Source organism: Bradyrhizobium sp. NBAIM18 (genome assembly GCF_020193825.1).
GTDB classification, from domain to species: domain Bacteria; phylum Pseudomonadota; class Alphaproteobacteria; order Rhizobiales; family Xanthobacteraceae; genus Bradyrhizobium; species Bradyrhizobium yuanmingense.
Map to the genome: position 1 here is coordinate 1 of NZ_JADYVO010000016.1, position 115343 is coordinate 115343.

The 115343-nt window shown below is 64.7% G+C and carries 98 protein-coding genes (1 of these 98 running past the window's edge); 43 read left to right on the forward strand and 55 right to left on the reverse strand.

Annotation, left to right across the window (positions count from 1 at the left end):
- Nucleotides 1–329: 329 nt before the first annotated feature.
- The 9 genes from I6F17_RS27360 to I6F17_RS27400 all read left to right on the forward strand — a co-directional run bounded on the left by I6F17_RS27360 (nucleotide 330) and on the right by I6F17_RS27400 (nucleotide 10459).
- Nucleotides 330–575 (forward strand): PilZ domain-containing protein, encoded by a 246-nt coding sequence (locus tag I6F17_RS27360; protein WP_036020176.1) that lies wholly within the window; start codon nucleotides 330–332, stop codon nucleotides 573–575.
- A 362-nt stretch (nucleotides 576–937) separates the two neighbouring features.
- Nucleotides 938–2092 carry an iron-containing alcohol dehydrogenase gene (locus tag I6F17_RS27365; RefSeq protein ID WP_225126321.1) on the forward strand — a complete coding sequence of 385 codons (1155 nt, stop codon included), beginning with the start codon at nucleotides 938–940 and terminating at the stop codon, nucleotides 2090–2092.
- Between the two features lie 18 nt (nucleotides 2093–2110).
- Nucleotides 2111–3661 carry an AMP-binding protein gene (locus I6F17_RS27370; protein ID WP_225126319.1) on the forward strand — a complete coding sequence of 517 codons (1551 nt, stop codon included), beginning with the start codon at nucleotides 2111–2113 and terminating at the stop codon, nucleotides 3659–3661.
- A 184-nt stretch (nucleotides 3662–3845) separates the two neighbouring features.
- A complete protein-coding gene (locus I6F17_RS27375; RefSeq protein WP_225126317.1) occupies nucleotides 3846–5444 on the forward strand; it encodes an ABC transporter substrate-binding protein in 1599 nt (532 codons plus the stop codon).
- A 33-nt stretch (nucleotides 5445–5477) separates the two neighbouring features.
- Nucleotides 5478–6425 (forward strand): ABC transporter permease, encoded by a 948-nt coding sequence (locus I6F17_RS27380; protein WP_036002026.1) that lies wholly within the window; start codon nucleotides 5478–5480, stop codon nucleotides 6423–6425.
- 9 nt (nucleotides 6426–6434) lie between these two features.
- Nucleotides 6435–7328 (forward strand): ABC transporter permease, encoded by an 894-nt coding sequence (locus I6F17_RS27385; protein WP_036020171.1) that lies wholly within the window; start codon nucleotides 6435–6437, stop codon nucleotides 7326–7328.
- Nucleotides 7328–8335, forward strand: a complete 1008-nt coding sequence (locus tag I6F17_RS27390; protein ID WP_036045381.1) for an ABC transporter ATP-binding protein — start codon at nucleotides 7328–7330, stop codon at nucleotides 8333–8335. The genes I6F17_RS27385 and I6F17_RS27390 overlap by 1 nt, the downstream gene beginning before the upstream one ends.
- The gene (locus tag I6F17_RS27395) at nucleotides 8332–9318 is read left to right on the forward strand and encodes a dipeptide ABC transporter ATP-binding protein (protein WP_225126315.1); all 987 of its coding nucleotides are present in this window, start codon (nucleotides 8332–8334) and stop codon (nucleotides 9316–9318) included. The genes I6F17_RS27390 and I6F17_RS27395 overlap by 4 nt, the downstream gene beginning before the upstream one ends.
- Before the next feature lie 148 nt (nucleotides 9319–9466).
- On the forward strand, nucleotides 9467–10459 hold the full coding sequence (locus I6F17_RS27400; protein ID WP_225126314.1) for an ABC transporter substrate-binding protein: 993 nt from the start codon (nucleotides 9467–9469) through the stop codon (nucleotides 10457–10459).
- A 144-nt stretch (nucleotides 10460–10603) separates the two neighbouring features.
- Here I6F17_RS27400 and I6F17_RS27405 read toward each other — a convergent pair whose 3' ends face one another.
- From I6F17_RS27405 to I6F17_RS27455, 11 genes are all read right to left on the reverse strand, one after another.
- A complete protein-coding gene (locus I6F17_RS27405) occupies nucleotides 10604–11350 on the reverse strand; it encodes a C13 family peptidase (protein ID WP_225126312.1) in 747 nt (248 codons plus the stop codon).
- 208 nt (nucleotides 11351–11558) lie between these two features.
- On the reverse strand, nucleotides 11559–12314 hold the full coding sequence (locus I6F17_RS27410; RefSeq protein ID WP_225126310.1) for a ThuA domain-containing protein: 756 nt from the start codon (nucleotides 12312–12314) through the stop codon (nucleotides 11559–11561).
- A 193-nt stretch (nucleotides 12315–12507) separates the two neighbouring features.
- Nucleotides 12508–13311, reverse strand: coding sequence for a hypothetical protein (locus I6F17_RS27415; protein WP_225126308.1), 804 nt, complete (start codon nucleotides 13309–13311; stop codon nucleotides 12508–12510).
- Nucleotides 13312–13557: 246 nt separating this feature from the next.
- Complete coding sequence (locus tag I6F17_RS27420) at nucleotides 13558–15534, reverse strand: acetyl-CoA carboxylase biotin carboxylase subunit (RefSeq protein WP_225126306.1); 1977 nt, start codon at nucleotides 15532–15534, stop codon at nucleotides 13558–13560.
- Nucleotides 15531–17147 (reverse strand): acyl-CoA carboxylase subunit beta, encoded by a 1617-nt coding sequence (locus tag I6F17_RS27425; protein ID WP_225126304.1) that lies wholly within the window; start codon nucleotides 17145–17147, stop codon nucleotides 15531–15533. The genes I6F17_RS27420 and I6F17_RS27425 overlap by 4 nt, the downstream gene beginning before the upstream one ends.
- 121 nt (nucleotides 17148–17268) lie before the next feature.
- Nucleotides 17269–18135, reverse strand: a complete 867-nt coding sequence (locus I6F17_RS27430; RefSeq protein WP_225126302.1) for a 3-keto-5-aminohexanoate cleavage protein — start codon at nucleotides 18133–18135, stop codon at nucleotides 17269–17271.
- A 218-nt stretch (nucleotides 18136–18353) separates the two neighbouring features.
- Entirely contained in the window at nucleotides 18354–19154 is an 801-nt protein-coding gene (locus I6F17_RS27435) for an AraC family transcriptional regulator (protein ID WP_036002084.1), read from the reverse strand.
- A gap of 212 nt (nucleotides 19155–19366) precedes the next feature.
- Nucleotides 19367–20023, reverse strand: a complete 657-nt coding sequence (locus I6F17_RS27440) for a glutathione S-transferase family protein (protein WP_225126300.1) — start codon at nucleotides 20021–20023, stop codon at nucleotides 19367–19369.
- Nucleotides 20023–21186, reverse strand: coding sequence for an acyl-CoA dehydrogenase family protein (locus I6F17_RS27445; RefSeq protein WP_225126298.1), 1164 nt, complete (start codon nucleotides 21184–21186; stop codon nucleotides 20023–20025). The genes I6F17_RS27440 and I6F17_RS27445 overlap by 1 nt, the downstream gene beginning before the upstream one ends.
- A 131-nt stretch (nucleotides 21187–21317) precedes the next feature.
- Nucleotides 21318–22454, reverse strand: a complete 1137-nt coding sequence (locus tag I6F17_RS27450; RefSeq protein ID WP_225126329.1) for an acyl-CoA dehydrogenase family protein — start codon at nucleotides 22452–22454, stop codon at nucleotides 21318–21320.
- A 118-nt stretch (nucleotides 22455–22572) separates the two neighbouring features.
- Nucleotides 22573–23343 carry a helix-turn-helix transcriptional regulator gene (locus I6F17_RS27455; RefSeq protein WP_225126296.1) on the reverse strand — a complete coding sequence of 257 codons (771 nt, stop codon included), beginning with the start codon at nucleotides 23341–23343 and terminating at the stop codon, nucleotides 22573–22575.
- Between the two features lie 186 nt (nucleotides 23344–23529).
- Here I6F17_RS27455 and I6F17_RS27460 point away from each other — a divergent pair, with 186 nt between their 5' ends.
- The 4 genes from I6F17_RS27460 to I6F17_RS27475 all read left to right on the forward strand — a co-directional run bounded on the left by I6F17_RS27460 (nucleotide 23530) and on the right by I6F17_RS27475 (nucleotide 29884).
- Nucleotides 23530–25794 (forward strand): marine proteobacterial sortase target protein, encoded by a 2265-nt coding sequence (locus I6F17_RS27460; RefSeq protein WP_225126294.1) that lies wholly within the window; start codon nucleotides 23530–23532, stop codon nucleotides 25792–25794.
- A gap of 215 nt (nucleotides 25795–26009) precedes the next feature.
- A complete protein-coding gene (locus I6F17_RS27465; protein WP_225126292.1) occupies nucleotides 26010–26579 on the forward strand; it encodes a class GN sortase in 570 nt (189 codons plus the stop codon).
- 135 nt (nucleotides 26580–26714) lie between these two features.
- Nucleotides 26715–28931 (forward strand): acetate--CoA ligase family protein, encoded by a 2217-nt coding sequence (locus tag I6F17_RS27470; RefSeq protein ID WP_225126290.1) that lies wholly within the window; start codon nucleotides 26715–26717, stop codon nucleotides 28929–28931.
- A gap of 131 nt (nucleotides 28932–29062) precedes the next feature.
- Nucleotides 29063–29884, forward strand: coding sequence for an MlaD family protein (locus I6F17_RS27475; protein WP_225126289.1), 822 nt, complete (start codon nucleotides 29063–29065; stop codon nucleotides 29882–29884).
- Between the two features lie 46 nt (nucleotides 29885–29930).
- Here the strand turns inward: I6F17_RS27475 and I6F17_RS27480 are convergent, their stop codons facing one another.
- The 8 genes from I6F17_RS27480 to urtA form a co-directional block, all read right to left on the reverse strand.
- A complete protein-coding gene (locus I6F17_RS27480) occupies nucleotides 29931–30971 on the reverse strand; it encodes an aliphatic amidase (RefSeq protein ID WP_225126287.1) in 1041 nt (346 codons plus the stop codon).
- 34 nt (nucleotides 30972–31005) lie between these two features.
- Entirely contained in the window at nucleotides 31006–31383 is a 378-nt protein-coding gene (locus I6F17_RS27485; RefSeq protein WP_225126285.1) for a zinc ribbon domain-containing protein, read from the reverse strand.
- A 109-nt stretch (nucleotides 31384–31492) separates the two neighbouring features.
- Nucleotides 31493–32722: a formamidase gene (gene fmdA / locus I6F17_RS27490; RefSeq protein ID WP_028133835.1), complete on the reverse strand. Its 1230-nt coding sequence runs from the start codon at nucleotides 32720–32722 to the stop codon at nucleotides 31493–31495.
- Between the two features lie 27 nt (nucleotides 32723–32749).
- Nucleotides 32750–33439: an urea ABC transporter ATP-binding subunit UrtE gene (gene urtE, locus I6F17_RS27495; RefSeq protein WP_036002119.1), complete on the reverse strand. Its 690-nt coding sequence runs from the start codon at nucleotides 33437–33439 to the stop codon at nucleotides 32750–32752.
- 68 nt (nucleotides 33440–33507) lie between these two features.
- Nucleotides 33508–34263, reverse strand: coding sequence for an urea ABC transporter ATP-binding protein UrtD (gene urtD / locus I6F17_RS27500; RefSeq protein WP_225126283.1), 756 nt, complete (start codon nucleotides 34261–34263; stop codon nucleotides 33508–33510).
- Nucleotides 34264–34273: 10 nt separating this feature from the next.
- On the reverse strand, nucleotides 34274–35416 hold the full coding sequence (urtC, locus tag I6F17_RS27505; RefSeq protein WP_157285376.1) for an urea ABC transporter permease subunit UrtC: 1143 nt from the start codon (nucleotides 35414–35416) through the stop codon (nucleotides 34274–34276).
- Nucleotides 35417–35433: 17 nt separating this feature from the next.
- Nucleotides 35434–36360, reverse strand: a complete 927-nt coding sequence (gene urtB / locus I6F17_RS27510; protein ID WP_057025951.1) for an urea ABC transporter permease subunit UrtB — start codon at nucleotides 36358–36360, stop codon at nucleotides 35434–35436.
- Between the two features lie 143 nt (nucleotides 36361–36503).
- The gene (gene urtA / locus I6F17_RS27515; protein WP_036002134.1) at nucleotides 36504–37763 is read right to left on the reverse strand and encodes an urea ABC transporter substrate-binding protein; all 1260 of its coding nucleotides are present in this window, start codon (nucleotides 37761–37763) and stop codon (nucleotides 36504–36506) included.
- Between the two features lie 169 nt (nucleotides 37764–37932).
- On the opposite strand from urtA, the gene I6F17_RS27520 reads away from it, so the two are divergent.
- Together I6F17_RS27520 and I6F17_RS27525 are read left to right on the forward strand one after the other, a co-directional pair.
- Nucleotides 37933–41304 carry an ATP-binding protein gene (locus I6F17_RS27520; RefSeq protein ID WP_225126281.1) on the forward strand — a complete coding sequence of 1124 codons (3372 nt, stop codon included), beginning with the start codon at nucleotides 37933–37935 and terminating at the stop codon, nucleotides 41302–41304.
- Nucleotides 41294–42214, forward strand: a complete 921-nt coding sequence (locus I6F17_RS27525) for a response regulator (RefSeq protein WP_225126327.1) — start codon at nucleotides 41294–41296, stop codon at nucleotides 42212–42214. The genes I6F17_RS27520 and I6F17_RS27525 overlap by 11 nt, the downstream gene beginning before the upstream one ends.
- A 227-nt stretch (nucleotides 42215–42441) precedes the next feature.
- On the opposite strand, the gene I6F17_RS27530 is transcribed toward I6F17_RS27525, so the two are convergent.
- Both I6F17_RS27530 and I6F17_RS27535 read right to left on the reverse strand, forming a co-directional pair.
- A complete protein-coding gene (locus I6F17_RS27530) occupies nucleotides 42442–43944 on the reverse strand; it encodes an NAD(P)/FAD-dependent oxidoreductase (protein ID WP_225126260.1) in 1503 nt (500 codons plus the stop codon).
- A gap of 125 nt (nucleotides 43945–44069) precedes the next feature.
- Nucleotides 44070–44828 (reverse strand): trypsin-like serine protease, encoded by a 759-nt coding sequence (locus I6F17_RS27535; RefSeq protein WP_225126251.1) that lies wholly within the window; start codon nucleotides 44826–44828, stop codon nucleotides 44070–44072.
- Between the two features lie 104 nt (nucleotides 44829–44932).
- Between I6F17_RS27535 and I6F17_RS27540 the strand changes: the two genes are divergently transcribed.
- Nucleotides 44933–45568, forward strand: a complete 636-nt coding sequence (locus I6F17_RS27540) for an HAD-IA family hydrolase (RefSeq protein WP_036038481.1) — start codon at nucleotides 44933–44935, stop codon at nucleotides 45566–45568.
- Nucleotides 45569–45688: 120 nt separating this feature from the next.
- Here the strand turns inward: I6F17_RS27540 and mtnA are convergent, their stop codons facing one another.
- The 3 genes from mtnA to I6F17_RS27555 form a co-directional block, all read right to left on the reverse strand.
- A complete protein-coding gene (mtnA, locus tag I6F17_RS27545; RefSeq protein ID WP_225126249.1) occupies nucleotides 45689–46795 on the reverse strand; it encodes an S-methyl-5-thioribose-1-phosphate isomerase in 1107 nt (368 codons plus the stop codon).
- Between the two features lie 30 nt (nucleotides 46796–46825).
- Nucleotides 46826–47701, reverse strand: coding sequence for an S-methyl-5'-thioadenosine phosphorylase (locus I6F17_RS27550; RefSeq protein WP_225126247.1), 876 nt, complete (start codon nucleotides 47699–47701; stop codon nucleotides 46826–46828).
- Between the two features lie 87 nt (nucleotides 47702–47788).
- A complete protein-coding gene (locus I6F17_RS27555; RefSeq protein ID WP_225126245.1) occupies nucleotides 47789–48061 on the reverse strand; it encodes a phosphopantetheine-binding protein in 273 nt (90 codons plus the stop codon).
- Nucleotides 48062–48423: 362 nt separating this feature from the next.
- On the opposite strand from I6F17_RS27555, the gene I6F17_RS27560 reads away from it, so the two are divergent.
- The 7 genes from I6F17_RS27560 (at nucleotide 48424) to I6F17_RS27590 (ending at nucleotide 58101) form a co-directional block, all read left to right on the forward strand.
- Complete coding sequence (locus tag I6F17_RS27560; protein WP_225126244.1) at nucleotides 48424–49641, forward strand: acyl-CoA dehydrogenase family protein; 1218 nt, start codon at nucleotides 48424–48426, stop codon at nucleotides 49639–49641.
- Between the two features lie 56 nt (nucleotides 49642–49697).
- The gene (locus tag I6F17_RS27565) at nucleotides 49698–50678 is read left to right on the forward strand and encodes an amino acid--[acyl-carrier-protein] ligase (protein WP_225126242.1); all 981 of its coding nucleotides are present in this window, start codon (nucleotides 49698–49700) and stop codon (nucleotides 50676–50678) included.
- Between the two features lie 95 nt (nucleotides 50679–50773).
- Nucleotides 50774–51649, forward strand: coding sequence for an acyl-CoA acyltransferase (locus tag I6F17_RS27570; RefSeq protein ID WP_225126241.1), 876 nt, complete (start codon nucleotides 50774–50776; stop codon nucleotides 51647–51649).
- Nucleotides 51650–51877: 228 nt separating this feature from the next.
- Nucleotides 51878–54739, forward strand: a complete 2862-nt coding sequence (locus I6F17_RS27575; protein WP_225126239.1) for a PAS-domain containing protein — start codon at nucleotides 51878–51880, stop codon at nucleotides 54737–54739.
- Nucleotides 54740–54940: 201 nt separating this feature from the next.
- Complete coding sequence (locus I6F17_RS27580; RefSeq protein WP_225126237.1) at nucleotides 54941–55918, forward strand: tripartite tricarboxylate transporter substrate binding protein; 978 nt, start codon at nucleotides 54941–54943, stop codon at nucleotides 55916–55918.
- 183 nt (nucleotides 55919–56101) lie between these two features.
- Nucleotides 56102–56587, forward strand: a complete 486-nt coding sequence (locus I6F17_RS27585; protein ID WP_225126234.1) for a tripartite tricarboxylate transporter TctB family protein — start codon at nucleotides 56102–56104, stop codon at nucleotides 56585–56587.
- Nucleotides 56588–56592: 5 nt separating this feature from the next.
- Nucleotides 56593–58101 carry a tripartite tricarboxylate transporter permease gene (locus I6F17_RS27590; protein WP_225126232.1) on the forward strand — a complete coding sequence of 503 codons (1509 nt, stop codon included), beginning with the start codon at nucleotides 56593–56595 and terminating at the stop codon, nucleotides 58099–58101.
- Between the two features lie 114 nt (nucleotides 58102–58215).
- Here the strand turns inward: I6F17_RS27590 and I6F17_RS27595 are convergent, their stop codons facing one another.
- The gene (locus I6F17_RS27595; protein ID WP_225126230.1) at nucleotides 58216–59907 is read right to left on the reverse strand and encodes a bifunctional diguanylate cyclase/phosphodiesterase; all 1692 of its coding nucleotides are present in this window, start codon (nucleotides 59905–59907) and stop codon (nucleotides 58216–58218) included.
- A 221-nt stretch (nucleotides 59908–60128) separates the two neighbouring features.
- Here I6F17_RS27595 and I6F17_RS27600 point away from each other — a divergent pair, with 221 nt between their 5' ends.
- Nucleotides 60129–60389, forward strand: a complete 261-nt coding sequence (locus tag I6F17_RS27600; protein WP_036038508.1) for a hypothetical protein — start codon at nucleotides 60129–60131, stop codon at nucleotides 60387–60389.
- Between the two features lie 215 nt (nucleotides 60390–60604).
- Here the strand turns inward: I6F17_RS27600 and I6F17_RS27605 are convergent, their stop codons facing one another.
- The 3 genes from I6F17_RS27605 to mtgA all read right to left on the reverse strand — a co-directional run bounded on the left by I6F17_RS27605 (nucleotide 60605) and on the right by mtgA (nucleotide 62414).
- Complete coding sequence (locus tag I6F17_RS27605) at nucleotides 60605–61246, reverse strand: hypothetical protein (protein ID WP_225126227.1); 642 nt, start codon at nucleotides 61244–61246, stop codon at nucleotides 60605–60607.
- Nucleotides 61247–61385: 139 nt separating this feature from the next.
- On the reverse strand, nucleotides 61386–61568 hold the full coding sequence (rpmF, locus tag I6F17_RS27610) for a 50S ribosomal protein L32 (protein WP_007598106.1): 183 nt from the start codon (nucleotides 61566–61568) through the stop codon (nucleotides 61386–61388).
- 171 nt (nucleotides 61569–61739) lie between these two features.
- Nucleotides 61740–62414 carry a monofunctional biosynthetic peptidoglycan transglycosylase gene (gene mtgA / locus I6F17_RS27615; protein WP_036002223.1) on the reverse strand — a complete coding sequence of 225 codons (675 nt, stop codon included), beginning with the start codon at nucleotides 62412–62414 and terminating at the stop codon, nucleotides 61740–61742.
- 161 nt (nucleotides 62415–62575) lie between these two features.
- Here mtgA and I6F17_RS27620 point away from each other — a divergent pair, with 161 nt between their 5' ends.
- The gene (locus I6F17_RS27620; RefSeq protein ID WP_036038510.1) at nucleotides 62576–63499 is read left to right on the forward strand and encodes a polyprenyl synthetase family protein; all 924 of its coding nucleotides are present in this window, start codon (nucleotides 62576–62578) and stop codon (nucleotides 63497–63499) included.
- A 79-nt stretch (nucleotides 63500–63578) separates the two neighbouring features.
- Here I6F17_RS27620 and I6F17_RS27625 read toward each other — a convergent pair whose 3' ends face one another.
- Both I6F17_RS27625 and I6F17_RS27630 read right to left on the reverse strand, forming a co-directional pair.
- Complete coding sequence (locus I6F17_RS27625; RefSeq protein WP_225126225.1) at nucleotides 63579–65372, reverse strand: caspase family protein; 1794 nt, start codon at nucleotides 65370–65372, stop codon at nucleotides 63579–63581.
- A 183-nt stretch (nucleotides 65373–65555) separates the two neighbouring features.
- Nucleotides 65556–65984: a GFA family protein gene (locus tag I6F17_RS27630; protein ID WP_225126325.1), complete on the reverse strand. Its 429-nt coding sequence runs from the start codon at nucleotides 65982–65984 to the stop codon at nucleotides 65556–65558.
- A gap of 94 nt (nucleotides 65985–66078) precedes the next feature.
- Between I6F17_RS27630 and I6F17_RS27635 the strand changes: the two genes are divergently transcribed.
- From I6F17_RS27635 to I6F17_RS27645, 3 genes are all read left to right on the forward strand, one after another.
- The gene (locus tag I6F17_RS27635; protein ID WP_036038516.1) at nucleotides 66079–66453 is read left to right on the forward strand and encodes a nuclear transport factor 2 family protein; all 375 of its coding nucleotides are present in this window, start codon (nucleotides 66079–66081) and stop codon (nucleotides 66451–66453) included.
- A gap of 180 nt (nucleotides 66454–66633) precedes the next feature.
- Nucleotides 66634–67491 (forward strand): class A beta-lactamase, encoded by an 858-nt coding sequence (gene bla, locus I6F17_RS27640; RefSeq protein WP_225126222.1) that lies wholly within the window; start codon nucleotides 66634–66636, stop codon nucleotides 67489–67491.
- A 46-nt stretch (nucleotides 67492–67537) separates the two neighbouring features.
- Complete coding sequence (locus I6F17_RS27645) at nucleotides 67538–69145, forward strand: Na+/H+ antiporter (protein ID WP_225126219.1); 1608 nt, start codon at nucleotides 67538–67540, stop codon at nucleotides 69143–69145.
- A 109-nt stretch (nucleotides 69146–69254) separates the two neighbouring features.
- On the opposite strand, the gene I6F17_RS27650 is transcribed toward I6F17_RS27645, so the two are convergent.
- Nucleotides 69255–70067, reverse strand: coding sequence for an N-acetylmuramoyl-L-alanine amidase (locus I6F17_RS27650; protein WP_225126217.1), 813 nt, complete (start codon nucleotides 70065–70067; stop codon nucleotides 69255–69257).
- A 399-nt stretch (nucleotides 70068–70466) separates the two neighbouring features.
- Here I6F17_RS27650 and I6F17_RS27655 point away from each other — a divergent pair, with 399 nt between their 5' ends.
- Nucleotides 70467–71222 (forward strand): outer membrane beta-barrel protein, encoded by a 756-nt coding sequence (locus tag I6F17_RS27655; RefSeq protein WP_225126215.1) that lies wholly within the window; start codon nucleotides 70467–70469, stop codon nucleotides 71220–71222.
- 99 nt (nucleotides 71223–71321) lie between these two features.
- Here I6F17_RS27655 and I6F17_RS27660 read toward each other — a convergent pair whose 3' ends face one another.
- From I6F17_RS27660 to I6F17_RS27675, 4 genes are all read right to left on the reverse strand, one after another.
- The gene (locus I6F17_RS27660) at nucleotides 71322–72218 is read right to left on the reverse strand and encodes a TauD/TfdA family dioxygenase (protein WP_225126203.1); all 897 of its coding nucleotides are present in this window, start codon (nucleotides 72216–72218) and stop codon (nucleotides 71322–71324) included.
- A 147-nt stretch (nucleotides 72219–72365) separates the two neighbouring features.
- Nucleotides 72366–73649, reverse strand: a complete 1284-nt coding sequence (gene ispG, locus I6F17_RS27665) for a flavodoxin-dependent (E)-4-hydroxy-3-methylbut-2-enyl-diphosphate synthase (RefSeq protein WP_036038529.1) — start codon at nucleotides 73647–73649, stop codon at nucleotides 72366–72368.
- Nucleotides 73650–73662: 13 nt separating this feature from the next.
- A complete protein-coding gene (locus I6F17_RS27670) occupies nucleotides 73663–74616 on the reverse strand; it encodes a DMT family transporter (RefSeq protein ID WP_036038531.1) in 954 nt (317 codons plus the stop codon).
- 36 nt (nucleotides 74617–74652) lie between these two features.
- Nucleotides 74653–75147 (reverse strand): transcriptional repressor, encoded by a 495-nt coding sequence (locus tag I6F17_RS27675; RefSeq protein ID WP_036038532.1) that lies wholly within the window; start codon nucleotides 75145–75147, stop codon nucleotides 74653–74655.
- Between the two features lie 154 nt (nucleotides 75148–75301).
- Here I6F17_RS27675 and I6F17_RS27680 point away from each other — a divergent pair, with 154 nt between their 5' ends.
- From I6F17_RS27680 to I6F17_RS27690, 3 genes are read left to right on the forward strand one after another with little or no spacing between them, the layout of a single operon-like run.
- Entirely contained in the window at nucleotides 75302–75784 is a 483-nt protein-coding gene (locus tag I6F17_RS27680; protein ID WP_036002289.1) for a MarR family transcriptional regulator, read from the forward strand.
- Nucleotides 75777–76940, forward strand: a complete 1164-nt coding sequence (locus I6F17_RS27685; RefSeq protein WP_225126201.1) for an HlyD family secretion protein — start codon at nucleotides 75777–75779, stop codon at nucleotides 76938–76940. The genes I6F17_RS27680 and I6F17_RS27685 overlap by 8 nt, the downstream gene beginning before the upstream one ends.
- An 11-nt stretch (nucleotides 76941–76951) precedes the next feature.
- Complete coding sequence (locus tag I6F17_RS27690; protein ID WP_225126198.1) at nucleotides 76952–78499, forward strand: MDR family MFS transporter; 1548 nt, start codon at nucleotides 76952–76954, stop codon at nucleotides 78497–78499.
- A gap of 194 nt (nucleotides 78500–78693) precedes the next feature.
- Here the strand turns inward: I6F17_RS27690 and I6F17_RS27695 are convergent, their stop codons facing one another.
- The 6 genes from I6F17_RS27695 to pcaF form a co-directional block, all read right to left on the reverse strand.
- Nucleotides 78694–79755, reverse strand: a complete 1062-nt coding sequence (locus I6F17_RS27695; protein ID WP_225126197.1) for an ecdysteroid 22-kinase family protein — start codon at nucleotides 79753–79755, stop codon at nucleotides 78694–78696.
- A gap of 72 nt (nucleotides 79756–79827) precedes the next feature.
- On the reverse strand, nucleotides 79828–81516 hold the full coding sequence (locus I6F17_RS27700; protein ID WP_225126196.1) for a methyl-accepting chemotaxis protein: 1689 nt from the start codon (nucleotides 81514–81516) through the stop codon (nucleotides 79828–79830).
- Nucleotides 81517–81779: 263 nt separating this feature from the next.
- Nucleotides 81780–82382, reverse strand: coding sequence for a protocatechuate 3,4-dioxygenase subunit alpha (gene pcaG, locus I6F17_RS27705; protein ID WP_036038542.1), 603 nt, complete (start codon nucleotides 82380–82382; stop codon nucleotides 81780–81782).
- Nucleotides 82383–83084 (reverse strand): protocatechuate 3,4-dioxygenase subunit beta, encoded by a 702-nt coding sequence (gene pcaH, locus I6F17_RS27710; RefSeq protein WP_036038544.1) that lies wholly within the window; start codon nucleotides 83082–83084, stop codon nucleotides 82383–82385.
- Between the two features lie 123 nt (nucleotides 83085–83207).
- The gene (locus I6F17_RS27715; RefSeq protein ID WP_225126195.1) at nucleotides 83208–84101 is read right to left on the reverse strand and encodes a dioxygenase; all 894 of its coding nucleotides are present in this window, start codon (nucleotides 84099–84101) and stop codon (nucleotides 83208–83210) included.
- Between the two features lie 149 nt (nucleotides 84102–84250).
- Nucleotides 84251–85459 carry a 3-oxoadipyl-CoA thiolase gene (pcaF, locus tag I6F17_RS27720; protein ID WP_225126194.1) on the reverse strand — a complete coding sequence of 403 codons (1209 nt, stop codon included), beginning with the start codon at nucleotides 85457–85459 and terminating at the stop codon, nucleotides 84251–84253.
- A 318-nt stretch (nucleotides 85460–85777) separates the two neighbouring features.
- Between pcaF and mutS the strand changes: the two genes are divergently transcribed.
- Nucleotides 85778–88516 carry a DNA mismatch repair protein MutS gene (gene mutS / locus I6F17_RS27725; protein ID WP_225126193.1) on the forward strand — a complete coding sequence of 913 codons (2739 nt, stop codon included), beginning with the start codon at nucleotides 85778–85780 and terminating at the stop codon, nucleotides 88514–88516.
- 120 nt (nucleotides 88517–88636) lie between these two features.
- Here mutS and I6F17_RS27730 read toward each other — a convergent pair whose 3' ends face one another.
- The 3 genes from I6F17_RS27730 to I6F17_RS27740 form a co-directional block, all read right to left on the reverse strand.
- Nucleotides 88637–90313, reverse strand: coding sequence for a PAS domain-containing methyl-accepting chemotaxis protein (locus tag I6F17_RS27730; RefSeq protein ID WP_225126192.1), 1677 nt, complete (start codon nucleotides 90311–90313; stop codon nucleotides 88637–88639).
- Nucleotides 90314–90681: 368 nt separating this feature from the next.
- A complete protein-coding gene (locus I6F17_RS27735) occupies nucleotides 90682–91491 on the reverse strand; it encodes a hypothetical protein (RefSeq protein WP_036038553.1) in 810 nt (269 codons plus the stop codon).
- Between the two features lie 231 nt (nucleotides 91492–91722).
- Complete coding sequence (locus I6F17_RS27740) at nucleotides 91723–92232, reverse strand: OsmC family protein (RefSeq protein WP_036002314.1); 510 nt, start codon at nucleotides 92230–92232, stop codon at nucleotides 91723–91725.
- A 242-nt stretch (nucleotides 92233–92474) separates the two neighbouring features.
- Here I6F17_RS27740 and I6F17_RS27745 point away from each other — a divergent pair, with 242 nt between their 5' ends.
- On the forward strand, nucleotides 92475–95264 hold the full coding sequence (locus I6F17_RS27745; RefSeq protein WP_036038557.1) for a [protein-PII] uridylyltransferase: 2790 nt from the start codon (nucleotides 92475–92477) through the stop codon (nucleotides 95262–95264).
- Nucleotides 95265–95406: 142 nt separating this feature from the next.
- Here the strand turns inward: I6F17_RS27745 and I6F17_RS27750 are convergent, their stop codons facing one another.
- Entirely contained in the window at nucleotides 95407–95937 is a 531-nt protein-coding gene (locus I6F17_RS27750) for a methylated-DNA--[protein]-cysteine S-methyltransferase (RefSeq protein ID WP_225126191.1), read from the reverse strand.
- A gap of 92 nt (nucleotides 95938–96029) precedes the next feature.
- Here I6F17_RS27750 and I6F17_RS27755 point away from each other — a divergent pair, with 92 nt between their 5' ends.
- The gene (locus I6F17_RS27755; RefSeq protein ID WP_225126190.1) at nucleotides 96030–96392 is read left to right on the forward strand and encodes a DUF1304 domain-containing protein; all 363 of its coding nucleotides are present in this window, start codon (nucleotides 96030–96032) and stop codon (nucleotides 96390–96392) included.
- Between the two features lie 134 nt (nucleotides 96393–96526).
- Complete coding sequence (locus I6F17_RS27760; protein ID WP_128266129.1) at nucleotides 96527–97750, forward strand: ABC transporter substrate-binding protein; 1224 nt, start codon at nucleotides 96527–96529, stop codon at nucleotides 97748–97750.
- A gap of 167 nt (nucleotides 97751–97917) precedes the next feature.
- Here the strand turns inward: I6F17_RS27760 and I6F17_RS27765 are convergent, their stop codons facing one another.
- On the reverse strand, nucleotides 97918–98343 hold the full coding sequence (locus I6F17_RS27765; protein WP_225126189.1) for a DUF1330 domain-containing protein: 426 nt from the start codon (nucleotides 98341–98343) through the stop codon (nucleotides 97918–97920).
- Between the two features lie 170 nt (nucleotides 98344–98513).
- Here I6F17_RS27765 and I6F17_RS27770 point away from each other — a divergent pair, with 170 nt between their 5' ends.
- Nucleotides 98514–100724 carry a penicillin-binding protein 1A gene (locus I6F17_RS27770; RefSeq protein ID WP_225126188.1) on the forward strand — a complete coding sequence of 737 codons (2211 nt, stop codon included), beginning with the start codon at nucleotides 98514–98516 and terminating at the stop codon, nucleotides 100722–100724.
- Between the two features lie 323 nt (nucleotides 100725–101047).
- Here the strand turns inward: I6F17_RS27770 and I6F17_RS27775 are convergent, their stop codons facing one another.
- The 4 genes from I6F17_RS27775 to I6F17_RS27790 form a co-directional block, all read right to left on the reverse strand.
- On the reverse strand, nucleotides 101048–101887 hold the full coding sequence (locus I6F17_RS27775; protein ID WP_225126187.1) for a SprT family zinc-dependent metalloprotease: 840 nt from the start codon (nucleotides 101885–101887) through the stop codon (nucleotides 101048–101050).
- A gap of 217 nt (nucleotides 101888–102104) precedes the next feature.
- Nucleotides 102105–103433, reverse strand: coding sequence for a polyhydroxyalkanoate depolymerase (phaZ, locus tag I6F17_RS27780; protein WP_025033269.1), 1329 nt, complete (start codon nucleotides 103431–103433; stop codon nucleotides 102105–102107).
- 121 nt (nucleotides 103434–103554) lie between these two features.
- Nucleotides 103555–104373, reverse strand: a complete 819-nt coding sequence (locus I6F17_RS27785; RefSeq protein ID WP_225126186.1) for an ABC transporter permease — start codon at nucleotides 104371–104373, stop codon at nucleotides 103555–103557.
- Between the two features lie 232 nt (nucleotides 104374–104605).
- The gene (locus I6F17_RS27790; RefSeq protein WP_036038565.1) at nucleotides 104606–105409 is read right to left on the reverse strand and encodes an ABC transporter ATP-binding protein; all 804 of its coding nucleotides are present in this window, start codon (nucleotides 105407–105409) and stop codon (nucleotides 104606–104608) included.
- A 119-nt stretch (nucleotides 105410–105528) separates the two neighbouring features.
- Between I6F17_RS27790 and I6F17_RS27795 the strand changes: the two genes are divergently transcribed.
- Complete coding sequence (locus I6F17_RS27795; protein ID WP_109142077.1) at nucleotides 105529–106851, forward strand: ActS/PrrB/RegB family redox-sensitive histidine kinase; 1323 nt, start codon at nucleotides 105529–105531, stop codon at nucleotides 106849–106851.
- Nucleotides 106852–106953: 102 nt separating this feature from the next.
- A complete protein-coding gene (locus I6F17_RS27800) occupies nucleotides 106954–107508 on the forward strand; it encodes an ActR/PrrA/RegA family redox response regulator transcription factor (RefSeq protein WP_036002403.1) in 555 nt (184 codons plus the stop codon).
- Nucleotides 107509–107716: 208 nt separating this feature from the next.
- On the opposite strand, the gene I6F17_RS27805 is transcribed toward I6F17_RS27800, so the two are convergent.
- Together I6F17_RS27805 and I6F17_RS27810 are read right to left on the reverse strand one after the other, a co-directional pair.
- Complete coding sequence (locus I6F17_RS27805; RefSeq protein ID WP_036038582.1) at nucleotides 107717–108205, reverse strand: MmcB family DNA repair protein; 489 nt, start codon at nucleotides 108203–108205, stop codon at nucleotides 107717–107719.
- A gap of 201 nt (nucleotides 108206–108406) precedes the next feature.
- Nucleotides 108407–110005, reverse strand: a complete 1599-nt coding sequence (locus I6F17_RS27810) for an alpha-amylase family glycosyl hydrolase (RefSeq protein ID WP_225126185.1) — start codon at nucleotides 110003–110005, stop codon at nucleotides 108407–108409.
- 161 nt (nucleotides 110006–110166) lie between these two features.
- Between I6F17_RS27810 and I6F17_RS27815 the strand changes: the two genes are divergently transcribed.
- A complete protein-coding gene (locus I6F17_RS27815; RefSeq protein ID WP_036023992.1) occupies nucleotides 110167–110859 on the forward strand; it encodes an MBL fold metallo-hydrolase in 693 nt (230 codons plus the stop codon).
- Between the two features lie 2 nt (nucleotides 110860–110861).
- On the opposite strand, the gene I6F17_RS27820 is transcribed toward I6F17_RS27815, so the two are convergent.
- Nucleotides 110862–111230 (reverse strand): helix-turn-helix domain-containing protein, encoded by a 369-nt coding sequence (locus I6F17_RS27820; RefSeq protein WP_036038584.1) that lies wholly within the window; start codon nucleotides 111228–111230, stop codon nucleotides 110862–110864.
- 195 nt (nucleotides 111231–111425) lie between these two features.
- On the opposite strand from I6F17_RS27820, the gene I6F17_RS27825 reads away from it, so the two are divergent.
- Nucleotides 111426–111728 (forward strand): hypothetical protein, encoded by a 303-nt coding sequence (locus I6F17_RS27825; RefSeq protein ID WP_225126184.1) that lies wholly within the window; start codon nucleotides 111426–111428, stop codon nucleotides 111726–111728.
- A gap of 196 nt (nucleotides 111729–111924) precedes the next feature.
- Here the strand turns inward: I6F17_RS27825 and I6F17_RS27830 are convergent, their stop codons facing one another.
- Nucleotides 111925–113124 (reverse strand): PHB depolymerase family esterase, encoded by a 1200-nt coding sequence (locus I6F17_RS27830; protein WP_225126182.1) that lies wholly within the window; start codon nucleotides 113122–113124, stop codon nucleotides 111925–111927.
- Nucleotides 113125–113147: 23 nt separating this feature from the next.
- Nucleotides 113148–113492, reverse strand: coding sequence for a hypothetical protein (locus I6F17_RS27835; protein WP_225126180.1), 345 nt, complete (start codon nucleotides 113490–113492; stop codon nucleotides 113148–113150).
- 102 nt (nucleotides 113493–113594) lie between these two features.
- Here I6F17_RS27835 and I6F17_RS27840 point away from each other — a divergent pair, with 102 nt between their 5' ends.
- Both I6F17_RS27840 and I6F17_RS27845 read left to right on the forward strand, forming a co-directional pair.
- The gene (locus tag I6F17_RS27840; RefSeq protein WP_225126178.1) at nucleotides 113595–114830 is read left to right on the forward strand and encodes an LLM class flavin-dependent oxidoreductase; all 1236 of its coding nucleotides are present in this window, start codon (nucleotides 113595–113597) and stop codon (nucleotides 114828–114830) included.
- A gap of 136 nt (nucleotides 114831–114966) precedes the next feature.
- A protein-coding gene (locus tag I6F17_RS27845) for a cytochrome P450 (protein WP_225126176.1) crosses the window boundary here: on the forward strand, nucleotides 114967–115343 show its 5' portion. The gene runs 1000 nt beyond the window's last position; the window shows 377 of its 1377 coding nt (coding positions 1–377); the start codon lies at nucleotides 114967–114969; its stop codon lies off the right edge, out of view.

A 115343-nucleotide genomic window follows, 5' to 3' on the forward strand; every position in this document is an offset into this window, starting at 1 on the left:
GAGGTGGAGGGCGTGACGGGGTGAGTGCGTGTGGGCACGGCTCGCTGCTCGTCATTGCGAGGAGCCCTTGCGACGAAGCAATCCAGGCTGCCTCCGGGGAGGGATTTCTGGATTGCTTCGCTTCGCTCGCAATGACGGTGTTGAGGCAGGCGCGCGCCACGTCGTCACTATGGGGAGAGGGGAAGCGCACTCCGCTACCGCTGCTTTTGTCTTTCGCTGACACTTTTCGTTAAAATTCTCGGGCGCGGCTTAGGGGGATCGCATGATCTCTTTTCCATGATTGGGACAGATCAGCCGCCGCGACCTGCGGAGTTGGAGGAGACGTGCCAATGCATCCGCGCAAGTTCGTTCGTGTGAAGCCCGCAGGCCTGGTGTCACGCCAGGCCAAGATCATCACCGACCCGCGCGCGCCGGTGATCCCGTGCACGCTGATCGACTATTCGCCCGGCGGGGCCTGCGTCGATCTCGGCGGCCAGGTGGCGATTCCCGATCGCTTCGAGCTGCTGCACGTCAACACCAAAAAGCGCTGCCGCATCGCCTGGAAGCGCGGCACGCGCGTGGGCGTGGTGTTTTGAGGGGATAGCGGCCGGTTGCTGGCCCTGCGGCCCTGCCTTTGTGGCAAGGACTCGCCTTGGAGAGATTTTCCCTTGCAGCCATCCTTCGAGACGCCCGCTTTAAGCGGGCTCCTCAGGATGAGGGTGGCGTGCGCGGCGACAGTTTCTCGACGGGCACCGGCGCCGATGAGCCTCATCCTGAGGAGGCGCGTAGCGCCGTCTCGAAGGACGAGGCGTGCGCGCCGGCCGCCGCCACATCTCACATGCAACAGTCCCACCCCCTTGCGCTGCAAACGGTCAGCGTCTTCGCGCATGACTGACGTGGCGGGGTCGGCTAGATTGCCTCCACAACAACAACAACGAATTGTCCGGGGAGGACAGGCGTGCACCAGGGACGTGTCGTGTTCGGCGCGATCGAGGAGGTCGTGTTCGGCCATCCTGCGGCCGGGGCCATCGTCGCGCAGATGGACCGGCTGGGAACAAGCCGCGCCTTCCTGATGGTGTCGGGGACGCTGAACCGGCAGACCGACGAGATCACGAAAATCAGGGACGCGCTCGGCGGGCGCTGCGCCGGCCTGTTCGACGCCATGCCGGCGCATACGCCGCGCGAGGCGGTGATCGCGGCGACACAAGCGGCGCGCGCGGCGGAGGCGGATCTGATCGTCACAATCGGCGGCGGTTCCATCACCGACGGCGCCAAGGCGGTGCAGCTCTGCCTCGCCAACGGCATCGACGATATTGGCGGCATCGACCGCATCCGCGTGCGCAAGGGCGTCGCGCCCGAGATGAACGCCCCTCGCGTGCGGCAGGTCAGCGTGCCGACCACCATTGCCGGTGGCGAGTTTTCATCGATCGCGGGCGTCACCGACCGCGCGAGCCACGTGAAGCAGATGCTGCGGCATCCGCTCACTGTGCCGCGCGCGACCATCCTCGATCCTGCCATCACCGTGCACACGCCGGAATGGCTGTTCCTGTCGACCGGCATCCGCGCCGTCGACCATTGCGTCGAGGCGATCTGCTCGCGCGAGACGCATCCTTACGCCGATGCGCAGGCGGTGAAGGGCCTCGCCATGCTCGCCGACGCGCTGCCGCGGGTGAAGGCCGACCCTGGGGATCTCGATGCGCGGATGGACGCGCAGATCGGCACCTGGCTGTCGATGGGCGCGCTTGCCGCCGGCGTGCCGATGGGCGCGAGCCACGGCATCGGCTACGTGCTGGGCGGGGCCTTCGACGTGCCGCACGGCTACACCTCCTGCGTCATGCTGCCGGCGGTGATGCGCTGGAATGCGCGCGACAATGCCGAGCGGCAGATGATCGTCGCGGCCGCCATGGGCTATCCCGGCCGTGACGCCGCCGACGTGCTCGATGCCTTCATCCGCTCGCTCGACATGCCGCGCAGCCTCGCCGACGTGCGCATCTCGCCGGAGCATTTTGACGCGATCGCGGAAGCCGCGATGCGCACGAACTGGATTCCGCGCAACCCGCGCAGGATCGAGGGCCCCGCCGATGTGCGCGAGATCCTGCTGCTTGCCGCCTGATCGACATCCGGAGGATCGATGTACACAGGTCACCACGCCCGCCTGCGTCCGCTGCAGCCCGCCTTCATCATGGCGGCGACCGGCGAGGCCGTCACCTATCGCGACTTGGAGGCGCGCAGCAACCGGCTGGCGCACTTGTTCCGCCAGCACGGCTTGAGGCGGCTCGACCATTATTCAATCTTCATGGAGAACAATGCGCGTTATCTCGAAGCCTGCGGCGCGGGCGAGCGCTCCGGGCTCTACTACACCTGCATCAACTCGTTCCTGACGCCGGGCGAGCTCGCCTATCTGCTCGTCAACAGCCAGTCGAAGATTTTGATCACGTCGATGGCCAAGCTCGCCATCGCGCGCGAGGCGATCGAGGCTTGTCCCGACATCAAGCTCTGCATCGTCGCCGACGGCCCGGGCGAGAGCGAGCGCATCGTTGGCCTATCGGAGGTGACCGCCGGCCTGCCGGCAACGCCGATTCCCGACGAGTGGCTCGGCACCGCCATGCTCTATTCCTCCGGCACGACGGGACGACCTAAGGGCATCCTGCGCCCGCTGCCGGAGGAGAAGCCGAAGCACAATCTGCCGCTGTTCGATTTCCTGTTGAGGCTCTGGCACTACCGCGAGGGCATGGTCTACCTGTCGCCGGCGCCGCTCTATCATTCGGCGCCGCAGGCGGCCGTGAACCTCACGATCCGCATGGGCGGCACCGTGATCATCATGGAAAGCTTCGATCCCGAGCGTTACCTGCAGCTGGTCGAGCAATGGGGCATCACCCACACGCAATTGGTGCCGACGATGTTCTCGCGCATGCTGAAGTTGCCGGAGGAGGTGCGCGCCCGCTACGATCTGTCCTCGCTGGAGATCGCCATCCACGCCGCCGCGCCCTGTCCGCCGCAGGTCAAGGACGAGATGATCAAATGGTGGGGACCGATCATCCACGAATATTACGGCGCCACCGAAGGCCTCGGCTTCACCGCCTGCAACAGCGAGGAATGGCTGGCGCATCGCGGCACCGTCGGCAAGGTGCTGCTCGGGGACCTGCACATTCTCGACGAGAACATGCGGGAATGCCCGACCGGCACGTCCGGCCAGGTCTGGTTCAAGACGGCAACGCCGTTCGAATATTTCAACGATCCCGAGAAAACCAAGGAGGCGCGCTCTGCCGATGGGAGCATGAGCACGGTCGGCGACGTCGGCTATGTCGATGCCGACCGCTTCCTATACCTGACCGACCGCGCCACCTTCATGATCATCTCCGGCGGGGTGAACATCTATCCGCAGGAATGCGAGAACCTCCTGATCACCCACCCCAAGGTCGCCGACGCCGCGGTGTTCGGCGTGCCCAACGTCGATCTCGGCGAAGAGGTGAAGGCGGTGGTGCAGCCGATGCCGGGCGTGGTGCCGGGGCCCGCCCTCGCCGAGGAGCTGATCGCGTTCTGCGCCAAATCGCTGTCGCGGCAGAAGGTGCCGCGCTCGGTCGATTTCGAGAAGGAATTGCCGCGGCTGCCGACCGGCAAGCTGTACAAGCGGCTGCTGCGGGACCGGTACTGGGGGAACAAGGCGTCGCGGATCGTGTGAGAGCGCAACATCTGCGCGCGAGCCCTTCGCACCTGCACTCTCACATCGCGAGACAAGCGCCCGAGATATTCCATCATCCGAATTGTCGAGGGCGCAGCGAGCCTTGCGGGTTGCCTCGCTGCACGCGCCTCGCTATCGTCTGGATAAACAGGCCGCAAAAGGCCGAGGTCCAGGGAGGATGAGCATGCGGAGCGTGTGGACGCTCGCCGCAATGGCGGCGTTATCTGTGCTGACGGCCTCAACTGCCACGCTCGCCGGCGAGCCCAAGCAGGGCGGCATTTTGCGGATGTATCACCGCGACAGTCCGGCCAACGCCTCGATCCTCGAAGGCGCGACCTATTCGATCAACATCCCCTTCATGGGGGTGTTCAACAATCTCCTGATCTACGATCAGCACATCGCGCAGAACAGCCCCGATACGCTGCGGCCGGACCTCGCCGAAAGCTGGTCCTGGAGCAGCGACAACAAGAAGCTGACGTTCAAGCTGCGCCAGGGCGTGAAATGGCACGACGGCAAGCCGTTCACCTCGGCCGACGTCAAATGCAGCTTCGATCTGTTGATGGGCAAGTCGCAGCAGAAGCTGCGGCAGAATCCGCGCAAGGCCTGGTACAGCGAGGTCAACGAGGTCACGACCAACGGCGAGTTCGAAGTCACCTTCGACCTGAAGCGGCCGCAACCCTCGCTGCTGGCGATGCTCGCCTCCGGCTACACTCCGGTCTATCCCTGTCACGTCTCGCCGGCGGACATGCGCACAAATCCGATCGGGACCGGGCCGTTCAAGTTCGTCGAGTTCAAGGCCAACGAATCGATCAAGCTGACGCGCAATCCCAATTATTGGAAGAAGGGCCTGCCCCATCTCGACGGCATCGAATACACCATCATCACCAACCGCTCGACCGCGATCCTGGCTTTCGTCGCCGGCAAGTTCGACATGACCTTTCCGACGCACATCACGATCCCGCTTTTGAAGGACATCAAGTCGCAGGCGCCGAACGCGACCTGCGTCGTCGAGCCGACCAACGTCTCGACCAACATCATCGTCAATTCCACTTCCGCGCCGTTCGACAACATCGACATCCGCCGCGCGATGGCGCTCGCGCTCGACCGCAAGGCGTTCGTCGACATCCTGTTCGAAGGCCAGGGCGACATCGGCGGCACCATGCTGCCGCCGCCGCAGGGCCTCTGGGGCATGCCGAAGGACAGGCTGGAGACCATTCCGGGCTATGGCCGCGACGTCAACGCCAACCGCGAGGAAGCCAAGAAGCTGATGCAGAAGGCGGGCTATGGTCCGGACAAGCGCCTCGCCGTGAAAGTCTCGACGCGTAACATCGCGGAATATCGCGACCCCGCCGTGGTCCTGATCGACCAGCTCAAGACCATCTATATCGACGGCGAGCTCGACGTCGTGGAAACCGCGAACTGGTTCCCGAAGGTCGCGCGCAAGGATTACATGCTCGGCCTCAACCTGACCGGCAATGCCGTCGACGATCCCGACCAGTCGTTCTACGAGAACTATGCCTGCGGCTCGGAGCGGAACTACACCAATTATTGCAACAAGGAGATCGAGAAGCTGTTCGACGTGCAGTCGCAGGAGACCGACATCGGAAAGCGCAGGCCGCTGGTGTGGGACATCGACAAGAAGCTGCAGGAGGACGTCGCCCGCCCGATCATCTTCCATGCCCGCGCCGGCACCTGCTGGCACCCCCACGTCAAGGGCGTCACGATCATGTCGAACAGCTCCTACAACGGCTTCCGCTACGAGGATGTGTGGCTCGACAAGTGACGCGACGCTGACGGCTAGCGCGGAGGGCGGTGCATGTTTGCCTATCTGGTGCGGCGCCTGTTCCTGATGTTCGTGACCCTGTTCGGGATCTCGATCGTCATCTTCTTCCTGCTGCGCATCGTACCGGGCAACATCGTCGACATCCTGTTCGCCGCCGCCGGCTACGTCGATCCCGCCGACAAGGCCAATCTGGAGAAGGAGCTCGGCATCGACCGTCCCTTGATCGTGCAATATTGGCACTGGATCAGCGGCTTCATGCGCGGCGATTTCGGCTTCTCCTATGTCTCGGAGAAGCCGGCGCTGCAGGAGATCCTGCCGCGAATTCCGATCACGGCAAAGCTCGCCGGCCTCGCGCTGTTGTTCTCGGCATCGATCGGCATTCCCTTGGGCGTCATCAGCGCGGTGAAGCAGGGCACGAAGCTCGACTACGCGCTTCGCGTCGTCAGCCTCAGCGGCCTGTCGCTGCCCTCGTTCTGGCTCGGCCTTTTGATCCTCACCGCGTCGGTGGCGATGTTCGGGCAGATGCCGATCTTCAATCCCAATCCGAAGACCTGGCTCGAGGCGTTCGCGACCTACGCCGTGCCGGCCGCCGCCGTCGGTTTCCGCAGCGCGGCGCTGACCATGCGCATCACACGCTCCTCGATGCTGGAGGTGCTGCGGCAGGACTACATCCGCACCGCCCGCGCCAAGGGCGCCTCCGAGGCGGCGGTGAACTATCACCACGCGCTGAAGAACGCGATCCTGCCCGTGATCACCGTGATCGGCATCGAGGCGGCGTTCCTGATCGGCGGCCTGATCGTCACCGAGACCGTGTTCAACATCCCCGGCGTCGCGCGCTTCCTGGTGGAGGCGATCCGCTGGCGCGACTATCCGATCGTGCAGAACCTCGTGATGTTCATCGCGGTCGTGGTGGTGTTCGCCAATTTCACCGTCGACATGCTCTACGCGGTGTTCGACCCGCGGATCAGGTACACGGATTAGGAGATCAGCTTGGCCGCGATCGATTTCGACGTTGAGCTGAGGCGGGCCGGGGCGCATGCGACCGGGGGCTGGCGGCGCGTGCTGTTCATGGCGCAGCGGCACGTGCTGGGCGCGGCCGGGCTCGTCATCATGACATTGTTCGTGCTGACGGCGATCTTCGCCGATGTCATCGCGCGCTATGATCCGCTGACCGTCGATTCCGCCCGCGCGCTGGCGCGGCCGAGCTGGGCGCACTGGATGGGCACCGATTCCTTCGGCCGCGACGTGTTCAGCCGCATCATCCACGGCGCGCGGATCTCGCTCGCGGTCGGCATCGGCTCGACCGTGCTCGGCGGCACCATCGGTGTGATCGTCGGCCTCACCTCCGGCTATCTCTCCGGCTGGTTCGATCTGGTGTTCCAGCGCGTCTCCGACGTGCTGCAGGCGCTGCCGCTGCTGGTGCTGGCGCTGGTGATGACGGCCGCGCTCGGACCCTCGCTGCCGAACGTGATCATCGCCATCGCTATTCCGCTGATCCCGACGGTGGCGCGCGTCATCCGTGCCAACACGCTGGCGCTGCGCGAGCAGCCATTCGTGGAGGCCGCCAAGTCGATCGGCATGAGCGAGATGCGGATTGCGCTGCGCCACGTGCTGCCGAACACGCTGGCGCCGCTGATCGTGCTCGCCACCGCCCAGCTCGGCTCGACCATCCTGACCGAGGCTTCGCTGTCCTTCCTCGGCCTCGGCATTCCCGAACCCTATCCGTCGTGGGGGCGCATGCTGTCCGAATCCGCCGCCGAATATGTCCGCACCGCGCCCTGGCTCGTGATCTTCCCGGGCGTCGCGATCAGCCTCGCAGTGTTCGGCGCCAACCTGTTCGGCGACGCCCTGCGCGACATCCTGGATCCGAGGCAGCGCGGCTGATGGCGGACAAGACCGATCTCGTGCTCGACGTGAAGAACCTGAAGACGGTGTTCTTCACCAATTCCGGCCTGTTCAAGGCGGTCGACGACCTCTCCTTCAGCGTGAGGCGCGGCGAGACGCTGGCGATCGTCGGTGAATCCGGCTGCGGCAAGAGCGTCACCGCGCTGTCGCTGATGCGTCTCGTGCCCGATCCGCCCGGCCGCATCGTCGGCGGCTCCGTCGCGCTGGAAGGCACCGACCTGCTGGCGCTGGATGAGGCGCAGATGCGCGCGGTCAGGGGCAATCGCATCTCCATGATCTTCCAGGAGCCGATGACCTCGCTCAATCCGGTGATGCGGATCGGCGACCAGATCGTCGAGGCGGTGCGGCTGCATCGGCATATCTCGGCGAAAGAGGCGCAAGGCATCGCGGTCGAGATGCTGCGGCTGGTGCGCATCCCCGAGCCGGCGCGGCGGGCGCGCGAATATCCGCATCAGCTCTCCGGCGGCATGCGCCAGCGCGCGATGATCGCGATGGCGCTGGCGTGCCGGCCGGCGCTCTTGATCGCGGACGAGCCGACCACCGCGCTCGACGTCACCATTCAGGCGCAGATCCTGGCGCTGATCCTCGACCTCCAGAAGGAGCTCGGCACCGGGCTCGTGCTGATCACGCACGATCTCGGGGTGGTCGCACAGACCGCGCAACGCGTGATCGTGATGTATGCGGGGCGAAAGGTCGAGGAGGCCAGCGTCGAGGCGCTGTTCGCCGCGCCGAAGCATCCCTATACGCGCGGGCTGATGGCCTCAATCCCGGCCGTGCCGGCCTCCGGCGCCGCCGCGCAGGCGCGGCTGAACGAAATCCCGGGCACGGTGCCATCGCTGGTGCGGCTGCCGCAAGGCTGCGCCTTCGCGCCGCGCTGCAAGCTCGCCATCAAGCGTTGCGAGGCCGAATATCCGCCGCTGGCGGATTGGGGCGGCGGGCATCTGGCCGCCTGCTGGCGCGCGGAAGAAGTCGCGGAGGTGGCATGACCGAGGCGCTGCTCGAAGTCACCGACCTCAAGAAGCACTATCCCGTGCGCGCCGGCGTGTTGCGCCGGCAGGTCGGCACCGTGCACGCGGTCGACGGCGTCTCGTTCGCGCTCGGCACCGGCGAGACGCTCGGCCTCGTCGGCGAATCCGGCTGCGGCAAGTCCACGGTGGCGCGCAGCGTGCTGCGGCTGGTCGAGCCGACCTCGGGCCAGATCCGCCTCGACGGCGAGGACATCACGCATCTTTCGAAAACGGCGATGCGGCCGCACCGCCGCTCGATGCAGATCGTGTTCCAGGATCCGTTCGCCTCGCTCAATCCGCGCATGACCGCCGGCGACATCGTCGGCGAGCCGATCGCCGTGCACGGGCTCGCGACCGGCAAGGAGCTGGAAGTGCGGGTCGCAAGGCTGTTCGAGCAGGTGGGATTGCGGCCCGACCAGATGCGCAATTTTCCGCATCAATTCTCCGGCGGTCAGCGCCAGCGCATCTGCATCGCCCGCGCGCTGGCGCTGGGGCCACGCCTGATCGTCTGCGACGAGCCGGTCTCCGCGCTCGACGTCTCGATCCAGGCGCAGGTGATCAACCTTTTGATCGACCTGCAGCGGCAGCATGGCTTCTCCTATCTCTTCATCGCGCACGACCTTGCCGTGGTCGCCCATATCAGCCACCGCGTCGCCGTGATGTATCTCGGCCGCATCGTCGAGATCGCCGACAAGGACGAGCTGTTCCGCAATCCCCGGCATCCCTACACGCAGGCCCTGCTCGCCTCGGTGCCGATCGCCAATCCGCTGGCGAAGAAGCTCGCGCCCCTGGTCGACGGCGACGTGCCGAGCCCGGTCAATCCGCCGTCAGGCTGCGCATTTCACACCCGCTGCCGGTTTGCGATGGAGCGGTGCAAGGCGGAACGGCCGGCGCTGCTGGATGCCGGTGATGGGCATCAGGTCGCGTGCCTGCTCAATGACGGGACGGGGCGAGGCCGCTAGGGCGTGTACTCATAAAGGCAATGTCAGCTCCTGAGGGAAGAGCGGGAATCTTCTGCTGGAAGAGCGTTATCGCTTTTGACGCACAGCCGACATCTGGCTTGGGATCTGCTACATTGTCTCAGTGCAGCCCTGGCACTGGGAGGGACACATGCGACGGCGCGATTTCATTGCGTTTGTTGGTGCGGCATCCATGCTGCCTGCTGTCGCACACGGGCAATCGAGTAAAGTGCACCGGATGGCGATATTGCATCCATCGCACCCCATAACAGAGCTGAACGAACTTAGCCGCTTTCGCTATTACCGGGAGTTCTTCAGGGAACTTCGTCGTCATGGATATGTCGAAGGGAGCAATCTATCTATTGAACGCTTCTCCGGAGAAGGTCGCGTTGACGGCTATCCTAAGCTCGCCAGCGATGCCGCAGCTCGCAATCCAGACGTTGTTTTTGCGATCAGCGTTTCTCTGGTCCTTGCCATGAAGCAGGCAACCCCAACAGTCCCGATTGTTGCCATGACCAGCGACCCCGTGGGTCACGGGATTGCAGCCAGCATCGCTCGGCCGGGCGGAAACATTACTGGCGTTACCGTCGATCCCGGCTTGGAGCTTTGGGCAAAGCGCATCGAGCTTCTGAGGGAGATTGCTCCCAAGTTATCAAAACTCGGTATTTTAGCTACAAGAGCAAATCCGGAGGCGGCCGCAATGCGTGACGCGGCCAATAAGGCCGGGATCACCGTTGTGGGCCCCTCTTATGTAGATAATGGGAGTGAGGAAGAATACCGAAGTATTATTGCGACAATGTCGCTGACAGGTACCGATGCTCTCTTCGTCGACGGTAGTCCGGAGCACATTACAAAGCGACAACTAATCGTCGAGCTGGCGGCGAAGTCCCGATTGCCGACCATTTACCCGTTTCGTTCGTTTGTCGAAGCCGGTGGGCTGGTAGCTTATGGGATCGATCTGGTTGAGATTTTTCGCCGTGCCGCCGGCGCCATTGATCAAGTTCTTAAGGGCTCAAAACCGGCTGACATTCCGTTTTATCAGCCAACAAAGTTCGAACTCGTCATCAATCGGACGGCTGGAAAGGAAATCGGAGTAGTGTTCTCTGAGCAGCTACTTGCGCGGGCCGACGAAGTGATCGAGTAAAGAACTGTCGTTGCCACGGTGCATGAGTCCGCTTCTGGCCCGAATGCGAAGCCTAAGCGGGCAGCCAAATAGTCTGCTTATCGAGTGTGACCGGAAACGGCGATACGCCCGCGGGCAATAGCGTCTGCGCTCACGGCCGGTTGTTTAAGGGCGTCCGACGAGCAATGGCAGCACGTTTGCACCGCCCGCCATGAGCGGATTCGACGGCTCGAAATGTTCCCGCAATTCTCGCTTCCGGACGAGTGAGCGCGCATCGAAAAACGCATCCTTCAGGCTGACAGCTTTTCGGAGCGCGACGTTGAAAAAAGCGTCCCCAAAATAGGTCCATTTGGCCTTGTCCTGGCAGCCGAACGACGGATGCTTGTCATCGGCCGCGGTGATGACCAGCACATCGGGAGTCGCCAGGCGCGGAATAAAAACCCCGGAATAACAAGCCGAGATGACCACCACCTTGTGTCGCACACCTGTCTTCGCGAGCATGTCGCGGAGACGAGATGGTGTAAGCGTTTCTGTGAGCCGCCCCGCCTTGATCGCAAGGCCATCAGGAGAGCCATGCGAGGTGAGAATCAAAAACAGAACATCTTTCTCGGGATCCAAGCGGTTGGCTGCCGCCTGCAACGACTTGCTCAGAGCTTCGATCGTTGCACTTCCCCCTTTCTTGGAATTGTACTCCACGTTGATCGGTCCAGTCTCGAAACGGCCGGCCACGACCTGAGCCGCGCCGGTCGCCTCGGATCTAAACACGCTTTGATCCCCATACAGGCCAAAGGACACCACGCCGACCTTTGCAGCGCCCTCAATAGCATGCACCGGAGGAACGAATGGCCAGATGGTCAGAAAAAAAGCGACGAGCGGCGCGCCGAGCCACCTGATCGAGTACCTGGAGGTCATCGCGAACCTCGTTTCGAGATCACTGCTTCAGAACTGCGGCTCAACACAAAATAGAGGAAAGTCAGCGGAGTTCTTTGCAGCGTGGGATACTTCCGATAATCCGAGATGCCGGGCGACAGCCAGTCTCGATCAAGGCGAGCGGCATTGTCGATATCGCCACAATATTTGCCTGTAGGAAATGCACAAGCGGCATGGCAATCCGGTTGCACTAGGCCGACCTTCTCGTAGACCAGAGGATAGCGTTAGTGAGGATTTTCTGGCAGCGCGGGTCCTGCCAGACCGACGCCTCGTGGCCAAGCGCCGAATAGAATACTCGCCCCTCGCCGTAAAATCGTTTCCAGGCGAGCGGCCAACCATAGAAGCGTTGATGCACACCGGCCTTATTGAGGTCCACCGAACTTTGGTCGAGGCGCAGGAGCACGCGGGATCCGCGATAGTCGAAGTCGCTGATCTGGTAGATTTCATCGTTCAACTGCAAGGAATTCCCCAGAAACGCCACCAGTGGGTCTGCAACATCAGCCACCTCGATGGTCACACCCTGATGCCAGGGATGACCATTGAAGTAGCCGCCGATCAGATCGAGATAGTCTGGCCAAGTGTAGAATGTGTCCGTAGCCGAGTGAACGCCGAGAAAGCCACGGCCCGAGCGCACAAAGTTGAGAAGTGCTATCTTTTGGGCACCGCTCATCGGAATTTCACCGCTCGTATAGAACATCACAGCGGCGTACCGCTCGAGGCTTTCGGTCGAAAATTCAGACAAGTCTTCCGTTGCGATGACTTCAAAGGCACCGGAATTCCTTCCAAGCTGCGTCAGGATTGCTTCGGAAAGTGGTATGACGTCGTGCCGGTAGCCGGCCGAGTATGTGAAATAGAGGACACGTTCTGGCGGGCGCTCTGCACGCGCGCCGATCGGTCGGATTGCCGCCGCGCTGCTGACGAGTGCGATGAACTCGCGTCGCGTCACAATCCTCTCCCGATGCTTAACCGGTCAGAAAAGCTTAACACATATCAGCGCGCCGCGCGCCCTGCGGCGCCGCGCTACCCCCGCGGTTCAATCGACTTGGCAATGTCGCTTAATGGCCCGTCAGCGACATTGGAAGATTGCTGCTTCTCCGCCGGTGATGGGCCTAAGCGGACATCAGTCGGCGGCCCGCCGCTTAGTGAGTGCACGGCCGAGATCCCAACGCCCGGATCACCGGCCAGGCCGCGAGCGCGGCGGCGAGATGTTTGAGCGTATGGCCCGAGACCATGTGGCCGGTCGCTTCGAACACGGTCACGTCTCCGAGTTCGAACAGCTTGGCCAGCACATAGAAGACGATCACGCCGCCGAGCGGCACGCCAAGCGCGCCGGGTCGCGGGCGTGTGAACGCGAGGCCCACGGCCAGCGCCATGCCGCCGAACTGCACGACCACCCAGGGCGTGAGATTCTCGCGTGCCACCCAGGCCGCCAACAGGCCCGCGATCATCGTCAGCACCAGCACCGCTTCGCCTGCGCGCGTGCTGATGCGCTCGCTGGCCGCGATGCCCAGAAAGCCCGCGAACGCGACCGCCATGCCGAGACGATCGGCGATGAGCCGTTGCGGCACGTCGGGGTCGAGATGATAGAAGCCCGAGCCGAGGCAAGTGAGGATCAGGCCGACGAAGAACCAGTTCGCACCCACCGGCGCATCGTGGCGGGCACGCAGCCGCTCCGAGCCCCAGACGCCCATCGCGAGGAAGGCGAGATTGCTCAGCACGTCGCCGGCATTGGGCACGCCGAGGAAGGTGCGGCTATCGACGAAATGCGGGATGTGCCAGGCGGCGGCGGGCATCGTGGGCGCCAGAAGCGCGGTGAGCGTCAGGACGAGGAGCGCACCGATAAAATATTTCTCGCCGGTTTGAAGGGGGGCGTAGGAGAGTCGGCGAACGACTGGCGGGACCAGTGCATTGGCCGGTTGAGCTTGGTCGCGCGCGCGCAGCATGAACATCTCCAGGTATTGAACATTGTTCAATATTGGTAGCTCGAAAATGAACTATGTTCAATGGGAAATGTCGCGAGATTTCCGCAACAAGCAAGATATTGAAATTGCTTTGTTTTTGGAATGTGAGCGGCCACCGCAGCCGTGGGGTGGACAAAGCGAGGCGTGCCCACCATTCCGCTTATGATCGACATTCGTGGGCACGGCGCGAGTGCGCCTTTGCCCCCCTACGAGACCGCGTTTGTGGCGCTAACCCGCCCCGATCACCGCGACGATGCGGCCCGTCGTGACTTGCTCGCCTTCGGCAACGTCGATCGCGCCGACCACGCCCGCGATGCCGGCCTTGTGGACGTGCTCCATCTTCATCGCCTCCAGCGTCAGCACCGGCTGGCCGGCGGTGACGCGATCGCCGGGCTTGACGAGGACAGCGACGACGCGACCGTTCATGGCGGCGCGGACTTTGCCGTCGCCGCCATTCGTTGAAGTCGCCTTCGGCGCGGCGAGGGTGAGATCATTCGCCACCAGCGGGATGCCGCGGTGCTGGACGTACAGCCGATCGCCATCCCGCAGGAATTTTGCGCTGTCCATCACGCCGGCGAGGCGGAAGCGGACGGCGTCGGGATCGAGCTGGTCGATCTCGAACTTATGCTGGCGGCCTTCGACGGCGACGGTGTAGCTGCCGTCGCGCTCGCGCATGATGTCGAGCTCGTGCGCATCGCCGCCGATGTCGATTTTCGCCGGCAGCGGAAAGGTGGCGGCAAGGCTCCGCCCACCCTGCCACGACGGCGCGCGCGGGTTGGTGACGTAGAGCAGCAGGCCTGCCAGCGCGATCTCGAATGCCGCGTCCGCACGCGGCGCAAGCAGCTCGTTGCGATGGGCGCCGATGAAAGCCGTCGTCGCTTCCCCCTTGGCAAAGCCGGGATGACGCAGGCACGACAACAGGAACGCCTGATTGGTCGTCACGCCGAACGCCGTAAGCTGCTCCAACCCGACGATCAGGCGCCCCCTCGCCTCCTCGCGATTGACGCCGTGGCTGATCACCTTGGCGATCATGGAATCGTAGAACGGCGGAATCTCCGAGCCCGGTTGCAACGCGTGCTCGACGCGGATGCCCTCAGGCACCTGCCAGCGCGCCATGCGGCCGGACTGCGGCATGAAATCCTGCGCGGCATCTTCCGAGCAGAGCCGCACCTCGATGGCGTGGCCGGAGAACTTGATGTCCTGCTGCTTGATCGGCAGCGGCTCGCCGCGCGCGATGCGCAATTGCAGCTCGACGAGGTCGAGCCCGGTGATCGCCTCGGTGACGGGATGCTCGACCTGCAGGCGCGTGTTCATCTCCATGAAGTAGAACGCTCCGCTTGGATCGAGCAGGAACTCCAGCGTGCCGGCGCCCTCATAGCGCAGCGCCTTGACCGCAGACACCGCGACCTCGCCCATCTTCGCGCGCAGCTCCGGCGTGACGGCGGGCGAGGGCGCCTCCTCGATCAGCTTCTGGTGCCGCCGCTGCACCGAGCAATCGCGCTCGCCGAGATGAATGGCGTTGCCGTGGCTGTCGCCGAACACCTGGATCTCGATGTGGCGAGGGTTCTGGATCGCGCGCTCGAGGATGACGGTGGCATCGCCGAACGCGGCTTTCGCTTCCGACCGCGCGCTGCGCAGGGCATCGGGGAAAGATGCCGCGTCAGTGACGAGCCGCATGCCGCGGCCGCCGCCGCCGGCGACCGCCTTGATCATCACGGGGAAGCCGATCTTCCCGGCTTCGGCGAGCATGACCTCGTCGCCTTGCTCAGCGCCTTGGTAGCCGGGCACGATGGGCACGCCGGCCTTCTTCATGATCTCCTTGGCGCCGGCCTTGTTGCCCATCGCCTCGATCGCCTGCGGCGACGGGCCGATGAAGACGAGGCCGGCATCCTTGCAGGCGCGCGCAAACGCTTCGTTCTCGGCGAGGAAGCCATAGCCGGGGTGAACGGCATCCGCGCCGCTGGCCCTGGCCGCGGCCATGATCGCGGGGATGTTGAGATAGGATTGCGCCGGCAAGGCTTCGCCGATGCGCACGGCCTGGTCGGCCTCGCGCACATGGAGCGCATCGCGATCCGCGTCCGAATAGACCGCGACGACGCCGAGGCCGAGTTTTCGCGCGCTACGCATCACGCGCAGCGCGATCTCGCCACGGTTGGCGACCAGGATCTTGAAGAACGGCCGGTGCCGCACTGATCCGTTCCTCATGGGCGGGCCACCGAAAACTGCATGCGCTGGGGCGTCCGCGCATCGCCCTCGCGGCAGATCGCGAGCACCTCCGATAGCACCGCGCGGGTGTCGCGCGGATCGATCACGCCGTCGTCGAGCACGCGGGCGCTGGTCGAGAACACATCCATCTGGCCGTCGAACACACCGATGATCTCAGCCTTCATGGCGTCCAGCCTGTCCTTCTCGATCGGCTTGCCGCGGCGAGCTGCGGCGGCCTCGGTCACGATCGCCATGGTCTCGGCGGCCTGCTCGCCGCCCATCACCGCGGTCTTGGCGTTGGGCCAGGAGAAGCAGAAGCGCGGATGGAAGCCGCGGCCGCACATGCCGTAATTGCCGGCGCCGAACGAGGCGCCGCAATAGATGGTGATCTGCGGCACGGTCGCCGACGTCACCGCCTGGATCATCTTGGAGCCGTGCTTGATCATGCCGGCTTCCTCATAGGCCTTGCCGACCATGTAGCCGGTGGTGTTGTTGAGATAGAGCAGCGGCGTGCGGGTCTGGCAACAGGCCTGGATGAAATGCGTCGCCTTGTTGGCGCCGGCGGGATCGAGCGGGCCGTTGTTGGTGATGATGCCGATGGCCTGACCCTCGATGCGGGCGTGGCCGCAGACCGTGGCCGGGCCGTAATTCGGCGCCATCTCGGTGAAGTCGGAATCGTCGACGATGCGCGCGATCACCTGTTTCATGTCGACCGGGCGCTTGTGGTCCATAGGCATGATGCCGAGCAGCTCGCCCTGGTCATAGCGCGGCGGCTTGAACTGCACTGAGGCTTTGCCCGGCCGCTCCCAATGCAGCGCCGCCATGATCTCGCGCGCGATGCGCAATGCGTCGCGATCGTCTTCGGCGAGATAGTCGCCAAGGCCGGACACCTGCGTGTGCATCTCGGCGCCGCCGAGCTCCTCCTCGGTCGCGATCTCGCCGGTCGCGGCTTTCAGCAGCGGGGGCCCTGCGAGGAAGGCGCGGGTGCGGCCGCGAACCATGACGATGTAGTCGGAGAGCCCGGTCTGATAAGCGCCGCCCGCAGTGGAGGAGCCGTGCGTGACGGTGACGACGGGCAGTCCCGCCGCCGACAATCGCGCCAAGTTACGAAAGATGTTGCCGCCGCGGACGAAATCCTCGACGCGGTAGCGCAGCAGATTGGCGCCGGCGCTTTCGACCAGTTGCACATAGGGCAGCTTGTTCTCCAGCGCGAGCTCCTGCACGCGCAGCGTCTTGTCGAGGCCGTAAGGCTGCAGCGCGCCGGCGTCGATGCCGGAATCACTGGCGCTGACCATGCAGCGGATACCCGAGACGAAGCCGATGCCAGCGATGACGCCGCCTCCCGGCACGCTCTTGTTCGCATCCGTCACGTCGAACATGTAGCCGGCGAGCGTCGACAGCTCGATGAAGGGCGCCCCGGGATCGAGCACCAGCGCGACGCGCTCGCGCGGCAGCAACTGGCCGCGCTTGTGGAAGCGGTCCTTGGCCGCGGCGGACGCCGCGCGCGTGCGCTCTTCCAGCGCGCGCATGCGGTCGATCAGGCCGAGCATGCCGTCGCGGTTGGCGTGGTAGGCGGCGCTGCCGGGGGAGATGGTGTTTTCGAGAATGGACATCAAAGCTCCTGCCCGTCATTCCGGGGCGCGCGGAGCGCGAGCCCGGAATCCATACTCCCGATCGTGGTTATGGATTCCGGGCCTGGCCCTTCGGGCCATCCCGGAATGACGGAATGTGTGACTACCTGTTCGTCCCAAAGATCTTCCGCGCCTCTGCCGGTGACGCGATCTCGCGCCCGGCGCGTCTTGCGCAGGCGGCGACTGCTTCGATGAGCTGTCCGTTCGACGTCACCTTCTTGCCGTCGGCGAGGTAGAAGGTGTCCTCGAGGCCGGTGCGTAAGTGGCCGCCGAGCTCGGCGCAGCGCTGGTGCAGCGGCCAGATCTCCTCGCGGCCGATGGCGGTGACCTGCCAATGCGCCTCGGGGCGCTTCAGCTTCAAGAGGATCGGCAGCAGCTCGGGATCGGCAGGCATGCCGGAGGCGACGCCCATGACGAAATTGTACTCGAGCGGGCCCTTGTACATGCCGACTTGGGTGTACATGCCGACGCAGCGGACGATGCCGACGTCGAAGCATTCGAACTCGGGAATGGTGCCGACCACGTTCATGACGTCGAGATAGTCCTTCACCTTCTCGACCGCATTGTCGAACATCATCGGCGGCCAGGCCCAGCTGTTGTCGGCCTTCACCTTCAGATAATTCAGCGAGCCGGCATTGCAGGCGGCGATCTCCGGCCGGGTCTCGCGGATGCAGTCGAGCGCGCCTGAGTAATTCGGCCCCGACACGCCCGAGGTGTGGTTGATGATCACGCCTGGGCAGGCCTCGCGGATCGCCTGCTGGATCTCCTTGCTGACCGCGACCTCCCAGGACGGCAGATGTCCCTTGCCCGGCGCCTGCTGGCGCAGATGGATGTGCATGATGGACGCGCCGGCCTCGAACGCAGCCCTGGCCTCGCGCGCCATCTGCTCGGGCGTCACGGGCACGTTGTGCTGCTTGGGGTCGGTGAGCACGCCATTCAGCGCGCAGGTGATGACGGCCTTGTCGCTCATGCGTTCAATGTCTCGCACGTTGAGAATTCAACGCTTGCGATCATGTGACGCGCGACATGCGGCTTCTTGCGCGGAGAAGCTGGGAAAAGACGAGCTTTCGTAGGGTGGGTTAGCCGAAGGCGTAACCCACCACTGTCTGCCTCCGTGGACATTGAAGAGGTGGATTACGCCGATCAGCTGCGCTTCGCGCATCTGATCGGCTAACCCACCCTACGAAGCTACGAAGCCTCCGCCATACGCACCGTCTCGGTGCTGCGATAGATCGCAAGATCGCGCGAGCCGACGAAGATCGCCCGCGGCTTCAATCCGTAGAAGCGGCGGATCGAGTGGCTGAAATGCGTGGAATCGGGATAGCCGATGTCCTGCGCCAGATGGGCGAGGTTGAGGTCCTGGTTGGCGAAGTGCAGCAGATACCGCGCGCGCTTCCAGGCGCGGAAGGAGCGGAACGAGATGCCGGTCTCCTCCTTGAACAGGTGCAGGAAGCGCGAGGCCGAGAGGCCGGCTTCAGCGGCGCAGGTATCCGCCGTCACCGGCTCGCCGGAGAAGCGCTCGATGCGGGCCACGGCGCGCATCACGCGCGGATCCAGCACGCGGCGCGGCAGCGCCTCACCAAAGCACATCTCGTCGAACTCGGCGGTGGTGATGTCGCCATAGCGGCGCTGACGCAGCAAGGCGTAGGCGGCGAGGATCTTGCGGACATAGGCGGCCTGGTCGGGTCCGGTCAGGCGGGCGGCCAAGGCTTCGATCACGCCATCCGGCATGCTTTCCGGCTCCAGCGTCACGCTGATCACGGTGCGGTAGTCGCTGGCGATGGAATGCCGCTGGTTCGGCAGGGTGACGAACAGCTCGCCGGTGGCGAGAACGTCGTCGATCGTCAGGTGCAGATTGCCCTTCACTGCGACATAGACATGGCAGCAGCCAGGTGTCCGTTTGCGGGGACGGCCGAGCAGGCCCGCATAAAACACCCGCTCCGGCGTGATCAGCATCAGGTGGTCGGATTCGCGACCGTTATATTCCATTGGGTTCCTCCTCGCGCGGCTCTCTGGCCGCTGCGGACGGAGGTCACCTTAGCGGAAATTTGGGCGCTGTCACGGTAGGATAGCGCTGTCATGAAAACATGCGCGATCGTTCCGGGGGACGGGAGGCGCGAACCTCAGGTGCGCAATTGCGCACCGGGGAACCTCTAGATTCCGGTCGATGCTGCGCATCGCCGGGAATGACAGCCTGGACCTTACGCCCTCACCCTCGGCGTGACATTCTGCTCTTGCCCGGCCTTTTGCTCCGCAGCAACCGCGCGCTTGAAACCCTCGCGCTGCTGCAGGCGTGCCCAATAGGCTGCCACGTTTGACCCAAAATCCTTGGCAAGCCCGATATTGCTCGCGAGCCGAAGCGCGTAACCGATGACGATGTCGGCGGCGGTGAAGCGGCCCGCGCACAATGTTTCGGCATTCGCGGTCGCTGCCTCAACGGCGCGCAGTCTCCCCAGAAACCATTTCGCGTAATCGGTGGCGACCTGCGGGTTGCGGCGCTCCTCCGGCTCGAGCTGGGTGTATCTCAGCACCAGCGTTTGCGGGAAGGTTAACGTGGCGTCGCTGAAGTACATCCAGTTCAAGAACGTGCCGTAGGCGGGATCCTCAGGACCGACCATCAACGGCGTCGGGCCGTATTTGATGCCGAGGTAATGGCAGATGCCGGAGGATTCCGTCATCCTGGTCTCGCCGTCGATCATGAAGGGAATGGTGCCGAGCGGATTGAGCGCGAGATAGTCCTTGGCGAAGACGCGCGGCGGGAACGGCAACATCTTCAATTCATAGGGCAGCCCCATCTCCTCCAGCATCCAGAGCGGACGGAACGAGCGTGCGGCGTCGCAATGATACAGCGTGATCATCAGGCGTTTCCTTTGCTGCCGGGCAACGTGCCCATCATCTTGCACAGCACCATCAGCATGACCTCGTCGGCGCCGCCGCCGATCGAGGTCAGGCGGCTGTCGCGATAGGCGCGGCTGACCGGCGTCTCGTTGGTAAAGCCCATTCCGCCCCAATATTGCAAGCAAGCGTCGGTGAGCTCGCGCCCCAACCGGCCGGCCTTCAGCTTGGCCATGGTCGCAAGCCGCGTCACATCCTCGCCGGCGACCAGCTGTTCGCCCGCGCGATAGATCAGCGCGCGCAGGAGCTCGACCTCGGTCTGCATCTCCGCGAGCTTGAAATGCACGACCTGGTTGTCGAGGATCGACTTGCCGAAGGCTTTGCGGTTGCGGGTGTATTCGATGGTCTGGTCGATGATGTATTCGTGCGCCTTCAGACAGGCGGCCGCGCCCCAGAGCCGCTCCTCCTGGAACTGGATCATCTGGTAGGTAAAACCCTGGCCTTCCTCGCCGATCCGGTTGCGCTTGGGCACGCGGACATTGTCGAAGAAGATTTGCGCCGTGTCGGAGGAGCGCATCCCCATCTTGTCCAGCTTGCGCGCGATCGTGACCCCCTTGCTCTTCATGGGGACGCAGATCAGCGACTTGTTGCGGTGAACGGGGCCGTCGCCGGTGTTGGCGAGCAAGCAGATCCAGTCGGCCTGGGTGCCGTTGGTGATCCACATCTTGCCGCCATTGATGACGTAGTCGTCGCCGTCGGAGCGCGCACTCGTCTTGATCGAGGCGACGTCGGAGCCGGCGCCCGGCTCGGAGACGCCGATGCAGGCGACGTAGTCGCCGGAGATCGAGGGCGCCAGGAATTCGCGCCGCACCTCGTCCGAGCCGAAGCGCGCCAGCGCGGGCGTCGCCATGTCGGTCTGCACCCCGATCGCCATCGGCACGCCGCCGCAGGTGATGGCGCCCAGCTCCTCGGCCATCATCAGCGCGTAGGAATAGTCGAGGCCCGAGCCGCCGAATTCGACCGGCTTGTTCAGGCCGAGGAAGCCGAGGCTGCCCATCTTCTTGAACAGCTCGTGCGCCGGGAAGATGTCGGCCTTTTCCCACGCGTCGACGTGAGGATTGATCTCGCCCGCGATGAATTTTTGTAAGGAGCGGCGGATGTCGTCGTGGTCGGCGGTGAATAACATTCTCTCTCAGCCTCGTCATTCCGGGACGCGCCCCTTGGCGCGGGCCCGGAATCCATAACCACGATCGTGAGTATGGATTCCGGGCTCGCTCCGCTTCGCTCGCGCCCCGGAATGACGCGAGGAGAGAGCGTTCAAAGACCCATCTGCCGCGACGCCAGATCCTTCATGATCTCCTCGGTGCCGCCGCCGATCGCGTTGACCTTGACCTCGCGGTAGATGCGCTCGGCCTTGATGCCGCGCATGAAGCCGGCGCCGCCGAAGATCTGCACGGCTTCCGAGGCGCAGAACGCCATGGTCTGCGTCGCCTGGTTCTTCATCATGCAGATCTCGGCGACCGGGCTCTCGCCCTGCTCGAGCCGCCAGGCCAACATCTCCAGCATCGCTTGCGATGCCGCGACCTTCTGCGCCATGTCGACGATCTTGTGGCGGATGACCTGGTGCTGCGCGAGCGGCTTGCCGAAGGTCTGGCGTTCCCGGGCGTAGGCGATGGCCTCGTCGAGGCAGACGCGGGCGAAGGCGGTGCAGCTCGCGGCCATGCCCATGCGCTCGCTGTTGAAGTTCTGCATAATGATCTTGAAGCCCTGGCCCTCCTCGCCGATCAGGTTCTCGGCGGGCACGCGGCAGGCGTCGAAATGCAGCGTCGCGGTATCGGAGGCCCACCAGCCCATCTTCTTCAGCTTGGTCCTGGACAGGCCGGGCGTGTCGCCTTCGATCAGGAGCAGGCTGACGCCGCCGGCGCCCTCGCCGCCGGTCCGCACCGCAACGGTCAGATAATCGGCACGCATGCCTGAGGTAATGAAGGTCTTCTCTCCGTCCACGACGTAATGATCGCCGTCGCGCCGCGCGCGGGTGCGCAAATTGGCAACGTCGGAGCCGCCGCCCGGTTCGGTGATCGCGAGTGCGGAGATCTTCTCGCCTGCCAGCACCTGCGGCAGCACGCGCGCCTTCACCTCGGCCCGTGCGGCCCGCGCGATCGGGGGAGAGCCGATCGTGTGGCTCATCAGGCTGGCGCTGACGCCACCTGCGCCGGCGCGCGCAAGCTCCTGGCTCGCGACGATCTTCATGAACTGGTCGGCGGCGATGCCGCCATATTCTTCCGGGAATCCAAGTCCCAAGAGGCCAATTTCGGCCGCCTTGCGATAGAGCGTGCGCGGGAATTCGCCGGCTTCGTCCCAGTCATGGGCGAAGGGCGTGATCTCCTTCTCGACGAAGCGCCGCATCACGTCGCGAAACGCGTCGTGCTCGGCGGTATAGAACGGGCTCTTCATCGCGAGACTTGCCTCGAACGGTTTCGTCTCAGCCACCATGGCTCGAACCTCGGCCGCTCACTTGCGCGGAGTGGCTGATTGGCGCGGACGCTTCGAGCGTGGACGTCTTATCCTGGGGTCACAGCGTCAGAAACAACGCGAACGGCTCTTCCACCGTGCGGCGCAAGTGCTTTCGATACAAGGCGTGGTTGGGATCCTCGGGCGCAACCCGGCCCAAGGAAGGTTTTGGGATATTCCTGAGCGGCACATAGGCGATCGGCGCGGCAATTGGCGTGAGCTGGGAGCCGGGCCCGGCGCGCAGCGTCGAGATGATGCCGTACATCTCGCCTGATACCGTCGGCCGCGACACCGTGATCACGCGGTGCTGGCCGTGCTTGATGATGACGAGGTAGATGAAGCCGGACTGATGCGGAACGGCGACCTCGCCGGTATGCTCGTAGGCGGCATCGGTCCGCTCGCCTTCGCGGAAGACCAGCGAGGAGAGTTTCGGCTCCCAGGCGATCTCGGTGCGATAGGCGAAGATCGCGTCCTTGTCGCCGAACGACGGCCGCAGGGTAATGTAGACGTCCTCGAGCCAGGTCACCGCGCGGTGGGCATAGGAGCCGAGGCTGTCGGGCGCGACGTCGTTTGCGGCCGGCGGCGTCGCCACGATGACGCTCTTGCGCAAGGAGACGCCGAGCGCCTGCTCCAGCCGGACGGTCGTCGCCAGCGTGAACGGCCGCCGGCCGCCGAGCACCTTCTCCAGCGTCGACAGGCTGAGCTTGGCCTGCTCGGCCAGCGCCTGCCGGGACATCCGGCGCCGGGCGAGCTCCTCGCGGATGGTCTCGGCGATCTCGCGGCTCTGCTCGTCCGAAAGCTGCTTGTCGGTGAGTTTGTCCTGCGTCTGCATCGTCAGCCCTGCTCCAGGCCGGTCACTGTAGCAGGGCGGACAAAACAGCACAAAACCGCACATGATCGCCCCGGTCGAAACGAGCGGGGGCCGGCCGCGGCGGAACATTGCCGATCATTCTGCTCGCGAAACGCCGCCCCGCCGGCGGATGCTGAGGACCAGCAAACATGCTTCGGAGCAAGCCAAATGAGCGCCTACGACACGGCCGACGGCGACGACCACCCGCTGTTGAGCCGCCTCATCAAGGTCGGACTGTTCCTTCTCGCGCAGGGCATCGCCGTGATGCTGGTCGCCCTCCTGGCCCTGCTGGTGAGTTTCGGGGCGAGCTGGTCGGCAACGACCGAACAGGCCAACCTGCTCCAGCCCGGCGAGGCCCGGTCGGGCAGCCTGCTGCTGAAGGAGGACGGCACTACCACGGAGGCGATCCGTCTCGGGACTGATGTCGACATCACGGTGTCGGGCCCGACCTTGCGCGCCCGCGTCACGCAAGTCTTCCGCAATCCGACCAAGGATTGGGTGGAAGCCACCTACGTCTATCCGCTCGCGGCCGGCGGCGCCGTCGACACGCTGAAGATGGTGGTCGGCGACCGCGTCATCATCGGCGACATCAAGGAACGGCAGCAGGCGCGCGTGATCTACGAGGAGGCGCGCCGCGTCGGCCAGAAGGCCGCGCTCACCGAGCAGGAGCGGCCGAACATCTTCACCAACTCGGTCGCCAATATCGGTCCCGGCGAAACCGTGCTGGTGCAGATCGAGTACCAGGAGCCGGTGCGTCAAGTCGGCAACGAATATTCGTTGCGCTTGCCGCTCGTGGTCGGGCCGCGCTACAATCCCGCGCCGATCATCCAGAGCGTCGATTTCCGCAAGGATGGTTCGGGCTGGGGCGCGGCGACGTCGGACCCGGTGCCGGATCGCGAGCGCATCTCGCCCCCTGTGCTCGATCCCGCCAGGAATGCACCGGTCAATCCGACCAGCATCACAGTACGCCTGCAGGCCGGCTTCGCGCTCGGTGAGGTCAAGAGCCACCATCACAACGTCAAGACGGAAAGCCCTGATAACATGACGCGCGTGGTGACGCTCGCCGACGGCATCGTTCCCGCCGACCGTGATTTCGAGCTGACCTGGAAGCCGGCTGCCGAGACAGCGCCGTCAGTCGGACTGTTCCGCGAGCACATCGGCGATGCCGATTACCTGCTCGCCTTCGTCACCCCGCCGAGCGCCGAGCAGGCGGCGCAGAAGCCGCTGCCGCGCGAGGTCGTGTTCGTGATCGACAATTCCGGTTCGATGGGCGGCACGTCCATCGTGCAGGCGAAGGCGAGCCTGCTCTACGCCCTCGGACGCCTGCAGCCGAATGACCGCTTCAACGTGATCCGCTTCGACGACACCATGGACATGCTGTTTCCGGCCGCCGTGCCGGCCGATGCCGCCCATATCGGCGAGGCGACCTCCTTCGTCGGCGCCTTGCAGGCGCGCGGCGGCACTGAGATGGTGCCGGCGATGCGCGCGGCACTGGCCGACAGGCTCGGCGACACCGGCATGGTCCGCCAGGTCGTGTTCCTGACCGACGGCGCGATCGGCAACGAGCAGCAATTGTTCGATGCGATCACGACGATGCGCGGCCGCTCGCGCGTGTTCATGGTCGGCATCGGGTCGGCGCCCAACACCTATCTGATGACCCGTGCCGCCGAGCTCGGCCGCGGCGCCTTCACCCATATCGGCTCCACCGAGCAAGTGGAGGAGCGCATGCGCGGCCTGTTCGCCAAGCTGGAGAATCCGGCCGTGACCGGCCTCACCGCAAGGTTTTCCGAAGCCAATGCCGACGTCACCCCGGCGATCATTCCTGACGTCTATCGCGACGAGCCCCTGGTGCTGGCGGCGAGGCTCGACAAGCTCGCAGGCTCGCTCGAGATCAAGGGCCGCGTCGGCGACCGCCCATGGTCGGTGACGCTGCCGCTGCAAAACGCGGCCGAAGGCATGGGCCTGTCAAAGCTCTGGGCCAGGCGCAAGATCGCCGATGCGGAGGTGGCGCGCACCCTGCGCGAGATGACACCCGAGGCCTCCGACAAGGCGATCCTGGCGCTCGCGCTCGACCATCAGATCGTCACGCGGCTGACCAGCCTCGTCGCGGTCGACAAGACGCCAAGCCGTCCCGAAGGCGAACCGCTCAAGCTCAGCGAGCTGCCGATCAACCTGCCCGCGGGCTGGGATTTCGAGAAGGTGTTCGGCGAGCGGCCGCATCTGACGCCGACGCAGCTGCACGAGCGCCATGCCGATGCGCGCAATCAGCCGGCAACGCGACGGCCTATGCCTGCTGCGCCCGATGCGATCCGCCTGCCCAAGACCGCGACCTCGGCCGAGCTGAAGATGATCGCAGGCTTCATCCTGATCGTGCTCGCCCTGATCCTGTTCGTGTTCAACCGGCGTCGGACCTTGCTCACCGACGCCGCTTGAGAGAGGAGCTCCCCGAACTCCTCTGTTAGCGCGCGCGGCTGCCCGTCCCCTGCAAACGGCCGCGCGCGTTTTTTTTCACGGTCATTGCGAGGAGCGAAGCGACGAAGCAATCCAGACTGCCGCCGCGGAGACAGTCTGGATTGCTTCGCGGAGCCTGTCATCGGGCCGCGCTTCGCGCGGACCCGGTGGCTCGCAATGACGGGAGACGAAACACAATGCCCCGCTTCATCTCTCCTGTGGCTCTCGCGCTTGTCGGCCTCATCCTGTTCGGCGACGGCGCCTATATCCACGCCAAGGCGTGGCTGGCGCAGATGCTGCTGGAGCGGGCCTTCGACCGGAGCATTGCCACGGGACAGGCGGTGAAGCCCTGGTCCTGGGCCGACACCTGGCCGGTCGCGCGGATCGAGGTGAAGCGGATCGGCGCGAGCGCCATCGTGCTGGAAGGCGCGAGCGGGCAAGCGCTCGCTTTCGGGCCCGGTCATATCCAGCACACGGCTGATGCGGGCGAACGCGGGATCGCCGTCTATGCCGCCCATCGCGACACTCATTTCCGCTTCCTGAAGGATGTTGCCATTGGCGACGTCATCGATGTCACGCGCAGTGACGGTCGACACTTTCGCTATCGCGCGGATTCCTCGGCCGTGGTTCGCTTCGATGCATCCGGCATCGATCCCATGGCACAGGGTTTCGAGCTTGTTCTCGCGACCTGCTGGCCATTCGATGCCGTCACATCCGGACCCGAGCGCTACATCGTGCATGCGACATTGATTGGCGCCGACGGCTAGATCGCCGATCGGACTGACACGCACCGGTGCGCGCTTCATTCCACCACACGGCATACCCAGCCACACAGTTGCCAAAGGACTCGCCATAGAACAGAGTGACGCGACACCAATAAGAACAACAGGTGAGGTCACGCCATGGAAGCCCGTGTGTCTGCTGCGCCCGCATCACGTCCATGGTCTCCGCCGCCCGATGCCAGCGACATCGTCAAGGGCATCCACGCAATGCTGCACCCGCACAACATCGTGCTGGTGGGCGCGACCGACAAGCCCGGCAATTATGCCGAGCGCATCTGGAACAATCTGATCAAATATGGTTTCGAAGGCGGGCTCTATCCGGTCAACGCCAAGCGCGATACCGTCTGGGGCGTTCCCTGCTACAAGGATTTTGCGAGTCTTCCGGAGAAGCCCGATCACGTCCTGGTGCTGGTGCCTGCGCGCTTTGCCGTGCAGGTGATCCGCGACGCCGCCGCAGCCGGCGCGCGGTCGGCCACCATCGTCACCTCCGGCTTCAGCGAGCTGCAGGATGACGAAAGCCAGAAGCTCGCTGCCGAATTGCAGGCTGCGGTGCGCGAGACGGGGCTCGCGGTCACCGGCCCGAACTGCCTCGGCAATTTGAGCGCCGGCGAAAAGCTCTTCACCAATATCGACGATCGCATCGTCACCATGGAACAGGGCGCGGTGGCGATCGCCGGCCAATCCGGCGCGATCGTCATGGCGATCCGACAGACGCTGGAAGACCGGGGTGTCGGTGTAGGCTACATGGTGACCACGGGCAACGAGGCCGGGCTCGAGACGCCGGACCTGATGCGCTATTTCGCCGAGGATCCGAGCATCAAGGTGATCGTCGTCTACCTCGAGGGCGTGCGCAACACCAAGGCCTTCCGCGACGCCTGCAAGGCGGCGCGCGCGGCGAGCAAGCCCGTGATCGCCCTCAAGCTCGGCGCCTCCGAAGGCGGCCGCGCCGCGGCGATGGCGCATACCGGCGCGCTCGCCGGCTCGATCGAGACGTTCGACGCGATCGCGACGCGCGAAGGGGTGATCCGGGTCGGCGGCCTCGACGAGCTGATCGAGACCACCGAGTGCTTCGTGCACGCGGCCGTTCCGAAAGGCGACCGGCTCGCCGCTGTGACGCTGTCCGGCGGCAAGCGCGGCATGCTGATCGACGCGTTCTATGCCGCAGGCCTGAATTTCACGCCGCTGAGCCCGCATGTCAGCGCGGAGCTGGCGAAGATGCTCGGCCCCGGCTCGATCGTCGGCAATCCGCTCGATGCCGGCTTTGCCGCAGTGGTCGATCCCTCCGTCTACATGAAATCGATCAAGCTGATGATCGACGACCCCGATATCGACATCGTCATCGTCGATGCCGAGCTGCCGAAGGCGCCGCACGAGCTGCGCGAGCGCAACTTGCGCATCGTCAACGAGATGGCCAGCAAGGCGGGCAAGCCGGTGATCTACATCAGCGCGATGTCGATCGGCTTCACCGAATACACCAAGGACTTGCGGAACTCGCTGCCGCATCTCGCGGTGATGCAGGGCATGGACCGCGCGGTGACCGCGATCAAGTCGCTGCTCGCCTATGCGAAGCTGCGCAAGGAGGTGCCCGATATCGTCTCGAGCTCGAAACCCGCCGCCCGTGCCGTGCTGGAGAAGACGTTGAAATCGGCGACCGGTGCTGCGCTCGACGAGGTCGCCTCGAAGAAGCTGCTCAAGGCCTATGGCATCCCGATCTCGAAGGAGGCGATCGCGCAGACTGCGGCGGACGCCATCAAGATTGCCAAGCAGATCGGTTTTCCGGTCGTGGCAAAACTCGTCAGTGCGGAGATCCTGCATAAGTCCGACATCGGCGGCGTGGTGCTGAACCTCAACAGCGCAGCCGAGGTAAAGAAGGCGTTCGCCGACATCACCGCGCGGGTGGCGAAGCTCAAGGGCAAGCCGAAGCTCGACGGCATCCTGATCGCGCAGCAGGTCAAGGCCGAGCTCGAGCTGGTGGTCGGCGCCTCGCTCGATGCGGAGATGGGCCCGGTCGTGCTGTTCGGCACCGGCGGCATCGACATCGAGCTGTTGAAGGATGTCGCGCTCGCCGGCGCGCCGCTGGACGAGGCCGAGGCACAGCTCCTGATCGGCCGCACCAAGGCCGGCATCAAGATGCGCGGCTATCGCGGCAGGCCGGTCTTGCACGAGGCCTCGGCGGTGAAGGCCCTGGTCGGGCTGTCCAACCTGATCGCGGATGCGGGCGATCGCATCGCCTCGGTCGACATCAACCCGTTCCTGATCAACACCAGGACGGGTGTGGCCGTCGATGCCCTGATCGTGCTGAACAATGCTGCGGCAAAGCGGGCGGCCGGGCATTGAGGTGCGTGGCGTAATCCACCAATTCGGTGCATTCACGCGCGAGGCGTGACGGGTTACGCTTCGCTAACCCGCCCTACGTACCATCGCGACCTTCTTCCAACCATCCCGCTTTGGCCCTAAACTCAGCCTGCATGGCACGCGCGAGCAATCTTGTGATCGGAACGGCAACGCTGGCGGCGATCGCCGTGGCGTTCGGCGGCCTGCTCGGCGTACAGAAATGGCGCACGATCCAGAGCCGCAGCCAGTTGCGCGTGGTGTTCGAAGGCGGCTCGGCCAGCGGCCTGCGCCGTGGCGGGCCGGTCAATTTCGACGGCGTGCCCGCCGGCCAGATCCTGTCGATCAAGCTGGATAGTCCGCGCAGGATCGTGGCACTCGTCATGCTCGACAACACCGCGCCGATTCGCAAGGACACCGTGGCCGGAATCGAGTTCCAGGGCCTCACCGGCATTGCCGCGATCTCACTCATCGGCGGCGCCCCCTCTGCACCGCCGGTGCCGCTGGACGCGGACGGCATCCCGGTGCTGACGGCCGATCTCAGCGACGCCGAAACCATCGTCGAAACCCTGCACAGCGTCGACCGCACCATCGTGAACAACGCCCCCGCAATCAAGGAGGGCCTGCACACGTTCGAGACTTACACCGCCGATCTCAGGAGTAAGGGCGCGGAGATCGATTCGGTCATGGCCAAGGTCGACAGCGCCTTCGCAGGGTTCGACAAGGCGGCCGCCAAGATCGAGGGCGCGGTGCCGGGCTTCGTCGACGGCAAGGCCGACGAGCTGTTCGAGAAGATCCAGGGACTGCACGAGCTTGCCGGCACCATGAAGAAGAAGTCGGCGGCCTATCTCGAAGACATTCGCCGCTCCCTGCTCGACGTCAGCGAGGCCGCCAACAAGATGAGCGGCACGCCGGCGCCACCGCGGCCCCCGCGCAGGCCCACCGAGCAGAAGCGATAGAGCTCTTTCTTACCCTCCCCTGGAGGGTGACGCAGGCCGCAACAGCTCAGTAATTGCTGGCCGCCGTCCCGTTCGGGATGCCGTCGATCGGGCATTCCTCGGTGCCTGGAGTCGCGCGGGTCATTGCCTCGACCATGTCGCGCGTGCCTTCGGGATCCCTGATCCAGTTCTTGTAGAAATCATACGGGCACGCGGCGACGCCGCGCGGGCTGTCGCCGGAATTGATCATGCCGGTGTAGCCGCGATGAACGAGCTTGTAGAGATGGTTCTGCGACTGGCCGTTGCGGCGCGCGTCGCGGATCAGATGCTTCGACAGCTGCGCGTACTGGATGCCGTAATCCTCCTCGCCGCATTCGCCGAGCGTGCGGCCGTCGAAACCGATGATCGCGGAGTGGCCGAAATAGGAATAGACACCGTCGAAGCCGGCGGCATTGGCGACCGCGACATAGACGTTGTTGGCCCAGGCCATGGCCTTTGAGATCATGACCTGCTGCTCCTTGGCCGGATACATGTAGCCCTGGCAGCGCACGATCAGCTCCGCGCCCTTCATGGCGCAGTCGCGCCAGATCTCCGGATAATTGCCGTCGTCGCAGATGATCAGGCTGACCTTGAGGCCCTTGGGACCCTCGGAGACATAGGTGCAATTGCCGGGATACCAGCCTTCGATCGGCACCCACGGCATGATCTTGCGGTACTTCTGCACGATCTCGCCCTTGTCGTTCATCAGGATCAGGGTGTTGTAGGGCGCCTTGTGCGGATGCTCCTCGTGACGCTCGCCGGTGAGCGAGAACACGCCCCACACTTTGGCCTTGCGGCAGGCCTCGGCGAAGATCGCGGTCTCCTCGCCCGGCACCATTGACGCCGTCTCGTACATCTCCTTGGCATCGTACATGATGCCTTGCGTGGAATATTCCGGGAAGATCACGAGATCCATGCCGGGCAGCCCGACCTTCATGCCGACGATCATGTCGGCGATCTTGCGGGCGTTGTCGAGCACCTCGGCCTTGGTGTGCAGGCGGGGCATCTTGTAATTGACCACCGCGACGCCGACCGTGTCGTTGCTGCTGGAGATGTCACCGTGAAGCATGTGGAGCGCTCCTGTTGTCTGATGCTGGCGTGGGTTAGTGGCTGATCATCCAGGGGCGTGCGGTCGGAAAGCCCTTGGCGCCGCTCCTGGTCTTGGTCACCAGCCGCGCCGGCTTCTTCCTATCCGCCGCGCTCTTGTCCTTCACGGTCTTGCCCGAGGAGCAGCAGCCGCAGCCCGGCCCGTGCGAGGCCTTATATTGCGCCAGCGTCTGCGGTGCGTGCGTGCTGCGCTCGTTGACGGCGTGCGCCTTGCGCTTCTCCGCCGGCATGCAGAAGAAGTTCGGCGCCGTCAGGATGACGCGGGGCGCCATCGTCTCGCAGTGTGGGCAGCTCTGCGGATCGTCGCATTCCGCCATCGGGCGCAGGTCCTTGAAGGGACCGCAGTCGTCACAGAGATATTCGTAGACCGGCATCGCATCATCCCACTTCTGTGCTCAACACAACTCGCTGCCACCGTGCGTGTGGAGACAGCCCCTCACCCCGAACCCTCTCCCCGTGAGAACGGGGAGAGGGAGCGCGGCGTCACTTGTCCGGCGAGATCGGCATCTGAATGTCGCCGGTGATGTGCTTGATGGGTCCGGCCGCCGACGGCATCACGTCGAAGTCGAAGATCTCGGTCGGCAGCCATAGCGTGGCGCAGGCGTTGGGCACGTCGACCACGCCGGAGATGTGGCCCTGGCACGGCGCGGTGCCGAGGATCGAATAGGCCTGGGCGCCGGAATAGCCGAACTTCTTGAGATACTCGATCGCATTCAAGCAGGCCTGGCGATAGGCGATGTGGACGTCGAGATAGTGCTGCTTGCCGGCCTCGTCCACCGAGATGCCCTCGAAGATCAGATAGTCCTTGTAGTTCGGCGTGATCGGCGACGGCTTGAAGATCGGATTCTTGATGCCGTATTTCGACATGCCATCCTTGATCACCTCGACCTTCAGGTGCAGCCAGCCCGCCATCTCGATGGCACCGCAGAAGGTGATCTCGCCGTCGCCCTGGCTGAAGTGCAAATCGCCCATCGAAAGGCCCGCGCCGGGCACGTAGACCGGGAAGTAGATCTTCGAGCCGCGCGAGAGATCCTTGATGTCGCAATTGCCGCCATGCTCGCGCGGCGGCACGGTGCGCGCACCCTCGGCGCCGATCTTGGCCTTCACATCGCCCTTGGCGCGGCCGCCATGGGCGGTCGGCGCGAACGGCGGATTGGCAAGGCCAGGCACGCGGGTCGGGTTGGTCGAGATCAGCTCGGCCTCGCGCTTGTTCCAGGTGTCCAGCATCTTCGGATCGGGCAGACAGCCGATCAGGCCGGGATGGATCAGACCGGCAAAGTTGACGCCGGGCACGTGACGCGACGAGGTGTAGAGACCCTTGATGTCCCAGATCGACTTCTGCGCCAGCGGGAAATGGTCGGTGAGGAAGCCGCCGCCGTTCTGCTTGGAGAAGAAGCCGTTGAAGCCCCACAGGCTCTCCTTGAGCGGACCGACGTCGAGCAGGTCGACGACGAGAAGGTCGCCGGGCTCGGCGCCCTTGACCCCGATCGGGCCGGAGAGGAAGTGCACGATCGACAGGTCGATGTCGCGCACGTCGTCGGCGGAATCGTTGTTCTTGATGAAGCCGCCGGTCCAGTCATAGGTCTCGATGATGAAATCGTCGCCGGGATTGACCCAGGCCACGATCGGGATGTCGGGGTGCCAGCGGTTGTGCACCATGTCGTTTTCATAGGCCGATTTGGTGAGATCGACCTTGATCAGTGTCTCTGGCATCGAGATGCTCCCCTTTTACACGGTTGGTTAGACGGACAGATATTTCGAGACCTGCGCGGCATCGACGGCATCGCGCGGATCGTCGCGCACGATCTCGCCGTTCTCGATCACCAGCACGCGGTCGGCGATGTCGAGCGCGAAGCTGAGGACCTGCTCGGACACGACGATCGAGAGCCCCTTCTCGTCGCGGATGCGCTTTAGGGTGCGCGCCATTTCCTTGATGATGGAGGGCTGGATGCCTTCGGTCGGCTCGTCCAGCAGCAGCACCTTCGGCTTGGTGGCGAGAGCGCGCGCGATCGCCAATTGTTGCTGTTGCCCGCCGGAGAGATTGCCGCCACGGCGGCCCTTCATCTCGAGCAGCACCGGGAACAGTTCGTAGATGTCGTCAGGCACCTCGGAGCCGCCGGAGACGACGAGCCCGGTCTCGATGTTCTCTTTCACCGTCATGGTGGAGAAGATCATGCGGCCCTGTGGCACGTAGGCGAGACCCTTGGCGACGCGCTCAAAGCTCTTGAGGTTGCCGAGCTCGGCGCCATCCATGTTCACCGAGCCGCTCTTGGCCGGCAGGATGCCCATCAGCGACTTCATCAGCGTGGTCTTGCCCATTCCGTTGCGGCCCATGATCGCGACGATCTCGTTCGCCGCGACCTTGACGTTGAGCCCGTGCAGCACCTCGCTCTGGCCGTAGGCGACGTGGAGATCGGAAATAGCCAGCATCAGCGTGCTCCTTGCTTCTTGCGCATGATCTTGTCCGGAAACCGGACGCCACTTTCCGGGATCATGCGCTAGTGACCGAGGTACACTTCGATGACCTTGGGATCGTTCTTCACCTTCTCCATCGTCCCCTCCGAGAGGATCTGGCCCTGGTGCAGCACGGTGACCTTGTGCGCGATGTCCTCGACGAACTTCATGTCGTGCTCGATCACCAGCACCGAACGGTTCTTGATGATGCGGTTGAGCAATTCGGCGGTCTTGGCGCGCTCGGACACGCTCATGCCGGCGACGGGCTCGTCGAGCATCAAGAGGTCGGGATCCTGGATCAGCAGCATGCCGATCTCGAGCCACTGCTTCTGGCCATGGCTGAGCTCGTCGGCATAGGTGTTGAGCTTCTCCTTGAGGAAGATCATCTCGGCGACCTCCTCGACCCGGTCCTTCACCAGCTGGTCGCGCTGAAAGGTCAGCGAGCCGAACACGGTGCGGCCGCGCGGAAACGAGATCTCGAGGTTCTCGAACACGGTGAGATCCTCGAACACCGACGGCGTCTGGAACTTGCGCCCGACGCCGGTCTGCACGATCTCGTTCTCCTTCATCTTCGTGAGCTCCTTGCCACGAAACTGGATCGAGCCCGAGGTCGCCCTGGTCTTGCCGCAGATCAAATCGAGCACCGTGGTCTTGCCGGCGCCGTTGGGGCCGATGATGACACGGATCTCGTTCTCCTCGACATAGAAGGAGAGGTCGTTGACCGCCTTGAATCCGTCGAACGAGACGGTGAGGCCTGAGACCGCGAGCAGGAAGTCCTTGGGCTGGTGTCCAATAAGCATGATCGCCTCCTCACTCTGCCGGCGCGCCGTCGGCGACGGAATTGTCGGTCCAGCCAGACTTCGGCTTGCGCGAGGCGAACAGCCGGTCGATGCGCGGCTGCACGTAATCGGCCCAGAGCCCGGACAGGCCGTTGGGGAAAGCGAGCACGACGGCGATGAACAGCGCGCCGAGACCGAACAACCAGAGTTGCGGGAAGGATTCCGACAGGCTGGTCTTGGCGAAATTCACCAGGATCGCGCCCCAGACCGCGCCGAAGATCGACATCCGTCCGCCGACCGCAGTGTAGATCACCATCTCGATCGACGGCACGATGCCGACGAAGGACGGCGACATGAAGCCGACATTGAGCGCGAACATGGCGCCACCGATCGCGGCGAAGATCGCGGCCATGCAAAAGGCGAAGATCTTGAAGTTGGCGACGCTGTAGCCGGAGAAGCGGACGCGGTCCTCCTGCTCGCGCATCGCCACCAGGATGCGGCCGAGCTTGGTGAGGCGGATGAACTGCGCGATGCCGATGCAGGCGAACAGCAACACCACCTCGACGAAGTACAGGATGATCTTGGCGTGATCGGGCCGGATGTCCCAACCCTTCAGCGTGCGCAGATCGGTCATGCCGTTGATGCCGCCGGTATAGCCCTGCTGGCCGACGATGAGGATGGTCAGGATGGCGGCGACGGCCTGGGTGATAATCGCGAAATAGGTGCCGCCGACGCGGCGCTTGAACATCGCGGTGCCGATGATCAGAGCGAAAAGGCCGGGGACCAGGATGATGGCGAGGATGGTGAAGGTGAGGCTGTGAAACGGCTGCCAGAAGAACGGCAGCGCCGTGATCTGATTCCAGTCCATGAAATCGGGGATGCCGGGCGTCGACTGGATCTTGGTGTTCTCGACGCTGGAGGCTTCGAGCTTGAGGAACATCGCCATGCAATAGCCGCCGAGACCGAAGAACACGCCCTGCCCCAGGCTCAAGATGCCGCCGTAGCCCCAGCACAGCACGAGGCCGATCGCGACGAAGGCATAGGTCAGATATTTCGCGACCAGGTTGAGGCGGAACACGTCAAGCGTCAGCGGCAGGATCACGAACAGCACGGCGGCGAGCGCAATGAAGCCCATCAGTTCGGATCGGTTGAAGAAGCGTGAGTTGATGATCATGACTTGCCTGCTTCTCGTTATTTGCGGACCTTGAGGGCGAACAGACCCTGCGGCCGCAGCATCAGGATGCCGACGACGGCGAGCAGTGTGAGCACCTTGGCCATCGAGCCCGACATGAAGAACTCGAGCGTCGATTGCGTCTGCGAGATCGAGAAGGCCGAGGCGATGGTGCCGAGCAGGCTGGCGGCGCCGCCGAACACGACGACGAGGAAGGTGTCGACGATGTAGAGCTGGCCCGACGTCGGCCCGGTCGAGCCGATCATGGTGAAGGCGCTGCCGGCGACACCGGCGATGCCGCAGCCGAGGCCGAAGGTGTAGCGGTCGACCTTCTCGGTGTTGATGCCGACCGCGCCGGCCATGATGCGGTTCTGCACGACCGCGCGCACCTGGCGGCCCCAGCGCGACATGTAGAGGACGTAGGCGACGGCGATGGTGATCAGCACGGTGAGGCACATCACGAAGACGCCGTTGATCGGCACCTCGATGCTGTCGGTGACGCGCAGCGAGCCCAGCATCCATTGCGGCAGCTCGACGCCGACCTCGCGCGCGCCAAACACCGAGCGATAGGCCTGCTGCAGCATCAGGCTGAGGCCCCAGGTGGCGAGCAGCGTATCGAGCGGGCGCTTGTAGAGGTGCCGTATCAACACCCACTCCACCAACATCCCCAAGGCGCCGGAGGCGAAGAAGGCCAGGATCATCGCGAGGAAGAAGTAGCCGCTGAACAGGCTCGGCAAATAGGCCTGGAAGAGATTGGAGGTCATCCAGGTGACGTAGGCCCCGAGGATCATGAACTCGCCATGGGCCATGTTGATGACGCCCATCTGGCCGAAGATGATCGCGAGGCCGAGTGCCATCAGGACATAGACGGAGAACAGGATCAGTCCGGCAAACCCCTGCATGACGAAGATCGAGCCGAGGTCGCCAATCGAATAGTCGCCGAACATCCATGTCCTCCGTCGGGAAAGGGTCCCGCGTCGCGAGCAGGTTCGCGACGCGGGGGCTTGAGGCATGGACTTGCGATCCACGCCAGGGAGCGGTTTTGTCTTGAGGGGGTGGGACGGGCGCCGCGACTTACCGGTAACGCTTCTTACTGGTAACCCTTCGGGAACGGATCCGGCTCGACGAGATCGGCGGTCTCGTAGATCAGCTCGAACTGGCCATCGAGCTTGGCGCGCCCCACCCGGGTCTTCGACCAGAGGTGATGGTTCTCGTGGATGCGCACATAGCCTTCCGGCGCGCCCTTGAACTCGACACCCGTAGAAGCCGTGGCGATCTTGTCGACGTCGAAAGAGCCGGCCTTTTCGACCGTCAGCTTCCACAGCCACGGGCCGAGATAGGCAGCCTGGGTGACGTCTCCGATCACGGTCTTCTCGCCCCACATCTTCTTGAACGCCGAGACGAAAGCCTTGTTGTTCGCATTGTCGAGCGACTGGAAGTACTTCATGCAGGCATAGGCGCCCGCGATGTTCTCGCCGCCGATACCGTCGATCTCGTCCTCGGTCACCGAGATCGTCAGCAGTGCCTGCTTGGAGAGATCGATGCCAGCCGCCTTGAGCTGCTTGTAGAAGGCGACGTTCGAGCCGCCGACGACGTCGGTGAAGATCACGTCCGGCTTGGTCAGCTTGATCTTGTTGATGACAGAGTTGAACTGCGTCGAGCCGAGCGCATAATATTCCTCGCCGACGACCTTGCCCTTGAGCACGTTTTCGACGTGCTTGCGCGCGATCTTGTTGGAGGTGCGTGGCCAGATGTAGTCCGAACCGATGAAGAAGAACGACTTGGCGCCCTTCTCCTTGGCGATCCAGTTGAGGCCGGCGAGAATCTGCTGGGTCGCTTCCTGGCCGGTGTAGATGACGTTCTTGGACTGCTCGAGGCCTTCGTAGAAGGTCGGGTAGTAGAGCATGCCGTTATACTGCTCGACGACCGGCAGCACCGCCTTGCGCGAGGCCGAGGTCCAGCAGCCCATGATCGCCGCCACCTTGTCGTTGACGAGCAGCTTCTTCGCCTTTTCGGCGAAAGTCGGCCAGTCCGACGCGCCGTCCTCCTGGATGAACTTGATCTTGCGCCCGAGCACGCCGCCCGCCGCGTTAATCTGCTCGATTGCCAGCTTTTCGGCCTGGATCGAGCCGGTCTCGGAGATCGCCATGGTGCCGGTCGCCGAATGCAGGATGCCGACCGTGACCTCGGTGTCGGTGACGGCCAGACCCGTGGTGTTGACCGCCGAGGTCGCCGGCGCCTGCGCAAATGACCCGCGCGGCAGCATGGTGATGGCCGGCACCGCGGCCATTCCCATCAATAATTTGCGCCGCAGCGGCGACAACAGGCCCTTGTTTGCTTCGTCTGACATGAGCACCCCACTTTTGTTCGAGAACACGCGATTGGTGCCCGTGAGGATGGCTCGAATTTATGCAGCGCGCGCATACGCAAGATCGCGTATACTGCACCGCAAAATGCCGACGTAGGCTTCTGGTACGGAATTTGCGAGGGGTCCGGGTCCGTATCGGGAGTGGGGTTAAGTGGCAGGGCGGCAGCGAATAGACCGCGTCAGGCGCCAGTACAATCAATGGGTCGCCAACCAGACGCTGGAAGATTACGCCCTGCGCTTCACCGCCAAGAGCGCGCGGCGCTGGTCCGCCGCCCGCGTCGCCAACACGGCACTGGGCGCGATCTCGTTCCTGGCGATGGAGGCGATCGGCGGGACCATCACGCTGAACTATGGCGTCACCAACGCGACTGCCGCCATCGTCGTGGTTTCCATCATCATCTTCGGCTGCGGGGTGCCTATTGCGTATTATGCCGCCAAATGCGGCATCGACATCGACCTGCTGACGCGGGGGGCCGGCTTCGGTTACATCGGCTCGACCGTCACCTCGCTGATCTACGCCTCCTTCACCTTCATCTTCTTCGCGATCGAGGCCGTGATCCTCACCTCAGCGCTCGAGATGTGCTTCGGGATTCCGCGGCCGGTGGGCTATCTCATCAGCGCCGTCGTCATCATCCCGCTGGTGGCCTACGGCATCACGCTGATCAGCCGCTTCCAATTGTGGACGCAGCCGCTGTGGGTGATCCTTCACATCATTCCGTTTGCCGCGATCGCCTGGCACAACCCGCGCTCCTTTGCGGAGTGGCACAAGTTCTCCGGCGAGCACGGCGACCTCAACGGGCATTTCGATCTCCTGCTGTTCGGCGTTGCGGCCTCGGTCGTGTTCTCGCTGGTGGCGCAGATCGGCGAGCAGGTCGACTTCCTGCGGTTCCTGCCGCGCGACCGTCGCGCCTCCAGGGCCTCCTGGTGGATGGCGCTGATGAGCGCGGGGCCGGGCTGGATCGTGCTGGGCGCGCTGAAGCTGCTGGCGGGCTCGTTCCTCGCCTTCTTCGCACTCAGCCACGGCGTGCCGCCCGAAGAAGCCGCCGAGCCGGCGCACATGTATCTCGAAGCATTCCGCTATGTGCTGTCGCAGCCCGACCTCGCTTTGGCCTTGACCGGCACCTTCGTGATCCTGTCGCAGGTCAAGATCAACGTCACCAACGCCTATGCCGGCTCGATCGCCTGGTCGAACTTCTTCTCGCGCTTGACCCACAGCCATCCCGGGCGCGTGGTCTGGCTGGTCTTCAACGTCGTCGTGGCCCTGCTGCTGATGGAGATCGGCGTCTACAAGGCCCTGGAGCAGACGCTGGCGCTCTATTCCAACGTCGCGATCGCCTGGGTCGGCGCGCTGGTCGCGGACCTCGTCATCAACAAGCCGCTCGGACTGCGGCCGCAGCAGATCGAGTTCAAGCGCGCGCATCTCTACGACGTCAATCCGGTCGGCGTGGGAGCGATGACGATCGCGACCATCGTCTCGATCAGCGCCTTCTACGGCCTGTTCGGGCCGACCGCGAAGGCGCTGTCGGCCTTCATCGCGCTCGCCGCGGCCTTCCTCACGGCGCCGTTGATCGCCTGGGCCACAGGCGGCAAATACTACATCGCGCGCAAGCCGAAGCGGAGCTGGCAGAACATCGAGGCGATCCAGTGCTGCATCTGCGAGCACTCGTTCGAGCCGGAGGACATGGCCTCCTGCCCCGCTTACGCAGGCCCGATCTGCTCGCTGTGCTGTTCGCTGGATGCGCGCTGCCACGATCTCTGCAAGCCGCACGCGAGATTCCAGGCGCAGGTGTCGGAAACGCTGGGCCGGCTGATGCCGCAGCCGATCTACGCCCGGATCAACTCGCAAGTCGGCCACTATATCGGCGTGTTCGTGGTCTCCGCCGGCCTGATCGCCCTGGTGCTGGGACTGATCTATCTGCAGACGTCGGCGAACGTGCACGGCGACAACGAGCTCGTGTCCGACGTGCTGTGGAAGGTGTTCTTCTCGCTCAGCATCATCATCGGCGTGGTGGCGTGGCTGTTCGTGCTGGCGCAGCAGAGCCGCCGCGCCGCCGAGGCCGAGACGCGGCGGCAGACCGCGCTGCTGATCCAGGAGATCGACGCGCACAAGCGCACCGATGCCGAGCTCCAGCGTGCCAAGGAGGTCGCCGAATCCGCCAATCTCGCCAAGAGCCGCTATGTGGTCGGGCTGAGCCACGAGCTGCGCTCGCCGCTCAATGCGATCAGCGGCTATGCGCAGCTGCTCGAGCAGGATACGAGCCTTGGTGCCAAGCCGCGCGACCAGGTCCGCGTCGTTCGCCGCAGCGCCGACCATCTCTCCGGGCTGATCGACGGCATCCTGGACATTTCCAAGATCGAGGCGGGGCGGCTGTATCTGTCGCGCGACGAGGTGCGCTTGAGCGAGTTCCTCGACCAGCTCGTCGGCATGTTCCGCCTCCAGGCCGCCGCCAAGGGCATCGACTTCGTGTTCAAGCGGCCGCCGACGCTGCCGCGGGTGGTCTATGCCGACGAGAAGCGGCTGCGTCAGGTGCTGATCAACCTGCTCTCGAACGCCATCAAGTTCACCCAGTCCGGCAGCGTGCAGTTCGTGGTGCACTACCGCAGCCCGGTCGCCGAGTTCGAGGTGATCGACACCGGCCCGGGCATCCAGGGCGGCGACCTCGAACGTATCTTCGCGCCATTCGAGCGGGGTGCGCTCGGCGCGTCGCAGCCGCAGACCGGCACGGGCCTCGGGCTCACCATCAGCCGCCTGCTCGCTGGCGTGATGGGCGGGGACATCAAGGTCACGAGCACGGTCGGCACCGGCTCGACCTTCAGGGTCAAGATCCTGCTCTCGGAGGTCGCCAATCCCCAGCGCACCGCGCCGGTGGAGGCGCCGGTCTCAGGCTATCACGGCCCGCGCAAGACCATCCTCGTCACCGACGACGATCCCGTGCATCGCGACCTCCTGCGCGAGGTGCTGACGCCGCTCGGCTTCATCCTGCTCAGCGCACCCGACGGCGCCGGCTGCCTCGCACTGGCGCAGCATTGCCGGCCCGATCTGTTCCTGCTCGACATCTCGATGCCCGCCATGGACGGCTGGGCGGTCGCCGAGGCCTTGCGCGCCAGCGGCCACCATCAGGCGCGCATCCTGATGGTGTCGGCAAGCGCGCTCGAGGCTCATGGCACGCCGCTGGCGCAGCCCTTCCACGACGGCTACCTGATGAAGCCGATCGACATCCCGCGGCTGCTGGCGACGATTCGCCAGCTTCTCAAGATCGAATGGCAATACGGCTCGCATGAGGTCGCGGTGCCGTTCTGGCATCCGGAGACCGGATCGAAGCCGCCGCTGCGGCACATCGAGGCGCTGATCGGGCTCGGCCAGATCGGCTACGTCAAGGGCATCCAGCTGAAGCTGGACGAGATCGGCAGCGAGCACCCCGAGCATGCCGACTTCGTCGCGCAGATGCGGTCGCTGGTCGATCGCTTCGATCTCGACCAGTACATGGACACATTGAAGACGTTGCATGCTTATGAGCATTGAATCGAAGAAGCGCGACGTCGCGCTCGTCGTCGACGATTCCCCGGAGACGCTCCGGCTGCTCACCGACGCGCTCGACGGCGCCGGCATGACGGTGATGGTGGCGCTCGACGGCGCCGCGGCGATGCGCATCATCGACCAGATCACGCCCGACATCATCCTGCTCGATGCCGTGATGCCCGGCATCGACGGCTTCGAGACCTGCCGCCGGCTCAAGCGCGATGCGGGTCTCGCCAATGTCCCAGTCATCTTCATGACGGGTCTGGCCGAAACCGAGCACATCGTGCGTGGATTGGAGGCCGGCGGCGTCGACTACGTGACCAAGCCGATCGTGATCGAGGAGATGCTGGCGCGCATCCGGGTCCATCTCGGCAATGCCCGGCTGACCCAGAGCGCGCGCGCCGCGCTCGACGTCTCCGGCCGTTTCCTGTTCGCGGTCAATCGCCAGGGCAGCGTGCTGTGGGCGACGCCGCAGGCGCAGAAGCTGCTATCCGATCATCACGGCGCGCAGGCCGACGACTTCGTGCTGCCGGCGACGCTGCTGCAATGGCTCGAGCAGGCGAAGGCCAAGAGCGGCTCGAAATCCCAGGCCGCGTCGCTGCCCGACAATCCGCAGCTCCGCTTCTACTACATGGGCGAGACCGCGCCGAACGAATTCCTGCTGCGGCTGTCCAAGGAAGCCGGCACCGCGCTGCCGCCCGAATTCACCAGCGAGCTCGGCCTCACCACGCGCGAAGGCGAGGTGCTGGCCTGGCTCAGCAAGGGCAAGACCAACCGCGACATCGCACAAATTCTGGGCCTCAGCCCGCGCACCGTCGACAAGCACCTGGAGCAGATCTACGCCAAGCTCGGCGTCGAGAACCGGACCGCCGCGGCCGCGATCGCCGCGAATGCGACGCGGCGGAATTCGTGAGCGTGCGGCAATGAGTTGAGATGCCGCGCACCCGACGGTGTCGTCCGGACAAGCGCGCCTCAAGCGCGCGCCGATCCGGGACCCATAACCACAGGGAGTAGTTTGGCGAAGACTCGGAGTGACCAGCTCGCTTCATAACCACTCCCTGTGGTAATGGGTCCCGGGCTCGCTTCGCGCCCCGGGACGACAGTGGAGTGTGCGGCTAATCGCCCCTTACATCAGCATCCTCAACTGTAGACGAAAGCCTTGTCGTCCAGGTCCGTCTTCGGAATCTCGTCCTTCTCGGTCCAGTAATCCTGGCTGTGCTGCCATTCCGGCTTGTCGCCGCGCTTGGGCAGCAGGTTCATGTTGCGCATCATGTAGCCGGGGTTGAAGTTTTCCGGATCGATCCAGGGCAGGATCGGCATGTTGTGGTCTTCAGGTCGCAGCTTGACCTCGACCTTCTTTGCACCCTTCGCCTTCATGTGCCCGAGCAGCCGGCAAACGAAATCGGCGACGAGATCGACGCGCAGCGTCCAGCTGGCGCGGAAATAGCCGAACACCCAGACCATGTTCGGCACGCCCGTGAACATCATGCCGCGATAGGTGACGGTGTCGCCGAAGGCGAGCGGCTTGCCGTCGATCTCGAAGGCGATATCGCCGAGCGCGGCAAGATTGAAGCCGGTCGCAGTGACGATGACATCGGCCTCGAGTAGCTTGCCGGACTTGAGCTGGATGCCGTTCTCGACGAAGCATTCGATCTCGTCGGTGACGACAGAGGCCTTGCCGCTGGCGATGCCCTTGAACAGGTCGGCATCCGGCACGAAGGCGATGCGCTGCCGCCACGGCCGGTATTTTGGCGTGAAATGGGTCTCGACGTCGTAGTCGGGACCGAGCACGGCGCTGATCTGGCCGATCAGCTCCTTCTTCACTTGCTCGGGCTTGGACACGCAGAGCTTGGTGAACGCATCCTGCTCGAACAGGATCTTGCGCCGCACGATCTCGTGGATCCAGGCTTCGTCGACCTGCAGCCGGCGCAGCTCTTCCGCGATCTCGATGGCGTTGCGGCCGAGGCGGAAATAGGTCGGCGAGCGCTGCAGCATGGTGACATGGGCGCACTTGTCGGTGATGTTCGGCACCAGTGTTGCCGCGGTCGCGCCCGAACCGATCACGACGACCTTCTTGTTCGCAAGGCCGATGTCATCGGGCCAGGTCTGCGGATGGACGATGCGGCCTTTGAACCGGTCCATGCCCTTCCATTCCGGCGTGTAGCCTTCGGAATGGCGGTAATAGCCCTGGCACATCCAGAGGAAGTTCGCGGTGAAGGTCCTGGGCTCGCCGGTGTCGGTCGTCACGGCGTCGATGGTCCAGAGATTCTGCTCGCTCGACCAGCTCGCGGAATTGATCTTGTGCTTGTAGCGAATGTGCTTGGCGATATCGTTCTCGTCGATCACCTCCTTCATATAGGAGAGGATCTCCTCGGCGGTCGCAATCGGCGGGCCGACCCAAGGCTTGAAGCTGTAGCCAAAGGTATGCAGATCACTGTCGGAGCGAATGCCGGGATAGCGATGTGTGCTCCAGGTGCCGCCGAATGTTTCCTGCGTCTCCAGGATGACGTAGCTCGTGCCCGGAAGCTGCTTCTGGATGTGATAGGCGCTACCGATGCCGGAGATGCCGGCACCGACGATCAGCACGTCGAAATGTTCAGAAGCCTGTTTGGCCGTGGCGTGACTGCGAACAGCGACATTCATTGTTGCTTCTATGCCTTGCTTGTCTTTGTGGCCGTCCTTGATTGGACGGCGCGTTTCCTCCGCGACGGGCATGATCACCCGCCGCGCCTCCGCTTCAAAATGACATAGATCAAGTCGCGGTCAAATCACAGTGCCGCACCCCAGCTCCGCGCGGTCTGCACGATCCAGTCGCGATAGAGCGTCAGCGGCGTCACGCCGGTCAAGCCGCCGCAACCGGCGGCGCCGTTCGGTCCTGTCGACCAGCTGATGAGGCCGACGAGCACGGGACCGTTCGACCTGTCCTCGAACACGGGGCCGCCGGAATCGCCGGTGCAGGCGCCAATTCCGCCGCGAACACCGTTGGTTACGGGATCCACCAGACGGATCTGGAGCGTGCCGGGCTGTCCGGTCGCAACGAGGCCGGCGACGCGCGTCGTGCCGCCGCTCTTGCCATCACCGAGAACCGTGACGCCGATGCCGGCGACGACGAAGCGACTGCCGACCTGAATTGGAATCGTGGGCATGCCGACCGTCACCGTGGATTTTCCCTTCAGTGGAATTTCCAACTGCAGCAGCGCCACGTCGGCGGTGGCGCGATGCGCCTGCATCGCCTGCATGTTGAAGTTCGGATGGATCGCGACGGTGCGCACGTTCAGCAATTGCGGCTGGCCGTCGCCGCCGCGATCGACCACCTTGTAATCCGCGCCCGGCTGCACGCAATGGGCGACCGTCAACACCAGCTTCGGGGCGATCAGGCTGCCGGTGCAGAAATTGCCGCGCGAGCCGACGATGGTGACGACGGCGCGGGCGACGCCATCTGCCTGCGGCGTGCCGCCGCCGACGATGGCGTGAGCGGGCGCAGCGAGCAGCAGCGTAGCTGCGATGAGGGTGGCGAGCTTCTTCATGGGAACACGCATCGGCATCGATGAAGGCGGGCGATTGCTTCGGACTGGCCCTTGCCGATAGCGCATGCTAGCCCTCTTGGAAAGCAATTGACGAGGGCAGGACATTGGCGATCGAGGCGGTGATCTTTGATTTCGGCGGCGTGCTGACGAGCTCGCCCTTCGAGGCGTTCACTCGGTTCGAGACCGAGCGCGGCCTGCCCGCCGATATCATCCGGCGCACCAACGCCGCCAATCATCTGGAAAACGCCTGGGCCAAATTCGAACGGGCCGAGGTCGACATCGAGACGTTCGACGCATTGTTCGCCGCCGAATCGCTCGCGCTCGGTGCGGAGGTGCGCGGCCGAGACGTGCTGCCGCTGCTGCAGGGCGATCTGCGCCCGGAGATGGTCGAGGCCCTCAAGCGCATCAAGGCGCAATTCAAGACCGGTTGCATCACCAACAATCTGCCGGCCAATGCGATCGGCAGCATGACGGGGCGCTCCCTCTACATCGCCGAAGTCATGGTGCTGTTCGATCACGTCATCGAATCCGCCAAGATCGGTCTGCGCAAGCCGGATCCACGCATCTACCAGATGATGGTCGAGACGCTGAAGGTCGACCCGAGCAATTGCGTCTATCTCGACGATCTCGGCGTGAACCTGAAGCCGGCGCGTCAGATGGGCATGACCACGATCAAGGTGACGAGCGGGGCGCAGGCGATCGCGGAGCTGGAGACGGCGACGGGGCTGAAGCTGGGGTAGTTCGACATACGCGGTCATTGCGAGCGCAGCGAAGCAATCCAGAGTCTTTCCGCGGAGGGAGTCTGGATTGCTTCGCTGCGCTCGCAATGACGGTTGTGGCGAGATATCGCCCAACCAAATCTACTTCGCCGCCGTAGACGTCCGCTCCGGAAATGCCGACGCCAGCGCGGCGCGATCCGGCTTCAGCACGCCGCGCTCGGTGATGAGACCGGTGACGAGCCGCGCCGGCGTCACGTCGAAGGCGTAGTTCGCGACCGGCGAGTTTTCGGGCACGATGCGTACCGTCTCCAGCCGGCCGTCCGCGGTGCGGCCGGTCATGTCGGTGACCTCCACGCCGCTGCGCTGCTCGATCGGGATATCGCGGATGCCGTCATGGACGGCGAAATCGATCGTCGGCGACGGCAGCGCGACGTAGAACGGCACACCGTTATCATGCGCGGCAAGCGCCTTCAGGTAAGTGCCGATCTTGTTGCAGACGTCACCATTGGCGGCGACGCGGTCGGTGCCGACGATGGCGAGATCGACCATGCCGTGCTGCATCAGGTGCCCGCCGGTATTGTCCGGGATCACCGTGTGCGGCACGCCGTGATGGCCAAGCTCCCAGGCCGTGAGCGAGGCGCCCTGGTTGCGCGGACGCGTCTCGTCAACCCAGACATGGACCTTGATGCCGCGCTCATGCGCAAGATAGATCGGCGCCGTCGCCGTGCCCCAGTCGACGGTGGCGAGCCAGCCGGCGTTGCAATGGGTCAGCACGTTGACGACTTCGCCCGGCTTCTTCGCCGCGGTCGCCTCGATCAGCTTCAGGCCGTTGTCGGCAATGCCGCGATTGATCTCGACGTCCTGCTCGGCGATCTCGTCGGCGCGCGCATAGGCCGCTTCCGCCCGTTCCACCGGATCGATCGGCGCGAGCGCCGCGCGCATCTCGTCCAGCGCCCATTTCAGATTGATCGCGGTCGGCCGCGCCACGACCAGCGTGTCATAGGCGCGTTGCAGCCCGGCGTCGGAGGCGTCCTCGCGCATCGCGAGCGCCATGCCGTAGGCGGCGGTGGCGCCGATCAGCGGCGCGCCGCGCACCAGCATGTCCCTGATAGCAACGGCCGCATCTTCACACGAGGTCAGCCGCGCAACGACGAATTCATGCGGCAGCCGGCGCTGATCGATCGCGCCGACCGACCAGCCGTCGCGCTCGCGCCAGATGCTGCGGAAATGCTTGCCGTCGACCTTCATGGCATTCTGCCTTTTCGTTTTTCTTGCGTCTCACGCTCGCAGGATGCGCCCGGCCACCGCATCGAGCTTCTTCAGGAGCTCGGGATCGCGCGCCTCGGGCGCCGTGATCAGCGCGGTGTCGAGCGCACGGTCCGAACCAATCGGGCACGGCTCGTGCTCGCGCGGAAAGTCCCTGGCCAGCCGCGCCACCAGCGCCTTCGCCTTGTCGGCGTTCGAATTCAGCACGCGGATGATGTCCTGCACAGTGACCGCATCATGGTCGGGATGCCAGCAGTCGAAATCCGTCACCATGGCCACGGTGGCGTAACAGATCTCCGCCTCACGGGCGAGCTTGGCTTCGGGCATATTGGTCATGCCGATTACGGAATAGCCCAGCGTCTTGTAGGTCATGCTTTCCGCGTAAGTGGAGAATTGCGGCCCTTCCATGCAGACATAAGTGCCGCCGCGCGCGATCGCGATGCCTTCCGCCTCCGCGGCGGCCGCCAGATGGATGCGCAGCCGCGGCGAGACCGGGTGCGCCATCGACACATGCGCGACGCAGCCGCGGCCGAAGAACGAGCTCTCGCGCTTATGTGTGCGGTCGACGAACTGGTCGATGAGAACGAAGGTGCCCGGCGGCAGTTCCTCCTTCAAGGAGCCGCAGGCCGAGAGCGAGATCAGGTCGGTGACGCCGGCGCGCTTAAGCACGTCGATATTGGCGCGATAATTGATGTCGGAGGGGGACAGCCGGTGCCCCTTGTCATGCCGGGGCAGGAACACGATCGGCAGGCCGGCGATGGAGCCACGCCTTAAAGGAGCCGACGGCTCGCCCCAGGGGCTCTCGATCACCTCTTCGCGCGCACCCTCTAAGCCGGGCAGGTCATAGATGCCCGAGCCGCCGATGATGCCCAATACCGCCTGCGTCATGCCTGCTCCACCCTGTCCGCCAAATGCGACATGGTTAAGCTATGCCAGTTTTGCGGCGGATTTGGAACGGGGGGAGATGCGCCCCTGTTAAGCCGCGGTCGCCGGCTGGAGCTGCATCGCGACCATCCGCTCCAGCGTCTCGACGGACTGGAAATTCTCCGGCGTGATCTCGGACTGCGGAATGGTGAAGTCGAATTCGGCCTCGACGCCGAGCATGAGATTGACCATGTCCATCGAGGTCAGGCCGATATCGACGAGCTTGGCCGAAGGTGTAACCTCCGCGGTGAGCGAATTCTGTTCGAGAATGCCCTTCACCAGCTTGGTGATGCGGTTGCGCAAATCGCTATAGAAGGACTGCATCGGTAAAATTTCCCATCTTGTCTATCGGGGTCGGACCGGACCGCCGGCTACGATGGGTGCGGGCTGCCGGTCCTGCAATGGGCTGCACCAATACTTCGCGATTCTTAGTAAACGATGACTCAGATTGTCCGAAATCCGGGCTTCTTCCAGAGTCCTAACGCGATGCCGGAAAATCCGGTGATGCGAACAACCGGGCCTTAACTGTTCGTTCGGAATTGGGTTTTGTTTACCCTCTATTTCATCGACGAATTTGAATTAAATCCGTAGCCTCGTCTCACAAGCAAAGATGGCTGGAGGATCGCTTCAAGCGGCATCGCGAACGATGCCGGCGATCTCGAACGGCAAACCGGAGGCGGACGAGCATGAACGTGCGTGAAGCAGTCCTCACTGTCGACGAAATGCAGGCGAGCTTTTTCGAGCAGGGTCCCTCCCTGATCGAGCGCGCCGCCCGGACCGCCGCAGCGGCCGCGGCCGACGCCGACGAGGTCGATCGCGACGCCCGCTTCCCGCACCGGGCCTTCGACGTCGCACGCGAGCAGAAGCTGCTCGGCGTGATGATTCCGGTCGAGTTCGGCGGCTTCGGCGCCTCGATCCATGACGTCACCGACATCTGCTACACGCTCGGACGCGCCTGCGCGTCCACGGCGATGATCTACGCGATGCACCAGACCAAGGTCGCCTGCGTCGTCAGGCATGGCCATGGCATTCCCTGGATGGAAACCATGATGCGCCGGGTCGCGCGCGACCAGTGGCTGCTCGCCTCCTCCACCACCGAAGGCCAGAACGGCGGCAACATCCGCGCCAGCGCCGCCGCAGTCGATCATGCCGGCGACACCGTCTCGCTGGTGCGCGACGCCACCGTGATCTCCTACGGTGCCGAGGCCGACGGCCTCGTCACCATCGCCCGCCGGGCCACCGATGCTGCTGCCTCCGACCAGGTTCTGCTGGCCCTCGCCAAGGACGATTATTCGCTGAAACGGACGCTGGGTTGGGAAACGCTCGGCATGCGCGGCACCTGCTCGACCGGTTTCGAGCTGAAGGTCGATTGCCCCGCCGACCGCGTCTTCCCTGAAGCCTACGACAAGATCCACGCCCAGACCATGACGCCGTTCGCGCATCTGTGCTGGTCGTCGGCCTGGGCCGGCATCGCCGCGGCGGCCGTGACCCGCGCGCAGGCCTTCATCCGCAAGGCAGCGCGCTCGTCCGGCGGTCAGATGCCGCCGGCTGCGGCGCACTTCACCGCCGCCAAGATGTCACTGGCCAGGCTGCGCGCGCTGATCGCCGCCAATATCGACGCTTTCGCCCGTGTCGAGCATGACGAGCGTGCGCTCGGCTCGCTCGACTTCCAGTCGTCGATCACGCTTCTGAAGGTGCAGGCTTCCGAGCTCGCGGTCGAGACCGTGATGCATGCGATGCGCACCACGGGTCTTTCCGGTTACCGCAACGACGGCGAGTTCACCATGGGCCGCCACCTCCGCGACGTGCTGTCGTCGCCGATCATGATCAACAACGACCGGATCCTGGCCAATGCCGCGACATCGACATTGATGAGCGGGGTGCCGGCGAGCCTTCGCGACTGACGTACCCTCCGCGACCGATTCAACAAGAAAATTTTGAGATAGCAGGACATCGACCCATGAATATTGCCGTCCTCCCCGAATCGCCCGCGACCGCGCCGCAGCAGATCGATCCGCTCGATCATCTCGCCGACCGGCTGTTCCACCGCATGGGCGCCGACGGCGTCTATGCCCGTACCGCGCTCTATGAGGGCATCGTCGAGCGACTTGCCGCGTTGATCACCAGCCATCGCGAAGCCGGCACCGAGGTGATGCGCTTCCCGCCGGTGATGAGCCGCGCGCAGCTGGAAAAGTCCGGCTATCTCAAGAGCTTTCCGAACCTGCTCGGCTGCGTCTGCGGCCTGCACGGCACCGAACGCGAGATCAACGCTGCGGTGAGCCGTTTCGATGCCGGCGGCGACTGGACCACCTCGCTCTCGCCGGCCGATCTCGTGCTGTCGCCGGCCGCCTGCTATCCGGTCTACCCGATCGCGGCGAGCCGTGGCCAATTGCCGAAGGGCGGCCTGCGCTTCGACGTTGCCGCCGATTGCTTCCGCCGCGAGCCGTCGAAACATCTCGACCGGCTGCAATCGTTCCGCATGCGGGAATATGTCTGCATCGGCAGCCCCGACGATGTCGCCGATTTCCGCGAGCGCTGGATGGTGCGCGCGCAGAAGATCGCGACCGACCTCGGCCTCAGCTTCCGAGTCGACTATGCCAGCGATCCGTTCTTCGGCCGGGTCGGCCAGATGAAGGCGGTGAGCCAGAAGCAGCAGCAGCTCAAGTTCGAGCTGCTCATCCCGCTGCGCTCGGAAGAGCAGCCGACGGCGTGCATGAGCTTCAACTATCACCGCGAGCATTTCGGCACGACCTGGGGAATTCAGGACGCCGACGGCGAGCCGGCGCACACCGGCTGCGTGGCCTTCGGCATGGACCGCCTGGCCGTCGCCATGTTCCACACCCACGGCACCGATCTTTCCGCCTGGCCCGCCAAGGTGCGGGACATCCTCGCCCTGCAGCCGCCTGTCGCGGCCGAGGCCCATGGCGAAGGCTGGCGCTAGACCATGATCCGGAAAAGTGCGGAGCGGTTTTCCGAGAAGATCATGCTGAAACGATAGACCTCACGAGGCCGACCATTTCCACGGGCAAGACGAGCGTGATCCATACCAAGGTCCGATGCCGCGAGATCACCGAGTCCGACGTCGATAAGATCGCGGACTTGCTGACGCGCGGCTTCGTCGGCCGTTCACGCGACTACTGGATCCAGGGTCTGCGCCGGCAGGCCTTTCGGGCCGTGCCGGAGGGCTATCCGCGCTTCGGCTACATGCTCGACGACGACGGCAGGCCGGTCGGCGTGCTGCTCTTGATCTACAGCGAACGCAAGGAGGGCGAAGAGACCGCCATCCGATGCAATTTGTCGAGCTGGTATGTCGACCCGGCCTACCGCAACTACGCGCCGCTGCTGACCAAGATCGCCCAGCGGCACAAGCACGTTACTTACTTCAACATCAGCCCGGCGCAGTGGACCTGGCCGATCATCGAGACGCAGGGCTTTCGCGCCTATTGCCGCGGCATATTCTTCTCCGTGCCTGCGCTGGCGCGCGTCCCGCGCTGGAACGAGATCGAGGTCATTCCGCCGCACGCCAAGGAGATCAAGGGGCTTTCCGAGGCGGAGACCGAGCTTTTGACCCGACATGCGCGCTACAATTGCCTTAGCCTCGTCTGCCGCACGCCGATGGGAACCTTCCCCTTCATCCTGCAACCGGTGCGCATCCGTCGCGGTTTCATCGCACCGCCCGCCATGAAGCTGATCTATTGCCGGAGCACCGCAGAATTTGCCGAATGCGCCGGCCGCATCGGACGGCTGCTGCTGCGGCTCGGCAAGATCGCGGTGGCCGTCGATGCCAACGGTCCGGTTCCCGGGCTCGTCGGCATTTACACCGAGCGGCGCGGCCGGAAATACTTCAGGGGCCCGCACCAGCCACAGCTCGGCGACCTCACCGACACGGAGCTCGTGCTGTACGGGCCGTAGAGCAACGCCCGGCTCTGTAAATCTGTACGAGCGGAGCGGGAATACCGCCGCGCTCGTCCGGAGCTACGGCCTATCGCCTTGGCAGCGGGCCGTTTACGCGTGCGCTCACCATCGCCGGTCATTCTCCGTAAACTACAGCGCTTAAGGGAATTTTCCGGCCTGTTCGCTAGCCTCGGCGGCTGAATTAGGTTGCATTAAGTCTATTGCCTGCCGGGGCCCCGCCGACCCATGACGTCGATCCGCGACAGCGAGCTTGGTACAGGCGGTGAGCAGGGCCCTGACGCCCTGGTCGCGCTGAGCCAGCTTGCGCTCGACCACATGGAGCAAGGCGTCTGCGTCTACGATGCCGACAACCGGATCGTGCTGACGAACCAGCGCTACCTGGCGCTATTCGACATGTCGGCCGACATCGTGCGGGTCGGCACGAGCTACCGAGAGGTGCTCGCGCACAGCGCAAGCCGCGGCAACTTTGCGCAGGACCAGCTCGAGGCGTTGTATTCGACCCGGATGGCACAGATCGCCGCGGGCAAGCCGTTCCGCACCGAGCAAATGCTAGCGAGCGGCCTCGTCATGTCGCTCGAGCTGAAGCCGCTTCCCGGCGGCGGCTGGATGACGATCTGCGACGACGTCACCCGCCTCGCCCGGCTCGAAGCGGAACTGCGCGTGCAGACCGAGCGCAGCCAGCACGCGCTCGCCAACATGTCGCACGGACTGATCATGTACGACGTCGACAGCCGTGTCGTCGTCTGCAACGAACGGTTCCTGAAGCTCTACAACCTCGACCCCGAGATCGTGAAACCGGGCGTCGCGCATTCCACGGTGATCGAGCACTGGATGTCGCGCGGCAACCTGCCGGGCATGTCGAGCGACGAATTCTACCAGAACCGGCTGGAGGACGTGCGCACTAGGAAGCCGAAGACGCTGCTGGTGATGCGCTACGACGGACGGATGGTGCAGGCGGTCTCCCGCTTCCTGCCCGACGGCGGCTGGGTGACGGTGCACGAGGACGTCACGGAGCGGCTGCAATACGAGGAAACGCTGCGGCAGCAGAATTTCATCCTCGATGCGGCGCTGGAGAACATGGCGCACGGGCTCGCCTTCTTCGACAGCGACATGCGGCTTCGGGTCTGCAACTCCACCTACCTCAAGATCTATCTGTTGTCGCCGGAGGAGACCCGCCCCGGCACGCACCTCGCCGAGCTGATCGAGCGATCCATGGCGAACGGCGCGTTCTCCCCGGAATACAGCCCGCAGCAGATCCTCAAAGCCGCCCGCGCGCGGATCGCAAGCCGTGATTCCTCGCCGATGCGCCGGCGCATGTCGAACGACACGGTGATCTCGGTGCGCTATTGCGCGCTGGCCGAAGGCGGCTTCGTCGCCACCTATGAGGACATTACCGAGCGCGAGCGTGCGATCGAGGAGCTGAGCGAGCAGTACCGCCGGTTCGACGCCGCCCTGAACAACATGAGCCAGGGCCTGTGCATGCTCGACGCCAGCCTGCGCGTGATCGTCTGCAACCGCCGCTATATTGAGATGTATGGATTGTCGCCGGAGACCGTGAAGCCAGGCGTCTCGATGCGCGACATCATGGAGCACGCCTGCGAGCTCGGCATCCATCCGAACATGACCGGCGCCAAGCTCTATGCCGACTACGTCGAGAGGCTGCGCGAGGGCGAGCACACGCTGCACCGCCATTTGAACGACGGCCGCATCATCAAGCTCAACCACAAGCGGATGGAGCATGGTGGCTGGGTCGTGACCTATGAGGACGTCACCGAGCGCCACAAGGCCCAGGCCCGGGTGGCGCACATGGCGCGGCACGATTCGCTCACCGACCTGCCCAACCGCACGCTGTTCCGCGAGAAGATGGGCGAGGGGCTGAACCAGGTCGCGATCGCCGGCGGCGCCATGGCCGTGCTGTGCTTCGACCTCGACAATTTCAAGACCGTCAACGACCGCCTCGGCCACGCCGCCGGCGACCGCCTGCTGCGCTGGGTCGCGGCGCGCCTCAAGGAGAATGTCGGCGAGCACGACACCGTCGCGCGGCTTGGCGGCGACGAGTTCGCCGTGCTCCAGCGCGGGCCGCAGCCGCAATCGGCCGAGGCGCTCGCCCGCCGCCTGGTCGAGATCATCGGTCATCCGCCGCCGCTGGAAAGCCAGTCGATCCATGTCGGCGTCTCCGTCGGCATCGCGATCGCGCCCGACCACGGACTCGATGCCGATGAGCTGATGAAATGCGCCGACCTCGCGCTCTACCAGGCCAAGGCCAAGGGGCGCGGAGCCTATCAGTTGTTCGAGCCCGAGATGGAGGAACAGGCGCGCAGCCGGCACGCGCTGGAGCAGGACTCGGTCGGCGCGCTGGAAGGGCGTGAATTCCACCTGGTGTTCCAACCGCAGATGCGGCTCGATTCCTCCGAGCTCACCGGCTTCGAGGCATTGCTGCGCTGGAAGCATCCCTCGCGCGGCTTCGTCTCTCCGGCCGAGTTCATCCCGATTGCGGAGGAGAACGGGCTGATCGTTCCGATCGGCGAATGGGTGCTGCGCACGGCCTGCGCCACCGCCGCGTCCTGGCCCGGCGTCACCGTCGCCGTGAACCTGTCTCCGGTGCAGTTCCGCTCCCGCGGGCTGGTGGCGATGGTCACGAGCGCGCTCGCGGAAGCCGGCCTGCCGCCGCAGCGGCTCGAGCTCGAGGTCACGGAGACGGCGCTGCTCGACGACAGCAAGGCGACCATCGACATCCTGCACCAGCTCCGCGCACTCGGGGTGCGCGTCAGCCTCGACGATTTCGGGGTCGGCTATTCCTCCCTGAGCTATCTGCGCAAGTTTCCGTTCGACCGCATCAAGATCGATCGCTCCTTCGTCGGAACGCTCGGCGAAAGCCCGGAGAGCGTTGCCAGAACGATCGCGAGCCTCGGCTCCGTGCTCGGCGTCGAGACCACGGCCGAGGGCGTGGAAACCGAGGAACAGCTCGACTTCGTCCGCGAATGCGGCTGCACCGCGGTCCAAGGCTATTATTTCGGCAAGCCGTGTCTCGCCTCGGAAGTCGGTCGCACCATCGAGACGCTGAACACGGTCCGGCGCGTGGCCTGACCGCTTCGGCCGCTCAAATTCCGCCTCTCGGCACGCGGCCAAACGACGAATTGTCGCAGAGGTCGGCTCTGTCGGCGTTAGCTGACCGACGGCCGCACAGCGATGCGCGCAACACGCTTTTCTTCTCCGTCAAATTCAGGAACAATCGCCTCGGAACGAGAGACGGCGCCCCCAGAGAGGCCGCCGCGAGGGAGGCTTTCGATGTCGGGATACGGGCTGAAGACGATTGCATTTGCCGCGGTGCACGCCGTCATGGGCTTATTGCTCTCCACTGCGGTCAATGCGCAGGACTATCCAACGAAGCCGATCACGTTGATCGTGCCTTGGCCGGCCGGCGGATCGACTGATCTCTCGATGCGCGCGATCGCCGACAGCGCCTCGAAGGTGCTGGGCCAGCCGATCGTGATCGACAACAAGGCCGGCGGCAGCGGCACGGTCGGGCCGGCGACGATGGCCGCGGCGGCGAAGCCGGACGGCTATACCATCTCACAGATCCCGATCACCGTGTTTCGCCTGCCCTTGATGCAGGAGGTGTCGTGGGATCCGACAAAGGATTTCACCTATATCGTCCATCTCACCGGCTACACTTTCGGCGTGACCACGAGTGCGGAATCGCAATTCAAGAGCTGGAAGGACGTGGTGGAGTTCGCAAAGGCGAATCCGGGCAAGGTAACCTACGCCACGCCCGGCGCCGGCACCTCGCTGCATATCGGCATGGAGCAGATCGCCGCGATGTCCGGCATCAAGTTGACGCAGGTCCCTTTCAAGGGCGGCGCGGAGACTAACGCCGCCGTACTGGGACAGCACACCATGCTGCAGGCTGATTCCACGGGATGGCGGCCGCTGGTCGACGCCGGCAAGCTGCGGCTCCTGATGGTGTGGACCGGCGCACGCTCGCCGAACTATCCCGACGTGCCGACGCTGAAGGAGCTCGGCTATCCCATGGTGTATGATTCCCCGTTCGGCATTGCAGGACCGAAAGGGATGGATCCCAAGATCGTGGCCAAGCTGCACGACGCCTTCAAGAAGGCGGTCGAAGACCCCGCGGTGGTGGCGACGCTCGCCAAATACGACATGGTGCCGAACTACAAGAGCACCGAGGATTACAAGAAATTCATCGTCGAGGTCACGGAATCCGAGCGCAAAGTGATCGAGACGCTCGGGCTCGCGAAGAAGTAAGACCGCGCTGCTTGTGTCCCGGACGCGCTGCAGCGTGCAACGCTGCTGCGCAGTGCCGGCACCCATCTTCTTCGCCCACACGCATGGGCCCCGGCTCTGCAGCGCACCTGCCATAGCACGTCGAAGACGTGCATGAACGCAACTTGCGGTGCTGCGCTGCGTCCGGGGCACGAGAGAGAATCGATGAACGATCCAACCAACGTCAAGCTCCGCCTCAGCAACTCCGAACTCTGGGGCGGGCTGATCGGGCTCGCACTCGGCGGCTTCGTGATCTGGTCGGGCTTGAAGCTCAGGCTCGGCACCATCAACGATCCCGGATCCGGCTATGTGCTGTTCTACACGGGCATCCTGATGTGCGTGTTCGCGGGCGCGATCATCGTCTCGGCGATCACCGAGGGTGGGCCGACGCTGGCCTCGCGCTGGGAGAACGTGCGCTGGAGCAAGCCGCTTGTCCTCATCGCCTGCCTCACTGCATTCGCCTTCGCGCTGGAGCCGCTGGGATTCCTGCTGTCATCGATCCCGCTGATGCTGCTGCTGTTGCGGCTGATCGATCCGGTGCGCTGGACCCTTGCCGTTCCGATCGCGGTGCTGGTGCCATTGGGCATGTGGTGGGTGCTCAAGCGGCTGCTGTTGATCCAGTTGCCGTCAGGCCTGTTCGGGATCGGCTGACCCCCATGGATACGCTTGTCAACGTGGCACATGGATTCGGCGTCGCGCTGCTGCCGATCAACCTGCTCTACTGCTTCATCGGCGTGTTCATTGGCACGCTGGTCGGCGTGCTGCCCGGCATCGGCCCGATCTCGGCGATGTCGCTGCTGCTACCGGTGACGCTGTCGGGAACGCCGGAATCCGGCATCATCATGATGGCCGGCATTTATTACGGGTCGATGTATGGCGGCTCGACCACATCGATCCTGGTCAACATCCCCGGCGAGGCGGCCTCCGTCGTCACCTGCATCGACGGCCACCAAATGGCGAAGCAGGGCCGCGCGGGCCCCGCGCTCGGCATCGCCGCGTTCGGCTCCTTCGCTGCCGGCACCTTTGCGCTGGTCGCCTTGATGCTGGTGGCGCCGAAGCTCGCCAGTCTCGCCATTGCCTTCGGCCCGGCCGAGTATTTCAGCCTGATGGTGCTCGGCCTCGTCGTGCTCACCTTCCTCACCCAGGGATCGATGCCGAAGGCATTGCTGATGGCGTGCATCGGTGTCGTGCTCGGGCTGATCGGGCTCGACAGCATCACCGCGCAGCCGCGACTGACCTTCGGCCGCATGGAGCTGATCGACGGCATCGGCCTCGTGCCCGTGGTGATGGGCCTGTTCGGCGTCGCCGAGGTGCTGCTTAACACCGAGCAGGCGATCAAGCGCGACGTCATCAACACCAGGATCACCCATCTCCTGCCGAGCAAGGAGGACTGGAAGGCGAGCGCCGGTCCGGTCGGCCGCGGCACCATCCTCGGCTTTTTCCTCGGCATCCTGCCGGGCGGCGGCGCCGTGGTCTCGTCATTCGCGTCCTACGCGCTCGAGAAGCGGCTGTCGAAGACCCCTGAAAGGTTCGGCCACGGCGCGATCGAGGGCGTCGCCGGCCCGGAATCGGCGAACAACGCCGCAGCCGGCGGCGCCTTCATTCCGCTGATGACGCTCGGCATCCCGCCGAACGTGGTGATGGCGCTGCTGCTCGGGGCCTTCGTCATTCACGGCCTGCAGCCGGGCCCGCTGATGATCACGCAGAACCCCGGCCTGTTCTGGGGCATCGTCGCCAGCATGTATATCGGCAACGTCATGCTGCTGATCCTGAACCTGCCGATGATCGGCATGTGGGTGCAGCTGCTCAAGCTGCCCTACAACATCCTGTTCCCCCTGATCATCCTGTTCACGATCCTCGGCGTCTACTGCTCGAGCAACAACGTGTTCGACGTCTATGTGATGATCGCGTTCGGGATCATCGGCTATTTCATGCGCAAGCTCGGCTACGAGCCCGCGCCGCTGGTGCTGGCCTTCGTGCTGGGTCCGATGATGGAGAACAATTTGCGCAAGTCACTGATCCTGTCGCAGGGCGATCTCTGGACCTTCGTGCAGCGGCCGATCTCGGCAGTGTGTCTTGTGTTTGCCCTGGTGCTGCTGATCGCGCCGCTGCTGCCGTCGCTGCGCAAGAAGCGCGAGCTGGTGGCGCTGGACGAGGGAGCGTGAGGAGATCTCGTAGTCTGTAGGGTGGATTAGCCGAAGGCGTAATCCACCGCTTCTCTCTCGACGCGGACGGTAAAGTGGTGGGTTACGCCTTCGGCTAACCCACCCTACGCCATCTCAGCTCGCCGCAGGCAGCGCATCCGACGGCAGGCCCCACGGGCGCTCCGCCGAAGCCAGCCCGATCAGGCGGCCCTGGATGTAGTCGCAGCCCCAGTCGCGCAGCATGTTTGCGGCTTCGTCGCCCTGCACCCATTCGGCGACGGTCTTAATGTCGAGGCGGCGAGCGAGGTCGATCAGAGTCTGCACGAAGGCGCGATCGTCGGCGGAATGGGTGATGTTCTGCACGAAGGCGCCGTCGATCTTGACGATGTCCACGCCGAGCTTGCGCAAATTGCGGAACGAGGTGTAGCCGGCGCCGAAATCGTCGATGGCGATGCGGCTGCCGAAATGCTTGAGGCGGCTGACGAAGGCGCGGACGTCGTCGACGTCCTGGATCGCGACCGTCTCGGTGATCTCGACGATCAGCCGCTCGGCAACGCCGGGATGGGCCAGCATCAGCGATTCGATCCCCGCCCACCAGTCCGGATCCATGGTCGTATCCGGCGAGATGTTGAGGCTGAGGCAGACGTCGGGCGCCGCCGCAAGCTCGGCGACCACGAGCTCGAGCACGCGGTGATCGACCAGGCGGATCAGGCCGAGCCGTTCGGCGACCGGCACGATGTCGGGCGCGAGCAGCACCTGGCCGTCGCCCTGGTCCATCCGCACCAGGCATTCATGGAATGCGCGCTCGCGCGAGACAGCCGAGACCACGGGTTCATAGGCGAGCCTGATGCGGCGCTCGTTGAGCGCGGTGACGATCTCGTCGGTGACGCGGATGTTGACGCGGCGCTGTGCGTCGCGCGCGGCATCCGGACGCCAGGCCGCGAATGAGCCGGAGCGGCGGCGCTTGGCGGCGTCCAGCGTCTCGTGGGCGCGGTTGACGGCCTCGTCGGTGTTCCGGGCATAACGCGGCAGGCTGACCGCGCCGATCGAGGCGGTGACCGAGACCGGACCGGATTTGGTCGGCACCACCTCGTCGCGGATGCCGGCGAGGAAGCGCTCGGCGGCCACGTTCATGTCGTCGACGGTGCAGTTCTTCAGGATCAGGCCGAACTTGTTGCCGGAGAAGCGCCCCAGCACGTCGCCGCCGCGCAGGCGCGCGCGAATGCGCTTGGCGACGTCGAGGATCACGGCGTCGGCGACGTCGAAGCCGAAAGCATCGTTGACGCGCGCGAGATGATCGATGCCGACCAGCATGAAGGCGGCGGTCGAGCGGAAGCGCGTCGTCTCCTCGATCGCCTCGGCCAGCGCCGCGATCAGATGCGAGCGGTTGAGCTCGCCGGTCAGCGGATCGAGCCGGGCCAGCCTGCTCAATTCCTCGTCCCGGGCGTGGCGCTCATTGTTGATGCGGACGGAGCCGATCGCTCGCGTGGGACGACCGTCGGGACCAGCAAACCAGCGGCCGGTCTCCTCGATCCAGATCACGGGATCGGAGGCGCTCATGCGCACGCCGTACTCGATTCGGTAAGGGGTGCCGTCGGCGCCGTGCACCGGGGACGTCAGTGCCAGCGCCGCCGTCCGCAGCGTTTGCGCGGGCTCGATCAGCTTGGCGAATTCGGCGCCGGTCGAAAGCCGCTCGGCGGGAATGCCGGGGAAAACGGCGCTGACCTGCTCACCCCAGACGATGGCATCGCTGGCGATGTCCCAGGCGAACACGGCCTGACCGAGCGCGGCCAGGATGTCGGAGGCTTGCGGCAATCCAGGGGTCAAAGTCGCCTCGTTTCGGGACAGTGGAGAAGTCCTGAGCCGGCACAGGATAGAGCCAGATTCGCTGCCGAACCTAGGCAAAGTTGATAAACAATTTGGAAACCACGTTTCCGAAGGCGTCGGAACCAATCCGGCTCGGCCGGCATAGGCCTTGCGAGTACAGGACTCGCACCGGCGCCTGCGTCCCGAAACGCGACAGTCTCGCCGGATCAACGGTGATTGCGATGTTGGGTGCTGATCGATCGGACGCGGCGGACAACGGCACAGGCACGGCCCTGGTGCCGCTGATGCCGACGTTGCAGTGGGTCCGCAAGGCGCCGCTGCCGCGCCCCGATCCGAGCTTCGTCACACAATTGATCGCCAATGCCGAGCAGCTGCCGCAAACGAGCCGCCTCCGCCGCGCCTCTTCCGAGGATGCGCTGATGGCCTATGGCAGCAAGCGCCCGCTCGGAACCGTCAGCGCGCGTACGCGGCAGGTGGCTTAAGATTGATTGAAGTGAGAGCGCGCTTCTTACCTCTCGCCGCTTGCGGGGAGAGGTCGGATCGCCTCGGCGATGCGAAGCATCGTCCGGTGCGATCCGGGTGAGGGGTAGAGGTCCCACGGCTATCGCATCCGCGGAGAGAGACGCCCCTCTCTCCGTAAGAACGGGGCGAGGGAGCACACTGCCGCGGCGGTGAGATGCGAGCCAATTCAGAGAAATCAGCGCGGCGGCGTGTCGGAAGACGGTGTGCCGTTGCCCGGCTGCAGCCGCGGCGAGGGAATTTCCGGCGAGGGCGCGGTCTGCGCCGGCTTTGGCGCCGGGTGATCCATCAGCACGGATTCGGCGACGGATTGCGCGGTAGGCGCGGCCGGCGCCGGCTGCGGCGCGATCACCGGCTCGAACTTGCGCTCGGACTCCACGTCCTCCGCCGGCACTTCGGCCCTGCGCTTGGCCTTACGAGGGGCCGGCACCGTGGTCTCGGCGACATAGGTGACGCGGCGGCGCGTGCGCTGGGCGATGCCAGCGAAGAAGTCCGCCATCGCCAGCAGCACCAGCAGAAAGAAGGTGGAGTTGCCGAATTTGGGCCACATCACGAATTCGGCAGCGGCCGCGCCGAAGATGATCAGCGACAGCAAATGATCCATCAGGAATTTCGAGCCCGGCCGCGCACCCTTGACCACCTCTAACAGCAGCAAGACGACGCCGAGCGCGAGCAGGAGATCGGCGAGGGTGACCGGCCAGACCTCTCCGGACACCATAGGCACCTTGAACAGCACGTCCGTGAAGGACACGGTCGGCATCAGGAAGGCGATGATGTTGTAGACCGCGAGCGGAATCAGGAGCAGCGGGAAACCGACCATCGGCTTGATGCCTTCTCGATCAAGATATCCGGACAGAACAATGCAGCGGCGAAGCATCTGCTCCGCCGCCATCACCGTCTATCTCATGGGTTGGCCGAATGGGGCGGGTCCGATCTCCCGCCCGAGAAAGATCCTGGCTTCAGGACTCTTTCTTCTTCAGGACCTGGCGGCCCTTGTACATGCCGGTCTTGAGGTCGAGATGGTGCGGACGACGGAGCTCGCCGGAGTCCTTGTCTTCCACATAGGTCGGCTTCTTGATGGCGTCCGCCGAGCGGCGCATGCCACGGCGCGACGGCGAGGTTTTTCTTCTCGGAACGGCCATTTCAATATCCTCTAGGGATTGGTGTCATCAGGGCATCGTCCGCGAAGGGACGGCTCAGCACCCGCAAATAACGAGGCGAGCTGAATGCCGATCAAGGCCGCGCTTATAGAGGAAGGCTGGCCCTAAAGCTAGGCTCTTGGGCCGGAAAATGCGCCCGGAACGGGCCAAAAATCAACGATTTTCCCGCCAACAGGTCGCAAGCGAGCTCGCCTGCCCCCGCGCCATATAGGTGGCTGCCAGCCGCCGGACGCCCGGTCCCGGGGTCCGGGCGCTGCGCTTGACCGGATTCGGCAGGATCGAGGCCAGAAGCGCCGCCTCGCGGGGCGAGAGGCTTTCGGCCGATTTGCCGAAGGCATAGGCGCTGGCCGCCTCGACCCCGAACTGCCCCTGCGGGCCGAGCTCGGCGATGTTGAGGTAGATTTCGAGAATCCGCTGCTTCGGCAGGACAAGGTCGATCCAAAGCGCCAGCGGGAATTCGAGCGCCTTGCGAACGAAGTCGCGCCCCTGCCACAGGAACAGGTTCTTCGCGACCTGCTGGGTGATGGTGGAGGCGCCCCGGAAGGCGGTGCCGTCCTCCCTGGCGTCGTCGATCGCCTCGCGCAGCGCCCCCCAATCGATGCCGTGATGCTTGCAGAAATGGGCATCCTCGGCCGCCACCACCGCGCGCGGCAGAGAGGGCGACATATCAGCGAGATCGATCCACTCCCGCTGCATCGGCGCGCCCCGCAGGCTGCGCCAGGCCATCAGCGTCGAAACTGGGTGGCCGGTGCGGTAGAACGGCGCAATCACATAGGGCGCGAGGACCACGAGCGCGAGCACCACCAGCAGGATTTTGACGATGCGCAAATCGACCTTTCCGGCACGAACTGACGAGCGGCCACGGGCTGGAGCATTAAGTCTGTGATAATTCGGGCCTTTTCCAGCACTTTTTAGGCCTTCCAAACGATTGACTGGCGCGGGCGCATAAAGGATTGTCCCGCCGAATTTTAGTTCTGGAGCCCTTCTTGATGACCGGCACGTCCCCGTCCGATTTCGCCAAACGTCTGGACAAGACCGCTGATGACACCGAAGCCCTGCTCGGGCGCCTGCTGTCGGACGACATCCTGCATGACGAAATCGCCCGGCCCAAGCGACTGATGGACGCAATGCGCTATTCGAGCCTCAACGGCGGCAAGCGCCTGCGGCCGTTCCTGGTGGTCGAGAGCGCCGCCGTGTTCGGCGTGCCGCGCGAGGCGGCCCTGCTCGTGGGCGCCGCGCTCGAATGCATCCATTGCTATTCGCTGATCCATGACGACCTGCCGGCCATGGACAATTCGGACCTGCGCCGCGGCCGCCCCACCCTGCACAAGCAAACCGACGACGCCACCGCGATCCTCGCCGGCGACGGCCTCCTGACGCTCGCCTTCGATATCATCACCCGCGACGAGGTCCATCGCGACGCCAATGTGCGGCTGCTCTTGACGCGTGCACTGGCGCGCTGCGCCGGCATCGGCGGCATGGTCGGTGGCCAGATCCTCGATCTCGCCGGCGAAGGCCGCTTTGGCGGCAACGAGCCGATCGACGTCGCCCGTATCCAGCAGATGAAGACCGGCGCGCTCTTGCGCTACGGCTGCATTGCCGGCGCGATCCTCGGCCAGGCCTCGAAGGCGGAATATCAGGCGCTCGACGATTACGGCCGCGCGCTCGGCGAAGCCTTCCAGATCGCCGACGATCTGCTCGACGTCGAGGGCGATGCGGCCGCGCTCGGCAAGCCGGCCGGCGCCGATGCCGCGCTCGGCAAGACCACCTTCGTGACCCAACTCGGGATCGAAGGCGCCAAGCAGCGCGTGCGCGACCTGCTCGCGCGCGCCGACAGCGCCGTCTCGATCTTCGGCGACCGCGCCGCCGTGTTGCAGGCCGCCGCGCGTTTCGTGGCCGAGCGGAAGAACTGAGCTAAAGCGCGATGCGATCAGGATGAATCGTCGTCGCGCTTTAGGTTATTGTTCGAGTGGTCAGGAAGGCCGTGCCATTTCAGTTGCAGACCTCGACATTGGCGTCGACGTGGGGGCCGCCGCCGCCGCGATAAACGAGGCGGCAACCGGGCCTGACCGGCCGGCAGAGCAGAGCGTTGCAAAAGATCTGACCACTGCCGCTCGATGCACGACCCGCGCCAGCCGCCGCGGCTGCACCGTAGCCGCCCGCTGCAGCACCGGCCCGCTGCCGCGCGGGGCGGTCCTCGCCGTCGTCGCGCCGCGAGGTCGCGGGCTTTGACGCGGGCTTGGCGGCGCGCTTCTTCTCGCATTCATTGTCGTCGTTCAGCACATAGCCGTTGCCGCAAACGATCCTGGTGCACTTGTCGCCTTCGGCCTTGAAACCGTGCTCGCAGACCAGCGGGCAGACCCGCGACGGCTTGGCCTTGACCGCATCGAGTGCATCGGTGCTCGCCACCTTCACGTCGAGCTTGGTGCCGGCATAGCGGTTGAACTGCGACAGCGACCGCTGCGAGGACGTATTCCAATTGCCGTCGGCCTGCCCGGAGAAGCAGCCGACGCGGCCGAGCTCGCTCTGCACCGAGCGGTTGAGGTCAGCCGGCGCGGTCGCCGGGGTGAGCGCGGCGACGTTGGTGCCGGAGGCGCTCGTGGTGTTGCCCGGCGCAACGCCCGGCGCCGTGGCGGCGAGGTTGACGCGCTGCTGCTCGGCGGCGGCCGCCTGCTGCTGTGCCTGCTCCTTCGCCTTCTGCGCAGCAAGCTGCGCCTGCTCGGCGGCCTTCGCATCGGCCGCGGCCCTGGCTTGCGCATCCTTCTGCGCGCCGAGCGCAGCAAGGCGGTCGCGCTCGGCCTCGGCCTGCTTCGCTTTCGCGATCGCCGCCGCATGCGCCTGCTCGGCGCCGATCTTCTCGAGCTGGAGCTTGGCAAGGCTCGCATAGAACCCGTCGGGATGCTGGGCGAGGAAGGCTTCCCACGCCGGCCGGTTGCCAACCTGGAGCGCGAGCTCGTAGTCGCGGCGGATATCGGCCTGGGGATTGGCTACGGGCGCCGCCGGCGCCAGCTTGACCGGCACCAGCGGCACGTCCTCGCCACCCAGCGAGCCATAGACGAACGGCTCCTGCTTGTTGCCGGTCGACTTCAGCACATCGTCGCGCACGAAGCCGAAGGCGCGGCGGACGTCGAGGCCCGGCGTCGTCAGATGCTTCGACAGCGCGATGGTGAACGGGCTGTTGGCACCGTCGCCGTCCTGCGCGGTGAAGCCGGCCTTGGCCGAATAGGCGATCAGCGTGTTGGGGCTGGACGGCTCGACCTGGGCGAGGCCGCGGCCGATGCCGCGCGAAGCGACCGTGCGCTTCATCCGCTTGCTGAACGGATTGTCGCGGCAGGCATCGAGGATCACCAGACGCAATTGCTTGGCGGGCTCGACCGCGACCAGGACACGGTCGAGGGAGAGCGCCTCGTCAAAAACGTCGGTGTCCCGCTCGAGCTTGGCATCCACCGGGATCAGATAGTTCGAACCCTCGACCTCGATGCCGTGGCCGGCGTAGTAGACCACGGCGATTTCGGCGTCGCGGGTCGCGTCGGCGAAGTCGCGGAGCACGCGCCGTGTCTCCAGCGCCGACAGATCGTGCCGGGAGTCGACGACGTCGAAGCCGGCCTCCTTCAGGGTCTTGGCCATCACCGACCCGTCATTGACAGGATTGGCGAGCGAGGGCGCGTGCTGATAAGCCGAATTGGCCAGCACCAGCGCCACGCGTTTTCCAGCAAAAGCCGGCCCGGCGCCGAACATCAGGCCGAGGGCGACGAAAAGCGGACAAAGTCTGAGCAAGCTGCGCATGACACGACTTCCGATAGGTTCCGGGCCGTCCGGCCCTTTGGGACCGCTTTAGCAACATCCTCCGCCGGCGCTTGTGATGGAGGTCACGAAGCGGACCCCGGCGGCAGGCCGTACGACCTCTCTTGTTTGTCGCGCCAGCGCTGTCGCGGTTCGCCACCGAGCGGCGGTGCGGACCGGGTTCCGTCAGACAACCCCGATGTGCTCCCGATATTGCGGCAGGTCGTCCGTAATTTCATGCCAGGGCGCCTTCGAGCCAACGAAAATATGGGCGCTCGGCCGGATCGAGGGGGCATCGACCAGGGTTCCCATGGCGACGTGGACCCACTCTCCTTCTCGGACCCGGGAATAGAGCAGCGAGCCGCAACGGCCACAATGCGCGTCGTGGGCGGTGTCGTCGCCGAAGATCATCCGGAGGTCGCAACCCTTGACAATGCGGAGCCGGTCTTGCCGGATGCCGGCGAAGGGCTTGAAGGCGGCACCGGTGGTGCGCCGGGAGTTCGAGCAGTGGCAGTTCATCGCATAGGCGAACGCATCGGCCACCTCGAAGCGCACGGCGCGGCAAAAGCATTCGCCGACAAGAATGCGAGCGTTCGAATTTTCTGATTCTGTCATCGTGACGCCTTCACTCAAATCGCTGACACACCCATAGCGCATTTCGACGTGTACGACTAAGTTGGCCCGAAGCCATCATGCAAAGGAACGATCCATGAGCCAGGACCGGTCGAGCGTCGAAGCCGTCGTGCAATCCTATTTTGACGGACTTTACGAGGGCAACGCCGACAAGCTCGGCGCCATCTTCCATCCCTCCGCCGATCTGCGCTGGGTCGAAAAGGGCGAGCTCCAGGTTCTGACTGTGCCGGACTGGCTCGACCGCGTGCGCAAGCGCGCCTCGGCCAAGGCCGAAGGCAAGCCGCGCGAGGACTTCATCGTCACCATCGACCGTTCGGACGACAAGACCGCCTTCATCAAGGTGCGCTGCCAGCTGCCGCCGCGCTATTTCACCGATTATCTCGTGGCGATGAAGCTCGCCGACGGCTGGCAGATCGTGTCGAAGTCATACCGATATGATTTGAGGGAGTGACGGGCGCCGTCCTGCTGCCCGAATTCGGACGCACTCGCTATCCAATTCTCCGTCATTGCGAGCGCAGCGAAGCAATCCAGAATCTCACCGCGGAGACAGTCTGGATTGCTTCGCTGCGTTCGCAATGACGACGCGGCAGCGTCCGCTCCATCTCCCACCTCTGCTCGCCTGGAAATCACCATGCTTGTCGACCGCCGCTCCCTGCTCGCCTCATTCGCCTGGTTGACCGCCTCTCCTGCGCTCGCCGGGGATGCCCCATCAGAATTCGAATCCTACGAGCGCGAGAGCGGCGGGCGGATCGGGCTCTATGCGGAGAATCTCGCAACCGGCAAGAAGCTCGCCTGGCGCGCCGACGAACGGTTCGTGATGTGCTCGACGTTCAAGGCTTCGCTCGCCGCCAACGTGCTGGCGCGGGTCGATCGCGGCGAGGAGCAGCTCGCGGCCATGATCCCCTATGGCCAGGCGGATCTGCTGGAATACGCGCCGGTGGCGAGGGAAAATCTCGCGGCCGGCAAGATGTCGGTCGGCCAGATGTGCAAGGCCATCGTCGAGCTCAGCGACAACACCTGCGCCAATCTGCTGCTGGCGCGGATCGGCGGCCCCGCCGCGCTGACCGCCTTCTGGCGGTCGATCGGAGATACCACCTCGCGGCTCGACCACAACGAGCCCGAGCTCAACCGCTCGCAGCCCGGCGACCCCCGGGACACAACGACGCCGGCGGCGATGGCGGGAAATTTGCGCCGGCTGGTCACGGGCGAGGCGCTGTCACCTGCTTCGCGGGTCCTGCTCACCGACTGGATGGTGAACTGCAAGACCGGCGCAAATCGCCTGCGTGGCGGACTCCCGGCAGGCTGGAAGATCGGCGACAAGACCGGCAACAACGGCAAGGACGCCTCGGGCGACATCGCGGTCGCCTGGCCGAAGCCGGATACGCCGATCCTGATCGCGGCCTATACCCAGGGCGGCACGCCGAGCGCGGCGCAGATCACATCCGCGTTCGCGCGGATTGGGCGGATGGTGGCCGAACGGCTGGCGTGAGCCGCGCATTGACCTAGCCGTCGCTTCCGGGTCAAGACAGACCATCATGGAAGCGAAGTTTCAGACCTTTCTCATCCTGCTGGCCGTGCTGGCAGGCGTGGCACTGGCCGCGCGACGCTTCAACGTCGCCCCTGCCATCCTGCTGATGCTGGCGGGCGTCGGCCTCGCTTTCGTGCCGGGCATGCCGACTGTGGAGCTGCCGCCGGAGCTGGTGCTGCTGGTGGTGCTGCCACCACTGATCTACTCGGCCAGCGTCGCGATGAGCTGGCGCGAATTCAAGAAGAACCTGCGTCCGATCGTGCTGCTCGCGGTCGGCGCCGTGATCTTCACCACGGCGATGGTGGCGGCCGCCACACACTACATGATCGGCCTGCCCTGGACCGTCGGCTTCCTGCTCGGGGCCATCGTCGCGCCGCCCGATGTGGTGGCGCCGCTCGCGATCGCCCGCCGGCTGAACATGCCGCGCCGCATCCTGGTCGTGCTCGAAGGCGAAGGTCTCGCCAACGATGCCACCGCACTGATCCTCTATCGCTTCGCGCTCGCCGCGATCCTCGTCGGCCACTTCTCACTGCCGCTCGCGGCCGGTGAATTCCTCCTCATCGTCGCCGGCGAGATCGCCTTCGGCATCGGCGTCGGCTGGCTCTCCTTGCGCCTTCGCAAATGGTCTGGAGATCCGCAGGTCGAGCTGACGCTGTCGCTGATCACGCCCTATGTCTCGTACTGGCTGCCCGAGCATGTCGGCGGCTCCGGCGTGATCGCAACGGTGGCCTGCGGGCTCTATGTCAGCTGGAACGGCCCATTGCTGATCTCCTCGGCGACGCGCCTGCAAGGCATCTTCTTCTGGGATCTCGTGATCTACCTGATCGAGGGCATGCTGTTCCTGCTCACCGGCTTCCAGATGCGCGCGCTCTACGAGAAATCAAAGACTTTTCCGCTCGACGACATTCTCATCGCAACCGCATTGGTCCTGGTGATCGTCGTGATCGCGCGTTTTGCCTGGCTCTATCCCGCAACTTATCTGCCGCGAATGCTCTCCAGGTCGCTGCGCGAGCGCGATCCTTCGCCGCCATGGCAATGGCCATTCGTGCTCGCCTTCACCGGCGTGCGCGGCGCGGTGTCGCTGGCCGCCGCGCTGGCGCTGCCGTTCACGCTGCCGAATGGCGAGGCGTTTCCGTATCGCGACCTGATCCTGTTCGTCGCCTTCGGTGTCATCTTCGTGACGCTGATCGGCGTCGGCCTGACGCTGCCGCCGATCGTGCGGTGGCTCGGCGTCGCCGAAGCCGGTCGTCACGAGCATGCCGCCGAGCACGAAGCGGAGATCGCCGCGCGCCGTCAGGCGCTGGAGGCCGCGCTGAAATCGCTCGACGCGCTCACGGCGGAAAAAGAGGTTTCCGACGAGGTGATGCGGCTGCTGCGCGCCCGCCACGACATCCGCCTCAACCAGCTCCCGGACTCGCTCGATCCCAACCGTCACGACATCTCTGCCGCCGGCACCGCTCTGACCCGCGACCTGATCGCCGCCGAGCGCAAATTCATCCACAACCTCCTGCGCGACGGCCAGATCACCGACGAGACGCGGCGGCGGATCGAGCGCGATCTGGATCTGGAGGAGGCGAGCCTGGCGAATAGGGAATATCGGGCCGGGCCGCTGTAGCTTCCTCGTCATTGCGAGCGCAGCGAAGCAATCCAGACTGCCGCCGCGGAAAGACTCTGGATTGCTTCGCTGCGCTCGCAATGACGGAGCGCTGAACGACCTGAGCCAACTACCGCTTCTCGCAAAACTCCCTCATCGCGGCCGCGACGGCTTGTGCGACCGCCTCGTGTCGCTCCGGCGAGTTCATCTCCATTTCCTCGTCGCGATTGATGATCGAGCCGGCCTCGAGCAGCACGGCGGCGCTGCGCGTGCGCGACAGCACGACTAGGCTGTCATAGCGATAGACGCCGACGTCCTTGTCGAGCAGCTGGCGCCGGTAGCGGCCCATCACCGGCAAGGTGTACTGGCTCGCATAGTGCAGGCCCTGCTGCTTCAATTGCCGGCCGATCATGCGAGCCAGCATCAGGCTGGTGGCGAAGTGCGGATTCTGCCGCGACACGAACAGCGAATGGCCGGAAAAGCGATCGCTGAAATAGCTCTTTGCGCCGTCGAACTCCCAAGTCTCGAGCAGCTTGTCCGGCACCGAATCATGATGGACCGACAGGAACAGATCGGCGCGGCCTTGGTTCGCAGCGCCGACGCGCTTGAACAGGCTCGGCCGTGCCTTGCCGTCGGTGACGAGCAGGCGGGTTGCGGCAAAGCCTTCGGATTTGAGCTTGGCCGTGATCAGCCGCGCGAGGCGGAAGTTGAAGCCGAATTCCGGATCATTGCGCGCGCTCAACGCGCCGTAGGAGTCCGGCGTGTGGCCGACATCCACGACGATCCGGAATTTCGGCGTCTCGCACTTGAACGAAGGTGAGGGTTTCGGCCCATGTCTCGCACTCTTTCGCGCGATAGCAGCCTCGCCGGCCGTGACGAATGCAAGCGATGACAGAACGATCGAGGCGACCAGCCCGACGATGACGCTCCGCAGGTGCCTCAAGCGCTACTCCGCTGCTGCTCACGCATGCCGGTGCCGGCACCGCTTTCGGTGAGGAAGTTGTAGTCTTCCGGGACGAAAGATGACGCGACCTTCGGCGGCGCTTTTTGCTTTTGATCACCTTGACGCAGGGAGGTCCGAGCGTCAACGCGCGGTCTGACCCAGGGCGCCCCCTTGTCTTGGGCGATCAGGTCGACATCGCGTCGGCAACTAAGTAATTGAGACAAAATGAAAATGCCGATCGTGTCGTTGCGCGATTCGGCACACTGGCAATCGCGCGATTCCCACGCTCGCGGAGATTGTCGGCGACTGTTGCGGCGGAGCGACGGACGGACGCGCAACTAGCCGGTATTTAGGGCGGGGTTTGAATTCGAATCGTCCATTGAATGTCTACGGGGTCAAATGAAGAAACTCGCATTCGCAACCGCCGCTCTGATGGCGCTGTTCACAGGCGCGGCGTCGGCCGCTGACCTTGCAGCCCGACCCTACACCAAGGCACCCGCAATCGCCCCCATCTACGACTGGAGCGGCTTCTACGTCGGCATCAACGGCGGTGGTGGCTGGGCCGACAAGTGCTGGGATATCTACAACGATGCCGGCTTCACCGTTGCGCCGCCCTTCCGGGAAGGCTGCCACAATGCGAGCGGCGCCACCGTCGGTGGTCAGATCGGCTATCGCTGGCAGGCCACCAATTGGGTGTTCGGTGTTGAGGCGCAGGGCAACTGGGCCGACTTCACCGGCTCCAATTCCAGCTTGTTCTACGGCAATTTTACCAACCGCTCCAAGGTTGATGCGCTCGGCCTATTCACCGGCCAGGTCGGCTACAGCTGGAACAACGTTCTCTGGTACGTGAAGGGCGGCGCCGCCGTCACCCACGACAAGTACGAGGGCGTGATCACCAGCATCGACTTGGTGTTTGATCGCGCCAACGAGACCCGCTGGGGCGGCGTCGTAGGCACCGGCTTCGAATTCGGTTTTGCGCCGAACTGGTCGCTGGCGCTCGAATACGATCACCTGTTCATGGGCCATCGCGACATCACCTTTAGCTCGTCGATCGTTCCGGGGGTCACGCGCGGTGATACGATCCGCCAGGATGTCGACATTGTCACCGCCCGCATCAATTACCGCTTCGGTGGCCCGATCGTCGCCAAATACTGACTTTGGCACTTCTTCGACAAACGAAGCCCCGGTCTCGCGTCCGGGGCTTTCCTTTGCGCGAAGCCGACTGATTGATGTTGGTCTCCCGAGCCCGGCCCATTAGACCGGCCTCTCTCCCTTCACCGTCACGCGCGTGCCCGAGCGTGTGTGCGGCCAGTAGTCCCACATCGCGCGGTGCTGGGTGCAGCGGTTGTCCCAGAACGCGATGGCGTTCTCGGTCCAGCGGAAGCGGCACTGGAACAGCGGGTTTTCGGCGTGCTGGTAGAGATAGGCAAGCATCGCGTCGCTCTCGTCGCGCGGGATGCCGTTGATGTGGCGGGTGAAGCCGCGGTTGACGTAGAGCGCCTTCTTGCCGGTGACCGGATGCGTGCGCACGACGGGATGCTCGGCATGGGGATAGGAGGGACGATCGGCAACGCCATAATTGGCATAGAGGCCGCGATAGATCGGCTCGCCGTCATGCAGCGCCGTTAAGCCATGGAGATAGGCCTTCATGCGCTCCGACAGCGCCTCATAGGCCGCATACATGTTGGCGAACAGCGTGTCGCCGCCGCGCGGCGGGCATTGCTTGATGTAGAGGATCGAGCCCATCGGCGGCTCGAGATCGCAGGAGACGTCGGAGTGCCAGCCCTCGCCATTGGCGCGCGGCGAGTTCTTGTCAGCATAGATCTTCATCAAGGCGGGGTCTTCGTCCTCATGCGGGGCGGCGGGATGAAAATGCAGCTCGCCGAACTTGCGGCCGAAGGCGAGGTGCTGCTGCGGCGTGATGTGCTGGTCGCGGAAGAAGATGACGAGGTTTTCGGCGAGCGCGCGGTGGATCTCGTCCATCTGCCGGTTGGAGCGGGCATCGCCATCGACGAGCTTGCCGATATCGACGCCACTGATTTCCGCGCCGATGATGGGAGTGAGCTTTTCGACGGCGATGGTCTCATAAGGCGCGCCTTCGTCCGCGGTGTGACGATAGCGCGGGCCCTGCTTGCCGGCGAGTGAGCTCATGGCGTGTCTCCCGATCGTTTTTGATTGGGAGCCATCGTAGCAACGTAGGGCGGGTTAGCGAAGCGTAACCCGCCACTTCGCGTCCGCAAAAATAAGGCGGGTTATGCTGCGCTAACCCGCCCTACGATTCCGATGTTGAAGAGATGCTTACTCCGCCGCAGGCGCCGGCACCTTGGCGCCCTGGCCGTAGCGCTGGTCGATGTAGTCGATCACCAGCGCCTTGAAGTCGGCGGAGATGGTGGGACCGCGCAGCGTGCGGAACTTCTTACCGTCGACGAAGACGGGCGCGGCCGGCGCTTCGCCGGTGCCGGGCAGCGAGATGCCGATATTGGCGTGCTTGGACTCGCCGGGGCCGTTGACGATGCAGCCCATCACCGCGACGTTGAGCTCTTCCACACCGGGATATTTGGTCTTCCAGGTCGGCATCTCGTCGCGGATGAAATCCTGGATCGAGCGGGCCAGCTCCTGGAACGTGGTCGAGGTGGTGCGGCCGCAGCCGGGGCAGGCGGCAACCAGCGGCACGAAAGTGCGGAAGCCCATGGTCTGCAGGAGCTCCTGGCCGACCTGCACCTCGCGGGTGCGGTCGCCGCCGGGCTCGGGCGTCAGCGAGATACGGATGGTGTCACCGATGCCCTGCTGCAAGAGGATGCCGAGCGCGGCCGAGGACGCCACGATGCCCTTCGAGCCCATGCCGGCCTCGGTGAGACCGAGATGGATGGCGTAGTCCGAACGGGACGCGAGATCCTGATAGACCGCGATGAGATCCTGCACCGCCGAGACTTTTGCCGAGAGGATGATGCGGTCCTTGGGCATGCCGAGCTCTTCGGCGCGCGCCGCCGAGAGCAGCGCCGACTGCACCATGGCCTCGCGCGTCACCGCGCGCACGTCGCGCGGATTGGGCGAGGCCGCGTTCTCGTCCATCAGCTTGGTCAAAAGCTCCTGGTCGAGCGAGCCCCAATTGGCGCCGATGCGCACCGGCTTGTTGTTCTTGTTCGCGATCTCGATGATGTCGGCGAACTGGGTGTCACGCTTGTCCTTGAAGCCGACATTGCCGGGATTGATGCGGTATTTGGCCAGTGCTTCCGCACAGGCCGGATAGGCCGCGAGCAGCTTGTGGCCGATATAGTGGAAGTCGCCAATCAAGGGCGTGGTGATACCGCGCTTGGCGAGGCCGTCGCGGATGTGCGGAACGGCGGCTGCGGCCTCCTCGCGGTCCACGGTGATGCGGACCATCTCGGAGCCGGCGCGCGCGAGCGCTGCGACCTGGGCGATGGTGCCTTCGACATCGGCGGTATCGGTGTTGGTCATCGACTGCACGACGATCGGCGCACCGCCGCCCACGGCGACGTTGCCGACCTTGACCTGGGTGGTCCGGTGCCGGGGCGCCGGGCCCGCAATGTCTGAATCGAGAGGGTTTTCGAGCTTGTTCATGGTGGTCCAAATATCAGGTTTTGGTGACGTTCAGCAATGCATCGCGCGGCGCCGCAACCGATGGGCTGGGACGGTTAACCAGAAAAAGCCCAGCAATTACAAGGACCGCTGCGGCCCCGAATGTCAGGCTCAGGGTGTCATGCATGATGAAATAGCTACCCACCACGCCAAACAAAGGGGTGATGAAGGTAAAAGCGGACAATTTGCTGGCCGAATAGGCCTTCACGAGCGCGAACCAAAGCGTGAACGTGGTTCCGACCACCCAGATCGCCTGGAACGCCATCAGGCCGAGCGACAGCGGCGACGGAGTGTGGGTGATGGATTCGCCGAACAGCCAGGCCGCCAGCCCCAGGATCGGGATCGAGGTCGCGACCTGATAACCCAGGGCCTTCTCGGGCGCGGCGAAGCGCAGCCGCGTGCCCTTGGCAACCAGCGTCGTCGCGGCCCACAACGCGGCGCCCCCGACGATCATGAGATCGCCGAGCAGAACCTGCGAATCGACATTGGGCTGGGGCACGCCGATCGCAAGCGCCACGCCGGCAAAGCTGATGGCAAGGCCGAGCCATTGCGAGGCGCCGAGACGCTCGCCGAGCACCTGGTAGGAGCCGAGCGCCACGAAGAACGGCGCGGTGTAGAGGAACACCACCGCACGGGAAGCAGACGTGAAGTGCAGCCCCTGGAAGATCAACACGAATTCGATGCCGAACATCAGCCCGGCGATCAGGCCCGGCTTCCAGGTGCCGTCATTCTCGAAGAATTTGACACCGCGAAAGGTGCCGATGAGGAACAGCACCGGCAGCGCGCCCATCGAGCGGATGGTGGCCTGGAGCATCGGCGGAATGTCCGGCAGCACCAGCTTCACCGCGATCTGGTTGAATCCCCAGGTCAGGCACAGCATGAGCATCAGGGCGATGGCGCCGGCACTGAGGGGACGGCCGGCGGACGGTATGGCTTGAGGTGCGGACATTTCTTCCCAAAAATCCGGCTTTGCGCCGTTGTTGCTTCAAGACATTTTCTGACAATGCGTGCAGACGCCCGTGATCTCCACCACAGACAGCTTTGGCGCGAAGCCTGAGCTGCGCGCGGCGGCGTTGAGGTCCTTGGCGAAGGACGCCGAGGAGATCTCGCCGACGAGGCCGCAGCGCTCGCAGATCAGGAACGCCACCGCGGAGGTCGAATCGTGGTCGTGGGCTGCGCAAGCGAGATAGGCGTTGCGGCTTTCGATGCGATGCACGAGGCCGTTGGCCATCAGGAAATCAAGCGCACGATAGATCGTGATCGGTGCCGGCCGCGCCATCGACTTGGCGAGCTCGTCGATGATCTCGTAGGCGCCGAGCGGGCGGTGGCTGGAGAGCAAAGCACTCAGCACCTGGCGGCGGATCGGCGTGAATTTCTGCGCTCGCTGCTGGCAGACCACCTCGGCATGCGCGAGCGCGTCCGCGGTGCAGCGGCCGTGATCATGGTCAGGCGCGGGGAATGCCGGCTTTGCGAGGCTCATGTCGCCGTCTTCTAGCATTTCGGCGGGGGAACCCAAAGCACGACGAGCCGTCCGGCTGCCAGCCATGCTCCTCCCGCGGGACAGCACCGCGCCACCGGCCCGTGAAAAATCATAAGCTTGCTTATAATATCCAAGCTTATTGGAGACGACGCTCATGAGCCGCGGGTCGGTTGACCAGAATTTCCTGTTCACGCTCGGTGAGCTCTATCGCCTCTTGCGCGTCTATGCCGACAAGGAGGCGTCGCGCTTCGGCATCACCCGGGCGCAATGGGCGGTGCTGGCCAAGGTGGAGCGCAGCGAGGGCATGAAGCAGTCCGAGCTCGCCGAGCTCCTGGAGATGCAGCCGATCACGCTGACGCGGCTGATCGACAAGCTCTGCGACAATGACTGGATCGAGCGCCGCAGCGACGCTTCGGATCGCCGGGTCAAGCGCCTGTACCTTAAGAAGGCCGGGCGGCAATTGCTCGGCCGCATGAGCGGCCTGAAGTCGGAGCTGACGGCGAACGCACTCGACGGCATCAATCCGGCGGATGCACATCGCCTCCTCACCCAGCTCGAAACCATCAAGGAAAACGTGCGAACCGCGATCCAGGCATCCGGCGCGGAGCAAGCACGCAAGGAGCAGCGCCATGGCTGATCAGGTCGTCAAGTTGCAGCCCGAGCAGAAGAGCGACAGCGGCAAGCCGACCAAGAAGGCCGGCACCGATCCGCGCCGCCGCCTGCTGGCGGGCCTGCGCCGCTATCGCCGTTTCCTGCTCCTGGTCGTGCTGCCTGTCATTGTCGCCATCGGCGGCGTCACCTTCTATCTGCATGGGGGCCGCTATGTCGGCACCGACGATGCCTATGTCGGCGCACAGAAGGTGCTGGTGACGCCCGACATCTCCGGCAAGATCCTGAAAGTGATCGTGAAGGAAGGCCAGTCAGTCAAGCGGGGCGACGAACTGTTCGAGATCGACCCTGTTCCGTTCCGCCTGGCGGTGGAGGAGGCCAAGGCGCAGCTCGCGCAGGCGCGCACGACCTATGACAACCTCGTCGCCAACATCAAGATTTATGGCGACATGCTGGGCCTCGCCCAGCAGGGCATCGATCTGAAGCAGCGCGACGTCGAGCGCAAGCAGGCGCTGGTGAAGAACAATTTCGGCTCGCAGCTCGACCTCGACAACGCCTCGAATGCGCTGGTCACCGCCGGGGCGCAGGCGCAATACATCAAGCAGCAGCTCTCCAACGCAAAGACCCAGTTGCTCGGCAACCCCGACCTGCCGCTCGAGCAATTCCCGCCCTACGCTCAGGCAAAAGCCAAGCTGGATGACGCGCAGCGCAACCTCGACCACACCGTGCTGCGCGCGCCGATGGATGGAGTGGCGACGCAGGTCGAGCAGATTCAGCTCGGCCGCTATGTGCCCGCCGGCACGCCGGTGTTCTCCATCATCGACATCGCCCATCCCTGGGTCGACGCCAATCCGAAGGAGAGCGACCTCACCTATGTCACCGAAGGCCAGTCCGTCACGCTCGAGGTCGACGCGTTCCCGAACCATGTCTTCAAGGGCAAGATCGGCTCGCTCTCGCCCGGCACCGGCGCGCAATTCGCGATCCTGCCGCCGCAGAACGCCATGGGCAATTTCGTCAAGGTGGTGCAGCGCGTGCCGATCCGCATCTATTTCGACGAGACCGACAAATATGTGCGGAAGCTGAAGGCCGGCATGAGCGTCTACGCCACCATCGACACCGGCCATCGGCGCTCGCTCGCCGGCCTGCTCGGCCTGTCCGCGACCGCGGGCCAGGATAAAGAATAAGGATTGGCACGATGTCCGGCAGCCTGATGGTCCCCGGCCTGCGCCGGAACATGGTGACGATCTGCGCCATGACCGCGACCATCATGCAGGCGCTGGACACCACCATCGCCAACGTCGCGCTGCCCTACATGCAGGGCACGCTGTCGGCCTCGCAGGACCAGATCAACTGGGTGCTGACCTCCTACATCGTCGCCGCCGCGATCATGACGGCGCCGGTGGGCTGGATCGCCAATCGCTTCGGCCGCAAGCGCATCTTCATCATCTGCGCGGCCGGCTTCACCATGGCGTCGGTGCTGTGCGGCCTCGCGCAGGACATCAACCAGATGGTGCTGTTCCGCCTGCTGCAGGGCGTGTTCGGCGCAGCGCTGGTGCCGCTGTCGCAATCGGTCATGCTCGACTATTACACGCTTCAGGAACGCGCCAAGGCGATGGCGATCTGGGGCATGGGCGTGATGATGGGCCCGATCATGGGCCCCTCGCTCGGCGCCTGGCTCACCGAGACCTATTCCTGGCACTGGGTCTTCTTCGTCAACCTGCCGTTCGGCATCATCACCGTGCTCGGGCTGATCGTCTTCATGGACGAGACCGAGAAGAACATCAGCCTCAGATTCGACTGGTTCGGTTTCGCCGCGCTGGCGGTTGCGATCGGCGCGCTGCAGCTCGCGCTCGACCGCGGCGAGCAATTGGGCTGGCTGGAATCGAACGAGATCCTCGCCGAGTTCATCGTCTCGGCCGTCGCGTTCTACTTCTTCCTCGCGCATTCCTTCACGACCTCGACCCCGTTCATCCGCTTCGCCCTGTTCCGGGACCGCAACTTCGTCACCGGCTGCCTGTTCATGATCGTGATGGGGCTCGTCCTGTTCTCGACCATGGCACTCGCCTCGCCCTACATGCAGAACGTGATCGGCTATCCCATCATCACCGCCGGCCTGCTGCTGGCGACCCGCGGCATCGGCACCTTCTTCGCCATGATGCTGGTCGGCCGCATGATGCGTTATATCGAGGCGCGCACGCTGATCATCTGCGGCCTGACGCTAACGGCGGGCTCGCTGTTCCAGATGACCGGCTGGACCGATCTGACCCAGGTGCCGGAGATCGTCACCGTCAGCGTCATCCAGGGTTTTGGCTTCGGCCTCGTCTTCGTGCCGCTCTCGACCGTGGCGTTCCTGACGCTGTCGAACGAGCTGCGCACCGACGGCACCGCGATGCTGACCCTGATGCGCAACGTCGCGAGCTCGGTCGGCATTTCCGTCGTCATCGCGCAATTGACGCAAGGCACGCGATGGACCTACGCGATCCTGTCCGAGCACATCAACCCGTTCAACCACGCACTGCAGATGCCCGGCGTCAGCGGCATCATCAATCTGTCGACCGACACCGGCCGCGCCATGGCCGACAGAATGGTCAACGTGCAGGCGCAGATCATCGCCTTCGCGCACGACTACCAGCTGGTGATGCTCTTCATCCTCTGCACCATCCCGCTCGCTTTGCTGATCGGCTCGACCAAAGCCACGCTGCGCAAGCAGGCGGCGGGGCCGGAGCATGCGGTGATGGAGTAGACACGCTCGATCGACAACCTCCGCTGTCGTCCCGGACAAGCGTCAGCGCAGATCCGGGACCCATAGCCACCGGCAGATGCGGGCACCCGGAGTTATCACTTTCGCAACACGACTGCATTCCGGGAGTATGGGTCCCGGATCGGCTCGCGCTTTGGGCGCGCTTGTCCGGGACGACATCGGCATCGGAGCGCCCGCTATAGCAGCTCCTCGCAGCCCAAATCATCCACGGCCGCAAACGCCCGCTCCAGATTGTTCCACCAGATCAGCGGCGGGATGTTGATGCTCCACTGCCAGACCGGCCGCATGATCTGCCAGAGCACCGCCCAGCGATAGTCGCGGTCGAGCGCGCCGCGCGTGTAGCCGGTGATGCCGCTCTCGACCAGCGTGTCGTGGTAGAGATTGAGCAGCAGCCGTTCGAGCGCCTGCCGGCGTTCCGGATACCAATGCATCGCCATCATGTAGGCGAGGTCGTGGGTCGGAACGTTGATGCTCCAGAGATCGAAATCGAAGATGCGCACGGTGTCATCGACGCCCGTACGCGGCAGCAGGAAATTCCAGACATGGGCGTCGCCATGCGTGATGCTGAGGTGGCGGCGTGAATGGTAACGCTGGGACAGCCGCTCCGCCTGATCGATGAGCCGACGGTAGAGGATCCGCCGCTCTTCGCTGAGGCGATCGCCGAGAAGATCGGCAAAGCGGTCGTAATGCCCCGCGAACGTCTCCATGCGTTGCGCGCTGTCCTCCACGCTGGCCCAGGTGCCGAGGGTCTCGCCGAGGCTCGGATGGTCCCACCAGGCTGCATGCCAGCGTGCGAGCGTGGTGACGATGGCGAACGTCTGCTCGCGCGCCGGCGGCACCGGCCAGGTTGTCGCGATCTCGTGGCTGTCGGTGAGATCCTCCAACAGCAGATGCCAGGTGGGGCCGTCCTCGTCGAAATGTCCGTCAAAGCAGCGCGGCGCGAGTCCCGCCGGCATCTGCGGCACCAGCTGCGTGTAATAGTCCACCTCGCGCCGACCGCCATTGGCGAGGCTCGCGGCGAAAGCGGCATTGGGAGTCTTGAGGATCAGCGACTGCGGAGCACCGGCGGACTCGCCGACATAGCGCAGCCCGAGCCTGACGATATGCGACACCACTGTATCGCGCTGATGCAGCACCTTCACCTCGCGGACGGCGCCTGCATCCAGCGCGCCGCCCCGGCGCAGCGCGGCCGTCAGTCGGGCGGGCTCAACGACCGCCGGCAATTGTGGAGATGTCATGAACCAGGATGCCCCTGTCCCCGTCATACTGCACGATCACAATCCCGGGCACCAACGGCGGCTGGCGTCCGGTCAAGCGGCCGCGGTCGATTCGCGGACGGTCCTGACCACGACCGACCGCAGCTGCTCGAGATTGGCCGCCATCCCGGTGATCGCCTGCCTCACATCCGCGGCGCGCTGGTTGACGGAGGCGGCATCGCGGCTGACGTCGCCGATCTTGGCCGAGACCTCCTGTGCGGCGGAGGCCGATTCGGAGATCGACCGCGTGATCTCCCGGGTCGCGGCATCCTGCTCTTCCATCGCGGCAGCGACCGAGGTCGCCACGCCGTCGATCTCGATGATGTGGCCTCCCATGGCCTCGACGGCGTCGACCGCGGCCTGCGTCGAGGTCTGGATCTCGGCAATCAGCCGCCCGATCTCCTCGGTGGACTTGGCGGTCTGGTCGGACAGCGATTTCACTTCGGCGGCAACCACCGCGAAGCCGCGGCCGGCCTCGCCGGCGCGCGCCGCCTCGATTGTCGCGTTGAGCGCGAGGAGGTTGGTCTGGCCTGCGATGCCGCCGATGAGGTCGGAGACCTCCGCGATCTTCTTCACCGATCCGGCCAGCGCCTGAATGGTCGAACGCGCCTGCTCGCGGCCGGCGACGGCCGATTTGGTGACGCTGCTGGTCCGCGCGACCTGGCTGGTAATCTCGCGGATCGAGGCGCTCAACTCTTCGGCCGCAGCGGAGACGGCCTGCGAACTGCCGAGCGCCTGGGTCGAGGCCGCCGCCACGGCTTGCGACTGCGCAGAGAGCGACTTTGCGATCTCAGAGAGGCCGGAAGCGGCTTGCTCCACGCCCTGCGTCGCCGCGGTCGCGGTATCGACCGAGCGGCCGGTCTCGCGTTCGACCGTTTCGGCCATCTGATGCAGGGCGGAGCGCTTGGCAAGCGCCGCCGCCTGCTCCTGCCGCAACTGCTCCTCGCGCAGACGGGAGTTCTCGACCGCCGCCTGCTTGAACACCACAAGCGCGCCCGCCATCGAGCCGACCTCGTCCTGGCGCTGGGCGAACGGAATGTCGGCGGCGAGATCGCCCGTCGCGAGCTTCTGCATCGTGTCCGTCATGCGCACGATCGGGCGCACCACGCCGAGGGCAACACCCAGCAGGCCGGCGGTAACGAAGGCGAGGACGGCGATGGAGACGCCGAGGAGGATATAGAGCATCGCGCTGTCGCGGTCCGCGGCCAGCTTCTCCATGGCGGCATTCCGCTTGTTGGCACTCTCGACGATGCTGTCGATGACGGCGCGGTGCGCGGTATAGGCCGCCTTGAGCTGCGCATAGACGCGCTCGGAAGCCGCCGCGTCCTTGGCCTTGAGGGCGAGCAGAAGCTGATCCGATGCCTTCCAGAATTTCTGCACCTCCGCATCGGATTTCGACACCAGCGCGGTCTTGAGGTCGGCCGAGAGGCTCGAGGAGACCCAGAACGCCTTGCGCTCGTCGTAGTCCTTGCGGAGCTGGACCAGACGCTCGCCGTGGGCCGCCAGCTGATCCGGCTCGCGCATGGCCAGCGTCGCCTCGAGATAAGCTTCGATGATGTATTCGGGCGGCGGCAGGATGTCGGCGATGAGGTCGTTGCCGAGCTTTATGTCGGAATAGAGCGGACCGCCGACCTTGAGCTCTTTTAGGGCGTACAGGCTGGTCGAAACAACGGCGGCGAAACCAATGGCGAGAACGACGCCAAACGCGACGATCGCAGAGGACAAGGACAGACGAAATTTCATGAAACAATCCAGGTCGGCGTCGAAACTGCGGCCACCCTAGACGACTACGGTAAATACGGGATTGATTCGCGCCGGAATTGTATTTCACGAACCCCGCATGAATACGGAGATTAGGCGTCAAGTCATCGGTATTGAGTCAGCGAGGCTGACGCACAACCGCGCAAATTCAACGTTCGAGTCTGATGCGGCAACGCAGCACCGGCTCCGATGCGCCGAATGAGATATGTGTGCCGAGGAGCAGGCCTCCCCGGCACGCCCTGCCCTCATACGTCGAAGAACACCGTCTCGTTGTCGCCCTGCAGGTGCAGGTCGAGCCGGTAGACCGGTTTGCCGGCCTCGCGGACCGCAGTGATCGTGGCGCGGCGGTCGGCAGGCACCAGCGCCAGCACGGGATCGGCGGCGTTGCCGGCCTCGTCGTTGAAATAGATGCGGGTGTAGAGATGCCTGAGCATGCCGCGGCCAAACACCGCAACCAGGATGTGCGGCGCCTGCGGCTTGCCCGCGGGATCCGGCACCGCGCCCGGCCTGATGGTCTCGAAAGAATAGTTGCCGTCCTTGTCGGTGCCACAGCGGGCAAAGCCGCGGAAGCTCGCATTCGGCAGCGCGCGCTTGTCCTGGGGATCGGCGAAGCGGCCCTGCGCATCCGCCTGCCAGATCTCCAGCATGCAATCGGGGACGGCCACGCCGTCGCCATCGAACACCCGGCCCTCGATGCGGATGCGATCGCCGGTGACATCGGGCGTCAGCGTCGAATTGGTGAACGCGTCGTTCCAGGCGTACTCGCCGGTCGGCGTCAGGCCGTATTTGAAGAACGGACCGACCGTCTGCGATGGGGTGATCCCGTCGGGCTTCGCGGACTCTTGCACTTAATGGCTCTCCATGGGGGTGGCGTCTTTGCCGCGCAGCACGATGTCGAAGCGGTAGCACAGCGCCCATTCGGGCTGGGTATTCTCCAAGTCGAACGACGAGACCATCCGCGCCCGCGCCTTCTCGTCCGGCACCGAGTTGAAGATCGGGTCGAACGCGAACAACGGGTCGTTCGGGAAATACATCTGCGTCACCAGGCGCGTGACGAAGGAATGGCCGAACACCGACAGATGAATGTGCGCAGGCCGCCAGGCGTTGTGGTGATTGCCCCAAGGATAGGCGCCGGGCTTGATCGTCACGAAGCGATAATAGCCGGACGCATCGCTCACGGTGCGGCCCGCGCCGGTGAAATTCGGATCGAGCGGCGCCGGATGCTGATCGCGGACGTGAACGTAACGGCCGCAGGAATTGGCCTGCCAGATCTCGACGAGCGAGTTCGGCACGCCGCGGCCGTCCTCGTCGCGCACATGGCCATGCACGATGATGCGCTCGCCGAGCGGCTCGCCCGCGTGCTGGCGGGTGAGGTCGTTGTCGCCCTCGCGCACGGTCTCGTGGCCGTAGACCGGCCCGGTCAGCTCCGACAGCGTATGGGGCATCGGAATCAAGGGCTTGTTCGGCGCGCGCTTGATCGAGCTCTTGTAGTCGGGCGACAGCGGCAGCGGATGCGCCGCGTTGCTGCCGGTGGGATAGATGAATGTCATTGGCGAACTCCTCCCCGGCCGTTTTCGGTCCGGCCGGCCAACTCTTCCGCCAATCATTATAGGATATAACTAATTTGGGAAAGCCGGTTTGGCGGCGTTCCCGCGCATGGCAGCCGGCCGCTGCTACCTGATCGGCGCACGCGGAAGCACGGCCTCTCCGGCCTCGAGCCGGTAGGTATGGTCGAGCGAATACCAAGGCAACGAGGCGTCCTTCGCCGTCGGATGCGGCGTATCGTGGCGCACGAACTTGCCGATCAGCGCTTGCGTCACACCGAACTGCACGTCGCTGTCGATATGGGGGTCGCTGGGATCATAGACCTGCGAGATCAGCACCTTGAATCCCGGCTTGAAGATCAGGGCATGCAGATGCGCGGGACGATAGGGGTGGCGGGCCTGCGCCGCGAGCAGGCGGCCGACGACACCATCGGTCGGAATGGGATAGCCGATCATCATCACCGAGCGGAAGGAAAAGCGCCCGTCGGAATCGGTCCTGAACTTGCCGCGCAGGTTCATGTCGGCCTGCTCGGGGTCCTGATTCTCGTAGAGGCCGACCGGCGAAGCGTGCCAGACATCGACCTCGGCACCGGCGACGGGCCGGCCATCCTGATCGACGACGCGGCCGCTGACGAACAGCGTGGCTCCCGGTGTCTGCGAGCGCACGATCGATCCGCCATTCTCGACTCGGGGCGAATTCAACCGCCAGAACGGCCCGAGCAATGATTGATCGGTCTCCGTATTGCCCTGATCGCCGTTGTTGAGCAGGCACACCAGCGAGGAGACGCCGAGCGACCCCGCCATCAGCACGACTTCGTTATGCGTGTCGGTGGTCAGCTTGCCGAGCTCGGCCACGATCGCCGTGGCATCGCGGAACTCCTTCTCGGTCAGGCGGACATCGCGGACGAAGGCGTGCAAATGCTTGACCAGCGACACCATGATCTCGCGCAGCCGCGGATCGGACGTCCGCTCCATCACCGCCAGGGCCGCGGCCGTGACGTCCTTCTCGCGCTCGATGATCATGGTACGGTCCTCTCACTTTCGTCATGGCCGGGCTTGTCCCGGCCATCCACGATCTTCTCACAGCACCAAAAACGTGGATGCCCGGGACAAGCCCGGGCATGAAGAGTCCGGGCACCAAGCCCCGGGATGACGAGACGCTACGCGTCTCGTCAATTCACCTTCTCGATCGCGACGGCGACACCCTGGCCGACACCGACACACATGGTGGCGAGCGCGAGCTTGCCGCCGCGCTTCTCCATGCCGTGCACGGCAGTGAGCGCGAGGCGGGCGCCGCTCATGCCGAGCGGATGGCCAAGCGCGATGGCGCCGCCATGCGGATTGACGAAATCGGCGTCATCGGCGACGCCGAGCTGGCGCATGCAGGCGATGCCTTGCGAAGCGAAAGCTTCGTTCAGCTCGATCAGGTCGAAATCGCTGATCTTCTTAGCCAGCCGTTCCATCAGCTTGCGGGTCGCCGGCACCGGGCCGATGCCCATGATCCGCGGCGGCACGCCGGCCGAGGCGAGCCCGAGGATGCGTGCCCGCGGCGTCAGGCCGTGCTTCCTGACCGCGGCCTCCGAGGCCAGGATCATGGCAGCGGCGCCGTCATTGACTCCGGAGGCATTGCCGGCCGTGACGGTGCCGGGATTGCGCACGATCGGCTTCAGCTTGGCGAGACCTTCCAGCGTGGTCTCGGGGCGCGGGTGCTCGTCCTTATCGATGGTGATCGGGCCGGCCTTGCCGCCGGGAATGGTGATGGGCGTGATTTCCTCCGCGAAATAGCCGGCGGCGATCGCGGCGCCTGCGCGCTGCTGCGAGCGGATGGCGAAAGCGTCCTGGTCGGCGCGCGAGACCTGGAACTCCTCAGCGACGTTCTCGCCGGTCTCCGGCATGGCGTCGACGCCGTACTGCGCCTTCAGCAGCGGATTGATGAAGCGCCAGCCGATGGTGGTGTCGAAGATCTCGGCCGAGCGCGAGAAGGCCTCCTGCGCCTTGCCCATCACGAACGGCGCGCGGGTCATCGACTCGACGCCGCCGGCAATGGCGAACTCGATCTCGCCGGAGCGGATGGCGCGGCCCGCGGCGCCGACCGCATCGAGGCCCGAGGCGCAGAGCCGGTTCAGAGTCTGGCCGGGAACCGAATCCGGCAGGCCCGCCAGCAGCAGCGCCATGCGCGCGACGTTGCGATTGTCCTCGCCGGCCTGGTTGGCGCAGCCGAAGAACACCTCGTCCACCTGCGCCCAGTCGAGATTGGGGTGCTTGGCCATCAGCGCCTTGATCGGGGCGGCGGCGAGATCGTCGGCGCGCACCTTGGCGAGTGAGCCGCCGAAACGGCCGATCGGGGTCCGCACGGCATCGCAGATAAAGACGTCACGCATCGTTGTTCTCCCTGAATGCCGCGATCCGGCCAAATTCTTCAATGTCGGCGGAGTTTTAGGAGGGCACCCGCGGCAGGTCAATTGACGGTTTCGCGGGGCAGGCGTCATTCCGGGGCGCGCCATTTTGCGCGAACCCGGAATCCATTTGGCGGCGTGACGTGCGGCCCGATGGATTTCGGGATGCGCCGTTCCGGCGCATCCCGGAATGACAGCGGAAAATGTGCTAGCCGCTTCCGCTACACGGACAACGTGGAAAACCTCCGCTTCCCGGCCTAAGCGATAGGAGGAGGTACCGAAATTTTGTAGGTTGCGCCGCCCATGACGATGCAACAGCCGATACAAGTTCCGCCCGCCGACGAACCGCCCGCGCCGCAGGCCGAGGCTGCCGCGCGCGTCACGCCGATGATGGAGCAGTATCTGGAGATCAAGGCAGCGCATCAGGGCTTGCTGCTGTTCTACCGGATGGGCGACTTCTACGAATTGTTCTTCGAGGATGCCGAGATCGCTTCAAAGACGCTCGGCATCGTCCTGACCAAGCGCGGCAAGCACCAGGGCGCGGATATCCCGATGTGCGGCGTGCCGGTCGAGCGCTCAGAGGATTATCTGCATCGTCTCATCAACGCCGGGCACCGGGTCGCGGTGTGCGAGCAGACCGAGGATCCCGCGGCTGCGAAAGCGCGCGGCAACAAGAGCGTGGTGCGCCGCGGCGTGGTGCGGCTGGTGACGCCGGGCACGCTGACCGAGGACACGCTGCTGGACGCGCGTGCCAATAATTACCTGCTGGCGATCGCGCGCGCCCGCTCCTCCGCCGGCGGCGACCGCTTCGGCCTTGCCTGGATCGACATCTCGACGGCCGAATTCATGGTCACCGAGGTCTCCGGCGGCGAGCTCGCCGCGACGCTGGCGCGCATCAACCCGAACGAGGCGATCGTCACCGACGCGCTCTTTGGCGACAACGAGCTCGGCCAGACCTTGCGCGAGCTGCCGGCCGTGACGCCGCTGACCCGCGACGTCTTCGACGGCGCCACTGCCGAGAAGCGCCTCTGCGACTATTTTGCCGTCGCGACCATGGACGGGCTGGCGCAGCTGACGCGCCTCGAAGCCACCGCCGCGGCCGCCGCCGTCACCTATGTCGACCGCACCCAGGTCGGCAAGCATCCGCCGCTGTCGCCGCCCGCGCGCGAAGCCTCGGGCGCGACCATGGCGATTGACCCGGCCACGCGCGCCAATCTCGAGCTGACGCGCACCCTCGCCGGTGAACGCCGCGGCTCGCTACTCGACGCCATCGACTGCACCGTGACCTCGGCAGGCTCCCGCCTGCTCGCGCAGCGTCTGGCCGCGCCGCTGACCGATGCGCCGGCGATCGCCCGGCGGTTAGACGCTGTCAGCGCCTTCGTGGCCGATTCCGCCGCGCGCGAGGACATCCGCAGCATCCTGCGCGGCGCGCCCGACATGTCGCGCGCTCTGGCCAGACTCTCGGTCGGCCGCGGCGGGCCGCGCGACCTCGCCGGCATCCGCGACGGCATCATCGCCGCCGACCAGGTGCTGACGCGGCTCGCCGAAATGGATCAGCCGCCGCAGGAAATCGCGGCGGTGATGGCGGCGCTGCAAAGACCGTCGCGCGCGCTCGCATCCGAGTTCGCCAGCGCGCTCGACGAGCAGCTGCCGCTGATCAAGCGCGATGGCGGCTTCGTGCGCCAGGGCTACGAGCCCGCGCTCGACGAAGCGCGCAACCTGCGCGATGCCTCGCGTCTGGTCGTGGCCTCGATGCAGGCCCGTTACGCCGACCAAACCGGCGTGAAGGGTCTCAAGATCCGGCACAACAACGTGCTCGGCTATTTCGTCGAGGTCACCGCCCAGCACGGCGACAGGCTGATGTCGCCGCCGCTGAACGCGACCTTCATCCATCGCCAGACGTTGGCGGGACAGGTGCGCTTCACCACCGCCGAGTTAGGGGAGATCGAGGCCAAGATCGCCAATGCCGGCGACCGCGCGCTCGGCCTCGAGCTCGAGATCTTCGAGCGGCTCTGCGCCAAGGCGCTCGCGATCAGCGACGATCTGCGCACTGCCGCGCAAGGCTTTGCACTGCTCGACGTCGCGACGTCACTGGCCAAGCTCGCCGTCGACGAGAACTATGTGCGGCCCGAGGTCGACGGCTCGCTCAGCTTTGCCATCGAGGCCGGCCGCCATCCCGTGGTCGAGCAGGCGCTCAAGCGCAACGGCGAGCCGTTCATCGCCAATGCCTGTGACCTCTCTCCCGCGCCGGCGCAGAAGTCAGGCCAGCTCTGGCTGCTCACCGGTCCCAACATGGCCGGTAAATCGACCTTCCTGCGCCAGAACGCGCTGATCGCCTTGATGGCCCAGATCGGCAGCTTCGTGCCGGCCACGCGCGCGCGGATCGGCATCGTCGACCGCCTGTTCTCGCGCGTCGGCGCCGCCGATGATCTCGCCCGCGGCCGCTCCACCTTCATGGTGGAGATGGTCGAGACCGCGGCGATCCTGAACCAGGCCGGCGAGCGCTCGCTCGTGATCCTGGATGAAATCGGCCGCGGCACCGCGACCTTCGACGGCCTCTCGATCGCCTGGGCCGCGATCGAGCACCTGCACGAGAGCAACCGCTGCCGCACATTGTTCGCGACGCATTATCACGAGCTGACTGCGCTCGCGGCCAAGCTGCCGCGCATGTTCAACGCCACGGTGCGGGTGAAGGAATGGCAGGGTAACGTCGTGTTCCTGCACGAGGTGCTGCCGGGCTCGGCCGACCGCTCCTACGGCATCCAGGTGGCGAAACTCGCCGGCCTGCCGCCGGCGGTGATCACGCGCGCCAAATCGGTGCTCTCCAAGCTGGAGGCGCAGGATCGCGGCCAGACCGCGCGAGCCCTGGTGGACGATCTGCCGCTGTTCGCAGTGCCCTCACGCGCCGCCACTGAAGCCGCGCCGCCGAGCGAAGCGGAGCTGCTGATGGAGGCGGTGAAGGCGCTGCACCCCGACGAGATGTCGCCGCGCGAGGCGCTCGATACTCTGTATGCGCTGAAGGCGAAGCTGCCGAAGCAGTGATGGTGCCGTCGGGTGGGCGAAGCGGAGCGTGCCCACCGCTCCATGAAGCGATCGGGGAGAGATGGTGGGCACGGAGCGCAAAGAGCGCGCCTCTGCCCACCCTACAATTCCGAGCCCGGCCTACCCCCTCGCCGCGATCGCCGCGGCTTCCGCGGCGGCGCGCTGCATGCTGGTCGACATCTCGTTGGTCACCGTGCTCTGCTCCTCGATCGCGGCGGCGGTCGAGGTCACGTACTCGCTGACATTGTTGATGGCCTGCTTGATCGAGCCGAGCGCGCTGACGACGTCGCCGGAGATGCTGTTGAGGCTGCCGATCTCCTGACCGATCTTGTCGGTCGCCTGCTTGGCCTGGTTGGCGAGACTCTTGACTTCGGAGGCGACCACCGCGAAGCCGCGGCCGGCCTCGCCCGCGCGCGCCGACTCGATGGTGGCGTTGAGCGCGAGCAGGTTGATCTGCCCGGTGATGTTGTTGATCATCTCGACGATGCCGCTCATCGCCTGCGCGGCCTCGGTGAGGCGCTGGGCCTGCGCGTCGGCGGCGCCGACCTGCTCGACCGCGCCCATCGCGGTCTCGCGCGACTTGGTCATGGCCTCGGAGATCTCCCGCACCGAGGCGTTGAGCTCCTCTGAGCCGGCGGCGACCGATTCCATCATGCCGCGCACGCGCTCGTTGCCCATGCGAACCAGGACCTGCTTGGTGACGTCGGTGGCGTATTTGACGACCTTGAACGGCTTGCCGTTGAGATCGAGGATGGGATTGTAGGAGGCCTGGATATAGACCTCCTTGCCGCCCTTGCCGATGCGCTTGTATTCGGCAGCCTGGTACTGGCCGCGATTGAGCGCGGCCCAGAACTCGCGATAGCCGGCGCCGTCGCGCTCGGAGGGCTCGACGAACATGCTGTGGTGGCGGCCCTTGATCTCGGCCAGCGAATAGCCGAGCGCGCCGAGGAAGTTGGCGTTGGCGGTGATGATCGTGCCGTCCATGTTGAACTCGATCACGGCCTGGGCCTTGTCGATCGCCGCGATCTGGCCGGCGAGATCGGCATTCTTCAGCTTCTCCGCGGTGACGTCGGTCGCGAACTTGACCACGCCGTACGGCTTGCCGTTTTCGTCGAGCAACGGATTGTAGGAGGCGAGGATCCAGACCTCGCGGCCGCCCTTGCCGATGCGCTTGAACTCGCCCGCCTGGTATTCGCCGCGGTTGAGCGCGGCCCAGAATTCGCGATAGGCCGGGCTGTTGCGATCGCCGTCGGCCACGAACAGGCTGTGATGCTTGCCCTTGATCTCGTCGAGCGAATAGCCTAGCGCCTTGCAGAAGTTCTCGTTGGCCGAGACGATGGTGCCGTCGAGATTGAACTCGATGACGGCCTGGGCGCGGCTGATGGCAGCGATCTTGGAGGCGTCCGTCATGCTGCGGATCTTCTTCGCGGTGATGTCGGTCGCAATCTTGGCGACCATCACCGTCTTGCCGTTGCCGTCGAGCACCGGATTGTAGGATGCCTCGATCCAGACCTCGTGGCCGTCTTTCGCGATCCGCTTGAACTCGCGCGCCTGATACTCGCCACGGTTCAATGCAGCCCAGAACGCCTTGTACTCGGCGCTGTCGCGCTGGTCGGCCGGCACGAACATCGAGTGATGCTTGCCCTGGATCTCCTCGAGCCGGTAGCCGAGTGCGTCGAGGAAATTCTTGTTGGCCGTGACGATCGTCCCATCAAGGTTGAATTCGATCATCGCCTGCGAACGGCCGATGGCATCGAGCCGCGCTTGTGCATCACCGTGGGACTTGCGACCGAACATCAGGAAATCTCCATCTCGAAATTGAGCCGAAGGGGATGTCCCCACCGGTATCAAGGAACTGATCGTGCAGCAGTGCTGGCATATTCCAATCGCGCTCCCCCGGATCCGATTGAGTTGGATGCAGCTCCGTTACGTTTTGTACGAACAGCTGCGGAAGCGAGCGAGCAGCCTGATTCCTACGGCAAAAGCTCGAACAAAGTTCTAATTTTACTGTCGGGAATTCGACGGGGGTGGCCCTCCGCGCGAGGACGCTGGAGCTCACACTGGAACAGCACGGCAGGACTTGAAATGATGGCGCTCATTCAACGGTTTGATCTGAGCAGGCCACATCGGCTTCGCGCGACGTCGCGTCGCGCAAATCCGTAGTCTCACGGCATCGGCCGCGCACGACGCAAGGCGCGCCGTCCAATTCCCCACAGCGTCAGATTCCAGGCCACGCAGGTTGCGAGCGCGAGGCACAAGCCGGCGACGGAGCCGAACCACACGACTGCAACGTGCAGGACCGCAATCGCCATGCCAAATCCGAGCAGGCCCCAGGCGGAGTTGGCGAGCACGGCAGCAGTCGGCGGTCCACCGATGCGCGGATGCAGGATGACCATGATGCTGGAGAACACCACGGGAAAGAGTGCAATGATGCCGCTGATGCGCGGGCCGACCCAACTCGATGTCGAAACCACGATGGCGACAAGGGTCGCAACCAGCGCAGCGCGCATCGGCACATCGTACCAGCGGCGCGTCACCAGCGGCATCTTCGCATGGCGATAGCGCGCGAGCAGTGGAATGCAGATCCCGAACGCGATCAGATTGGCGGCGAGCCCCGCGGCGAGCGACCAGTCGAACTGGCGGATAATCGAGGCCATCCCGATCCATACCGCGAAAGCGCTTCCGCAACTCACCACGAGAGTGTGCCGCTGCGACAGCACAACGTAAGTGAGGCACATCAAGATCGTTGCCGCATTGACCGGCAGGCTCGCCAGCGCGCCCTGGGCGACGAACGCGGCGTCATGATCGATCGCAAGGAAGACGTAGGACGGCCCGGCCGAGACCGGCAGGGTCGCGATCAGCGCGCCGATCACGGGTCCCGAGCGCTCGGTGATGATCGATGCCGTCACCACGAACGCCGCCGCGATCGCCATGCGCAGGAGCAGGAAGAGGAGGAAGTGGAGGTCGAGGGACATTTCTTGTTTTTGTGCCGGGCAAGCGACGCGCTGATCCCGAATTTACTCAGTCCGTCATTCCGGGGCGCGCGGAGCGCGAGCCCGGAATCCATAACCACAGGCCGCGATGCTTTAAGGAGGCTGGATCAACGACCGCCCGAAATCACGACGGCCTGGGGTTATGGGTCCCGGGCTCGCGCCAAAGAGCGCGCCCCGGGACGACACCGATTGCGGAGTGACAGCCTTCGCCCCTCACATCCTTTGCATCGATACCGAAACCTTCGGGCCGTTCTTGATGGTCTGGTAGACCACGCAATAGCGCTCGGTGAGCTTGAGCAGCAGATCGAGCTTGTCCTGCGGCGCTGACGTGTCGACCTCGAAGCGCAGGCGGATCTCGGCGAAGCCGACCGGGGTCTCCTTGTCGATGCCGAGCGTGCCGCGGAAATCGAGATCGCCCTCGGCGTAGACGTTGCCGGTCTTCAAGGGCACCTCGATCGCGGTCGCGACCGATTTCAGCGTGACGCCGGCACAGGCGACCAGGGCTTCGAGCAGCATGTCGCCGGAGCAGAGCTCGAGGCCGGAACCGCCTGTGCCCGGATGCAGGCCGGCCATCGCGATAGCGCGGCCGGTCTCGACCTTGCACGCGATGCCTTCGCTATCGGTGGAGCCCTTGGCCTTCAGCGTGATCAGCGCAGCCTTGGGATCGGTCTTGTAGCGCTCCTTGATCGGGGCCTGCATCTGGCGCAGCTCTGCAGCGTCCATCTTGTTCTCTCCCGGGGATATTGACGAGCGGTATAGAGCGCGATTGGTTTTGTGTCAGCCCATGATTGGTGGAGGCAGTCATGACCAGCCGGGATCCAGGAGAAAAATCTGAGCACATTCATGACGTTACCCCAGGCGCCGATATCGGTATCGAAGCCGATTCATCTGCGTGGCGAAACTCGCCGGTCGTCCCTTGCGAATGTCTCGTGACAGCGCCTGTCACCTCTTATATCCGGTAAGATATGGACAGCGTCGTGACTGAGCAGAAGGCCGGGGTGGACGAGCGCTTCGATACCGCGCGGATCACCGCCGCGGTCGATGCGCTTGCCGAGAAGCACGAGGGGCGCGAGGACGCGTTCCGCACGGCGATGGCGCTATTGCTCAAGGCGGAGCTGATCGCGGCGCGCGCCGCCGCCCAGGCGATCCTTCTGAAGGACCGCCACGGCCGCCGCTGCGCCGAGCGGCTGTGCCACGTGCAGGACGAGATCATCCGCATCCTGTATTCGGCCGCGACGCGCCATCTCTACCGCTCGCCGATCCCGAGCGGCGCCGAGCGCATGGCGGTGGTCGCGACCGGCGGCTACGGCCGCGGGCTGATGGCGCCGGAATCGGACATCGATCTGCTCTTCATCCTGCCCTACAAGCAGACCGCCTGGGGCGAGCAGGTCGCCGAAGCCATTCTCTATTGCCTCTGGGACATGGGGCTGAAGGTCGGCCACGCCACCCGATCGGTCGATGAATCGATCCGGCAGGCGCGCGGCGACATGACGATCCGCACCGCGATCCTGGAGACGCGCTTCCTCACCGGCGACAAGCCGCTCTATGACGAGCTGGTCGAGCGCTTCGACAAGGAGGTGGTGCAGGGCACCGCGTCCGAATTCGTCACCGCAAAGCTCGCCGAGCGCGAGGAGCGCCACCGCCGCGGCGGCCAGTCGCGTTATCTGGTCGAGCCCAACGTCAAGGACGGCAAGGGGGCCTTGCGCGACCTGCACACACTGTTCTGGATCGCCAAATACGTCTACCGCGTCCGCGATACCCACGAGCTGGTCGCGCGCGGCGTGTTCGACGCGCAGGAATATCGCAGCTTCCGCCGCTGCGCCGACTTCCTCTGGTCGGTGCGCTGCAACCTGCATTTCTACTGTGGCCGCGCCGAGGAGCGCCTCTCCTTCGATCTCCAGCGCGAGATCGCAATACGTCTCGGCTACACCTCGCATCCGGGCATGCAGGACGTCGAGCGCTTCATGAAGCACTACTTCCTGGTCGCCAAGGAAGTCGGCAACCTCACCGCCATCCTCTGCGCCAAGCTCGAGGACCAGCAGGCCAAGCCCGCGCCGGTGCTGAGCCGGGTGATGGCGCGGCTGCGACCGAGCGCAGTGAAGCGGCGCGTCCCCGACAGCGACGACTTCATCGTCGACAACAACCGCATCAACGTCGCCGCGCCCGACGTGTTCAAGCACGACCCGGTCAATCTGATCCGCATCTTCCGCCTCGCGCAGAAGAACAACCTCGCCTTCCATCCGGATGCGATGCGCGACGTGACGCGCTCGCTCGGCCTGATCAACGCGGGCTTGCGCGAAAATCCCGAGGCCAACCGGCTGTTCATGGAGATCCTGACCTCCGACAATGCCGAGATCGTGCTGCGGCGGATGAACGAGACCGGCGTACTCGGCCATTTCATCCGCGCCTTCGGCAAGATCGTCTCGATGATGCAGTTCAACATGTATCATCACTACACCGTCGACGAGCACCTGATCCGCTGCATCGGCTTCCTGCAGGACATCGAGCGCGGCGGCATCGAGGAGTTCGCGCTGGCGAGCGACCTGTTCCGCAAGACCCGGCCCGAGCACCGCGCGGTGATCTACATCGCAACACTGCTGCACGACGTCGCCAAGGGCCGTCCCGAGGACCACTCCATCGCCGGCGCCAAGGTGGCGCGGCGGCTCTGCCCGCGGCTCGGCTTCAGCCCGGCCGATACCGAGCTCGTGGCCTGGCTGATCGAGGAGCACCTGACGATGTCCACAGTCGCGCAGTCGCGCGACCTCTCCGATCGCAAGACCATCGAGAATTTCGCTGCCGTGGTGCAGTCGGTGGAGCAGATGAAGCTCTTGACCATCCTGACCACCGCCGATATCCGCGGCGTCGGGCCGGGCGTGTGGAACGGCTGGAAGGCGCAGCTCTTGCGCTCGCTATACTACGAGACCGAGCCGGTGCTGACCGGCGGCTTCTCGGAGGTCGACCGCGGCAAGCGCCTCGCCGCTGCGCACGCCGAATTCCGCATGGCCTTCGCCGAATGGCCGAACGACGAGCTCGACGCCTATATCGGCCGGCACTATCCGGCCTACTGGCTCAAGGTCGAGCTGCCGCGCAAGATCCGGCACGCCCGCTTCGTCCGCTCCAGCGAGCAGGCCGGCCACAAGCTCGCGATCAATGTCGGTTTCGACGAGGTGCGCGGCGTCACCGAGCTGACGATCTTCGCCGCCGACCATCCCTGGCTGCTGTCGATCATCGCCGGCGCCTGCGCCTCGGCCGGCGCCAACATCGTCGATGCCCAGATCTACACCACGACCGACGGCCGCGCGCTCGACACCATCTCGATCTCGCGCGAATACGACCGCGACGAGGACGAGGGACGGCGCGCCACGCGCATCGGCGAGATGATCGAGGACGTGCTGGAGGGCAAGCTGCGCCTGCCGGAAGTGGTGGCGCGGCGCACCGTGCGCAGCAAGGCGAAGCCTTTCGTGATCGAACCAGAGGTGACGATCAACAACCAATGGTCCGATCGCTACACCGTGATCGAGGTCTCCGGGCTCGACCGGCCCGGCCTGCTCTACGAGCTGACCACCGCGATCTCCAAGCTCAACCTCAACATCGCCTCGGCCCACGTCGCGACCTTCGGCGAGCGCGCGCGCGACGTGTTCTACGTCACCGACCTGCTGGGCGCGCAGATCAACGCGCCGACGCGCCAGGCCGCGATCAAGAGCGCGCTGACCCATGTGATGGCCGGCGACAAGGCGGTTCAGCCGGCGGCGTAGGACGCTCGGGGGATTCTCTCCACTCGTCATTCCGGGGCGCCGCGTAGCGGCGAACCCGGAATCCATTTATCGGTACCGTCGGTGTCGCCCGATGGATTCCGGGTTCGCGCTACGCGCGCCCCGGAATGACGAATTGAAAGACCTAAACCTCCACCCCCTCGTGCCGCAGCAGCCAACGCTTCCGCTCGAGGCCACCACCATACTTCACCAGCGAACCGTCCGCTCCGATCAGGCGATGGCACGGGAGCACCACGCTGATCGGATTTGAGCCGTTGGCGTGGCCGACGGCTCGTATCGCCCTGGGCATGTCGATCTTCGCGGCGAGCGCGCGGTAACTCATCGTGGTGCCGGCGGGGATCTGCGCGAGCGCGGTCCAGACTTTTTGCTGGAACGGCGTGCCGGCGATACGCCATGCGATGCTCTGGAGCTGACCGAGATCACCTTCGAAATAGCGCGACAGTGCGGTCCGCATGTCCGACGGCGCAGGCTGATCACGCAGATCCACCGCGCGATAGTGCAGGCGCAGCAGATCGCGCATGCGGTGCTCATAGTCTTCCCAGTCGAGCGCGCGCAACACGCCATCGGCGTCGGTGACGAGCAGCGCAATCCCGATCGGCGTCGCCAGGTGGTCGAGACCGAAGCGTTCAGGCACCTTGGTTGATCGAGCGGACATTGCGGCACCAGCAATCGAAACACATCGATCGCACTTGCCACGGCGGCCGTGCTAACGTCCACCCGAAAGCTGATGCTTTGGGGGAGCTCACCTTGATCCTGATCGCCAATATCCTGGTGGCGCTGGTCGCGGCGCTGCACGTCTTCTTCCTCGTCCTGGAGATGTTTCTCTGGGACAAGCCGCTGGGTCTGAAGGTGTTTCGGAATTCGCCCGAGAAGGCCGAGATCACCAGGGTGCTGGCCGCCAATCAGGGCCTCTATAACGGCTTCCTCGCTGCCGGCCTGGTCTGGAGCCTGTTCCACGGCAATCCGGCCTTCGCGTTCCAGATCAAGGTGTTCTTCCTGCTCTGCGTGATCGTGGCCGGCGCCTATGGCGCTGCGACCGTCAGCACGCGGATTCTGATCGTGCAGGCGCTGCCGGCGGCAATCGCGCTGATTGCGATGTTTCTCGCCTGAGACGCTACGGCGCGGCGCCGCGATCCTTGCGCTGCGGCGAAGCTTCCTCCACAATCTTCGGCAGCGATGGCGACCGTTGCAATCAACGGAGAAAGACCATCGACCTAAAATTCCGTCAGGAGGAACTAACCAACATGAACAATCGCAGAGCCTTCCTAGCTGCCACGGCGGCGTTCGCCGTCGCAGTCTCGACCAGCCAGGCCCTCGCCCAGAAGAAATACGACACCGGCGCAAGCGACACCGAGATCAAGATCGGACAGACCGTGCCGTTCTCCGGCGCCTATTCGGTCTACGCCAATATCGGCAAGACCCAGGCCGCATATTTCAAGATGATCAACGATCAGGGCGGCATCAACGGCCGCAAGATCAATCTGATCCAATATGACGATGCCTATTCGCCGCCGAAGACCGTCGAGCAGGTGCGCAAGCTGGTCGAGGGCGACGAGGTCCTGTTCACCTTTCAGCTGATCGGCACAGCGGCGAACGCCGCCGTGCAGAAGTACCTCAACGGCAAGAAGGTACCTCAGCTGCTGGCCTCGACCGGCGCCGCGCGCTTCAACGATCCGCAGAACTATCCTTGGACCATCGCTTACAATCCCAACTATGTGTCCGAGGGGCGGATCTACGCAAAATACATTCTCGCCAATCACCCCAACGCCAAGATCGGCGTGCTCTACCAGAACGACGACATGGGCCGCGACTATCTTGCCGGCCTCAAGAGCGGCCTCGGCGACAAGGCCAACATGATCGTCGGCGAGGTGTCGTATGAGGTGACCGACCCCACCGTCGACTCGCAGGTGGTGAAGCTGAAGTCGATGGGCGTCGACCTGTTCTATAACGCCTCGACGCCGAAATTCGCGGCGCAGGCGATCAAGAAGCTTGCCGATCTCGGCTGGACGCCGGTGCACATCCTCGACATCAATGCGAGCCCGATTTCGGCGACGCTGAAGCCGGCAGGCCTCGACATCTCCAAGGGCATCATCTCGACCAATTACGGCAAGGAGCCGAGCGACCCGCAGTGGAAGGACGATCCCGGCGTGAAGGCTTTCTTCGCTTTCATGGACAAGTATTTCCCGGAAGGTGACAAGCTCAACACCATCAACACCTACGCCTATTCGGTCGCCGAGCTCTTGGTGCAGGTCTTGAAGCAATGCGGCGACGATCTGACGCGTGCGAACATCATGAAGCAGGCCGCCAATATCAAGGGCTACACGCCGAGCCTGGCGCTGCCCGGCATCAAGATCAACACCGGGCCGAACGACTACCGCGTCAACAAGCAGATGCAGATGATGAAGTTCAACGGCGAGCGCTGGGAGCTGTTCGGACCGATCATTGAGGACACCGGCCCGTCGGGCTAGAACGCATCTGCCTCTGCGACGTCATGCCCGGGCTTGTCCCGCCTGCGCGGCCGGAGCCGCTTCGGCGAGGCGAAGGCCCGGGCATCCACGTTCTTGGGGCGTCAAGGAAGCCGTGGAGGCCGGGTCAAGCCCGGCCATGACGATCGAGAGAGCCTCCTACTTGGCGTTCAGGTCCGTATCTCTCCAAAGTTCTTCCCGACCGGCAGCACGGCGTGCCGGATCAGCCGCGAATCCTCCACCGCCGCCTGGCGGTGCTTCACCGCCTCGCGATAGACGGGGTCGCGGATCATCTCGACGAAGGCGGCGACGCTCGGATATTCGGCGATGAAGCAATGGTCCCAGCGTTCCTCCTGCGGGCCGATCAGCATCAACTCGAATTTGCCCTGCCAGACGATGCGGCCGCCGAGCCGTTCGAACACCGGGCCGCTTTCGCGGCCATAGGCCGCATAGGCTTCCGCGCCGCTGGCCTTGCGGCCGTCGGGATAGGCCGCCTCTTTGCGCAGGCGCACCAGGTTGAGCATGTGGATCGGGCCCGGCCGATCGTTCTCCCGGAATTGCGCGAAGATCTCCTTGGTCGGATCGATATGGCCCATGGCGCTCCCTCTTCTTATTGATACGAGCGATCCTAGCCTTGCGGCCCCGGAAGCGGAACTGCGGCCGGCGAATGCCGCATCTCCTAATCGTGCGTTAACGCCGGGGTAACCCGGCCTTAAACAGCGACCGCTAGCGTCTCGGCGGGGCGGGCTGACCGGGCGTTTTGCGTATGGCGTGGGGAAAGAAAAAGGGTGCGCGGAAGGAGCCGCTGTTCGGCTTGCCCGCGGCGCTCGCCGATCTGCGGCTCACCCCGGCAGACCGCGTTCCCGGCGGCGACGACAAGCCGAAGAAATCCGCGAAACCATCCGCCAAGCGCAAGAACGAGGATGCCGGCGACGAGCCGCCGCGCGAGCGCAAGGCGCCAGCCGGCCGCAGCGGCGCCAAGCGTCGAGCGAAGTCGCGTGGCGGGTTCGGTCTCGGCCGCCTGGTCTATTGGGGCGCGGTGCTGAGCCTGTGGGGCGTCATCGCGGTGATCGGCGTCGTGATCTATGTCGGCGCGCATCTGCCGCCGATCCAGTCGCTGGAGATCCCGAAGCGCCCGCCAACGATCCAGATCGTCGGCATCGACGGCAGCATTCTGGCCCAGCGCGGCGAGATGGCCGGCGCCAATGTCGCGCTGAAGGATCTGCCGCCGTATTTGCCCAGGGCGTTCATCGCGATCGAGGATCGCCGCTTCTATTCGCATTTCGGCATCGATCCGGTCGGCATCCTGCGCGCCCTCGTCACCAATTTGCTCCATCGCGGCGTGTCGCAGGGCGGCTCGACCTTGACGCAGCAGCTCGCGAAAAATCTGTTCCTGACCCAGGAGCGCACTATCCGGCGCAAGCTGCAGGAGGTGGAGCTCGCGATCTGGCTGGAGCGCAAGCATTCCAAGGATGAGATCCTGGAGCTTTACCTCAACCGGGTCTATTTCGGCTCGGGCGCCTACGGCGTCGAGGCGGCGGCGCAGAAATATTTCGGCAAGTCGGCGAAGGCCGTGACGGTCGCGGAAGCCGCGATGCTGGCCGGCCTCGTCAAGTCGCCGTCCCGCCTTGCCCCGAACCGCAACCCGGAAGGCGCCGAAGCGCGGGCCCAGATCGTGCTCGCGGCGATGGCGGATGCGAAGTTCATCACCGACGCGCAGGCCAAGGCCTCGATCGGCCATCCCTCCTACAACGTGAAGCCGGCCGGCGCCGGCACGGTGAACTACGTCGCCGACTGGATCGGCGAGGTGCTGGACGATCTGGTCGGGCAGATCGACGAGAGCATCAAGGTCGAGACCACGATCGATCCGAAGCTGCAGAGCGTCGCCGAAGCCGCCATCATCGACGAGCTCGCGGCCAAGAGCGTGAAGTTCAACGTCAGCCAGGGCGCGCTGGTCGCGATGACGCCCGACGGCGCCGTGCGCGCCATGGTGGGCGGGCGGAACTATTCCGACAGCCAGTACAATCGCGCGGTCACGGCCAAGCGCCAGCCGGGCTCCTCGTTCAAGCCGTTCGTGTATCTCACCGCGCTCGAGCAGGGGCTGACGCCCGACACCATGCGCCAGGACGCGCCGATCGAGGTCAAGGGCTGGCGTCCTGAGAACTACACCCATGAATATTTCGGCGTGGTGACGCTGACGCAGGCGCTGGCAATGTCGCTCAACACGGTGGCCATCCGTCTCGGCCTCGAGGTCGGGCCGAAGAACGTGGTGCGCACCGCGCATCGGCTCGGCATCTCCTCCAAGCTCGAGCCCAACGCCTCGATTGCGCTCGGCACCTCCGAAGTCTCTATGGTCGAGCTGGTCGGCGCCTATGCGCCGTTCGCCAATGGCGGCCTCGCGGTGGCGCCGCATGTGGTCACGCGGATCAGGACGCTCGGCGGCAAGCTGCTCTACATGCGCCAGCCCGAAGAGCGCAATCAGGTCGTCGACCCCCGCTATGTCGGCATGATGAACGCGATGATGCGGGAGACGCTTGTTTCGGGCACTGCCAAGAAGGCGGAGATCCCGGGCTGGCCGGCGGCGGGCAAGACCGGCACCAGCCAGGATTACCGCGACGCCTGGTTCATCGGCTACACCGCGAGCCTCGTCACCGGCGTCTGGCTCGGCAATGACGACAACTCGCCGACCAAGAAGGCGACTGGCGGCGGCCTGCCGGTCGAAGTCTGGTCGCGCTTCATGAAGGCCGCGCACGAGGGCGTGCCGGTGGCGGCCTTGCCGAGCTCACCCGGCGGCTGGGGCCTGTCGAACCTCGCGCAGGCGGCCTCGCAGGTATCGCCGCCGACGCCCGCGGCACCGCCACAACCGAACGCCGGCGGCTATCGCCCGCCGCCTCCGACGCGCGCCAATGTGCGCCCCGAGGCGGCAGCCGGGCTCGATGGCTGGCTGATGGACCGGCTGTTCGGCGGGAATCGCTAGGCCTTGCGAAGGGCCTCCAAACAAAACTGCGAAAACAACCCCATGCACAGTAGAATGCGACGTCCGGCGAGACGCACGCTGGATGCTGCGAAGCGGTTGATGCGCCAGGATTAATCAGGCAAGCGGCGCAATCGTCGCGAAGTGTGGCGAGAATGGAGCGGTGATGCCTGCCCACCCTCTCCTGTCATTCCCCGCGAAGGCGGGGAATCCAGTACTCCGCGGCATCGAGATTCATAACGGCTGCTGCGGCGTACTGGATCGCCCGCCTTCGCGGGCGATGACAGCGTTTGCTGGGCTGGCAGCGCGGCCTGATCTGCGAGGAACTAATCCTCGACGCCATACCGGTGCAGATCATTCCCGTACGTGTCGAGCCACTTCTTGGCGCGCTCCATCGACGGGCAGACCTTGCCGCAGACGCGCCAGAAGCGCGGCGAGTGGTTCATCTCGACGAGATGGGCGACTTCGTGCGCGGCGAGGTAGTCGAGCACGAAGGGCGGGGCGAGGATCAGCCGCCAGGAGAACGACAGCGAGCCAGCCGAGGTGCAGGAGCCCCAGCGGCTGGACTGATCGCGGATCGACAGGCGCTTGACCCTGACCCCAAGCTCGGCGGCATAGGCTTCGGCCGAACGCTGCAGATCCTTGCGCGCCTCGCGCTTGAGGAAGTCGCTGACGCGGCGGTCGACATGCTCGAGGCCTCCGGCGACGCAGAGAATGCGCTCGCCGCTGTCACGCACCTCGGTCCACACCGTGCCGCGGGTGCCGGCGCGATGAACGATGCGATGCGGCGTCCCGCGCAGCGGTATCACCGTGCCCGGCTGGAACGGTGCGGCCTTCGGCAAGCGGCCGAGGCGCGCTGCGATCCACGCACCGTGACGCTGTGCGAAGTCCTTGGCCTCCGCAAGCGTGCCGCGCGGCGGCATGGTGAGGATGGCTTCGCGGTCGCTCGGATGGATTCTGAGCGTGTAACGGCGCGCGCGGCGGTGCCGGCGCAGCCGAATCGCAAAAAATTGCGATCCGTGGGTGATGACGAGGGTCTTCGGTTCGTGGGGCCTACGATAAAGGAGTGCGCGGGTGGCCATGTCTGTCAGTCCGGGGGGCAGGAGGGCGCCCGGATTCTGCCATAACCGCCGCCATGGGAAGCGCTCGGCGCAAAAACAAATCATTTGCCCAATATACAGCGGTCAGGCGTCCGGGAGACCCTACAGACTGGGGTTGGAACCGGCTTTTTTCGCCCCCGCTGGACGCATGCAACACCCCCAAGGGGTGAGGGCAGACTCACTCCTATAAAGCTACCTAAATACCGCGAATCTGGCGTGGAGTTGCGCCCGCCGGAGGCCGCGACAGGGGCCGAAATTTCGACGGGAAAGCCGAAATTCGAGGTTATTCAGCCGCAAGCGCCTGCAACGAAGCAGGATTCGCAGCCGAAACCATGAAGTCGTGAATCCGTGGCACGATCTCCGATTTGAAACGCGATCCATTGAACACGCCGTAATGTCCGACGCCCTTCTGGACGTAATGAACGCGGCGATGATCGGGAATCGCGCTGCACAATGTGTGCGTCGCCTCGGTCTGACCGAGACCGGAGATGTCGTCGTTCTCGCCTTCGACCGTCATCAACGCGACGCGCTTGACCTTGGAAGGATCGACGCGGGTTCCGCGATGGGTCATCTCGCCCTTCGGCAACGAGTGCTTCACGAACACGGTGTCGACGGTCTGCAGGTAATACTCGGCCGACAGATCCATCACCGCGAGATATTCGTCGTAGAAGTCGCGATGCTTGTCGGCGAGATCGCCGTCGCCCTTCACCAGATGGGCAAACAGCTGCTTGTGGGCATCCATGTGCCGGTCGAGATTCATGCTGATGAAGCCGTTGAGCTGCAAGAATCCCGGATAGACGTCGCGCATCATGCCCGGATGCGGGAACGGCACTTTGGTGATGACGTGGTTGCGGAACCAGTCGATGCCGCGCTCCTGGGCGAGATTGTTCACCGCGGTCGGATTGCGGCGGGTGTCGATCGGGCCGCCCATCAGCGTCATCGACGTCGGCACGAACGGATCGCGCCGCGCTTCCATGATCGAGACCGCCGCGACGACGGGCACGGAGGGCTGGCACACCGCCATCACGTGGGTGTTGCCGCCGAGCACATGCAGCATCTCGATGACATAGTCGATGTAATCGTCGAGATCGAAGCGGCCTTCGCTCAAGGGCACCATGCGGGCATCGGCCCAGTCGGTGATGTAGACCTCATGCGCCGGCAGGAAGGCTTCGACCGTGCCGCGCAGCAGCGTCGCATAATGGCCGGACATCGGCGCCACGATCAGCACGCGCGGCTGCGGGCTGCGCAGCGGACGAGCGAACTTGCGGTCGAAGTAGAGCAGCTTGCAGAACGGCTTTTCCCAGACCGAGCGGATCTCGACGGGGACGCGGATGCCGTTGACCTCGGTGTCGTTGAGACCCCATTCCGGCTTGCCGTAGCGGCGCGTGGTGCGCTCAAACAATTCGCAGGCCGCGGCGACCGACTTGCCGACCTCGGTGCGCGACCAGGGATTGAGGGGATTCTGAAACAGCAGCTTGGTCGCGTCGGTGACCGCACGCGCCGGATTGAGAGAGGCGTGCGCCATCTCGTACATCCAGTACATCGGCGTCGTCAGGACCGGACTGCCTTCTGCCGCCAGGGGCGGTGCGCCGCCGAACTCACCAATAGGCATCGTCATATTCCTCTTCGCATCGCAGCATACTGCCGAATGCGTAATATTGCGTCAATGCATGGTTCCGTACATCTACGTGCCAAAAACCGCCAAATCAGCGTGAATCCACGGGAAAGTGACTTTATTCACCGCTCGACAGCAGCGAGCCGTGCCGCTTTGCGCTGCGCAAAAGGGCAAGGAATGCCCCAAAAGATGCAACCAAAAGGACGGCGTTGATGAGCAACGCCTCCATCATCAGATCGCTCCTAAAGGTCTGCTCGATCAGCAGCGCGCGCATGCCCTCGAAGGCATAGGTCGGCGGCAACGCCCAGGCGACGTATTGCAGCCAGACCGGCAACACGCTGACGGGATAGTAGACGCAGGCGAGCGGCAGGATTGCGAACATCAAGGTCCAGACGATGCTCTCGGCGCCGAGGCCGTTACGCACCACGAGGCCCGAGACGAAGATGCCGACCGACCAGCTCGTGAAGATCAGATTGCAGAAGAACGCGATCAGGGGCAGGCCGAGGGCATAGATGTTGAAGTGAAACAGGAACAGCGCGAGCAGGGTCATCGGAATGATGCCGATCGCAAGCCGGATCAGGCTCATGACCATGAGCGCCAACAGAAACTCGATCGGCCTCAAGGGGCTCATCATGAGATTGCCGAGGTTGCGCGCCCACATCTCCTCCAGGAACGAGATGGAGAAGCCGAGCTGGCCGCGGAACAGGATGTCCCAGAGGATGACGGCGCCGATCAGCGTGCCGCCGGCGCGCGCGAAGAAATTGGCGTTCTCGGCGATGTAATACTGGAGAAAGCCCCAGGTGATGACCTGCAGCGCCGGCCAATAGAGCAGCTCGAGCAGCCGCGGCCAGGACGACAGCAGCAGATACCAATAGCGCAGGATCATCGCGCCGATGCGGTGGAGCGAGATGCCGCGGTGGAGGGAGAGCTCGGTCATGGGGGCAGCCCATAGCTCGGATGAAAAGTGTCATCCCGGGACGCGACATGTTCGCGGGCTATGATGCGCAATTGCGCATCTGAGGATCCATAACCACAGGATTGAATTTGGCGAAGACTCGGAGTTACCAGTCTCGCCTCACAGCTGCCGCCTGTGGTTATGGATTCCGGGCTCGCGCTCCGCGCGCCCCGGAATGACGTCGCTCCATTGAAGTTACGATTACAGCTCTCCCTCACCGCACCGCCTCCTTCGCGCCGTTTGCCCTGCCGCGGGCGACGTCGAGAAACACCTCCTCCAGCGTGGTGCGGTTGTAGCGGGCCATGATCGCCGCGGGGGTATCGTCGTCCTCGATGCGGCCGCGCTTCATGATGATGACGCGGTCGCAGAGCCGCTCGACCTCGAGCATGTTGTGCGAGGCGAGGAGAATGGTGGCGTTGTTGTCCCGGCGATACCGCTCCAGATGCGCCCGCACCCAGTCGGCGGTATCGGGGTCGAGCGAGGCGGTCGGCTCGTCCAGGAGCAGCAGCTCGGGCTGATTGATCAGCGCCTTCGCCAGCGCAACGCGGGTCTTCTGCCCGGCGGAGAGCTTGCCGTTGGCGCGGTCGATGAAATCGCCGAGGTCGAGGTCGGCGGCGAGCCTGGCAATGCGGTCAGCGAGGTTCTTCACCGCATAGAGCTTGCCGAACACGGTGAGGTTCTGCCGCACCGTGAGCCGCATCGGCATGTCGACATAGGGGCTTTCGAAATTCATCCGCCCCAGCACGGACGCACTCTCGTCCGGCATCTCGTGACCGAGCACCTGCACGCGGCCGGAGGTCGGCAGCACCAAGCCCATGATCATCGCGATGGTCGTGGTCTTGCCGGCGCCGTTGCCGCCGAGCAGCCCGGTGATGCTGCCGCGCGGCAGCGAAAAGGAGATGTCGTCGACGGCGCGGGTCTGCTTGTAGACCTTGACGAGGTGATCGACCGCAATTGCCGCGGACGAATCTCGATCCGCGACAGTGGGCCGACTTGAAGCCTTGCCATTCTCGGTCATGCTGGCCGTTCTTCTGCTATTGCATCGGCGAGCGCAAGGCTCGATGTAAGGGCTCCTCACCGGGCGGTTCCGTCAGCCCGGCGTCCGTGACCTTGGAAGGCGCCGCCACATTGGCCGATATGACCAAAATTGCCGATTCCGACTTCCATCACGCGCAGCGGCATATCCGGCTGGACACGATCCTGCGGCTGCGCTGGCTGGCGGTGCTGGGGCAGCTCGCCGCGATCTTCATCGTGGCCCAGGGGCTGGAGTTCAACGTCGAGATCATTCCCTGCGTCAGCATCATCGCGCTCTCGGCGGCGCTCAACCTCGCACTCCAGACCGCAGCCAATCCGATGCAGCGGCTGGAGCCGATGCAGGCGGCCGGCCTGCTTGCGCTGAACATCGTCGAGCTGGCCGGCCTGTTGTTCTTCACCGGCGGACTGCAGAACCCGTTCTCGTTCCTGTTCCTCGCGCCAGTGCTGATCTCGGCCACGGCGCTGCCGGCCCGTTTCACCTTCGGCCTTGGCCTGCTCGCGGTGGCCTGCGCGTCGGTGCTGTTCTTCTTCCATTTTCCGCTGCCGTGGGATTCCGAGGATCCCCTGGTGCTGCCGCCGGTCTATCTCGTCGGGGTCTGGCTTTCGATTGCGCTCGCGATCGGCGTCACCAGCCTCTACTCGTTCCAGGTGACCGAGGAGGCGCGCAAGCTTGCGGACGCGCTGGCCGCAACCGAACTGGTGCTGACGCGCGAGCAGCACCTGACCCAGCTCGACGGCCTTGCAGCCGCGGCCGCACACGAGCTCGGCACGCCGCTCGCGACGATCTTCCTGATCTCGCGCGAGCTGGAAAAGACGGTGAAGGAGCCAAGCATCGCCGCCGACCTGAAGACCTTGCGCGAGCAGACCCAGCGCTGCCGCGACATCCTCAGCAAGATCACCCAGCTTTCCCCCACCGGCGCGCCGTTCGACCACATGAAGCTGTCGGAGCTGATCGAGGAGGTGGTGGCGCCGCATCGCGATTTCGGCGTCGAGATCAAGGTGCGGATCGCGGTGGCCGCGGCGGCGGAGCCGGTCGGCTCGCGCAATCCCGCAATCCTCTACGGCATCGGCAACATCGTCGAGAATGCGGTCGATTTCGCCCGCACCACCGTCGAGGTGAACGCCTGGTGGAACCAGGACCATATCGAGCTCGTGATCTCCGACGACGGACCGGGCATTCCACCCGATATCCTCAACCGGATCGGCGAGCCCTATCTGTCGCGGCGACGCCCCCAGGATGATGGTGGCGGCGAACGGCGCGGCCTCGGCCTCGGCGTCTTCATCGCGCGCACCTTGCTGGAGCGCACCGGCGCGAAGGTCTCGTTTACCAACCGAATCTTTCCGGACCATGGTGCGGTGGTTCAGATCACATGGCCGAGACAGCGTTTTGAGGCTATCGAGACGCTCGAAGAAACAATAGGATAGCCGCGACCTTGCGTCGCACAATGGGGCGGGTCGACCATTTGCCGCCTTGGCACCGCGCGATTGCGACGCCATATGTCGATGCGCTGGAGAGAGGAAACAACCTTGAACGCCATTGCCGACCTGAACGAACAGACCGACCGCTCGCTGCTCATCGTTGAAGACGACAAGCCGTTTCTGGAGCGTTTGTCACGGGCCATGGAGAGCCGCGGCTTTTCGGTGACATCATGCGACACGGTCTCGGACGGGCTTGCGCAGATCGGCAAATCGGCGCCGGCGTTCGCGGTGGTGGATCTGCGGCTCGGCGACGGCAACGGCCTCGACGTGGTCTCGGCGCTCAAGAAGAAGCGGCCGGATGCGCGCGCGATCGTGCTGACCGGCTACGGCAACATCGCCACTGCGGTGACCGCGGTGAAGATGGGCGCGATCGATTATCTCTCCAAGCCCGCGGATGCCGACGACGTCGTCGCCGCACTGCTGTCGACCAACACGGACAAATCCGAGCTGCCGGCCAACCCGATGTCGGCCGACCGCGTCCGCTGGGAGCACATCCAACGCATCTACGAGATGTGCAACCGCAACGTCTCGGAAACGGCGCGCCGGCTCAACATGCACCGGCGTACCTTGCAGCGGATCCTGGCGAAGCGCGCGCCGAGGTAGCGGTCTCGTAGGGTGGGCAAAGGCGCGAAGCGCCGTGCCCCACGTTCTCTATTTCGATCCTGATTAATTTTAATTGGTGGGCACGCTTCGCTTTGCCCACCCTACGACACTGCGTAGCCCGGATGGAGCGCAGCGTAATCCGGGATTGGCGCGACGGGCTGCAATTGTCCCGGATTGCGCTGCGCTCCATCCGGGCTACGAAGTCAGCCTACTCCCAGAAATCCGCATGACCCTGCGGATCGACCAGGCGGTTGATCCGCAAGGCCGCCGCCATGGCGAACCGCACCGTCATCTGCTTGCGGGTGGCGGCGGCGAGCTTGTGCTCGGGCGCCTCGCAATGCAGGTGCGCGCCGTATGCGTCGGCGACGATCAGGCCAGTGTCACCGGGGAAGATCTCGCACGGCAGATCCTGCGTGAAGGCGAAGAACAGCCGGTCGCAATGGGCGCGGTATTCGTGCCATTTCTGATCGGCGCGCAGATCCTCGACCGACGACTTGATCTCGACGATCCAGATCTCGCCGCGCTCGTTCAGCGCGACGAGATCGGCACGCCGGCCTGACGGCAGCGGCAATTCGCTGATGCAGGAGAAGCCGAGCGAGCGGAGCAGACGCGCGGTGCCGCGCGCGATCGCCAGCGCCGTCTCCGACTGGCGACGATCCGGCGGCGGCACGAGTGTGATGCGGGCGGTGTTGTCCATGGCAGGAGAATAGCCGATTCCGTTCTGCACGTCATTCCGGGGCGCGCGCAGCGCGAGCCCGGAATCCATAACCACAGGGAGGCGTGTGGGGCAAAACGGGCGACTCCGAATCGTCGCAAAACTGCGTCCTGTGGTTATGGGTCCTCAGATGCGCAATTGCGCATCATAGCTCGCGGCTTCGTCGCGCCCCGGGACGACAGTTTACGGCGCCGCCACCACCACGCCCTCGTTGCCGCGCAGGTCCAGCACGCCTTCGATCTCCTCACCTTCGCGATCCAGGAACGTCGACAGCAAGATGCTGCTGCCGAAACGGATCGCGCTGGTGGTCACCGCGACCGGATCGGAGCCGAGATTGAGCGCGACGATCACGGCCTTGCCGCCGGCCGCGCGGCGATAGATCAGCAGATCGCCTTGCGCGGCGATCGGATGATAATCGCCCGTGACCAGCGGAGGGCAGCTCTTCCGCAAGCCGATCAGGCGCTTGTAGAGGCTGAGGATCGAACGCGGATCGGCTTCGAGATTGGCGACATTCTCGCGGATGTGGTCCTCCGGCAGCGGCAGCCACGGCCTTGCTTGCGAAAAACCTGCGAAGTTCGAGGAATCCCATTGCATCGGCGTGCGGCAGCCGTCGCGGCCGACACCGATGCCGGGGACGTTCTTCTCGAAGGGATCGCGCACGTCCTCCGGCGCGACCGCGAGCTGGTGCATGCCGATCTCGTCGCCGTAGTAAAGCGTCGGCGTGCCGCGCAGCGTCAGCAGCAGCATCGCCGCGACGCGGGCCTGCTCGGGCCCGACGCGGCTCGCGACGCGCGGACGATCGTGATTGCCGAGCACCCAGTTGGGCCAGGCGCCGCGCGGCAATGCCTTTTCGTAATCCTCGATGATCTTTTCGATCGAGCGGGCGCTCCAGAAGGTCGAGAGCAGCGCGAAGTTGAACGGCATCTGCGCGCCGGTGAGATCGTTGCCGTAATAGGCCATGAGCCGGTGCAGCGGCAGATAGATTTCGCCGATCAAGACGCGCGCGCCATAGGAATCGGTGACGCGCCGCATCTCGGCGATAACGTCGTGCACCTCCGGCTGGTCGGTGGAATATTGCGTGAGGATTTGTTCGTTCGGCGGACGGCCCTCGACGTAGTGCGGGTTGGCCGGGTTGTCGCGGAATTCGGCGTCCTTGATCAGGTGCCAGATCACGTCGACGCGAAAGCCGTCGACGCCCTTGTCGAGCCAGAACCGCATCACGTCGTAGATCGCGGCGCGGACATCCGGATTACGCCAGTTGAGATCCGGCTGCTGGGCGAGGAAGGCGTGGTAGTAATATTGCCCCGTGGCCTCGTCGAAAGCCCACGCGCTGCCGCCGAACTCGGACAACCAATTGTTCGGAACGCCGCCGCCTGGCGCCGGATCGCGCCAGATGTACCAGTCGCGCTTGGGATTGTCGCGCGATGACCGGCTCAGGGCGAACCAGGGATGCTGGTCGGAGGTGTGGTTCGGCACGAGGTCGAGGATCAGCTTCAGGCCGTTGTCGTGGGCGGCTGCGAGCAACGCGTCGAAATCCGCCATCGTGCCGAACAGCGGCTCGATGCCGACATAGTCCGAGATGTCGTAGCCGAAATCGGCCATCGGCGAGGGAAAGATCGGCGACAGCCAGATCGCATCGACGCCGAGCGATTTGACGTAAGGCAGCCTCTTGAGGATGCCGGCGAGATCGCCGACGCCGTCACCGTCCGAGTCCTGAAACGAGCGCGGATAGATCTGATAGAAGATGCCGTCGCGCCACCAATTCTCGTTGTCGTGAGCCATGCCAAAGACCACCCAAATCTGACGCCTTGCGCGGGAGAACGCGACAGCAACGCCCCGGTTCAAATTGGCAAGCCAATTGGGACGGCCGTGTGACGGTTGTTCCCCGGTGCGGGGACGAATCTTTTGCTTGGCGGCTCGGCAAAAATCGGCATTGTGAGGCCATGACCGAGCAAAACGACAGCCAAGAATCCCGGCAAGAATCCCGGCAAGCCAAGGCGGGCGCGATCATCGTTCCCGTGACGCTGTTCGAGCAGAACTGCACCATCATCTGGGACGAGCCTTCCAAGAAGGCCGTGGTGATCGATCCCGGCGGCGACGTGCCGAAGATCCTGGATGCGATCAAGCAGACCGGCGTCACCGTGGAGAAGATCTGGCTGACCCACGGTCATATCGACCATGTCGGCGGCGCGGCCGAGCTGCGCGATGCGCTCACGGTGCCGATCGAGGGACCGCATGTCGCGGACAAGTTCCTGCTCGACAACGTCGTGGCGAGCGGCGCGCGCTTCGGCATGACCGGAGGACGCGACTTCACGCCGGACCGCTGGCTCGACGAAGGCGACAGCGTGTCGATCGGCGGCTTGCAGTTCGACATCCTGCATTGTCCGGGTCATTCGCCCGGCAGCGTGGTGTTCTTCAACAAGGATCTGCGGTTTGCCCATGTCGGCGACGTCCTGTTCGCCGGCTCGGTCGGACGCACCGACCTGCCCGGCGGCAGTCACGCCACGCTGATCAGTTCGATCAAGACGAAATTGCTGCCGCTCGGCGACGATGTCGGCTTCATCTGCGGCCACGGCGCCGGCTCGAGCATCGGCCAGGAACGGATGACCAATCCGTTCATCACCGGCGAGATGTAGGCTTATTCAGCGGCGTCCGCGAGTGCCGTCGCCTCACCGAGATTGCGCTCGCCCCACTCGCGGATTGCGGCAACGACGGGGACGAAGCTCTTGCCCTTGCGCGTCAGGCGGTACTCGACCTTCGGCGGCACCTCGCCGAAATCCTTGCGGTCGATCAGGCCGCTCATCGTCAACGCCTTCAATTCGCGGCTGAGCACGCGCGGGGTGATCTCGGCGCTGCCTGAAGCGCCGCGCAGCAAGCCGCTTCTGATCTCGCCGTAGCGGCGCGGGCCGTCCTTGAGATCCCAGACGATGCGCAGCTTGTATTTGCCGCTGATCATCTTCTGAAACGCCGCAACCGGACAGGTGCGCGCGGGAGACGTCTTCGCCATGTCGTTTCCTCCATGTGGAAGATTCTTGTTTTGACGCGTTTTCTTTACGCGAACCGGTATCCACTTCGCTCGAAAACGCTATGCGATGAGGATAGGAGCAACGACGAAAAAGTCCATACTATCAATTTTGTCCATACTTGCGGGATCGTATCGAGCGCGCAGATGATGACGCACAAGACGAACAGGGAGCGTCACATGAAGCACTTCATGATCAGATACGAGTTCAAGAACGGCACGACGGAGGAATGGCACCGCGAGATCGGCCGCTTCATCGCGGCGATCGACGCCGATGCGGAGCTGAAGGGGAGGATCGGTTATCGTTGCCTGAAGCATCGCGACGACGGCAGCTATCTCCACTTCGCCAGCGTCGCCGACGATGCTGCGCAGAAAACGCTACAATCACGGGACTTCTTCAAGCACTACCAGGAGGTGACGCGGAAGGTCGCGGGCGGCGAGATCAGCGTGACGCCGGTCGAGGTGATCGATCAGACGGGGTAGCTTTTCGCGGAGCTGAATTGAAGCCGCCGCTACAACTTCGCTGTCATCCCGGACAAGCGCAAGCGCAGATCCGGGATCCATAACCACAGGGAGATGTGGTTACGGGGGCTCGGAGTCACCTCTCCGTGCCCAACTTTGTCCTGTGGCTATGGGTCCCGGATCGGCGCGCGCTTGAGGCGCGGGGACGACAGCGGGGCTACTTCATCAGCCCCGCAGCCGTGAGCGCGCGCGTGATGATCTGGCCGAGGTCGAAGCCGCGCGCCTTCTCGCCCTGCGGCTCGGCAGGCTCCGCGGCGACGAGGGTGCGGATCGAGCGGGCGAGATGCGGCGCGGGCGAGAGCGCCGGCTTCGCAGTAGGCTTCGTGGCGGACTTGGCGACGGGCTTGGCTTCCGCCTTCGTCGTCGCGGCGTCCGCAATCCAACCGGTGAGGCCGAAGAACTTTGCGATGTGGTAGGACGAGGAGATGCCGGCCTCGATCAGGAAGGCGCCTTCGATGCCGTAGCGCTGATCGTTGTCGGCGAGCCCCAGCGGCGTGCCGTGCGCCATGTCGGTGATGGCATAGGACTCGACCAGCGTCTCGCCGTCCTTGTCCCACCAGGCCTGGCGCGGATAGCCGTCGACATTGGTCTCGGCCATTGGCAGTTCGGGCAGGCCGTGCAGGTCGAGCCATTGCTTGACAATCTCGTTGGCATTGCCGGGATTGACGGTGCGGTCGGCGCTGCCGTGCCACACCGAGACCCTCGGCCAGGGGCCGCGATGATCGGAGGCGCTGCGCACGAGATCGCCGAGCTCGCGCGCAGGACGCGCCGGAGAATGAAACATGCCATCGAGCGCCTCGCGCAAGTTCGAGGCAATGCCGTAAGGCAGCCCGGCAATGATCGCGCCGGCCGCGAAGACTTCCGGATAGGTCGCGAGCATCACCGAGGTCATGCCGCCGCCGGCCGACAGGCCGGTGATGAAGACGCGCCTGGGATCGATTCGATGCGTCTTCACCATGTGCGCGATCATCGCGCGGATCGAACCCGGCTCGCCGCTGTTCCGCGCGGTGTCCTCCGGATTGAACCAGTTGAAGCAGGTGTTGGCATTGTTGATGCGCTGCTGCTCGGGCATCAACAGGGCAAAGCCGTAGTGTTGCGCGAGCGTCGACCAGCCCGCGCCGAGATCGTAGGCGGCCGCGGTCTGTCCGCAGCCATGCAGCACGACGACGAGCGCGCGCGGCCGCTGCAATTGCGCCGGCACGAACGCGAACATGCGCAAGGCGCCGGGATTGTCGCCGAAGCCAGTGACCTCCTGCAGCGGGCTGAGTCCATCTGCACCGCGGCCGGGCTCGGCGAAGCGCAGTCCGTCCAGCCGGGGCAGACGTCTCAACAGATCGATGTTTCTGGCTAACGACACGGCAAGTTCCTGGTGGGCGACGTTCAACGTCCAGCCCAACCAGATAGTTGCTGCGGCGCAAAATAAAAAGACCGTGCGCTGTCAATCTCGCGAAATTCGCCGGAAATCCGCAAGAATCCGCACGTATTAACCGCAACGTCGCAATCTCGTGCCGATGCGCGGCGCATCCGCGCCGGAAATGCGGCGCCGATCATGACGAATGTCACAAATGACACGAGCGAGGCGAGGAATTCTGCGCGCGCTGATTGTGAGGCTTCGCGGAGGTGTCGAACGCGAATGAAGGGACCCGCCCAATCGCGCTGCGTGTCGTTGGCGTGATGAAGCGCGAAGCGGGCGAGGACTACAACGTCTCGCTTGCCACCGCGCATGCCTGCATTCCACCGCGCGGGACATCGCGTGATTGCGTTCGTGCCGTCAGGCACGTAGCCTGACACGACCAACAAACAGAAAATTCAGCCGGAGAGACCGCCATGGCGCGCCTGAAGTTCGGAGCCTTTCTTGCCCCGCATCACCCGATCGGGGAGCATCCGATGCTGCAGTTCCGGCGCGATCTCGATCTGGTCGAGCAGCTGGATGCGCTCGGCTATGACGAGTTCTGGTGCGGCGAGCATCATTCCTCGGGCTGGGAGATGATCGCCTCGCCCGAGATGTTCCTGGCCGCGGCCGGCGAGCGCACCAAGCGGATCAAGCTCGGCACCGGCGTGGTGTCGCTGCCCTATCACCATCCCTTCAACGTCGCCCAGCGCATGGTGCAGCTCGACCATATGACCGGCGGCCGCGCCATTTTTGGCTCCGGACCGGGCGCGCTCGCCTCCGACGCGCACACGCTCGGCATCGATCCGATGACGCAGCGCGACCGCCAGGACGAGGCGATCGGCATCATCCGCCGCCTTTTCAACGGCGAGCGCGTCACCGCCAAAAGCGACTGGTTCACGATGAACGACGCCGCGCTGCAGATCCTGCCCCTGCAGGACGAGATGCCGTTCGTGGTGGCTTCGCAGATCTCGCCCTCCGGCATGACGCTCGCCGGCAAATACGGCATCGGCATCATCTCGCTGGGCTCGATGACGACGCAGGGCCTGATGTCGCTGCAGCAGCAATGGCAGTTCGCCGAGGATGCCGCCAAGAAGCACGGAACCACGGTGCGTCGCGCCGACTGGCGCGTGCTCTTGACCTGGCACATCGCGGAAACGCGTGAACAAGCCCGCCGCGAGGCCGGCGCCGGGCTGATGCGCTGGCACAACGAATATAATGTCGGCACGCTGCAGCGGCCGGGCCTCACCGCGTTCTCCTCGCCCGACGAGGCCGTCGACAAGACCGCCTTCGTCGAGGGCGCGGCGTCCACGATCGGCACGCCCGACGATCTCGTCAAGACCATCAAGAACGTGATGCAAGTCTCCGGCGGAGTCGGCGCCATCATCGGCTTCGTGCACGACTGGGCCAATCCGGAAAACACCCGCCGGAGCTGGGACATGGTGGCGCGCTACGTTGTGCCGGAGATCAACGGCTATATCGATGGGCTGCGCAGGTCGCAAAAATTCGTGATCGAGAACCGCGCGATCTTCGAGCGCGCGGGTCAGGCCGTGATGGCCAAGATCATGGAGAATGAGAAGGCCGCCGAGGCGCTGAAAGTGACCGGCCCCGGCCGCGTCGCCATCCCCGCCGTCAACGCGCCGGATCTGCAGAAGGAAGCGGCGAAGCGTTAGGGCGCGAAATCCCTCGTTGTCCCGGCCTCGACCGGGACAATGATGGTTGTGTGACGATTTTGTGCGCAAGACGACCGCAGCTCATCGCGGCCGGATCGTGCTATGTTTGCGGGGCCAGCCAACCGGAGCAATCGTCATGTCGATGCAGAATGTGGCCGCCCCTGCGCTTCCGTTCACTCCGCCCAGGCGCAACGAGCTGACCCACATTCCCGGTGACGAAGGCTGGCCGATCATCGGCAAGACCTTTCAGGTGCTCGCCGACCCCAAGGGCCATATCGAGGCGAGCGGCGCCAAATACGGCCTGGTCTACCGCACGCATTTTTTCGGCGAGACCAATGTCGTGCTGCTCGGGCCCGAGGCCAACGAGCTCGTGCTGTTCGACCAGCAGAAGCTGTTCTCCTCGACCCATGGCTGGGACAAGGTGCTGGGGCTGTTGTTTCCGCGCGGATTGATGCTGCTCGATTTCGAGGAGCATCGCCTGCATCGCAAGGCGCTCTCGGTCGCGTTCAAGTC

Coding starts and splice junctions, on each gene's coding strand:
- I6F17_RS27820 (WP_036038584.1), bottom strand. CDS start 111,230: ATGGCGAAGACGTCTCCCGCGCGCACCTGTCCGGTTGCGGCGTTTCAG.
- I6F17_RS27485 (WP_225126285.1), bottom strand. CDS start 31,383: ATGCCGGTCTACGAATATCTCTGTGACGACTGCGGTCCCTTCAAGGAC.
- phaZ (WP_025033269.1), bottom strand. CDS start 103,433: ATGCCTATTGGTGAGTTCGGCGGCGCACCGCCCCTGGCGGCAGAAGGC.
- urtC (WP_157285376.1), bottom strand. CDS start 35,416: ATGATCATCAACTCACGCTTCTTCAACCGATCCGAACTGATGGGCTTC.
- I6F17_RS27680 (WP_036002289.1), top strand. CDS start 75,302: ATGAGCCGCGGGTCGGTTGACCAGAATTTCCTGTTCACGCTCGGTGAG.
- I6F17_RS27815 (WP_036023992.1), top strand. CDS start 110,167: ATGACCGAGCAAAACGACAGCCAAGAATCCCGGCAAGAATCCCGGCAA.
- I6F17_RS27750 (WP_225126191.1), bottom strand. CDS start 95,937: ATGTCCGCTCGATCAACCAAGGTGCCTGAACGCTTCGGTCTCGACCAC.
- I6F17_RS27425 (WP_225126304.1), bottom strand. CDS start 17,147: ATGTCCATTCTCGAAAACACCATCTCCCCCGGCAGCGCCGCCTACCAC.
- I6F17_RS27735 (WP_036038553.1), bottom strand. CDS start 91,491: ATGTCCCTCGACCTCCACTTCCTCCTCTTCCTGCTCCTGCGCATGGCG.
- I6F17_RS27370 (WP_225126319.1), top strand. CDS start 2,111: ATGTACACAGGTCACCACGCCCGCCTGCGTCCGCTGCAGCCCGCCTTC.
- I6F17_RS27775 (WP_225126187.1), bottom strand. CDS start 101,887: ATGATTTGTTTTTGCGCCGAGCGCTTCCCATGGCGGCGGTTATGGCAG.
- I6F17_RS27840 (WP_225126178.1), top strand. CDS start 113,595: ATGGCGCGCCTGAAGTTCGGAGCCTTTCTTGCCCCGCATCACCCGATC.
- I6F17_RS27670 (WP_036038531.1), bottom strand. CDS start 74,616: ATGTCCGCACCTCAAGCCATACCGTCCGCCGGCCGTCCCCTCAGTGCC.
- urtD (WP_225126283.1), bottom strand. CDS start 34,263: ATGCTTATTGGACACCAGCCCAAGGACTTCCTGCTCGCGGTCTCAGGC.
- I6F17_RS27450 (WP_225126329.1), bottom strand. CDS start 22,454: ATGAAGAGCCCGTTCTATACCGCCGAGCACGACGCGTTTCGCGACGTG.
- I6F17_RS27685 (WP_225126201.1), top strand. CDS start 75,777: ATGGCTGATCAGGTCGTCAAGTTGCAGCCCGAGCAGAAGAGCGACAGC.
- mutS (WP_225126193.1), top strand. CDS start 85,778: ATGACGATGCAACAGCCGATACAAGTTCCGCCCGCCGACGAACCGCCC.
- urtA (WP_036002134.1), bottom strand. CDS start 37,763: ATGTCAGACGAAGCAAACAAGGGCCTGTTGTCGCCGCTGCGGCGCAAA.
- I6F17_RS27550 (WP_225126247.1), bottom strand. CDS start 47,701: ATGACGCAGGCGGTATTGGGCATCATCGGCGGCTCGGGCATCTATGAC.
- I6F17_RS27455 (WP_225126296.1), bottom strand. CDS start 23,343: ATGCAGACGCAGGACAAACTCACCGACAAGCAGCTTTCGGACGAGCAG.
- I6F17_RS27430 (WP_225126302.1), bottom strand. CDS start 18,135: ATGAGCGACAAGGCCGTCATCACCTGCGCGCTGAATGGCGTGCTCACC.
- I6F17_RS27575 (WP_225126239.1), top strand. CDS start 51,878: ATGACGTCGATCCGCGACAGCGAGCTTGGTACAGGCGGTGAGCAGGGC.
- I6F17_RS27480 (WP_225126287.1), bottom strand. CDS start 30,971: ATGCTTCACGGTGACATCTCCAGCAGCAACGACACGGTCGGCGTCGCG.
- I6F17_RS27605 (WP_225126227.1), bottom strand. CDS start 61,246: ATGGTCGGTTTCCCGCTGCTCCTGATTCCGCTCGCGGTCTACAACATC.
- I6F17_RS27460 (WP_225126294.1), top strand. CDS start 23,530: ATGAGCGCCTACGACACGGCCGACGGCGACGACCACCCGCTGTTGAGC.
- I6F17_RS27405 (WP_225126312.1), bottom strand. CDS start 11,350: ATGACCTCCAGGTACTCGATCAGGTGGCTCGGCGCGCCGCTCGTCGCT.
- I6F17_RS27585 (WP_225126234.1), top strand. CDS start 56,102: ATGAACGATCCAACCAACGTCAAGCTCCGCCTCAGCAACTCCGAACTC.
- I6F17_RS27760 (WP_128266129.1), top strand. CDS start 96,527: ATGAACAATCGCAGAGCCTTCCTAGCTGCCACGGCGGCGTTCGCCGTC.
- I6F17_RS27785 (WP_225126186.1), bottom strand. CDS start 104,373: ATGACCGAGCTCTCCCTCCACCGCGGCATCTCGCTCCACCGCATCGGC.
- bla (WP_225126222.1), top strand. CDS start 66,634: ATGCTTGTCGACCGCCGCTCCCTGCTCGCCTCATTCGCCTGGTTGACC.
- I6F17_RS27645 (WP_225126219.1), top strand. CDS start 67,538: ATGGAAGCGAAGTTTCAGACCTTTCTCATCCTGCTGGCCGTGCTGGCA.
- I6F17_RS27580 (WP_225126237.1), top strand. CDS start 54,941: ATGTCGGGATACGGGCTGAAGACGATTGCATTTGCCGCGGTGCACGCC.
- I6F17_RS27590 (WP_225126232.1), top strand. CDS start 56,593: ATGGATACGCTTGTCAACGTGGCACATGGATTCGGCGTCGCGCTGCTG.
- I6F17_RS27415 (WP_225126308.1), bottom strand. CDS start 13,311: ATGCTGCGCGCGCGCGACCAAGCTCAACCGGCCAATGCACTGGTCCCG.
- I6F17_RS27420 (WP_225126306.1), bottom strand. CDS start 15,534: ATGAGGAACGGATCAGTGCGGCACCGGCCGTTCTTCAAGATCCTGGTC.
- pcaH (WP_036038544.1), bottom strand. CDS start 83,084: ATGACATTCATCTATCCCACCGGCAGCAACGCGGCGCATCCGCTGCCG.
- I6F17_RS27730 (WP_225126192.1), bottom strand. CDS start 90,313: ATGTTCGGTCGCAAGTCCCACGGTGATGCACAAGCGCGGCTCGATGCC.
- I6F17_RS27825 (WP_225126184.1), top strand. CDS start 111,426: ATGAAGCACTTCATGATCAGATACGAGTTCAAGAACGGCACGACGGAG.
- I6F17_RS27445 (WP_225126298.1), bottom strand. CDS start 21,186: ATGTTATTCACCGCCGACCACGACGACATCCGCCGCTCCTTACAAAAA.
- I6F17_RS27770 (WP_225126188.1), top strand. CDS start 98,514: ATGGCGTGGGGAAAGAAAAAGGGTGCGCGGAAGGAGCCGCTGTTCGGC.
- I6F17_RS27440 (WP_225126300.1), bottom strand. CDS start 20,023: ATGATCACGCTGTATCATTGCGACGCCGCACGCTCGTTCCGTCCGCTC.
- pcaF (WP_225126194.1), bottom strand. CDS start 85,459: ATGCGTGACGTCTTTATCTGCGATGCCGTGCGGACCCCGATCGGCCGT.
- I6F17_RS27560 (WP_225126244.1), top strand. CDS start 48,424: ATGAACGTGCGTGAAGCAGTCCTCACTGTCGACGAAATGCAGGCGAGC.
- I6F17_RS27400 (WP_225126314.1), top strand. CDS start 9,467: ATGCGACGGCGCGATTTCATTGCGTTTGTTGGTGCGGCATCCATGCTG.
- I6F17_RS27565 (WP_225126242.1), top strand. CDS start 49,698: ATGAATATTGCCGTCCTCCCCGAATCGCCCGCGACCGCGCCGCAGCAG.
- I6F17_RS27435 (WP_036002084.1), bottom strand. CDS start 19,154: ATGGAATATAACGGTCGCGAATCCGACCACCTGATGCTGATCACGCCG.
- I6F17_RS27380 (WP_036002026.1), top strand. CDS start 5,478: ATGTTTGCCTATCTGGTGCGGCGCCTGTTCCTGATGTTCGTGACCCTG.
- I6F17_RS27660 (WP_225126203.1), bottom strand. CDS start 72,218: ATGAGCTCACTCGCCGGCAAGCAGGGCCCGCGCTATCGTCACACCGCG.
- I6F17_RS27620 (WP_036038510.1), top strand. CDS start 62,576: ATGACCGGCACGTCCCCGTCCGATTTCGCCAAACGTCTGGACAAGACC.
- I6F17_RS27765 (WP_225126189.1), bottom strand. CDS start 98,343: ATGGGCCATATCGATCCGACCAAGGAGATCTTCGCGCAATTCCGGGAG.
- I6F17_RS27475 (WP_225126289.1), top strand. CDS start 29,063: ATGGCACGCGCGAGCAATCTTGTGATCGGAACGGCAACGCTGGCGGCG.
- I6F17_RS27555 (WP_225126245.1), bottom strand. CDS start 48,061: ATGCAGTCCTTCTATAGCGATTTGCGCAACCGCATCACCAAGCTGGTG.
- I6F17_RS27675 (WP_036038532.1), bottom strand. CDS start 75,147: ATGAGCCTCGCAAAGCCGGCATTCCCCGCGCCTGACCATGATCACGGC.
- I6F17_RS27835 (WP_225126180.1), bottom strand. CDS start 113,492: ATGCGCGGTGGCAAGCGAGACGTTGTAGTCCTCGCCCGCTTCGCGCTT.
- I6F17_RS27700 (WP_225126196.1), bottom strand. CDS start 81,516: ATGAAATTTCGTCTGTCCTTGTCCTCTGCGATCGTCGCGTTTGGCGTC.
- I6F17_RS27810 (WP_225126185.1), bottom strand. CDS start 110,005: ATGGCTCACGACAACGAGAATTGGTGGCGCGACGGCATCTTCTATCAG.
- ispG (WP_036038529.1), bottom strand. CDS start 73,649: ATGAACAAGCTCGAAAACCCTCTCGATTCAGACATTGCGGGCCCGGCG.
- I6F17_RS27600 (WP_036038508.1), top strand. CDS start 60,129: ATGTTGGGTGCTGATCGATCGGACGCGGCGGACAACGGCACAGGCACG.
- urtE (WP_036002119.1), bottom strand. CDS start 33,439: ATGCTGGCTATTTCCGATCTCCACGTCGCCTACGGCCAGAGCGAGGTG.
- I6F17_RS27690 (WP_225126198.1), top strand. CDS start 76,952: ATGTCCGGCAGCCTGATGGTCCCCGGCCTGCGCCGGAACATGGTGACG.
- I6F17_RS27390 (WP_036045381.1), top strand. CDS start 7,328: ATGGCGGACAAGACCGATCTCGTGCTCGACGTGAAGAACCTGAAGACG.
- I6F17_RS27470 (WP_225126290.1), top strand. CDS start 26,715: ATGGAAGCCCGTGTGTCTGCTGCGCCCGCATCACGTCCATGGTCTCCG.
- I6F17_RS27740 (WP_036002314.1), bottom strand. CDS start 92,232: ATGGACGCTGCAGAGCTGCGCCAGATGCAGGCCCCGATCAAGGAGCGC.
- I6F17_RS27375 (WP_225126317.1), top strand. CDS start 3,846: ATGCGGAGCGTGTGGACGCTCGCCGCAATGGCGGCGTTATCTGTGCTG.
- I6F17_RS27655 (WP_225126215.1), top strand. CDS start 70,467: ATGAAGAAACTCGCATTCGCAACCGCCGCTCTGATGGCGCTGTTCACA.
- I6F17_RS27630 (WP_225126325.1), bottom strand. CDS start 65,984: ATGACAGAATCAGAAAATTCGAACGCTCGCATTCTTGTCGGCGAATGC.
- fmdA (WP_028133835.1), bottom strand. CDS start 32,722: ATGCCAGAGACACTGATCAAGGTCGATCTCACCAAATCGGCCTATGAA.
- I6F17_RS27790 (WP_036038565.1), bottom strand. CDS start 105,409: ATGACCGAGAATGGCAAGGCTTCAAGTCGGCCCACTGTCGCGGATCGA.
- rpmF (WP_007598106.1), bottom strand. CDS start 61,568: ATGGCCGTTCCGAGAAGAAAAACCTCGCCGTCGCGCCGTGGCATGCGC.
- I6F17_RS27805 (WP_036038582.1), bottom strand. CDS start 108,205: ATGGACAACACCGCCCGCATCACACTCGTGCCGCCGCCGGATCGTCGC.
- I6F17_RS27465 (WP_225126292.1), top strand. CDS start 26,010: ATGCCCCGCTTCATCTCTCCTGTGGCTCTCGCGCTTGTCGGCCTCATC.
- I6F17_RS27625 (WP_225126225.1), bottom strand. CDS start 65,372: ATGCGCAGCTTGCTCAGACTTTGTCCGCTTTTCGTCGCCCTCGGCCTG.
- urtB (WP_057025951.1), bottom strand. CDS start 36,360: ATGTTCGGCGACTATTCGATTGGCGACCTCGGCTCGATCTTCGTCATG.
- I6F17_RS27525 (WP_225126327.1), top strand. CDS start 41,294: ATGAGCATTGAATCGAAGAAGCGCGACGTCGCGCTCGTCGTCGACGAT.
- I6F17_RS27635 (WP_036038516.1), top strand. CDS start 66,079: ATGAGCCAGGACCGGTCGAGCGTCGAAGCCGTCGTGCAATCCTATTTT.
- I6F17_RS27745 (WP_036038557.1), top strand. CDS start 92,475: ATGGACAGCGTCGTGACTGAGCAGAAGGCCGGGGTGGACGAGCGCTTC.
- I6F17_RS27360 (WP_036020176.1), top strand. CDS start 330: ATGCATCCGCGCAAGTTCGTTCGTGTGAAGCCCGCAGGCCTGGTGTCA.
- I6F17_RS27715 (WP_225126195.1), bottom strand. CDS start 84,101: ATGATCATCGAGCGCGAGAAGGACGTCACGGCCGCGGCCCTGGCGGTG.
- I6F17_RS27395 (WP_225126315.1), top strand. CDS start 8,332: ATGACCGAGGCGCTGCTCGAAGTCACCGACCTCAAGAAGCACTATCCC.
- I6F17_RS27535 (WP_225126251.1), bottom strand. CDS start 44,828: ATGAAGAAGCTCGCCACCCTCATCGCAGCTACGCTGCTGCTCGCTGCG.
- I6F17_RS27795 (WP_109142077.1), top strand. CDS start 105,529: ATGACCAAAATTGCCGATTCCGACTTCCATCACGCGCAGCGGCATATC.
- mtnA (WP_225126249.1), bottom strand. CDS start 46,795: ATGAAGGTCGACGGCAAGCATTTCCGCAGCATCTGGCGCGAGCGCGAC.
- I6F17_RS27530 (WP_225126260.1), bottom strand. CDS start 43,944: ATGAATGTCGCTGTTCGCAGTCACGCCACGGCCAAACAGGCTTCTGAA.
- I6F17_RS27695 (WP_225126197.1), bottom strand. CDS start 79,755: ATGACATCTCCACAATTGCCGGCGGTCGTTGAGCCCGCCCGACTGACG.